The sequence below is a fragment of the Pseudomonas sp. COR18 genome (assembly GCF_048568395.1).
GTDB lineage: Bacteria > Pseudomonadota > Gammaproteobacteria > Pseudomonadales > Pseudomonadaceae > Aquipseudomonas > Aquipseudomonas fuscovaginae_B.
Map to the genome: position 1 here is coordinate 5,073,938 of NZ_CP183808.1, position 112,140 is coordinate 5,186,077.

104 protein-coding genes and 6 pseudogenes (1 of these 110 running past the window's edge) are annotated in these 112,140 nt (G+C 59.4%); 38 read left to right on the top strand and 72 right to left on the bottom strand.

Annotation, left to right across the window (positions count from 1 at the left end):
* Positions 1-307: 307 nt before the first annotated feature.
* On the top strand, positions 308-673 hold the full coding sequence (locus tag ACM62G_RS23365; protein WP_419735668.1) for a DUF3742 family protein: 366 nt from the start codon (positions 308-310) through the stop codon (positions 671-673).
* Positions 674-678: 5 nt separating this feature from the next.
* Here ACM62G_RS23365 and ACM62G_RS23370 read toward each other — a convergent pair whose 3' ends face one another.
* From ACM62G_RS23370 to ACM62G_RS23380, 3 genes are all read right to left on the bottom strand, one after another.
* Positions 679-2,205: a conjugal transfer protein TraG N-terminal domain-containing protein gene (locus ACM62G_RS23370; protein ID WP_419735669.1), complete on the bottom strand. Its 1,527-nt coding sequence runs from the start codon at positions 2,203-2,205 to the stop codon at positions 679-681.
* Positions 2,202-2,555, bottom strand: coding sequence for a hypothetical protein (locus tag ACM62G_RS23375; RefSeq protein ID WP_419735670.1), 354 nt, complete (start codon positions 2,553-2,555; stop codon positions 2,202-2,204). The genes ACM62G_RS23370 and ACM62G_RS23375 overlap by 4 nt, the downstream gene beginning before the upstream one ends.
* A gap of 465 nt (positions 2,556-3,020) precedes the next feature.
* Entirely contained in the window at positions 3,021-3,866 is an 846-nt protein-coding gene (locus tag ACM62G_RS23380; RefSeq protein WP_419735671.1) for a hypothetical protein, read from the bottom strand.
* An 813-nt stretch (positions 3,867-4,679) separates the two neighbouring features.
* Between ACM62G_RS23380 and ACM62G_RS23385 the strand changes: the two genes are divergently transcribed.
* Positions 4,680-5,099 carry a DUF6088 family protein gene (locus ACM62G_RS23385; RefSeq protein ID WP_419735672.1) on the top strand — a complete coding sequence of 140 codons (420 nt, stop codon included), beginning with the start codon at positions 4,680-4,682 and terminating at the stop codon, positions 5,097-5,099.
* On the top strand, positions 5,068-6,132 hold the full coding sequence (locus ACM62G_RS23390; RefSeq protein WP_419735673.1) for a nucleotidyl transferase AbiEii/AbiGii toxin family protein: 1,065 nt from the start codon (positions 5,068-5,070) through the stop codon (positions 6,130-6,132). Before ACM62G_RS23385 ends, ACM62G_RS23390 begins: the two co-directional genes overlap by 32 nt.
* Positions 6,133-6,277: 145 nt before the next feature.
* Here ACM62G_RS23390 and ACM62G_RS23395 read toward each other — a convergent pair whose 3' ends face one another.
* A complete protein-coding gene (locus ACM62G_RS23395; RefSeq protein ID WP_419737551.1) occupies positions 6,278-6,898 on the bottom strand; it encodes an exonuclease domain-containing protein in 621 nt (206 codons plus the stop codon).
* A gap of 384 nt (positions 6,899-7,282) precedes the next feature.
* On the opposite strand from ACM62G_RS23395, the gene ACM62G_RS23400 reads away from it, so the two are divergent.
* From ACM62G_RS23400 to ACM62G_RS23410, 3 genes are all read left to right on the top strand, one after another.
* On the top strand, positions 7,283-7,477 hold the full coding sequence (locus ACM62G_RS23400; RefSeq protein WP_416769541.1) for a hypothetical protein: 195 nt from the start codon (positions 7,283-7,285) through the stop codon (positions 7,475-7,477).
* A gap of 167 nt (positions 7,478-7,644) precedes the next feature.
* Positions 7,645-8,007 carry a hypothetical protein gene (locus ACM62G_RS23405; RefSeq protein WP_419735674.1) on the top strand — a complete coding sequence of 121 codons (363 nt, stop codon included), beginning with the start codon at positions 7,645-7,647 and terminating at the stop codon, positions 8,005-8,007.
* Positions 8,001-8,414 carry a hypothetical protein gene (locus ACM62G_RS23410; RefSeq protein ID WP_419735675.1) on the top strand — a complete coding sequence of 138 codons (414 nt, stop codon included), beginning with the start codon at positions 8,001-8,003 and terminating at the stop codon, positions 8,412-8,414. Before ACM62G_RS23405 ends, ACM62G_RS23410 begins: the two co-directional genes overlap by 7 nt.
* Before the next feature lie 94 nt (positions 8,415-8,508).
* On the opposite strand, the gene ACM62G_RS23415 is transcribed toward ACM62G_RS23410, so the two are convergent.
* Complete coding sequence (locus ACM62G_RS23415; protein ID WP_419735676.1) at positions 8,509-8,901, bottom strand: winged helix-turn-helix transcriptional regulator; 393 nt, start codon at positions 8,899-8,901, stop codon at positions 8,509-8,511.
* A gap of 2 nt (positions 8,902-8,903) precedes the next feature.
* Here ACM62G_RS23415 and ACM62G_RS23420 point away from each other — a divergent pair.
* Positions 8,904-9,053 (top strand): annotated as a pseudogene (locus ACM62G_RS23420) (integrase core domain-containing protein); the annotation flags it as partial.
* A gap of 276 nt (positions 9,054-9,329) precedes the next feature.
* Here ACM62G_RS23420 and ACM62G_RS23425 read toward each other — a convergent pair.
* From ACM62G_RS23425 to ACM62G_RS23445, 5 genes are all read right to left on the bottom strand, one after another.
* The gene (locus ACM62G_RS23425; RefSeq protein ID WP_419735677.1) at positions 9,330-11,483 is read right to left on the bottom strand and encodes a peptidase domain-containing ABC transporter; all 2,154 of its coding nucleotides are present in this window, start codon (positions 11,481-11,483) and stop codon (positions 9,330-9,332) included.
* Entirely contained in the window at positions 11,476-12,756 is a 1,281-nt protein-coding gene (locus tag ACM62G_RS23430; RefSeq protein WP_419735678.1) for an HlyD family secretion protein, read from the bottom strand. The genes ACM62G_RS23425 and ACM62G_RS23430 overlap by 8 nt, the downstream gene beginning before the upstream one ends.
* A 13-nt stretch (positions 12,757-12,769) precedes the next feature.
* Positions 12,770-13,888, bottom strand: coding sequence for a hypothetical protein (locus ACM62G_RS23435; protein WP_419735679.1), 1,119 nt, complete (start codon positions 13,886-13,888; stop codon positions 12,770-12,772).
* Positions 13,889-13,979: 91 nt separating this feature from the next.
* Positions 13,980-15,128, bottom strand: coding sequence for a JmjC domain-containing protein (locus ACM62G_RS23440; protein WP_419735680.1), 1,149 nt, complete (start codon positions 15,126-15,128; stop codon positions 13,980-13,982).
* Positions 15,129-15,324: 196 nt separating this feature from the next.
* Entirely contained in the window at positions 15,325-15,528 is a 204-nt protein-coding gene (locus ACM62G_RS23445; RefSeq protein ID WP_419735681.1) for a hypothetical protein, read from the bottom strand.
* A gap of 338 nt (positions 15,529-15,866) precedes the next feature.
* On the opposite strand from ACM62G_RS23445, the gene speD reads away from it, so the two are divergent.
* From speD to ACM62G_RS23465, 4 genes are all read left to right on the top strand, one after another.
* Positions 15,867-16,292, top strand: coding sequence for an adenosylmethionine decarboxylase (speD, locus tag ACM62G_RS23450; protein ID WP_419735682.1), 426 nt, complete (start codon positions 15,867-15,869; stop codon positions 16,290-16,292).
* Between the two features lie 90 nt (positions 16,293-16,382).
* Positions 16,383-17,525 carry a hypothetical protein gene (locus tag ACM62G_RS23455; protein WP_419735683.1) on the top strand — a complete coding sequence of 381 codons (1,143 nt, stop codon included), beginning with the start codon at positions 16,383-16,385 and terminating at the stop codon, positions 17,523-17,525.
* 40 nt (positions 17,526-17,565) lie between these two features.
* Positions 17,566-18,666, top strand: coding sequence for a DNA glycosylase AlkZ-like family protein (locus ACM62G_RS23460; protein ID WP_419735684.1), 1,101 nt, complete (start codon positions 17,566-17,568; stop codon positions 18,664-18,666).
* A 98-nt stretch (positions 18,667-18,764) separates the two neighbouring features.
* Positions 18,765-19,763 carry a nucleotidyltransferase domain-containing protein gene (locus tag ACM62G_RS23465; protein ID WP_419735685.1) on the top strand — a complete coding sequence of 333 codons (999 nt, stop codon included), beginning with the start codon at positions 18,765-18,767 and terminating at the stop codon, positions 19,761-19,763.
* Between the two features lie 33 nt (positions 19,764-19,796).
* Here ACM62G_RS23465 and ACM62G_RS23470 read toward each other — a convergent pair whose 3' ends face one another.
* Genes ACM62G_RS23470 through ACM62G_RS23510 form a run of 9 tightly spaced genes read right to left on the bottom strand, consistent with a single transcriptional unit; the run spans position 19,797 to position 26,723 of the window.
* A complete protein-coding gene (locus ACM62G_RS23470) occupies positions 19,797-20,834 on the bottom strand; it encodes a pyruvate kinase (protein WP_419735686.1) in 1,038 nt (345 codons plus the stop codon).
* Complete coding sequence (locus ACM62G_RS23475; RefSeq protein WP_419735687.1) at positions 20,824-21,291, bottom strand: hypothetical protein; 468 nt, start codon at positions 21,289-21,291, stop codon at positions 20,824-20,826. The genes ACM62G_RS23470 and ACM62G_RS23475 overlap by 11 nt, the downstream gene beginning before the upstream one ends.
* A gap of 8 nt (positions 21,292-21,299) precedes the next feature.
* Positions 21,300-22,139, bottom strand: a complete 840-nt coding sequence (locus ACM62G_RS23480) for a hypothetical protein (RefSeq protein WP_419735688.1) — start codon at positions 22,137-22,139, stop codon at positions 21,300-21,302.
* On the bottom strand, positions 22,129-22,950 hold the full coding sequence (locus ACM62G_RS23485) for a phytanoyl-CoA dioxygenase family protein (protein ID WP_419735689.1): 822 nt from the start codon (positions 22,948-22,950) through the stop codon (positions 22,129-22,131). Before ACM62G_RS23485 ends, ACM62G_RS23480 begins: the two co-directional genes overlap by 11 nt.
* Entirely contained in the window at positions 22,947-23,702 is a 756-nt protein-coding gene (locus ACM62G_RS23490) for a phytanoyl-CoA dioxygenase family protein (RefSeq protein WP_419735690.1), read from the bottom strand. Before ACM62G_RS23490 ends, ACM62G_RS23485 begins: the two co-directional genes overlap by 4 nt.
* Before the next feature lie 7 nt (positions 23,703-23,709).
* Positions 23,710-24,390 carry a hypothetical protein gene (locus tag ACM62G_RS23495; protein WP_419735691.1) on the bottom strand — a complete coding sequence of 227 codons (681 nt, stop codon included), beginning with the start codon at positions 24,388-24,390 and terminating at the stop codon, positions 23,710-23,712.
* On the bottom strand, positions 24,383-25,189 hold the full coding sequence (locus tag ACM62G_RS23500; RefSeq protein WP_419735692.1) for a methyltransferase domain-containing protein: 807 nt from the start codon (positions 25,187-25,189) through the stop codon (positions 24,383-24,385). The genes ACM62G_RS23495 and ACM62G_RS23500 overlap by 8 nt, the downstream gene beginning before the upstream one ends.
* Before the next feature lie 25 nt (positions 25,190-25,214).
* Positions 25,215-26,090 (bottom strand): nucleotidyltransferase domain-containing protein, encoded by an 876-nt coding sequence (locus tag ACM62G_RS23505; protein ID WP_419735693.1) that lies wholly within the window; start codon positions 26,088-26,090, stop codon positions 25,215-25,217.
* A gap of 15 nt (positions 26,091-26,105) precedes the next feature.
* Positions 26,106-26,723, bottom strand: coding sequence for a hypothetical protein (locus ACM62G_RS23510; protein WP_419735694.1), 618 nt, complete (start codon positions 26,721-26,723; stop codon positions 26,106-26,108).
* Positions 26,724-27,532: 809 nt separating this feature from the next.
* Here ACM62G_RS23510 and ACM62G_RS23515 point away from each other — a divergent pair.
* From ACM62G_RS23515 to ACM62G_RS23525, 3 genes are all read left to right on the top strand, one after another.
* Complete coding sequence (locus ACM62G_RS23515; protein ID WP_419735695.1) at positions 27,533-28,627, top strand: hypothetical protein; 1,095 nt, start codon at positions 27,533-27,535, stop codon at positions 28,625-28,627.
* A gap of 26 nt (positions 28,628-28,653) precedes the next feature.
* Positions 28,654-30,168: an efflux transporter outer membrane subunit gene (locus ACM62G_RS23520; RefSeq protein ID WP_419735696.1), complete on the top strand. Its 1,515-nt coding sequence runs from the start codon at positions 28,654-28,656 to the stop codon at positions 30,166-30,168.
* A gap of 195 nt (positions 30,169-30,363) precedes the next feature.
* Positions 30,364-30,771, top strand: coding sequence for an ASCH domain-containing protein (locus ACM62G_RS23525; protein ID WP_419735697.1), 408 nt, complete (start codon positions 30,364-30,366; stop codon positions 30,769-30,771).
* 82 nt (positions 30,772-30,853) lie between these two features.
* Here ACM62G_RS23525 and ACM62G_RS23530 read toward each other — a convergent pair whose 3' ends face one another.
* The 4 genes from ACM62G_RS23530 to ACM62G_RS23545 form a co-directional block, all read right to left on the bottom strand.
* Positions 30,854-31,168 carry a hypothetical protein gene (locus ACM62G_RS23530; RefSeq protein ID WP_419735698.1) on the bottom strand — a complete coding sequence of 105 codons (315 nt, stop codon included), beginning with the start codon at positions 31,166-31,168 and terminating at the stop codon, positions 30,854-30,856.
* Between the two features lie 80 nt (positions 31,169-31,248).
* Positions 31,249-31,878, bottom strand: a complete 630-nt coding sequence (locus ACM62G_RS23535) for a hypothetical protein (RefSeq protein WP_419735699.1) — start codon at positions 31,876-31,878, stop codon at positions 31,249-31,251.
* 462 nt (positions 31,879-32,340) lie between these two features.
* Positions 32,341-32,634 (bottom strand): hypothetical protein, encoded by a 294-nt coding sequence (locus ACM62G_RS23540; protein ID WP_419735700.1) that lies wholly within the window; start codon positions 32,632-32,634, stop codon positions 32,341-32,343.
* 432 nt (positions 32,635-33,066) lie between these two features.
* On the bottom strand, positions 33,067-33,432 hold the full coding sequence (locus ACM62G_RS23545; RefSeq protein ID WP_419735701.1) for a DUF6124 family protein: 366 nt from the start codon (positions 33,430-33,432) through the stop codon (positions 33,067-33,069).
* Between the two features lie 815 nt (positions 33,433-34,247).
* Here ACM62G_RS23545 and ACM62G_RS23550 point away from each other — a divergent pair.
* Complete coding sequence (locus ACM62G_RS23550) at positions 34,248-34,889, top strand: DUF1349 domain-containing protein (RefSeq protein WP_419735702.1); 642 nt, start codon at positions 34,248-34,250, stop codon at positions 34,887-34,889.
* Between the two features lie 212 nt (positions 34,890-35,101).
* On the opposite strand, the gene ACM62G_RS23555 is transcribed toward ACM62G_RS23550, so the two are convergent.
* Positions 35,102-35,233, bottom strand: coding sequence for a DUF2256 domain-containing protein (locus tag ACM62G_RS23555; RefSeq protein WP_081009867.1), 132 nt, complete (start codon positions 35,231-35,233; stop codon positions 35,102-35,104).
* A 330-nt stretch (positions 35,234-35,563) separates the two neighbouring features.
* Positions 35,564-35,731, bottom strand: a pseudogene (locus ACM62G_RS23560) (IS5/IS1182 family transposase); the annotation flags it as partial.
* A gap of 47 nt (positions 35,732-35,778) precedes the next feature.
* Here ACM62G_RS23560 and ACM62G_RS23565 point away from each other — a divergent pair.
* On the top strand, positions 35,779-36,294 hold the full coding sequence (locus tag ACM62G_RS23565) for a hypothetical protein (RefSeq protein ID WP_419735703.1): 516 nt from the start codon (positions 35,779-35,781) through the stop codon (positions 36,292-36,294).
* A 22-nt stretch (positions 36,295-36,316) separates the two neighbouring features.
* Here the strand turns inward: ACM62G_RS23565 and ACM62G_RS23570 are convergent.
* From ACM62G_RS23570 to ACM62G_RS23620, 11 genes and pseudogenes are all read right to left on the bottom strand, one after another.
* Positions 36,317-36,532: pseudogene (locus ACM62G_RS23570) on the bottom strand (hypothetical protein); the annotation flags it as partial.
* A gap of 112 nt (positions 36,533-36,644) precedes the next feature.
* Positions 36,645-38,115 (bottom strand): annotated as a pseudogene (locus ACM62G_RS23575) (TIGR03752 family integrating conjugative element protein).
* A gap of 295 nt (positions 38,116-38,410) precedes the next feature.
* Positions 38,411-39,079 carry a PFL_4703 family integrating conjugative element protein gene (locus ACM62G_RS23580; protein ID WP_419735704.1) on the bottom strand — a complete coding sequence of 223 codons (669 nt, stop codon included), beginning with the start codon at positions 39,077-39,079 and terminating at the stop codon, positions 38,411-38,413.
* A pseudogene (locus ACM62G_RS23585) lies at positions 39,076-39,479 on the bottom strand (TIGR03750 family conjugal transfer protein). The gene ACM62G_RS23580 and the pseudogene ACM62G_RS23585 overlap by 4 nt, the downstream one beginning before the upstream one ends.
* 12 nt (positions 39,480-39,491) lie before the next feature.
* The gene (locus ACM62G_RS23590) at positions 39,492-39,827 is read right to left on the bottom strand and encodes a TIGR03745 family integrating conjugative element membrane protein (protein WP_419737552.1); all 336 of its coding nucleotides are present in this window, start codon (positions 39,825-39,827) and stop codon (positions 39,492-39,494) included.
* A gap of 76 nt (positions 39,828-39,903) precedes the next feature.
* Positions 39,904-40,137 carry a TIGR03758 family integrating conjugative element protein gene (locus tag ACM62G_RS23595; RefSeq protein ID WP_419735705.1) on the bottom strand — a complete coding sequence of 78 codons (234 nt, stop codon included), beginning with the start codon at positions 40,135-40,137 and terminating at the stop codon, positions 39,904-39,906.
* A gap of 2 nt (positions 40,138-40,139) precedes the next feature.
* Entirely contained in the window at positions 40,140-40,475 is a 336-nt protein-coding gene (locus ACM62G_RS23600; RefSeq protein WP_419735706.1) for an RAQPRD family integrative conjugative element protein, read from the bottom strand.
* Between the two features lie 209 nt (positions 40,476-40,684).
* Entirely contained in the window at positions 40,685-41,080 is a 396-nt protein-coding gene (locus tag ACM62G_RS23605) for a VOC family protein (RefSeq protein ID WP_419735707.1), read from the bottom strand.
* A 238-nt stretch (positions 41,081-41,318) separates the two neighbouring features.
* Positions 41,319-42,068: a TIGR03747 family integrating conjugative element membrane protein gene (locus ACM62G_RS23610; protein WP_419735708.1), complete on the bottom strand. Its 750-nt coding sequence runs from the start codon at positions 42,066-42,068 to the stop codon at positions 41,319-41,321.
* Between the two features lie 338 nt (positions 42,069-42,406).
* Positions 42,407-43,057, bottom strand: a complete 651-nt coding sequence (locus ACM62G_RS23615) for a hypothetical protein (RefSeq protein WP_419735709.1) — start codon at positions 43,055-43,057, stop codon at positions 42,407-42,409.
* An 88-nt stretch (positions 43,058-43,145) separates the two neighbouring features.
* Positions 43,146-43,538: a hypothetical protein gene (locus ACM62G_RS23620; RefSeq protein WP_419735710.1), complete on the bottom strand. Its 393-nt coding sequence runs from the start codon at positions 43,536-43,538 to the stop codon at positions 43,146-43,148.
* A gap of 841 nt (positions 43,539-44,379) precedes the next feature.
* Between ACM62G_RS23620 and ACM62G_RS23625 the strand changes: the two genes are divergently transcribed.
* From ACM62G_RS23625 to ACM62G_RS23640, 4 genes are all read left to right on the top strand, one after another.
* Complete coding sequence (locus ACM62G_RS23625) at positions 44,380-44,577, top strand: hypothetical protein (protein ID WP_419735711.1); 198 nt, start codon at positions 44,380-44,382, stop codon at positions 44,575-44,577.
* 48 nt (positions 44,578-44,625) lie between these two features.
* On the top strand, positions 44,626-45,177 hold the full coding sequence (locus ACM62G_RS23630; protein ID WP_419735712.1) for an STY4526/YPO1902 family pathogenicity island replication protein: 552 nt from the start codon (positions 44,626-44,628) through the stop codon (positions 45,175-45,177).
* A gap of 241 nt (positions 45,178-45,418) precedes the next feature.
* Positions 45,419-45,871 (top strand): MarR family winged helix-turn-helix transcriptional regulator, encoded by a 453-nt coding sequence (locus tag ACM62G_RS23635; protein WP_419735713.1) that lies wholly within the window; start codon positions 45,419-45,421, stop codon positions 45,869-45,871.
* 34 nt (positions 45,872-45,905) lie between these two features.
* Complete coding sequence (locus ACM62G_RS23640; RefSeq protein WP_419735714.1) at positions 45,906-46,265, top strand: antibiotic biosynthesis monooxygenase family protein; 360 nt, start codon at positions 45,906-45,908, stop codon at positions 46,263-46,265.
* A 108-nt stretch (positions 46,266-46,373) separates the two neighbouring features.
* Here the strand turns inward: ACM62G_RS23640 and ACM62G_RS23645 are convergent, their stop codons facing one another.
* On the bottom strand, positions 46,374-46,745 hold the full coding sequence (locus tag ACM62G_RS23645) for a hypothetical protein (protein ID WP_054059692.1): 372 nt from the start codon (positions 46,743-46,745) through the stop codon (positions 46,374-46,376).
* A 480-nt stretch (positions 46,746-47,225) separates the two neighbouring features.
* On the opposite strand from ACM62G_RS23645, the gene ACM62G_RS23650 reads away from it, so the two are divergent.
* Positions 47,226-48,482, top strand: coding sequence for a DUF1173 family protein (locus ACM62G_RS23650; protein WP_419735715.1), 1,257 nt, complete (start codon positions 47,226-47,228; stop codon positions 48,480-48,482).
* 255 nt (positions 48,483-48,737) lie between these two features.
* On the opposite strand, the gene ACM62G_RS23655 is transcribed toward ACM62G_RS23650, so the two are convergent.
* The 3 genes from ACM62G_RS23655 to ACM62G_RS23665 form a co-directional block, all read right to left on the bottom strand.
* Positions 48,738-49,997: an IS256 family transposase gene (locus ACM62G_RS23655; RefSeq protein WP_419735437.1), complete on the bottom strand. Its 1,260-nt coding sequence runs from the start codon at positions 49,995-49,997 to the stop codon at positions 48,738-48,740.
* Positions 49,904-50,638: a hypothetical protein gene (locus tag ACM62G_RS23660; protein WP_419735716.1), complete on the bottom strand. Its 735-nt coding sequence runs from the start codon at positions 50,636-50,638 to the stop codon at positions 49,904-49,906. Before ACM62G_RS23660 ends, ACM62G_RS23655 begins: the two co-directional genes overlap by 94 nt.
* Before the next feature lie 181 nt (positions 50,639-50,819).
* Positions 50,820-51,350 carry a DUF3577 domain-containing protein gene (locus tag ACM62G_RS23665; protein ID WP_054059693.1) on the bottom strand — a complete coding sequence of 177 codons (531 nt, stop codon included), beginning with the start codon at positions 51,348-51,350 and terminating at the stop codon, positions 50,820-50,822.
* A gap of 542 nt (positions 51,351-51,892) precedes the next feature.
* Here ACM62G_RS23665 and mobH point away from each other — a divergent pair.
* Positions 51,893-53,818, top strand: coding sequence for a MobH family relaxase (gene mobH / locus ACM62G_RS23670; RefSeq protein WP_419735717.1), 1,926 nt, complete (start codon positions 51,893-51,895; stop codon positions 53,816-53,818).
* Between the two features lie 89 nt (positions 53,819-53,907).
* Here the strand turns inward: mobH and ACM62G_RS23675 are convergent, their stop codons facing one another.
* Positions 53,908-54,249: a hypothetical protein gene (locus ACM62G_RS23675; protein ID WP_419735718.1), complete on the bottom strand. Its 342-nt coding sequence runs from the start codon at positions 54,247-54,249 to the stop codon at positions 53,908-53,910.
* Between the two features lie 630 nt (positions 54,250-54,879).
* Between ACM62G_RS23675 and ACM62G_RS23680 the strand changes: the two genes are divergently transcribed.
* The 7 genes from ACM62G_RS23680 (at position 54,880) to ACM62G_RS23710 (ending at position 70,496) form a co-directional block, all read left to right on the top strand.
* Positions 54,880-63,639 (top strand): neuraminidase-like domain-containing protein, encoded by an 8,760-nt coding sequence (locus tag ACM62G_RS23680; RefSeq protein WP_419735719.1) that lies wholly within the window; start codon positions 54,880-54,882, stop codon positions 63,637-63,639.
* 164 nt (positions 63,640-63,803) lie between these two features.
* On the top strand, positions 63,804-65,531 hold the full coding sequence (locus ACM62G_RS23685; protein ID WP_419735720.1) for a hypothetical protein: 1,728 nt from the start codon (positions 63,804-63,806) through the stop codon (positions 65,529-65,531).
* Complete coding sequence (locus ACM62G_RS23690) at positions 65,528-66,058, top strand: hypothetical protein (RefSeq protein WP_152974400.1); 531 nt, start codon at positions 65,528-65,530, stop codon at positions 66,056-66,058. Before ACM62G_RS23685 ends, ACM62G_RS23690 begins: the two co-directional genes overlap by 4 nt.
* 21 nt (positions 66,059-66,079) lie before the next feature.
* Complete coding sequence (locus ACM62G_RS23695) at positions 66,080-66,778, top strand: hypothetical protein (protein WP_419735721.1); 699 nt, start codon at positions 66,080-66,082, stop codon at positions 66,776-66,778.
* A gap of 70 nt (positions 66,779-66,848) precedes the next feature.
* Positions 66,849-67,886 carry a phosphotransferase family protein gene (locus ACM62G_RS23700; RefSeq protein ID WP_419735722.1) on the top strand — a complete coding sequence of 346 codons (1,038 nt, stop codon included), beginning with the start codon at positions 66,849-66,851 and terminating at the stop codon, positions 67,884-67,886.
* Positions 67,883-70,141, top strand: a complete 2,259-nt coding sequence (locus ACM62G_RS23705; RefSeq protein ID WP_419735723.1) for a lanthionine synthetase LanC family protein — start codon at positions 67,883-67,885, stop codon at positions 70,139-70,141. Before ACM62G_RS23700 ends, ACM62G_RS23705 begins: the two co-directional genes overlap by 4 nt.
* A gap of 85 nt (positions 70,142-70,226) precedes the next feature.
* Positions 70,227-70,496 (top strand): hypothetical protein, encoded by a 270-nt coding sequence (locus tag ACM62G_RS23710; protein ID WP_419735724.1) that lies wholly within the window; start codon positions 70,227-70,229, stop codon positions 70,494-70,496.
* 112 nt (positions 70,497-70,608) lie between these two features.
* On the opposite strand, the gene ACM62G_RS23715 is transcribed toward ACM62G_RS23710, so the two are convergent.
* Together ACM62G_RS23715 and ACM62G_RS23720 are read right to left on the bottom strand one after the other, a co-directional pair.
* A complete protein-coding gene (locus tag ACM62G_RS23715) occupies positions 70,609-75,384 on the bottom strand; it encodes a hypothetical protein (RefSeq protein WP_419735725.1) in 4,776 nt (1,591 codons plus the stop codon).
* 78 nt (positions 75,385-75,462) lie between these two features.
* The gene (locus ACM62G_RS23720; RefSeq protein WP_152973063.1) at positions 75,463-76,071 is read right to left on the bottom strand and encodes a DUF7673 family protein; all 609 of its coding nucleotides are present in this window, start codon (positions 76,069-76,071) and stop codon (positions 75,463-75,465) included.
* 183 nt (positions 76,072-76,254) lie between these two features.
* Between ACM62G_RS23720 and ACM62G_RS23725 the strand changes: the two genes are divergently transcribed.
* Positions 76,255-77,700: a PLP-dependent aminotransferase family protein gene (locus tag ACM62G_RS23725; RefSeq protein WP_419735726.1), complete on the top strand. Its 1,446-nt coding sequence runs from the start codon at positions 76,255-76,257 to the stop codon at positions 77,698-77,700.
* On the opposite strand, the gene ACM62G_RS23730 is transcribed toward ACM62G_RS23725, so the two are convergent.
* The 11 genes from ACM62G_RS23730 to ACM62G_RS23780 all read right to left on the bottom strand — a co-directional run bounded on the left by ACM62G_RS23730 (position 77,666) and on the right by ACM62G_RS23780 (position 89,525).
* Positions 77,666-78,802, bottom strand: coding sequence for a PLP-dependent aminotransferase family protein (locus tag ACM62G_RS23730; RefSeq protein WP_419735727.1), 1,137 nt, complete (start codon positions 78,800-78,802; stop codon positions 77,666-77,668). The two genes, ACM62G_RS23725 and ACM62G_RS23730, sit on opposite strands and share 35 nt — an antisense overlap.
* 16 nt (positions 78,803-78,818) lie before the next feature.
* A complete protein-coding gene (locus ACM62G_RS23735) occupies positions 78,819-80,399 on the bottom strand; it encodes a class I tRNA ligase family protein (RefSeq protein WP_273822371.1) in 1,581 nt (526 codons plus the stop codon).
* A gap of 1 nt (position 80,400) precedes the next feature.
* Positions 80,401-80,730: a cupin domain-containing protein gene (locus ACM62G_RS23740; RefSeq protein WP_054057528.1), complete on the bottom strand. Its 330-nt coding sequence runs from the start codon at positions 80,728-80,730 to the stop codon at positions 80,401-80,403.
* A gap of 19 nt (positions 80,731-80,749) precedes the next feature.
* Positions 80,750-81,529 (bottom strand): phytanoyl-CoA dioxygenase family protein, encoded by a 780-nt coding sequence (locus tag ACM62G_RS23745; protein ID WP_054057527.1) that lies wholly within the window; start codon positions 81,527-81,529, stop codon positions 80,750-80,752.
* A 34-nt stretch (positions 81,530-81,563) separates the two neighbouring features.
* The gene (locus ACM62G_RS23750; RefSeq protein WP_419735728.1) at positions 81,564-82,766 is read right to left on the bottom strand and encodes an MFS transporter; all 1,203 of its coding nucleotides are present in this window, start codon (positions 82,764-82,766) and stop codon (positions 81,564-81,566) included.
* A 31-nt stretch (positions 82,767-82,797) separates the two neighbouring features.
* Positions 82,798-84,114, bottom strand: a complete 1,317-nt coding sequence (locus ACM62G_RS23755; RefSeq protein WP_419735729.1) for a lysine N(6)-hydroxylase/L-ornithine N(5)-oxygenase family protein — start codon at positions 84,112-84,114, stop codon at positions 82,798-82,800.
* A 196-nt stretch (positions 84,115-84,310) separates the two neighbouring features.
* On the bottom strand, positions 84,311-84,550 hold the full coding sequence (locus tag ACM62G_RS23760; RefSeq protein ID WP_054057524.1) for a helix-turn-helix domain-containing protein: 240 nt from the start codon (positions 84,548-84,550) through the stop codon (positions 84,311-84,313).
* Between the two features lie 176 nt (positions 84,551-84,726).
* Entirely contained in the window at positions 84,727-85,272 is a 546-nt protein-coding gene (locus tag ACM62G_RS23765; protein ID WP_419735730.1) for a cytochrome b, read from the bottom strand.
* 2 nt (positions 85,273-85,274) lie between these two features.
* On the bottom strand, positions 85,275-86,345 hold the full coding sequence (locus tag ACM62G_RS23770; protein ID WP_419735731.1) for a catalase family peroxidase: 1,071 nt from the start codon (positions 86,343-86,345) through the stop codon (positions 85,275-85,277).
* A gap of 224 nt (positions 86,346-86,569) precedes the next feature.
* A complete protein-coding gene (locus tag ACM62G_RS23775; RefSeq protein ID WP_419735732.1) occupies positions 86,570-88,057 on the bottom strand; it encodes an aldehyde dehydrogenase family protein in 1,488 nt (495 codons plus the stop codon).
* A gap of 139 nt (positions 88,058-88,196) precedes the next feature.
* Positions 88,197-89,525: a hypothetical protein gene (locus ACM62G_RS23780; RefSeq protein ID WP_273822359.1), complete on the bottom strand. Its 1,329-nt coding sequence runs from the start codon at positions 89,523-89,525 to the stop codon at positions 88,197-88,199.
* 301 nt (positions 89,526-89,826) lie between these two features.
* On the opposite strand from ACM62G_RS23780, the gene ACM62G_RS23785 reads away from it, so the two are divergent.
* The 3 genes from ACM62G_RS23785 (at position 89,827) to feaR (ending at position 92,973) form a co-directional block, all read left to right on the top strand.
* On the top strand, positions 89,827-91,326 hold the full coding sequence (locus ACM62G_RS23785) for an APC family permease (protein ID WP_054057519.1): 1,500 nt from the start codon (positions 89,827-89,829) through the stop codon (positions 91,324-91,326).
* Positions 91,307-91,888 carry a DUF3156 family protein gene (locus tag ACM62G_RS23790; RefSeq protein ID WP_273822460.1) on the top strand — a complete coding sequence of 194 codons (582 nt, stop codon included), beginning with the start codon at positions 91,307-91,309 and terminating at the stop codon, positions 91,886-91,888. The genes ACM62G_RS23785 and ACM62G_RS23790 overlap by 20 nt, the downstream gene beginning before the upstream one ends.
* Positions 91,889-92,010: 122 nt before the next feature.
* Positions 92,011-92,973 (top strand): transcriptional regulator FeaR, encoded by a 963-nt coding sequence (gene feaR, locus ACM62G_RS23795; protein WP_054057517.1) that lies wholly within the window; start codon positions 92,011-92,013, stop codon positions 92,971-92,973.
* Positions 92,974-93,031: 58 nt separating this feature from the next.
* Here the strand turns inward: feaR and ACM62G_RS23800 are convergent, their stop codons facing one another.
* From ACM62G_RS23800 to ACM62G_RS23830, 7 genes are all read right to left on the bottom strand, one after another.
* Positions 93,032-93,787, bottom strand: coding sequence for an SDR family oxidoreductase (locus ACM62G_RS23800; RefSeq protein ID WP_419735733.1), 756 nt, complete (start codon positions 93,785-93,787; stop codon positions 93,032-93,034).
* Positions 93,780-94,580 (bottom strand): SDR family NAD(P)-dependent oxidoreductase, encoded by an 801-nt coding sequence (locus ACM62G_RS23805; protein WP_419735734.1) that lies wholly within the window; start codon positions 94,578-94,580, stop codon positions 93,780-93,782. The genes ACM62G_RS23800 and ACM62G_RS23805 overlap by 8 nt, the downstream gene beginning before the upstream one ends.
* The gene (locus ACM62G_RS23810; RefSeq protein ID WP_192842801.1) at positions 94,573-95,397 is read right to left on the bottom strand and encodes a molybdenum cofactor biosynthesis F family protein; all 825 of its coding nucleotides are present in this window, start codon (positions 95,395-95,397) and stop codon (positions 94,573-94,575) included. The genes ACM62G_RS23805 and ACM62G_RS23810 overlap by 8 nt, the downstream gene beginning before the upstream one ends.
* 85 nt (positions 95,398-95,482) lie before the next feature.
* Entirely contained in the window at positions 95,483-96,142 is a 660-nt protein-coding gene (locus tag ACM62G_RS23815; RefSeq protein ID WP_419735735.1) for a helix-turn-helix transcriptional regulator, read from the bottom strand.
* A 51-nt stretch (positions 96,143-96,193) separates the two neighbouring features.
* Entirely contained in the window at positions 96,194-96,559 is a 366-nt protein-coding gene (locus ACM62G_RS23820; RefSeq protein ID WP_419735736.1) for a cupin domain-containing protein, read from the bottom strand.
* A 49-nt stretch (positions 96,560-96,608) separates the two neighbouring features.
* Positions 96,609-97,907 carry an NAD(P)/FAD-dependent oxidoreductase gene (locus tag ACM62G_RS23825; protein WP_054060868.1) on the bottom strand — a complete coding sequence of 433 codons (1,299 nt, stop codon included), beginning with the start codon at positions 97,905-97,907 and terminating at the stop codon, positions 96,609-96,611.
* Positions 97,908-98,273: 366 nt separating this feature from the next.
* Positions 98,274-98,675, bottom strand: coding sequence for a hypothetical protein (locus ACM62G_RS23830; RefSeq protein WP_273822351.1), 402 nt, complete (start codon positions 98,673-98,675; stop codon positions 98,274-98,276).
* 187 nt (positions 98,676-98,862) lie between these two features.
* Between ACM62G_RS23830 and ACM62G_RS23835 the strand changes: the two genes are divergently transcribed.
* The gene (locus tag ACM62G_RS23835) at positions 98,863-99,321 is read left to right on the top strand and encodes a metallophosphoesterase family protein (RefSeq protein ID WP_419735737.1); all 459 of its coding nucleotides are present in this window, start codon (positions 98,863-98,865) and stop codon (positions 99,319-99,321) included.
* 22 nt (positions 99,322-99,343) lie between these two features.
* Here ACM62G_RS23835 and ACM62G_RS23840 read toward each other — a convergent pair.
* The 5 genes and pseudogenes from ACM62G_RS23840 to ACM62G_RS23860 all read right to left on the bottom strand — a co-directional run bounded on the left by ACM62G_RS23840 (position 99,344) and on the right by ACM62G_RS23860 (position 103,002).
* Positions 99,344-99,722 (bottom strand): annotated as a pseudogene (locus tag ACM62G_RS23840) (hypothetical protein).
* On the bottom strand, positions 99,719-100,186 hold the full coding sequence (locus ACM62G_RS23845; protein ID WP_419735738.1) for a helix-turn-helix domain-containing protein: 468 nt from the start codon (positions 100,184-100,186) through the stop codon (positions 99,719-99,721). The pseudogene ACM62G_RS23840 and the gene ACM62G_RS23845 overlap by 4 nt, the downstream one beginning before the upstream one ends.
* Before the next feature lie 303 nt (positions 100,187-100,489).
* On the bottom strand, positions 100,490-101,218 hold the full coding sequence (locus ACM62G_RS23850; RefSeq protein ID WP_419735739.1) for a type 1 glutamine amidotransferase: 729 nt from the start codon (positions 101,216-101,218) through the stop codon (positions 100,490-100,492).
* Between the two features lie 62 nt (positions 101,219-101,280).
* The gene (locus ACM62G_RS23855) at positions 101,281-102,174 is read right to left on the bottom strand and encodes a dihydrodipicolinate synthase family protein (protein WP_419735740.1); all 894 of its coding nucleotides are present in this window, start codon (positions 102,172-102,174) and stop codon (positions 101,281-101,283) included.
* 45 nt (positions 102,175-102,219) lie between these two features.
* Positions 102,220-103,002: an aldolase gene (locus ACM62G_RS23860; protein ID WP_054063671.1), complete on the bottom strand. Its 783-nt coding sequence runs from the start codon at positions 103,000-103,002 to the stop codon at positions 102,220-102,222.
* A 136-nt stretch (positions 103,003-103,138) separates the two neighbouring features.
* Between ACM62G_RS23860 and ACM62G_RS23865 the strand changes: the two genes are divergently transcribed.
* Positions 103,139-103,675: a helix-turn-helix domain-containing protein gene (locus tag ACM62G_RS23865; RefSeq protein WP_054060862.1), complete on the top strand. Its 537-nt coding sequence runs from the start codon at positions 103,139-103,141 to the stop codon at positions 103,673-103,675.
* 21 nt (positions 103,676-103,696) lie between these two features.
* Here ACM62G_RS23865 and ACM62G_RS23870 read toward each other — a convergent pair whose 3' ends face one another.
* The 3 genes from ACM62G_RS23870 to ACM62G_RS23880 are packed head-to-tail and all read right to left on the bottom strand — an operon-like array spanning position 103,697 to position 106,820.
* The gene (locus tag ACM62G_RS23870) at positions 103,697-104,554 is read right to left on the bottom strand and encodes an alpha/beta fold hydrolase (RefSeq protein ID WP_419735741.1); all 858 of its coding nucleotides are present in this window, start codon (positions 104,552-104,554) and stop codon (positions 103,697-103,699) included.
* A gap of 23 nt (positions 104,555-104,577) precedes the next feature.
* Entirely contained in the window at positions 104,578-105,558 is a 981-nt protein-coding gene (locus ACM62G_RS23875) for an MBL fold metallo-hydrolase (protein ID WP_419735742.1), read from the bottom strand.
* Positions 105,559-105,617: 59 nt separating this feature from the next.
* Positions 105,618-106,820: an MFS transporter gene (locus ACM62G_RS23880; protein WP_419735743.1), complete on the bottom strand. Its 1,203-nt coding sequence runs from the start codon at positions 106,818-106,820 to the stop codon at positions 105,618-105,620.
* 145 nt (positions 106,821-106,965) lie between these two features.
* Here ACM62G_RS23880 and ACM62G_RS23885 point away from each other — a divergent pair, with 145 nt between their 5' ends.
* Positions 106,966-107,850, top strand: a complete 885-nt coding sequence (locus tag ACM62G_RS23885; protein WP_419735744.1) for a LysR family transcriptional regulator — start codon at positions 106,966-106,968, stop codon at positions 107,848-107,850.
* Positions 107,851-107,858: 8 nt separating this feature from the next.
* Here the strand turns inward: ACM62G_RS23885 and ACM62G_RS23890 are convergent, their stop codons facing one another.
* Positions 107,859-108,293 carry a DUF6678 family protein gene (locus ACM62G_RS23890; protein ID WP_054058130.1) on the bottom strand — a complete coding sequence of 145 codons (435 nt, stop codon included), beginning with the start codon at positions 108,291-108,293 and terminating at the stop codon, positions 107,859-107,861.
* A 109-nt stretch (positions 108,294-108,402) separates the two neighbouring features.
* On the opposite strand from ACM62G_RS23890, the gene ACM62G_RS23895 reads away from it, so the two are divergent.
* The gene (locus tag ACM62G_RS23895; protein WP_419735745.1) at positions 108,403-109,593 is read left to right on the top strand and encodes an MFS transporter; all 1,191 of its coding nucleotides are present in this window, start codon (positions 108,403-108,405) and stop codon (positions 109,591-109,593) included.
* On the opposite strand, the gene ACM62G_RS23900 is transcribed toward ACM62G_RS23895, so the two are convergent.
* Positions 109,518-110,537, bottom strand: coding sequence for a LysR substrate-binding domain-containing protein (locus ACM62G_RS23900; RefSeq protein ID WP_419735746.1), 1,020 nt, complete (start codon positions 110,535-110,537; stop codon positions 109,518-109,520). The two genes, ACM62G_RS23895 and ACM62G_RS23900, sit on opposite strands and share 76 nt — an antisense overlap.
* A 175-nt stretch (positions 110,538-110,712) precedes the next feature.
* A complete protein-coding gene (locus ACM62G_RS23905; protein WP_419735747.1) occupies positions 110,713-111,189 on the bottom strand; it encodes a hemerythrin domain-containing protein in 477 nt (158 codons plus the stop codon).
* 401 nt (positions 111,190-111,590) lie between these two features.
* Here ACM62G_RS23905 and ACM62G_RS23910 point away from each other — a divergent pair, with 401 nt between their 5' ends.
* Positions 111,591-112,140 carry the 5' end (the start) of an EAL domain-containing protein gene (locus tag ACM62G_RS23910; protein WP_419735748.1) on the top strand. The gene runs 926 nt beyond the window's last position, so only the first 550 of its 1,476 coding nucleotides appear in the window; the start codon lies at positions 111,591-111,593; its stop codon lies off the right edge, out of view.

Sequence of the window (112,140 nt, forward strand, 5' to 3'; positions counted from 1 at the left end):
TATGCGCCCAATGTTTTAGTTTCCAGGCTGCTAAACCCGATCACTGATGAGCAGTGACGAGCCGAAGACTAGCGGTGGGATTGGGCGCAAAACAAGCACTTGGGATTCTCTCGGAAATTTCACTCAAGTGAAAGAGAGTTGTCTTGCAATTGGTTGAATAAGCCAAAATTTTTTGTTCTTGCTGCCGAATCCACCGCCATTTGGGAATAATCCTACAAGCCCTTATTGAAGCCCTCTGCCAAGCTGATTTGAACGTCGTACCAACAGGCCGTACGACGAGTGAAATCTCAATCGCGAGGTCAGAAGCATGGCTACTGCAAAAAAGAAAAAAGGACTTTCCTTCCGTATCGGCTTTGTCTTCGGCTGGCTCTCGGCCAGCTACCGCAAACTGGAGGAGCCGGTGCTCCGTTGGATGATGAAGAAGGGCATGCCCGCCACGTTGGCGAGCTTGCTGGGTGGGCTGGTCCGGCTGTCCTTGATTGGTGCTTTCTTATACTTAGCTTTTTGGACCGCAATCGCAGTAATTTCTATTATTTTGGCTAAGGAAATGATTGTTAATGAATCTGACGCGGAGGAAGAAGGGGTTGTAGAGAGCTTTAATGATGATAACCTCTTTCCCGACCCTTACTCCCTTGAAAATATTAACGATCCAGCCTTTCATCGTAATCCGTAACTGGATTATTTTCGATTCTTCTTTAGTGAGTTTCTTATGTTTCTCTCTAGTATGTCCTTACCTTTACCGCCGTGCTGAAGCGGGTTATTCACTCCCTCAGCCACACCTTTGAGAAATTGACCTGTTTGGAGCCCGGCCCAAGTTAACGATGTCATCCAGAAAGAAGGCATGACAAGAAACATTGCTCCCATCACCATACCCAAAAGAAAGTCGGCCTGCTCATTGTTCAACCCCATCAACGGGTTCAGGTTCGCATGAGGCGAGCCGGACCCGTACAAGGCATCGAAGATGGTGCTGTCCATCCAGCGTGCCAACTGGAACCAGAAATCCACGAAGATCAGTGCAAACTGCACTACCGATATCGTGACCAGCGCTTTCAAGTCGTAGCTGCCGAGCACCAGCACCAACGGAATGCAGATCACCAGCGCCATCTTCAAGAAGGCCATGATCATCGGCAGCGCCTGGCGCACCACGTCCATCGCCGGCAGGTTCGTCAGCGTGCCCATGGTCGTTCCCACTGCTCCTGTTACCCTGGCGGCAACGTCAGGTATCGAGGAACCAATCCTGCCGCCGTAGTCGGTATAGACCTTGCCTTGGGTCATCTGCTGATTCCTTGGCGACACCACCTGCCGAATGAGCGCTTCGTCCACCTTGTCCTTGCTGGTAAAGGTGGCCCACTTTGTGAAGCGCTCCAGTAGGGAACTGTCCACTTCGGCAAGGAGTCGGCTTTTCAACCCTATATCTTTGTCATTCCACCACTGCTTACACGTCGGGTAGCCTCCACCGTCGGGCACTTGTGTCAGCCCCGCATCCCGTTTCGGGTCATAGGGCCATGCAGTGCGGGGCGTCTTGGAATGATAGGTGTCGTAGAAGCCCGTGTTCTGCAGGAAATACCGCGAGCCGATCCAGTTGATGTCGTTGGTCTGTTCCTCGGTCAGGTCAGGTTGCTTCATGAACAGCTTGGCGCGGGAGTAGCCGTAGCAGTTGTCGACGAAGTCGGCCACCTCCTGAGCCAGCAGCGGGTTTGTCAGGCGGGTGTTGTTCACTTCCATGCGCATCTGCCGCAGGTCCGTCCCGCAAGGTATGGCGGCCACGGCGGCACCACTGATCGCTTTGGATACTGAATGCACGAAGAACCACCAGATCGGCACCTTGGCACTCTGATTGTTCAGGGTGGTGAAGGACTTTGACCAACCGGTGTTCTGGGGCAGGGGGGCTTGATGCTGACACTGTTCCGAACGACTCTGGTCGAACTTCAGGGTGCTCAGACTCACCGTGATGAAGGGTACCCCGGCGAACATCACCACCGCAGTCGCCAACCACAGGCGATGCTCGATGCTGGCGCTGGCCGCCAGCGCCGCATCAGCACCGCCGCCTTCCTCTCGGCCCCTGAACCATTCCTGCAGAATGATCACCAGGAACGGCAACGCGAAGAAGCCCGAGTCCATCAGCACGTTCCAGATGCCATTGCTGACCAGCCAACCCACCAGGGTTAGGTAGAACTCCAGGTAGTCGTTCGTGTAGAGCGTCATACCAGGCTCTCCCACAGCGCACTGATCCGCACCAGTTCGATCAGCAGGATGCCGAAGACTGCGGTCACTTCAGCCCTTTTCACAGTGTGGAGAAAGACCGGCTGAACCTTGAGCGTCCGGCGGCGAAACCACACCCAGCCCCACGCAGCGAGCCCGAAGAACACGATGCGAGCGATCAGGAAGAGCCAGTAGTTGTGGATCTGCCACTCCTGCCACTGTGCAAAGCGCATGAGGGAAAGCCCGCCGACCGTCACCAGGCTCCCCACGAGCACGCTCAATACAGCGAACACCATGGGCACAAAGACAATCAGCGCCAGCAGCTTGAGGTATCTGCGCGTAGTCAGGTTCATGGCTTCACCGCCTGCACGCGCGAGCACCGAGGAGAGGTGTAGCAATGCTCAGCCGCCAGGCGGAGGCCGAAGAGTTGAGACGATGGATTGAGCACACATGAGTCAGCGCGAAATAGGAAGAGGGCGTAGCTTGACTTGATGCCACCTTTCAATGGTCGCGAGGAAGCAGTGGAGGCCGCAAATGGCGTGTGACGCGGGTGGGGTTGATACATGGCGAGGCTCCTGAGAGAGAAACATCAGATCCTCTTCAGCAGTGCGCGCGATTTCAGCAGGAAAACTGGTTTGCAGGTGCGGCTTTTGGCGAAGTTAAACAGCCTGAGATCATCAAGCGATCGCCAGCTCTGGGAGGCAACTGTACGCAGGTTGGTAAACCGGTTAACAGGCCTTGCGCGCGGCGACCATAACGTGAACAACACACTGTATTGTTTTCGACAAGGTGGCAGATTGCTTCTTCGGCTTAGGTGTTCAGTCCCGGATTGATCTACCGCGCTGAGTCGCTGCGAACTCCTCTGGCGTTTTAAACCTAGCAAGGTGCTTCTGTTGTATGTTGAGCTCATCTCGTCCTACGAGGTCCAACGCCATAAATTCTGACAACCCTTTCTCCCCGCGGCCGTGCGCCCAGAGGAAAAGCTCGAGCCCTGGAATCGATGGTGTTATGAAAAATGAGGAGGTCAATACCTGTATGTGCTCCTTGTTCAGTAAGCTAGGGGTCGCAAATTTCCAGTTATCCTCGATTAGATTTAGCCTACTCAGGCCGGCTAAAGCGTGACCTATGATCCCCATTTCGGCGTCTGATGGCATTGCATCGAACGTACGCTCATAGACTTCGCATGGAACGATCAGATCCAAAGAGAATCGGCCGTCATAATTGTTTAGGTCGACAGACTTTCCTTTGACTAAGCCCCACATTAAGTTGTAGAAGAAATAGTGAAAGCGTAATTGGTAAACTGACATTGACTGGATGATGCCAGAGTAATAAACGCCACGATCGTCCTTTCCGTCCTCCGTTCTTGCGGATGCAAGAACACCGCCAAAATATTCTGCAAAAAGCTCATCTTCTGAGAATCTTCCTTCATCCAGTACGTGTTTGAGTACCCTGGAGTTTACGGTCCCATCCGTATCGAGCTTGCTTCCTGCTTTTTCTTCCGCTTTTGCGAAGATTTTTCCTAGGTTCTCTTGGCTCTTTGCTACGAAGTTTTTCAGTTCGCCGCCAAGATACTCTGCAGTAGGTCCGAGAAGTTTTGAAACTCCGTCCTTGGATAGGTAAGCTGTTACTGCTGCTCCTGCTCCCACTGTTATCGGGTCTACCATTATCCTGTCCTTTCATGATTAGGGCGTGGCTTCGAATGCGGTGTTATAAAGCTCTCGGGCAATACTCAAGCTTTCCATATCTGCAGGTAGCTCGTCGGCTTGGATTGAAGTCTAGCATCTAAATCAGCAGGCGGGCTGTACTCAATTTGTGGAATCCCCCATGGAGTACGTATGTTTTCCCCCATCTACCTTGAACTCCTTCTCCAGCTACTCCAGCCGATTGACTTCCGGGTCCCCTCAGTGATTGATAAGCATCGAGTTGCCGCCTGCGCGGGCTAGGTTCTCCAGGGTGGTGGTCTGGCCGCCGTCGATCAGTGCCCTGAAATTGTCCTATTAATTCGGCCGCGACTATAACCTAGGCTTGGCCCTAGTAGCTGAGCGCCTTGTACGTGTGCTGGATATGAGTCGCCGCATAGTCGAGATGACGCCCTTCAGCTCGATGTGAGCTTACTCGAAAGTGTCCGTGTTAATGGGGTAGAACCCCCTAGAAAGGTGTCCATGGTCAGTAGACCCCTACAGACCGATCAGTACCTCCAAGACGCTTGCATTCGATGTAGGCGTACGAAGTGTCAACTTGGATCTGTGTAGCCGGCAGCGTGAACGCTGTGTGCGTCAGATGGCAAGGGGCGGTAGCCTTGCTTTGCTACAGCGGATTACCGACGAACAAACGTCTACGTCACCACTTTTTTGCATTAGAATTTCGCGCATGGATGCGCAGGTTTTGGCAGGTGATAGGCCCGGCCTCATTGGCCAAATCTGCGGTTAAGGTCTATAGTGACCTTGAGGTCGATAGCTTGTTTTAGGAGCTCGTACATGAAACTCGAAGACCGCATGAGTCGTTCAATCAAGCAGCGTGCAGACTTGGTCGTGTTGCGTTCGGAGTTCTCAGGCATGGGGAGCGATTCGCAAGTCGGTCGTGTTCTGGCCCGGTTTGTTGCCAACGGTATGCTTGTGCGTGTCAGCAAGGGTGCGTTCGCGAAAACTCGCATCAACCAGTACACGGGCAAGCCAACGCCTGCTGGCACGTTGGAAATGATTGTTGCAGAGTTATTCCGCAAGCTGAATATTTCGATCGCACCCAGTACTCTTGTTGCCGAGTACAACAGCGGTAAGTCGACTCAGATCCCTATGGGGACGGTCGTCAATACAGGCCGCCGACGTATTTCCCGTAAAGTGATTGTGGGGAACAACACGGTAGTCTATGAAAACGCTTTCAGAGCAGCTGCGGGTTAGTATTGAAGATGCGTCGACGGCTGGCATTCTGAAAAGCATGCCAGCTGCTGTCGCAGAGAAAGATCAGCACATCACTGATGCCCTTCATGCCCTTTCGCGAATCCAAGTCACGCATGTCGCCAGGCAACTGAATCGGAAAAAGGGCGACCCCAAACCAGCAGAGGTCAATGTTGCTACGCGAATGGTTTTCGCGGGCGGTACCTGTCTTTCGAAGGCCTATGGCCTGATCGAAAGGATGTCTGAGGACATTGACATCAAGATCGAATTGCTCTCCCCACCTGAAGGCTACGCTTTTGCCAAGGATTTGGGGGATCGTGGCCGGCTGAAGATGCTACACGCAGAGGTCGAGAGAGCCTTGTCCGGGCTAGGTTTCCATTGGGTTGCAGAGGATGGCAATCCAACTTGTAGGGACAACAGCCGTTACTATTGTCTGTGGGTATCGTACGACGCACATTTTCAGGATGTGGCAGGTGCGCTGCGCCCGCAACTGAAGATTGAGCTCGTACACCGGCCTCCCATGATCCCTTCGCAAACGCAGAATCTGGGTTACATGCTGGAGAAACTGAGCGGGAGCAACGAGCCTTTTCTGTTCCCCATGGAATGCATCACCGTAGCAGAGACCCTTGCGGAAAAAGTGCTGTCGCTGCTGCGTCGCTGCGCAAGTAGCTGGGGTGGGCGCCAGTCTGGTGCTTTCGACACAGCACTGGTTCGCCATGTATACGATGTGTGGCGTATCGCGACGAGTTATCCCGAAGCGCTCGAGCCTGCCACACGAGTCTTTGCTTCGTCGGTGGCTAAGGATGTCCGTGAGTTCGGAAGGCAGCATCCTGAATTTGAAGCAGATCCATTCGGGGTCTTGCAACAGACCCTTAAGATCGCCGCGACCCATGAGGGTTTAAAAGCAAATTTTGAACAACGGCTCCTGCCGTTGCTTTACGCTCATGAGAGACCTGACTACGACACCTGCTTCGCAGCATTTGCCGATGTCGCACGGCATTTGCTGGATCCTGGTGCAGCGAGCAGTGGAGCTTAGGGCTAAATGCGTGAGCCACTGAATGTCATTGGCTTGAGCCATGGTCGCGTGGTTGCGCTGTCGCTGACTGGCTCATCGCTCGATCGTCAACAAATCGGTGCTGGCACCCTGTTGATAACGGGGCCCCTATGCATTTTGACCATGGTCAGCTAAGCAGGTGAATGGCCACATTTGCCACGTTGCGGGCATCATCGATGCCGCGGTGGTAGGTGCCTTCCCATTCGAGCCCTAGCATCTCCACGGCAGGCTGCAGGCCCATCGCGCGGCATTCGAAAACCTTCCAGTGCCATTTCTTCAAATTGGTGTGAAGCATCCCGTCCAGCATCGGTTTGCAGTGCAAACGTGCGGCATCTTTCTGAAGCTGCTTGTAGTCGTAATCACCCCACGAACACCAGATTGAATTGGGGTAGGCCTCTAGGAAAGCATCAAGCATCTGAGCCACCCTGGCATAGCCAGGAGCAGCATCAACATCGCTTTGCTTGATCGTCGTGAGCTTTCGGCAGAAGTCGGTGAGCACCGGGTGCAGGGTGGGCCGGACAAAGCTTTGAAAGTGGTCGACCACCTGGAGCGATGACAGGTCGATCACTGCCAAGCCAATCTCAATCGTTTCCATCGCCTCACGATGCACGATCAACTGGCGGGGCGGTTCTCCCGGTTTGGCCTCCTCATCGCACGTAGCCTCAAGGTCGACGCACAGTAGGTAATGATAAGGGTGTAAAACCTCCCTTAGCGCTCCTAAATGCTGGGGCTTACGAACAGGTACCATGCGTAGCTCTAATTTGGGGATTGATGAAAAGTAGCCAACGCCTTGTTGGCCGTCGGGAAAATTATCTGATGCCAATGCGCATTGTCCACCGGATGGCTCATCCTGATAGTGCTGCATAGGTGAGCGTATATCCTGGGCAGACTGACAACGTTTCGCTCCGCCACGGCTCAGCAGGGTAGCCGCAGACTTATCGTACAGACGATGTCGGCAAACCTGATGCACCGTATCAGCCCGTCGCTATCGCCCTAGCGCTCATTGCACGTGAAAATAACGAACAGTGCGACTCTAATTCAGGCTAATGGAGCCTTGTCCCAGCATGCGCCTGGAGAAACGGCTCCTCCCGCCGATACATTCACGTCCAGATCCCCCGAGCCACTGATCTTCATGAACCTCTCCGATGCTGTCCTGATTCTGCTACTGGCCGCCCGTATCCACGGAACGGACGAAGCCGTGCGGGCCTCAGCCAAGAGCTGCGTGAAGAAGCTGCCCCGGTCCAAACGCGACCCGATCTACAACGTGATCAACAGCCGCAGTCCCATGGAACTGATCGCTTTCCTGGCCGAAAACCTCGAGGATTGAAAACGCCTGCATGAACACCGGCTGCCGGGCGCACGTCCGGTCCTTCATGCAGCTTGATGTCAGGTGCCAGGCGCTCGAAGGGAGTCGCTACTCTAGGGGCAAATTGAGCATTTCAAGGACAGGCGAGTAGGGTGGGGCACACTACCTGCAAAAACGAGATTTCTGGAATGAGTGATACCTACACGGCCTACGAACATGCCAATCGCAATCAGGCCGAGATCGAAAGCAGCAGCACCTGCGCCTGCTATGGCTGCTACGCCAGCTTCGCCGCCTCCGAAGTCACTCGGTTCACCCACACAACGGCCTGGTGTCCCCGCTGTGAGGCCTGGGCCACGGTGATGGGTGATGCCTCGGGACTGCCTCTGGAACGAGACTTCCTTGAGGCCGTGCACGATCACTGGATCGGCTCCCAGGAGTGGCTGGACGAACAGGCTGAGCGGACTCATCTGATCGCGAAAGCGCTCTATGAGAAACCGGACAGTCCTCCTGCCGCGCCTGCGAAAACCCGGCCATGGTGGCGGTTTTGGTAGATATCTTCGAAGGCAAAAATCGGATACCCGATTGCCGGTCCATCCTGGAAGTTATCCGTCTGATCAAGTGTGAAGGCCCTGTGTGGGCATCACGCTACGTCACTCTTCGGTTTCCCAGTCCAGTTGATGCCTGGGTTCTGGTGTACCCGCTCTGGGAAAACAGTGCCCCGTATTTTGACGTCATGTACATCCAGGACATGCCACCTGAGAAGGCGCTGGCTGCACTGCTCGGGAGGTACCCCAAGTGCTCTGTTTTAGACTGGTCACCTGGCCGACTGGCCTGTATTGAGGCCCTTGATGCAAGCGTAGAGACGTTCGCGCAGATCATTCAGGACGTCGTTGAAACGATCAGCGGCGAGCGCATTACAGGCCTCGAAGCTTTCTACGAACACGCCAGCAGAGCGTGAGCTGCTCACTTGCATACTCGATGGCGCTGACCCGTCTCTGATCGGCGATACCCTTCATGTTCAAGCCGTTCACCTTACACGGATAGCGGGGACGTTATTGGGATGCTGGCACCGCTTTGGCTGGACGCCCGCGCGCAACGGGCTTGGCCGACACGCTCTTGCCGTATTCATTCCACCTGGCGGCCAGCGCCTGCATCGTGGGGCCCAGGCCGCGGGCCTTGGTCGTGATCTCGTACTCTACACGGGGTGGCACTTGCGCAAACACAGTGCGAGACACCAATCCGTCCGCCTCCAGCTCGCGCAGTTGCGCCGTCAGCATATGCTGGGTGATGCCAGGTATGGCCTTTCTCAGCTCCCCGAAGCGATAGATTCGCTGGTTGAGCAGCCACATGATCTCCAGTTTCCACTTGCCCGACAGTAACGCGAAAGCACGACGCATTTCCTCGTGCATGTTGACCCCATCGGCTTCATTAGTCTGGTTTTCCATACTACGTGGCGCACATGCCCAAGCTGGATCGAGAAACGGCACTGCGTAACCTGGCCATTGCCTTCGAACATTACAACGAGCAGCATCCGCACAGCGCTTTGAACTATCGCTCACCGAGAGAGTTCAGGCGCTTGGCGGCAGCATCAATTTAACGGAGAGATGGTGTCCGGTTTGGTAGGGGCAAGTCCAGTCATACTCTCCTAGACTACTTAGTCGGTACACCTCTCGAACCTTTTTCACGCGTTCAAGGAGAGGGACGACTACACACCAATGTCATGAGCCTGTGGTGGCGCAGGCGCTTACCTGGATTGATGATGCTGCAATTGCTCGATACAGTCGGTACTCCAAGGGGGCCGTTAGGCGGGGCGTTGACACTGAACAAGTACCGGGAGGTTTAAGGTACCTCCCAGTCTCCGGCGGCGAGTTTTCTATTGAATCTCGTTCATTGATTGTAAGTAATCTGCTGCCTCGGCTGGAGTGAGAGTCGAGGCTATTCGGCCCTTGTCCATCAGCAGGATTCGATCGGCTGACAAGACGGTTTCAGGGCGGTGTGCAATGAAAATCCGAGTCATATTTAATGACCTGATCGACTGATTGACCGCTCTTTCATTCGCGACATCCAGATGGCTGGTCGCTTCATCGAGCAGCAGTATCCGGGGCTTTTTGTAAAAAGCACGAGCCAGCATAAGTCGTTGTTTTTGACCCCCAGAGAGCACCGTGCCCATGTCACCTACCAACGTGTAGTAGCCCATGGGCATTGCGTCGATCTCTTTCGAGATGTTGGCCAATTCTGCACAACGCATGACCCACTCAAAATCGACTTGGTTGTCAAAGCCAGCAATATTTTCAACGATCGAACCTGCAAATAAAATGTCGTCTTGTAGAACGACCCCCACCAGTGACCGTAGATTCTCGTTTCCTAGAGTTTTGGCCTCTTCTCCTCCTATCAGGATTCGGCCCTTGGCACCTTCATAAATTCCGAGGATCACATTAAAAAGAGTGGATTTACCGCAGCCAGAAGGGCCAATGAGTGCCACTGACTCACCTTCTTCTACATGAAGATCAAGGCCGTCAATGACATTTCTTTCAAACAGGGAGTATTGGAAATAGACCTCTTGACACTCGAGGCTAGCTGGCAATGAGAGAAGAGGTCGACATGTTGGCTCGCTCTTGGTCTCGGGCTGAGTAAGTACAATGTCACTCAGGCGATCGGCTTGAATCTGAATATTTTGGATAACGAAGATGTTGTCGATCAGCGTAGCGATTCGAGTTTCAAAGAGAACTTTGTAGCCTAAGAACGCTACCAGTGCTCCTAACGAATATTCCTGATCGATGACCAATAGTGCGCCTAGCCAAATGACGATAATGCTCTGGATATCAAATGTGAATGTTCGTACAAATTTGAGAGTGACTTCAATTTTTTGTGTTGCGATTTTTGCGTTGGTCTGGTTGATGAATAGCACCATCCAAGATAGACGGCGATCATCCTGCTGGCCATACAGTTTTATTTGTCTTACGCCTCGTAATGTTTCTAAGAGGTAGGAACTCTGTTTGGCGCCTTGAATTATTTCGTCGCGAGTGGCTTCGATAATGCGGCTGTTTAAAATCCAGCGAAATAAAAAGTACAACGCTGCGCTGAGTAAAACAATGCTGCCTAGCATCGGTTGATAGGTTATCAGGATGATGATAATGAGACCGGAAAATAGACCGTCCAGTAAGGACTCGGCAAATGAGGTCGTGATCATCCGTTGAATTGCTTCAATTGAGCCGAAGCGAGACATGACGTCGCCGACGTGCCTTTTTTCAAAGAACTCCAAGGGAAGTGAAAGAAGATGCCCGAGGACATTGTCTTTCCATTGAACATTTAGGCTTGTACCCAGATACATCAAAAACCAGCCGCGTACAGCAATTGTGAGGTTCTTGAAGATGTATATACCAGCGAAGCCTGCAGCCAGTACTGCAAAGATGTATCGATCATTCGCACTAACCGCGCTATCGATTACCAATTGTATATAGTATGGTGCTATCGCCGTTAAGATCTCGACGACCAAGGCCAACAAGAGGACGACTCCGATTGCCCGTTTGTGTCGTCTGAGCCGGCCAGCGATTTGCCAAAGCGGTAGACGCTTCTGAGGTTTGGTCTGGGCAAACTCCTCACTAGGCCAGACTTCGATGGCGACACCTGTGAATGATCGGGACAGGTGTTCTAAAGGGATTCGACGCTCGCCATGTGCAGGGTCGACAATCCATGCATGTTCCTGGTCGATAGCGGTCAGAATGACAAAGTGGTTGAAGTTCCAGTGCAGAATGCAGGGCAATCTGACCTGTTGCAACCCAGCTAGGTTTGTTCGAACAGGGCGGCTGGACAAGCCATTGTGTTTGCATACTCGCAGCAGAGAGCCTAAAGCCATGCCTTTGAGAGAAACAGGGAATCTCAAGCGAAGCTCTCGCAGGCTCACGCGGTGGCCGTGAAAGTTTGCCAGCATTGCTACGCAAGCAAGTCCGCACTCGGTGGACTCTGTCTGGAGAATCGTTGGGAAGCGCGAGGTAAATAGCTTCTCAAGGTAGGGTTTGTTATTCATTATGAAATTGCCTGGATCTTTCAGAAATGGCGAAAAACGGTCGCAGCATCCATTCGTAGATTTTTCGGTGCTCTAGCATGATGTCAGCGTCCAAAAGAAGCCCAGGTTTCAATCGATAAACTTTTCCTGCGTTTTTCACAAACGAGGACTCGAGCTCAACCTTAACTAGATACATGGGTTCAGTTGCTGAGGAACCTGTTGTCATGGAAATGTCAGTGGGTGCCAATGAGGTTTCAGATATCGAGTAAATCCTGCCTTTACCTTGTCCGAATTGCTGATAGGGGAATGCAGAATAGCGCAGGTAGGTAACATCGCCCTTATTGATGAATCCAATAGCTGATGCCGGTACAAGTAACCGTGCTTCGAGCTCAGACGTGGAGGGCATAAGGAATGTAACAGGTTTCGTGTTATCGTAATACGAACCGTTGACTCCCTGGATCGCAGTCACTGTACCTGATTGTGGCGCCTTAATTACCATTCCTTTTTCGTATTCAACGGCCAGGATCTGCTCTTCCAGTGTTAAAAGTTCAGCTTTCAGTGTTAGTGTGGTCTTGTTAAGGTCGGATGCAGATTTTTTGCGCTCTAGCTCGAGTGCTGCGATGTCGCGATGTAATGATTCAAGTTGCCGCTCCCGCTCATTGAGGTCGATTTTGCTATTGAGCGCAGATATGGTTTTTTCGATGATCGCATCGTCTGAGATAGCGTCTTGTGTACGAGCTTCTTCGTACTTTTTCAGGCTTTCTGATAAAAGAGAGTTCTTTCTTTTGATTTCTAATATTTGTGTTGCAATGAGCTTGGCCTCACTGCGCTGGGATAGGATTTTTTGGTCAAGGCTTGATTGATTGTCTTTAAATACCTGCTCTTCGCTATCTAACTGCGCAAGGACTAGATTTTTTTGTTCGTGTAGTAGTTTTATCTTTTCGCTTGAGGTGCCGCGGCTGCCCGCACCAAATACCTCTGTTGATACTAGAAACAACGGCGCGTCTTTTTCGACTCGTTGTTCCTCTTTTACGTAGTATTCTTTAATAATACCTGCTTTAGGTAGGTAGACGGGTAAAGCACCATGTGTGGCGAGCAACTCTCCATGGACGGAGACCCTCTTTGTGTAAGAACCAAAGAGGAGTGTACCTACCAAGAGGATGAATGCTGTGACGATCAATATGATGACGAGGCGGTAGGATGACGGCAAATACAGGAGTACGTCGCCATGCACTGGTCGGGAGGCGTTCCTTGCATTCAACGCTTCTTTTCTGAAAAGTTCTTTATTTTGCATATTCCAATGAGCGCTACGCGGGCCATCGGCCAAAGAAGGTGTCTAGATTCATGGAGAGCAGGGCGCCTCCAGGAATGAGATCATCGATTTGATTTGCGTGGAATGAAAGGACCTCAATGAAACTTTCACGCATACGGCGGTGGACCGTTTCGTGATCCATTGCGCATTGTGCCACTTCGATTAGGCATTCAATTGCAGTTTGCCGCATGGCCTGTGCTGGTGCTGAACAGCTGTCTAACAGGCGCCATTGATGTAATGCTCGGTGAAACAGCACATGCTCAAATGGGTGATCGCTGGAGGCCAGTCGTTTGGCAATACGACAATGAGGGATCGCAAATAGCTGAGTTAAGCTTGCGCTGCCATTAGAATGGGTCAGTTTCCAAAGCCTGCAGCGCACTGTCTCGTATACCAGACTAGTAAACTCAAGCTCCAAAATAATACAAGCGAGTTGATAGATGGATGGGATTGTGTGCAAGGTGCTGGTAGCTTGATGCGTCGAGCTTTGCAGGGCGTCCTGGCATAATTCAAGAAATTTTATGATCGTGGCAGGGGAGGCGGCGCATGCCTCTTTTAAGCCCAGGAGGTGACCGTGGCTGTCGGCGTATTCATAGAGTTCCTGTGGTGTCATGTATACGCCGGCCAGCGATCCGCCGGATTCAAGCATCAACAGATCTAGCATATTTACCAGGCCGTGAAAGAACCTTGATGCGATCGCATGGACCGTAGGAACCTGGTAGCCGGATCCGAGTAGCTCATTGCAAAAATGCAGGCTAGGGGATTTGTAGCCTATATAGGAAAGTGCATAGAGCTGAGCAAGGTCATACTGGGTGCTTCCTTGGAAAGTCTCTTTCTTGAGAGTGCTCCCTATGTTGTAGATAAAGCTTGAGACTTCTTCCTTGTGCCGTGAAAGTGACTTGAGTGACTCTGTATTCATGCGCTTTTGGCTCATGCTTCGAGAGTCAGCATAAGGACATGCTTCAAAAGCGCCTTGTGGGAGAGGATGGCGCATCGATCGCCCTTCCAATACAGGACGTTGCTCTTCGTCTAGGCAGTCAGGCGGGCAGAATAAGAGAAATATCTTGTTCTGCTTCATGAGCAAGGCATCAAATGGGTAAGGTAACTGATAGGTCATTATCGGTTCTTTCGCAGGGCGTCCATGATCGACCGGGGAAGCAATAAGCGACCCCGGATGCATTCGTTGGGTGCTTCGACCATCATGGGGGCTACAGGATCTCAACGACTCCATGGGTAGCAAGCTGATGCAGGAGTTCAGCGATGTGTCCCGCTGGTTGTCCAGGCAAGCTTGCCTCGACCTCTGCAACCGTCAACACCTGACGTTCGATCAACAAATTTTTCAGCTCAGCCAGATCGTCCTTGAATGTGAACTTCCCGCTGCTGGTGACAAGGTAGTCATCTGCAAGGTCGGTACGTAGAGCGTTGAATCGCAGCTTAGTGTTTGGCGTAAGCTTGGTAACGTGAGCATCGCCGAGCGTCTGCAGATTCAGCCGGGTCTCAAGAACCTGGTCGCGGGTATGTGACTCGATGAATGCTTCGTAACGGGAGCGGTCATTCATCAGCTCGCTGATATGATTGCTCAGTGCCTTGATGATATCTCGGTCCTGCTCATGGTTTTCCAAGGCAGTTCGAGCGAGGATCGAATCTGGCAACTGCTTGAAAATCCAGCGTACGTAGTCGACCGCAAAGGCTGGAAACGTGCCAATCGCCAGGTGGACCGTGGGCTCGTCCAGCGGCGTGACGTTATGCCACCAGCCCCGAGGGATATAGAAAACGTCCCCCTCTTCGAGGATGAAGTCTAGATAGGGCTCGTCAGGGCAGGGAAACTCCTGCTCAAGGTACTTGCTTTGGTGCATGTAGAGCGGTGCGGGGTAGGAAGGGCGATGAACGACCCAGCGTTTACGACCTTTCAGTTGGACAGCGAACACATCGCGTGAATCCCAATGCGCTCGATATGAGTCTGTTTTGCCAAAGGCGATGTAAGCAGAGGTGACGGTCTGTCTTGCGGTGAACTGTGCAATGTCTTTTGCCAAGTCATTGAAAACAGGCTCGTCATAGATATGGTTGGCGACAAGCGTTCCACCGTCGCGTAGGTATCCATACAGCGCTGACTTATTGAGTCTTCTGCGTACATCACCTACATGGAAGAACGTGTCAACGTACTTTTCTTTTGCGATATTTCCACTTGGGAATGAAACCCGAAAATTTTCAGATTGAGGGTCGCACCGTGAGATAATGTCGTTGATATCATTCCAGCTGATATTGGTGTTGCGCAGACCGCCTTTTATTATAAGTGGTAGGCTTTCTTGGTATTCTTTTTTGAAGCTTTCAGGGCTAATCTTGAAGTCGATAGTCATTTTCGGTTGCTATCTTGGCTGTTTGAATGCTGGGCAACATTGGGTAAAGCAACTCGATACGCCATGCGTCACGGCTTGTAAGGAGTGCCTATCAAGAAGGGGTAACCTTGTAACCACCTGGTTTGAGTAAGGGAGCGCCCTTTGATTTTTTGCTGCGGTAGAGGCTGACTACCTTTGAGGCAGCCAGCCCAACCTACTAAGCGTAGGCGGTGCCGCAGTAAGAACCGCCTGACTTCGCTGCGCCGGAAATGAGCAGAATTTCTTCTGAGGTCAATTCACGAGCGAAGGCATCAAGAACATCGCCATAGGTTGCATGGCTGCTGCCCAGTCGGTCCAGGTTTACAGAGTTGCTTGCAGGTTCAATAACGAGCTTGGAAGTAGCCATAGGGCTTTGAGACATTTGTCGGTTCTCCTTTCCATTGGTAACGACAAAAAATGCTTTTTTGCATGTTGTATCAGCTGAGGCTTGGCCCATCCATTCCGGTCAACACTGCGTGCACTGCTTAAGTGTGCAGTGCCGCCGAACTGTTTACAGGTGTCATTTTTCAGCCGTCGCGGATGCTATGAAATTTCCGGTGAAACTGCAAGAGTTGCGTGTGTGTAGTCCATGAAGATCCCCACTAGCGCAGATGAGGTCGACTCTGCTAAACCGATTGAGGGTGATTCCCTCGTTGACGCTGGCTTGTTTTTATTGTAGTAATGTCGTCTAGGTTCAACCATCTAGCAAATGGATATTGCATGAGTCTCAACTCAAATGGCGCTTTTCATGGGCGGCATGCTCTCGCCGAAATGTTCAATGTTTCCTCGGCCATTCTCGATGATGTAGATTTCCTGAGCGACCTGATTCGTTCGGCCTCGCTTGCTGCGGGGGCTACGGTGTGTGACGTCATACACAAAAAATTCGAGCCGCAAGGTGTTACCGTCCTGGCCATGTTAGAGGAGTCGCACGCTTCATTTCATACTTACCCTGAGTTTGGGTCTCTTTTTATTGATATTTTTACATGTGGTGAAAAGTGCGATCCTGAGAAGGCCGTCGACCTGATACGTGAGCGACTCGGCTGTGCGACATATTCGTATAATTTGATCTTGCGTTCCTTGGCTCGGCCCGAGCTCTCTAGGTCTCCGTTGCAAGAGCAGGGTTCTACTTTCAGTGCTGCGGGATAGTCGTGGTTGATATTTTTGTCGACTATTTATTCCGTTGAATTAGTGCTGAGAGCTTCCTCTGCGAGTATATGTTGTACCCCTGTGGTGTGAATGAGTTTAAATATAATTATGGCAAGTAAGCGGTTTGTAGTTGGCCTTCCTAACGAGGTCATGCATGGAGAAAAGCGCGTTATTCTGCTGCCAGAAGCAGTCTCGCGACTGTCAAGTGATGCGTTTGATGTACGGGTCGAGTATGGTTATGGCAGTCAGCTCGGCCTTTCCGATGATGACTACACGCGTGCAGGGGCAATTCTTTGTAGACAGGCTGAGGCGTGGCAACAGGCTGATATCGTTCTCAAATATAAGGCGCCTGTCTCTGAGGAGTTCAGGTTTTTCAGGCCTGGATTAACTGTCGCGGCGCTTATGCATGCTGAGGGTGACCCTGAGCTGACCGAGGCCCTTGTAAAGGCCAAGATGTCGGCGTATGCATACGAATTTTTCGAGGACGATGACGGCCGTTTTCCTTTGGGAGTAGCCAATGGCACCATCGCTGGGGTGCAGGCCGCACTTTATGGTGTTCATTATATGCAGAGCCACTTGGGAGGCTTGGGAAAACTGCCGTTGCCGAAGTGGTGTGGAGCTGACCCCGTTAAATGTGTTGTTATTGGCTCTGGAAATGTTGGGCGAGCGGCCGCTGAAACGCTAATTGGCGTGGGCGCGTGCGTGACGATGCTGTGTTCGAGCGAAATATCATCTGCCCAGACCAAAGCGTATTTTGATGGGCTCGGAAAGAATATAAACGTGCAGGTCAATAGTCTTGATGTGCTTACGCGATTGGCTCCAACGACCGACATTCTTATCGGCGCTATTCTGATATCGACCTTTGATACTCCTGCCATGGTATCTGCTGAAATCATTCGATCGATGCAGCCTGGCTCCGTAGTCGTGGATGCTACAGCGGGCTATGGTGGAGGCTACATGCCGACCTTCGATAAAATGACAAGCCTGGCTGAGCCGGTGATGGTGAGGTATGGCGTGTTGCATTGCAAGATTGACAACCTGCCGGCTGCAGTCCCGCTTTCTGCTGTCCAAGTGGCGAACAAGATTTATGCGCCTCATATCCATAGATTGGTGGAAGGAATGCGTAGTGGGCAGCCACAATCGATCTATACCAAGGGACTGATCGTTAACCAAGGTGTTATCGTTCATTCTGAGTTAAGTAGGCATGTAGTGAATTGGGGACGCTTTGGTTGATATTCATTTCTGTCATCGATCGGTAGCAAGGCGACTACTCATGTCAGCAGAGTGGGATGGTTGCATTCCCACTCGCATGGCAAAGTTGGCCGTAGGGTTGCACGCAGCTCGTGTGAAAACACCGCAGATGACGATGGTTGCCCGTTCCCAGGGGGTATCAGGGGGCTTCATCACGCCGCCTAACCAGTGTGCACTGAGAAAGGCACCTGTCATGCGGTCGACGTTGCACTATGCGACAGAATGTGACTTCCCTAACTTTCATTTTGCCACGCGGCACTACCGCGTTGGCCGTCGTTTCAACTCGTTCTCGCGAATTGGGTTTAACGCGCAAGATGTGCAGGAGATGGGGCATGCGCTCTTAGCGTCGATCCCTTCTGGTGCTGTATCTGAGGAGGAAATCAGGGCTTTAGCGCTAGAGATTCTTCTTAAGAAAGGTTTGCCCTCACGTTCGAGAGTGACGGTTTCCCATGTCGCCTGGCAGTTGACTCGTTACCTCTGGGATGATGCCAGGCTCAAGATGGTCAACGAGTCCAGTAGCTGGGCCAGTGAGGATAGGGCGTTCGTGGTTGATAATTCGCTTTGTTCGATCAATCCGGATGCTGCGCTGGATTACCTTCTGCAGCGATATGTTGAAGCCTATGGTCCGGTGACCCGAGGCGACATTGTATGGTGGAGCGGGCTCGACGTAAGAGGTTTGACTGCCGCCATAAAGCGCTTGCTGGAATGTGGTCTGATCTATGAAGTGAGTTGCAATAGCAGTCAGAAAATATTCTACATTCATCGTGATGCACGGTTTTCAGGCCCCTCTTCGGTATCTTGCAGTACTACGCCTATCTTCTTGGCATATGAGGATCCTTTCATTAAGGCCTACTACGAGACGCGGTGGCGTTATGCTGGCGAATATGGATTGCAAGCGCTTTTTTACAAAACCGGCGAGGCAAGAGCCAGTGTGATGCTCGATGGCCGAATAAGAGGTGTATGGAGTTTAGGTGTAAAAGCTACTAACCATACGATCATGCTGTGCCCGGAGCTAGCACCGGGTGTCCGTTCGAGAATCATTGATTGCTGGCATGAGCACCTTTTGCGATTTGATTGTTCGCAGCGGGCAGAGTATTCGGTTGCAGCCCATTCTTTCCTGTAATTCTATTCTAACGGTCAGCATCGATACACCACGGAGCTGATGGTGTTATTAGGTGCAGGTGGGCCTGTTTTTTATCTTGCTTTAGGTTCAGGGGTAATATGGATTACCAAGCGATTTTTCATCATCTTGCCAGGGAAGCTCTTCCAAATATTCAAGCAGCTTTGCTGGTGGGATCCTTTTCGGAGGGTCTACAAACGAAAACGTCTGACTACGACTTTTTTCTGGTGGTAGACCGTGAAAGCAAGGAGCGAGTAAGCAAGCAACTTATTCGTCGCTATGAGGGGCGTTTGGTCGAGTATACGCTGCTCACGGCAGAGGATATCGGTGCCGAAAAAAATCGTCTTCTAGCTGAAAATTTCTCTTTCAGCAATCTGAGGGATGCTGAGGTTCTCTACAAGCTTCTGTTTGGAAAGCCTGTTCATGGAAGCCGCTTTTACGAGTCCCTGATTCAGGATGTTGATGTGCAGGCATTCAAGAGCAAGTTGATTGCCTATCATTTGTTCTATTGCCAAAACCGTTACGAAGATCTCATTGGATCGGTGGGTGAGGATGATCTTCTGTCGGCGGTATATTTTGCCCAGGTGCTCGTCGACTGTGCGGTTGATGCCTGGCTCGTTCAATCGGGAGATGCCTATCCCAAAGTGAAATGGCGCTTAAAGCGCGCCAGGCGGAAAATGGGGGAGTCCTCAGATCTATTTTGTAGCTACAGGCGCCTTTTTTATCCTGTTGCTGGCGAAGCAACAGAAAGTTACAAGGAACTTTTGGTAAAGGCATTGTCGTTATACCGGCGCCTACTCGCGACAGTTTTCTTTGGCAGCGTTGAGTCTGCTTCTGAAGGTAATGATAGTGTCCGGTATCGTGCGTCGACGTTGAGCTTCGTACACTATGGAGAAAGTGGGTTCATTGCCAGCAATGGTGATAAATATTATGCCTTGGATATCACGTCTACAGCATGCGTTTTGCTGTTGAACGAAGAGATGGCTATTGAGCAACTTGCAGAGTCGCTGACTGCGCGCAGTATCGCAGTGGAGGGGGTTGATAGTCTTCAAAAACGTGTGAGCTATCTGTGTGGTCTGGGATTGCTCGGCTTGGCCTGAAGGTCAGGGCTAAGCCGAGCCTGCTTCAATGAATCATTGAAGCAGTGGGTTCTTCGCTGCTGCAATGGTTCTTTGCACGGCGTTGATGGACTGTAATGGGCTGGATAGGGTGCTGGTTTCTTTAGCTAACAGAATAAAGTCTGCACCTGACTTGGCGAGTTGATACATGCCCACAAGTTCAGCCCGGTTAGGGATGGCATTGGCATCGATGCTTTCACAGACCTGTGTAGAGACGATACATTCAAGTTCGTTCTGTTTAGAAAAATTGATGAGGTAGTCCTGTATTTCGCCAAGGTAATGGCAGTCAACATTCAAGGCCAGATCGCCTCGAGCAACCATGATTCCGTCGTAGAGATGGGCAAAGCTTTGAAGGTTACGAACGCCCTTTAGGGTTTCAATTTTAGCAATTGCTTTGTAAGACGGCCTTTTCAGTCCCTGCGCTGCTAGAGCGGAAAAGGCTTCTTCGCTGCCCTCTTTATCTTCAACGAACGAAAAGGCAATATACTCAGGGCTTATTTCGGCGAGGAAGCTAACCAGGTCGCCATTTTGCTGGGTGGCTGAGTTATTGACTCGGCCGGTGTTCAAGGACTTTTGGCACGGCAGGTAATTGCTGGTGATGGCCGTAGCCACGAAGGTGCTGTCATCCACCACGTGGTCAACGTGAAACGCCAACTCTCCATCACCGATGGTTACAGTTGCCCCTGGTGTCACTAACAGACCGAGCTGCGCTACATCCACAGGTACAAAAGTATTGATGTCATTTGTTTCTTGGCCGGTAGTGAATGTTAGAGTCGTACCAGTCTCGATGAGATGCTTGCGCTCAGGCAGCATGCCGACACGGAATTTTGCGCCAGGGAATGGCACATCCAGCAGTAGTTTTACTGAGCTATGGGTTGCCCCTTGCACCGTACGGAAAATATCCATTCGGCGCCGATGCTCTGTTAGACCTAGTTGAGCTGCCAAATTGTATCTGAAGAGCGTTGCGCCCGCTTCGTGCATAGACAGCAACATATCAGGTGTGCAGGTTGCTTGGCCGACAGTCACTGCAATAGCGGGATAACTAATTGACATTAGATAGTTTCTCCTCAATCAATTTTTTCAGTAATGGATAATTTTTCAGGTATGTAAAATATTGTGGAGGCTGAGCACCGCAAGCGCGAAGCTCTTCCAGCGAAATCGCAGGAAACTCTACGAATCGCTTGATAGGAATAGCGTAGCCACCTTGGGTGGGAATGAAATATTCTTCTACGCTAGAACCGTTTCCGGGATTCATTTTTTCGGCAATTGCCGCAATCTCTGAAGGCGAGCCGTGAATTGGTTGGCCAAGTTCGATAAAAGCACAGAGTTCTCTCTTTTTTCCGCTTCGATAGATATAGGCGATCGCTGCTGGGAGCTTCCAGCGTCTGCGAAACTCGTAGGTCTTTATGCCGGACTGTATCATGCCATAAGCTTTGTCTTGGAGGCTTATGATGATTTCCTTCACGGGCGATGGGTCGTCGGTGAGGAACATTGAAATCTGTTCGTTCATTGCGCTATTCATTCCGAAAGAGAAGGGCTGCTTACTGGTTCAAGCGCTTGTATTTCGGTGAGGCCCCATGGCTTTGTCTCAAATTCTCGGGAGTCTGCGGCTTCTGCGAGGTAGGCCGCAAAGTCTTGGTTGGCAGGTGTTGTGGTAGCGTTTTTTTCTGTTTTTCGTGCAGCACAGAATATGGATGTTGGATTCAAGCTGACGAATTTTTTCCGCACAATTGCAGGGTTCCATACCCAGAAGTTCCAAGGGGCATGGTTGGTTTTTCTGATCGGCTGCTCGACGAGCGTCATGTCGATAACTTCCATGCCTTTCGATTTATAGTAATGCTCAAAAAAAATCGGGCTGAATTGATAGTAACCATGATCTAGATAACCACCTGCAGGGGACATATGTATCATTGTCCCGCCCGGTTTTAGGCAGTCTAAAATATTCGTCAGAGCCGATGTGCATTCCAGGACGTGCTCCAGCGTCCCTGCATCCAAAATCAATCCATAGTGATTGCGTAGCGCCTCGGGAAAAGGTTGCGTCAGGTCGTGGATAATGTTGGCATTCTGGTAGCTATCAATGTCGATAGCATCGACCTCAACGTCCCCCAGTAACATCCGCATAACGGTAATATCGTTTGTGTAATGCCCATACAGCGTCAGGTCTAACCCTGGGATGTTGGGCGGAGATGACTCTACATGGGTGACTCGAGGCGTCTGCCCCTGCTGGCGAATAGCCCAGTCAACATCGCTGGATGTTGCGAAGACCATCTGCCTTCCGAGCAGCAGTACTGGTCCATTAAGCGGGGCTTTGTCGAGTAGCCATGCGAGATATCGAATACTCGATACACTAAGACTCATCTTCTACACTCCTGGTCAATCCGGCACTGCTCATGTAATCCAGCGCTGGTAGGTCTATCTTTCTTGGGGCGTAAGCACGCCAAGTTTCTTTATTATTGAAAAGCTGCTCTTCCACGGGGCTGCTGTAGGTCGGTGGAGGGGTTATATCCATCTGGCACTTAGGCTCCATCCAGCGTGGTGCATAATCGACAAACAGCACTTTCCTTCGTGTGTTTGAGGTGTTGGTTTTTCGTGTATGCCAGACTCGGCGCTCAAACAATATGACGTCCCCGGGTTCGACATAAACCGGAATTGCCAGCTCGTCGATTTTTGTATCAGGCTTTTGTTTCCAACGGTGACTGCCAGGAATGACATAGAAATTTCCAACGCCTAGCCTCGTTCCGTCGGTTAGCCAAATTGCTGCTTTGACCGTGTATCTCGGCTCAAAAAACTGCGCATGCTCCTTGGATATACGCCCACCATCTTGGTGGTAGGCCATGTGCTGTTTATCTTCGGATTGAGGAGGGTTGATTGTAAAACCGATGTAGTTTACGTAGATATTCGGACCTAGCAGAGTCAGTACCGTATCAATTAGACGTTTTTTGCAAGCGGCCATTCTAACGCTAGCAATTTGGGCGACAGCCGCGCCATGGACTTCTAGCTTGCTTTGGGGGCGTTGTGGGTCATGCAGGGTATCCCAAAAATTATCAGCATGGTTGAGAAGATGTTCTAATTCTTGGCTATCCATAAGGTTGCGAAGCACTACATACCCGTCGCGCTGAATTTGCTCTGACAGCGACTTGGGTTCTCCAGCGGGGTGCACTTCGTTCATGGCCAATAATCTTCCCAAGGATCTGTTGGTGAAGCCAGTAGTCTCCTGGCCAACGGTGAGATGCAGGCTTTTGTTGCTTCGTCAATCTCTAGTGGTTGCTTACGTCTAAGCCAAGTCACTGAGTATTCCATAAACAGCACCTTACGCATCACAGGCGAGCGATTGATGGTTCGTGTATGGAGTAATCTGCGGTCGAAGAAAGTAATGTCGCCTGCATGCGCTTCGATATCATGGGTCTGGTGTATGCCTGAGCTTGCTTGTGCAATGTCGTCCCGCGTCAAGTGGCTACCTGGATATACTCGTAGGCAGCCTCCTGTACTGCTCACATCACTGAGCCAAATAGCCACTTTGGTGGTCAGGGGAGGTGGGGAGATTAGGCCGATGTCCTTTTCGAGCCATGCACCATCAAAGTGAATCCCCAGGCCGCTGTGTGAGTCATAGCCGGCTGTCCTGTCTGCAGCGTCCTCGGCCTCCTCGAGGGGGGGGCTGAGTGCGAGCTCTAGCAAGCTCAGTTTAACGCGTGCTCCCAGGTAGTTCTCTATTTTATCGACGATTCTTGAGTCGGCGAAGTAGGGTGCGTAAATGGCTAATTCATGATAGTTAGGGCGTATGACCCTATGGCCCGAATAGGTAGGGTCATATTGGTCATCGGCGTGTCTGCTGAGTTTCGAAATCGTCGTTGCATCGAACGCACCGCAGACGTGATCGAAGCCCTGGCATTGAAGTGAAAATTTGGTATTGGAGAGCGGCATGTTGATGTCATGCCCTCCCTTTGAACAGCATGATGCCGTAATAGTTGTCGTCGGAGGTTAGAGGGACTTCCGTGGTTTGGATGTCTTCGTAGCCATGTGTAGCTAGCCGCTCCGCGAGTGAGGATAGGCACTGCTTACGTCCCTTGAGTTTCATTGCATATGTGTTGCTGAAAACCCATGACGCACCGAATAGAACCCCGCCAGGAGCAAGGTGATCTTTCGCTTCGGTCAATAAGGTATCTAGAGTTGATATCGAGTCTGCGATCCCGGCGAGACCAAATGCACTGATCGAGTCGAATACGCCTACGTCGGGCCACTTTTCAAATGCATTGAACTCATGAATGTCGAGCGGGGCATTAGCCAGGGTGTTCAGATGATCTTCCGTCTTGCCTAGGTAATGTAATGCCTGAATGTAGGCCGGTGGCCAGTTCCGAGTGCGTATCAGTTCCGCTGTCATGTCCAGTGGCACCCTTGACAGGTCAGCCAATGCGATTGCGTCAATGCTGATCGGGGCTGTCACTGACCAGAACATGCTGCATGGGCCGGCGCCCACGTCGAGCCATCGTCCAGGGCGAAAGCAGGTCGATGCCCAGTCGAGGCAGGCCTCAACGCCATGGCCCGGCATCAATTCTTCGTTGAAGTTGTTTTTGAAGTACTGCTGGTAATAGTTTTGATTGTAGTCAAGCACTTTTTGGTACTGCCTTTTGACTTAGTTTTACGATCGTTCTCTGTGGTTCGCTGGTTTCGCGCTCGCTATAGCTATTAAATGTCTCTGTGATCTCTAGGGAGGCGCTCAGGCATGCAATGCGAATTGTTTCTTCTGAATGTCGCCAAAGCTTTAGTTTAGCTTGGTGATTCGTGACTTCATTTGCGCGTCTAATGACGTAATCAAAAGTGAAGTCTATAAAGTAGTGCTGTTCTTGGTGGGTTACATAACGGCTTATAATTGAATCTCCATTTTTCCGTTCCCAACTCAGCCATTGTTTGCCGTTTTGTGTTTTATCATAGTAGGATGGAGCTTCTGCACTGGTTTGAGGTGTGCTGCGAAAGTGTGCGATATCTACAAGAATGCAGCCAGTGGGGGATAGAAGGGTAGCGAGGTTCTGCAGTATGCAACAGACGTCATTTTCTGAAAACATCTGAATGGCTTCTGCGGGAATAACAATCATCTCAAATTTCTGCTCAGGTGAAAATTCTATGCTGAGTAGGTTGATGATTTGCGCATCAGAGATTGCTTTTCCACGTTGGTCCAGATGTCGACGCACCTGCTCTATCATTTGAGGTTCGAGATCGGCATAGACAATGTTATTCAGGTTGCCCAGAGCTCCCAGCAGTCGTCCCGCGCCGCAGGGAATTACTAAGCCGGGCCCTCTGTGCTGGCAAGCCTGCCGTTGATAGAACTCAAAGTCATGCTTTCCATCTTGTTCTAAATGGTAGAACTCAGCACGTTGATCGTAACCAATTACTTCCGTCTTGAAACTCGGCATTACAACGGTCCATGTGGCAGGTACTTCAATGATTTGGTCGTTCAGCTGTATTTTCAGGTCTGCGAGCCCGGGTGCCGGCGCCAATGAACACCAGGCCTTGGCTGTCTACCTCGACGCGTTCACCTGGCTGGCAATCGGGGAGGGTATTATCAAAATTCCCTGCATAAAGATAATGGGTGACTTGATAAATAAGCGGCCCCAGCAGTAGCAAGGGCTTGAGTGATGAGAATCCGCTTGGTCGATCGTGCAGAAAATAATCTTTCGCATTGTTGAACCATGGGGCATCCATGTGCATTTGTGCCATTTTTTTCAAGCGCCACTTGGATGACGGATTAGTCAAGCCTTGTAGTGCGGCAATGCTATCGAGGGCATGCCAGAGCCCTATCTCTGCGACAAACGCACATTGCTGTATGTCCTCGCTGACCAGGCTACCGGCAGCATCTTCCCATCGGGCTCTAGCAATGATCAGGTGTGTGATTGCTGCTTCGAATTTCAGGCGACTGCGATCCACGAGTCTATGGATGGCCGTTGAGTGAGATTGAGTTGTCAGTGGCGTGGCATTGGCGAGCCGATGATAAGTCTCCAGCCTATCGAGGTTCGCGATGTTGTGTTCCCCCCAGTGGCGAGGAAGTTTCTCATTGACCTCAACTTGCTGCTTTAAAGATAGGATGTCACCTTCAGTAAGGTAGCGGACATCGAGCCAGCGCTGTTGGGTCTTAGAGTACTGTGCGCTGCTTCTGTTGTTCGATTGCTCGCCGATCACAAATAAATCGATGTCTGAGCCTGCGTTAGCGTAGCCATCAACCAGGGATCCCGTCAGATAGACATGATGGGTCAGGCAATTGAACTCCAGTTCAGCCAGCAAAAAGGGAATATTGAGTGTTTCTGTCGGATTGCGCATCGTGACGTCTGAGGGTCAGCCGGCATTGTTTGTATTGGCGAGCGCTTCCATACGCGCGACCATCGTGACGGTGTCCGAAAAGGTCAAGGTCTGGAATGTTCCTGCGATAGCGGAGGCTGTCAGAGCGGTAAGCTCGTCAATACTCTGGTTTGCAGCGAAGTTGTTTGAGTCTACCGATAGCAATTTTTTTACCAGAGCAGTCCGAGCATCGCCGCCTGATTCGACATTTTTGATTGTGACGCTTTTCGCTTCATCATGACGCCCGAGAATCAGAAGCGCAGATGCTTTGACAATCAGTGCCAAGGGGTGATCAGGGCTCAGTTGCAGGGCTGCCTCACTAAGCTGTAGAGCAGAAAGCGCCTTGCTCCGTCGCAGTTCTACCTGAGCCATCTTGGTGAAAGCATTGGCACTGGGACGAAGAGCAGCTAAAGCATTGAATGATTTGTAGGCTTGCTCATCGTGGCCTGCGTAGTAGAACGCGTAGGCCTGAAACTCGAGAAGGGAAATCTCATCTTGTTCGTCAAGATGCTGAAGGCTGTCAGTAAGCTTCTGCAGCGCTGCCAGATTGAAGCTGGTGGTATCCAGTAAGGATTTACACAGTAACCCTACTTGCGATTTTACCGTTTCCGTCATCGGTAGTCTCCGCTCATCCTTGAAGCGCATAGGTCAATGACGGAGTGTCCCGTCATTGAAAGAGTATAGGCTGCTAAGGCCAGCCTGAGCAAGCGAGGGAGGGGTCAATCAGCTTAGCTGAACTGGCTGCTGCTATTGACTTTATGTCCATTTTGATCTGGGGGAGTGGGTAAGCCAATTTTGCCAATTTTGAGCTTTTCTGAGTTGCTCTAAATCGCTATAGTGCGCGGCTTCATCAAGGAGCAGTGGTTTGGTATGCCGGGCGCAAGGGAGTGTTCGAAATGGTGTCTGAGTGGCTTCGTTTTGCGAAAAGGGACTGCTTTCATATCATGGTCTTGATGGGTTGCAGTATTCTTCGGAGTCCGTTATTTTTATTTGTAAATTATCATGTCGTGATCGGCGGCACGTTTCTTCTACGTATAAAGTCAGACTTAAGTTCCTTCATTTTGCTTGGGTCTCGTGAGAGTAGAGGCGCTATCTGCAGTATAGATAAAAGACGCGATATGACCCACACCTTTGTTGTTGTGCGTCTTATGTGTATGATAATTCAGGGGCAGATATCTTCGGCTATCCGTGGCGTAGAAAAACAATCACTGCTAGACCCGCCTTTACCCAGTATTTTGGAGTTAGCTCCGCCAAGTCTTGTTTCTAATTCATCTGCATTCCAAGGCGCAGGACGGATCGATTAAGCAGAGTTGGTCGGGCTTGGGGCAAGCTCACCTTAGTAAATTTGCCCCGCTTGAGGCATAAGCCTGTGGGCTGAGGCTGCTTTTAACTTAACAGGCTACCAGAATTTTAAAAATCAAAACATGGACAGTATTGATCCGAATATGAAACAGCCAAGAGTGGGAGTTACCCATCTAGTCGAGTCGATAGAGGGTTTGTATGCGCAGGCAATTAAACATTCTGCGAGAATTGAAATCGTAACTTCCTCACAGCCTAACAGTTCACCTCACATGGGAACCGTGACTACGTTTTCATCTGCTTTTGCGTTGGCGCGAAATCTTCGTGACAAATATGACTTACCTGTGTCGGTAGTTGTTGATCTGCTGGATAACGCTCCTGGTCGCTATGAGACCATTCAGGGAGAGCAATATCAGTGGATGTTGAAGGATGTCTTGGATGAAGGGGAGTCCAAGTATCAGCGTTATCTGCGTCTGTATGAGGACATGCTTGAGCGGATAGCTCGAATCAGTGAGCTGGATTACACGATTAGACCCTATTCTAGCTATGCACTGAATAGTGAATTTTACCGAGCTCTGTGGCTCATGCTACGAGAGCATCAGCTTTTCAAATCAGTGACCAATCCCGAGGGGCGTGGCCTACATATACGGCTGCCATGCCCTGTCTGCGGCTCACTCGAGAAAGACCCACCCTTATCTTCCATCCAAAGGCTGGGAGAAGATCAATTTTCTTTGGCTGTGAATTGTCCGATTCACGGTCGTTCGCAGCAGGTCCTCGAGCCGGCGGTTGCCGCTTTTCTCGATACAGGCACTGCACCAAGGGAGATCGCCAAAAACTACCAGTTGGCTAGGCAAATGCAGAGCGACAACAGTTTCGTCATCATGCTTGATGGCATGGATTGGTCGGGGCCTTGGGCAGCAGACATCGGGGCGCTTGGAAGTGACTATCTTGGGCTACGCCAGCGTGATCTGCCGAGAAAGCTGTATGCCCCGACACTTATCACTGCGGACGGGGCAAAGCTCTCTAAATCGTTGTACGTTGAGGGGGATCGTTACCACTACTTGCCAGAGTACGTGATGAACTATGGCCTGCTGAAAAACGAGGCGCGTGAGGCTTACGTTCAGGCGGTCTTGGCATTAGCCACTTCATGGGTACAAGACCCACCTCTTTTCTATCAGCCTCAAGCCGTAGAGCGCTTACTGCCGCTGATCAAGCTATGACACGCTCTTACTGCAGGGAGACTGGCATGGCAGGATGGATGGAAAGACTCAAAGAGGTATTTGGCAGGCGCGACCTGAAGTCTGCGACGTATACCTTGAGAGGGCAGGTGTTGCTCTGTGCCGGGATTTTAATGACAGCATGCGCTGAGCAGACTTATCAGCGTCCTGCAGTCGATGTCCCGTCTGAATGGCTTCAAGCCTCGCCTCCCCAAGGCGTTGTTGCAGGGGCAGCAGATGGGCAGGCTTGGTGGTATCGCTTTGGTGATGCGAACCTGAACACATTCATTGAGCAGGTTTTACAGCGCAATAATGACCTGGCGGTGGCTGCGCTCAATGTCAGGCGTGCTCAACTACTTGCCGAGCGCGCGGGTGACCCGTTGATCTATGGCGCTGAATCTGAGCTTCAAAAAGTGCATAGTCGCCGCTTGGACGATCGCACTTGGGAGCGTAGTGACTCGTCGACGACTCAACTGCGTGCAAGCTTTACGTTGGATCTCTGGGGGCGGTTAGACCAAGAGAGAAATATGGCGAGCTGGGCGTTGGCGGCATCACAAGCTGATCGTGAGACGGTATATCTCAACGTCATAGGCACGACGGCGGACCTGTACTGGCGTCTCGCTTACTACAATCAGCGTGTTGCCTCGGCAGAGAAGAGCCTCGAGACGGCAGTCAGGACACAGAGATTGATCAATGCTCAATCGGTGGCAGGAGCCGCTTCCGGGTTGGAAAAAAGAGAGGCTGAACAAACTGTTTTGACTCAGCGCAGTAGTTTGGCTCAGTTGCGGCAATCGCAGATCGAGACGCGCAATGCATTCGCGACACTATTCAATACCGCACCTGATAAACAGGAAATGGAGCTTATTCTTGCGTCGGAACCTGACCAGTTGCCCAGTGGTCCTCTTCCTGAAATTCAAGAAGGCCTCCCATCTTCTCTATTGAGCCGTCGTCCCGATCTGCGTGCAGCGGAGTTTAACTTGCGTGCGAGCCTGGCGAATATCGATGTCGTGCGCAGCAGTTTTTACCCGACGTTGGCCTTGACTGGCGCGTTGGGCAACAGCAGCAGTTCGCTGTCTCGGTTGCTGGCCAATCCGGTGGCGACGCTCGGGACAGGTCTGACGCTGCCCTTCCTTGATGTGAAGTCGATGAAAACTGATACAGCTGTTGCTGGTCTCGCTTACCAGAAGGCTGTTGTTGAGTTTCGATCGGCGTTGTACAACGCCTACCGCGATGTAGAGAACGCCTTATCCGCCAAGCGACAGCTTTCCGAGCAGGCTGTTCTTCAGGCGCAAAACCTTGTCGCGGCGCGTGAGGCTGAACGTTTGTATGCCATTCGATATCGGGCCGGAGCGGTGGCCCTGCGATTGTGGCTTGATGCGCAGGAGCGATTACGAGAGGCCGAACTTCAGCAGGCTCAAGTACGCCTTAATCAGTTGCAAAACCTAAATACGCTCTATCAGGCCCTCGGGGGAGGTGGGGACTTGACTACGCTTGAAAAATTGTCACAGGTATCCTCTGCGGACGGCCTATCACCTCACCCTTAACGCACAGGATAAGATTTGGGAGCTATCGGATGCATGACCCGATAGCTTTCAGGCTCACCCGCACCGCGATGATTCTGCAGTTCTGGTACTGTTTCACCTGCCTACAGCACACCCGCAGTATGATGACTGGATTGACGGGGTAGAACCCGCTTTCGAACGCTAAGTTTCGGCGTTCACGCGCATCCAGCATAATCTGTGGCGTCCAGTAACCGTACCAGATACCTAGGCAAGGAGAAAACCATCAAGGCTTTATCAATTGTGCGACCTAGTGGCAGTCGAATTGCCTCGGGAGAGAAAACTCTTGAGGTTCGTCGTTGGCCTGCTGGCTTGTCCCCTACTGAGGATCTGCTGATCGTCGAAAATGGACGATTTCTTCGCGAAGATGGTGACGAGGACAGTGATGGTGTTGCCGTTGCAATCGTTCGAGTCAAAGCGGTTCGTCCTTTTGTCTTCTCGGATATGCAAGCCGCCTGCGTCAGCAGCTTTGAGGAGGGGTGGCTTGCATGGGAGTTGTGCGACGTAAGGCCGATCACTCAGTTAATCCCTGTTCGCGCAGCCCGAGACATTTACGAGGTTGATATTTCTCTTCCAGTTGCAGGCTGATCATGGCAGTGCATTTGAGATCGATATAAAAAAGCCCGGCAGAGCCGGGCTGGAGTGAGGTACCGCTACAGCTTAAACCCGGTCATCCCTCGACCGGCTCTCCCTGAAGCGATAAGAGCAAATACGGCACTCCTTGCGGTGGGTCCATGCGCCTCAGCGTCAACGCCAGAGCACCTTCCTTCTGCTCTGGGGAGGACAGGTCAAAATCCACCTGCCTCGCCTGAGGACTCTGGTTGTGAGCCCTGGCCACTGCCTGGAACAGACCCCTCAACCGACTCTCGTACGTCGAGCGCCGGCGATCGGCCGGATCCAGCAGCACCTGGTCCCACACCTGCGCAGTGATCGCGATGCCATATTCCATTACCTGGTCAACGCGTTGTTTCTTCATTCGGGGCATCTGATTTCTCCTTCAAATTGAGAAACCACCTGCCCCAACCGGGAAGTGGTTTCCCGGTGACAGCGATTACGATTGCAGCGTCAAACGGTGCAGCAGGTGACGCCTGTGTTGTCGAGCGCCTGCAGGGCAAACCCTCGCCATCTGGGTGAAATCAGAAAGCCCCTGAGTTCCATGGCTTCCCGGCGGGCCCTCCTGGCCGATTCAAACGCCTCCTGGCTCATGTCCTGGTGCGCCTTTTCGTAGAGCGCCGCCATTCGCTGTCCAGCGGCCCAAACATCAGCCGCCGTTCGGCAGGGACGTCGCCAGACGATCTCCGATGCCTGAATGACACCGGACAGCACCCGTCGAGCGTCATCGCTGCCACAGGCCATGGGCTTGCGCTGATAGACCTTCGTCAGCGTGTCGTAGACCTCCACCGTCCGTGGATCGAACGAGGCCACGGCGCCGAGCTTTGGATACGCATGCAGCTCGTAGAAGCGCGACTCGCACAACGCAATCGCCTCTTCAAGCAAGCCGCAATACCCCACGACGTACTCACCCGACACTTGGTAGAACCCCACGTGCGGTTCGTCCTGGGGCAAGCTCAACACGCCCGTACAGACAATCGTGAACTGCCGTTGGAACCGATCCAGACGCAACGCCGTACCGGGCAGGTAAGGGGTGCGAATGAACGGAAACGGCAACCGTAGAACATTCACAGGTTTTTCCATGTAGCTCTCCTCAGGGGCGGGACGGACCTCGCCCCATAGGGCAAGGAAATCCCTATGGATGGATGTCAGGTTCAGGCCGCGGTCAGACACCGGTGCAGGCGCAAAGGCACCCAACAAGCAAACCGCAACAGCGATCGGCGGCCGGTACGAGCGAACAGCAAAGTGGGGTGTCCGCCACACCACAAACCTGACGAAAAATCAGCGGGCAGGGCAGTGCGTAATGGGTGGGCGATGCCAACCCGTAGCACGCCCATGAAGTGGAAGCCGACGAACAACGAACCTCACAAAAGGCCGGCGTTCAGATCAGCGAGTCAGCCCATGGCCGACGAAGTCAAAGAAGAGCGATCAACGCTCGAAAGTGCAAGAGCAGGGCATCGCGATTCTCCGGGTTCAGAAACAGAAGGCGGAGAACACTTCGCCCGGCGGGGAGTGTTCCCCGCGTGGGTGGGTGCAGTTGAGGCGTTACAGCATGTACTTCATGCCAGCGAGCACCGTAGTTGCTGTGCCGGCCAGCATCATGAAGAGGCGCAGCGTCAGCGTTTTGTTGAGACCGTCCACCTTGGCGTCAAGCTTTACAAGGGCCACTTGCAGTTTAGTGATATCGCCCTTGAGTTCAGCACGAAGCTCGGTCAAATCGGCTTTGGTGGCGAGGGTTGAGGTCATATCTTTCTCCAGTGCGTCAATGACTGCAGTAGCGTTTTGCTCTGAAATGTTGGACGCGACCAACGCCTTGTATAGAGCCATATTCAGTCTCATCAGACCTCCAGATTTCATCGGGGGCCTGCCCATACGGGCGAGGCCCGTATGGGAGAAACATCAGGTTCAGCGTGCTTCCACCGACCGCAATGGCAGTCGATTGGTCGCATCACTGGAAGCTTGGCGACCGGATGGTTGGATCACGCGCAATGGCGCATCGTAGCCCTTCAGATCCCAAGCTACTGTGCATGTTGCCGACAAGGCCAGCAGTACGCCCCTCCACAATGGATACCCCAGGCACTGGCAGTCAAAGTGCTCTGTGCAACAGGCTGTTTCACGAGTGGGGTGCCCGTAGGAAGCACGAGTGGAGTCTATTGAGTCCGTCTCCTTGGGCGCTGTAGGAACAGCTCTGCATTGAGTGTCAGTCGCTGCTGCAATTCGCGCGCGAAAGCGTGCTTCTCGGTGCCGTTCCCGTTCCTCAACGGATTGCCGTCAGGTGTTGGTGCATACGGCCTGCTGCTCCAGCATGGAGTCCATCCGCAACTGCGCGAGCTCGATCAGGTGCACCACACCCATCGCCACCTTGCGATTAGTACCGGTCTGGTTATCGGCATGCTCATAGGCCGTGGCCGCAGCTGATTGCAGAATCGAATGGAGGTCGAGGAGGGCTTCCTCCTGGCCCAACGGCAGGGGCGGCTGTCCAGGTGGCGCGGCTGCCGTGGAAACGACGAACGCTGATGCGGGTTTTGGCGTCGCTTCTGGCCCCAAGTCATAGTGGGACAGTGCCCGGTCGGCGATGGATGGGTCAATGGCTCCGGCGTCGGATCTCGCCGGCGGATTGGGGGTGGCTTTGAACATGGTGTCGCTCCTGTGATGAGTGACTACCGCCCACTGCTGTCAAACAGTAAGGGTGGCAGCTGTACGTAGGTTGACAGACCGGACACAGGATACCCGGCGCATCCGAAGATGCCCTGCGCACAGCCGCCATAACACGCAACCGAACGCAGGGTGAAAGCGTCGGCAGGGAGGATGGGGCTGTTTGTGCCTGTGTATTTCAGTCTGTCAAAACCGAGTCACCCGCTAAGTGGTGACGCTCAGGAGACTATTGCACTGGAATTGTCAGGCGCAAGCGGCCGGGATTTTCTAGGAAATTTCACTCAAGGGAAAGGGATGCGTCTGGCCTTCTGCTGAATTCAGACGGGGTGCTGTGCCTGCATCGAGTCCTCCAAGTCGATTCACTTGCACGTGACACATGGTGAAAATAGGCTGCTCACTGGCTTGTGAAGGACGCTCGATCCGTGAATACCTTAGCCTCACCCCTTGGACGATAGAAGATGAGTCCGACTCTCCATAAGGCAACTAACGGTCATTTGTCACTTGATGTCAACGAGTGGCCAGAGACGTGCTGGCGATCGCTAGAAGACGAATTGATAAAGCGCCGAGGATTCACGCGCGTGGGCTCGTCCGTCATAGGCATGGATGAAGAAATTCATCCAACCTTCCATTGTGCCGAGTTCAGTCTCACAGCGGGCTGGGATCATTGGTCGGGTCGTTATTTGCTGTCAGATTCAGTGGAGGGCGATATCTTTCTGCAAGCGCTATTCGACCAGCTCCGTGTCTGAGAGAGGACGTCGGGAGGGTATTCCTAAGCAGCCAGTAGCGAGAGTCAAATCATGGAGGACATTTTGACGAGTAAAAAGACAAGCGCAGCGATCACTCAGCGTTTTGATGAATCGGTCTGGGCTAAGGCCCACTGGCTCAATGAACCCAAGCATTATCTCGCCCACCCAGACGGCTCACTTGAGGTGATGACGAGCCTGCAGACCGATTTCTGGCGTGAAACCCACTATGGCTTCATACGGGACAGCGGACACCTACTAGCCTTTGAAACCGAGGGAGACTTTACCGCCCAAGTCAGGGTGAACGCCGATTTTCGTAAGCTGTACGATCAAGCGGGCCTGATGGTCAGACTCAATGAGCAGACGTGGGTAAAAGCGGGCATCGAGTTCAACGACGGGAACCCCATGATCAGTAGCGTCCTGACCCAAGGCCAGTCGGACTGGGCGCCCGCTCACTTTACGGGAGACCCCACCGGCTTTTGGCTGCGTGTAACGGTCTCTGACGGTGTGCTGCGCGTGCAGTATTCGACCGATGGGAAAGTCTGGCCGCTTCTCAGACTGGCACCGTTTCCAAAGGCAGACCATTACCAGGTGGGCCCGATGTGCTGCACACCGGAGCGTGAGGGCTTGAGGGTGAGGTTCTCCGAGTGGTCTCTAACACGTCCGTTGGGCCGAGATCTGCATGATTTGAGCTAGGCAACCGTTCGCGAGCAGGTCCCATCGTGCTCGCTAATCTCCAAGCTCGTATTGCTGAACCCCCACGCGCGTGACCTGTATCACATCTTCTTGAGGTGGTGGTGCGCCGGCAAAACAACGCCGGGAAGGCGAAAGAATGGATAACGGCTTCTAGCGCAGACAGGTTCCGATGACCTTCAGATTGATGGGCGTCCTGGCACTTTTGAGGGGATTCATTTTTTGGTGCGCCGGCAGCGTTCCGAACAATAACGAACCTCCTCCCAGCAGCGAGCCCACTTCTTGCGCCAAGTGAAGGGAAGGCCGCAGGTGACGCAGACTTTTACTGGAAGCTCGCTTTTTTTCAAAATGATCCACCCTCATTCGATTAGGCAGGTACAACGGGCCGCGTCGGCGCTGCGCGTCCTGTTCAGATCCACCCGTTCGGTCACGATTGTATGATCGTGGCCATACGCTCATTGCCTGGCAGACGATCGTCGTGGCGCTTCAGGTGATCGGTTCTCAAGCGAGGTGGCGCCGGTTAATTGTGAAACGGTTTGGGTGTCGGGTCCACGCCACCGACCACCATGAATGGGGAGCCCCAGCGCAATAACTATCGATGTTTAGCGAAGTGGCAGGCCATCGCCCCTATCCGCACATGGCCACTAGCACCTCGACAGTGGGGCAGTGGAGCACCTTGTCGTTGCAATGCGCCGAGCCACATCGCGAGCAGCTTCATGGACGCTGTGAGCAATCTTGCGAATCGAAGTGTTCGGGCAGCACTTGGCTTTCACCGAACATGCCGCGAAGTCGGTCTGTCTGGGGTGGAAGATGACGGTGTTGGCTTTGGTGACGTGCGAACGCTCGTTCTTGGTATTGTGTTCTCTTAAGGGCATGCATTTGAGGAGCGAGCATGGGAAAAAGGGCTAGCAATTTTAAAGGTGACACCCTGAAGCTGATCAGTAAGCTTCCAGCCGAATGGGGCTTTGCTTTTCTGCTGGGTACGTTGCCGATTTGGGTGTTCAGCAAAACTTCCAAAGACTTCGAAGAGATGGTGTCGGGGCTTCTGGCAATCGGGCCATTGATTGAATACTTTGGTTGGATGTTGATTCCTTATGGTTTGTTGTTTGTCTTCAAGTACGTGATGCGTTTTGGTTCAGATTGGGGTACGCAGGTATTCGGCTTTTTTCATAAGCTCATCGCTGAAGTAGGGACCGGTCTGTTGACCATTACCCGAACAGGCTTAGGCGCAGCCGCTGGCATCTTTTTCCTATCGGATGAGGTGGTGACGCTCACTCAAGATCAAATGGTGCGTTTGTGCTGGATGATTGGCGTGCTCACCCTCGCCAACTGTGCCCTGGCGATGCTGAAGGATGAAATGATCGAGAAGACCAGCAGGCCGACTTACAAGAACCCCATCAAGCTCTAAGAGCGGCCCGCCGCTCGCGCACTCAGGTATCACCCTTGAGTATCGTGGTGTTGGAAATCCTACGGGCCTGATCTATCCGGCGCGCGACGGCCATGGCCGCTTCCAGCTCACTGAGCCCCTGGGTTTTCATGAGCTCGAAGCGCTCGGCGTTCTCTTCCGGCTCGGTCATGGCCATGGTCAGGTAGAGGCTGGGCGGTACCGCACGAAACAGCACCTCCATCGACTTGGAGAGGATCAAGCACCGCGGACCGACCGTCCCATATGTCAACCATGGTGTGCGGACCGTGGGGCAGCAACGGGTCCTTGTCGGTGGCGCAGCCGCTGCGCTCATCAATAAGCCGGGCAGGGCCTTAATCGAGGCTGTCGGCATGGGAGGCTCCTGCCAACTGCCGCACCTGGCGGCCTTCGGGTTCGTAATCGATCTCCAGTTGCTGATCCAGGTGCACGGCCACCTGGGCGCCGGGTTGCACATAGACCGCAGCAAAGGCCTGGCCGTAGAGCTTATTGACCCAGTCGCCGATGTCCTTCACGCCCCCGGAGAGGATGCTGTTGAGTGCCGAAGGTCCGGTCTTGACGGCGCTGCCGCCCGGTGCGACCACGTTGCTGACGTCGGGCTGATCGGCTTCAAGCAGCTTGGCCACCCCCGCGCCGGCGGCGGTGATCAGGCTCTTGGTGCCCAGGTACTGCTGGGCGTTTGAGCGTCGTTCACCGGCGATACACGGCACCCCGTAGGGATCGCTGAGCCAGCCGATACCGCCCTGGATCTTGCCCAGTGCGGCCTGGCCGCTGGCGCTGTTGCCCTGGCGACCGGTCAGCTTCTGGGGCGCGGGCAGGGTGCGGATGCGTCCATCGTTGAAGACGAAGGTCAGGCTCACGATCTGCCCGCGCACGCAGGACAGTGTCCAGTCGCCGGCGGCGGTACCACTGAGGACCGCGCCGGCCACATCCGGCAGGTCAATGCCGTTGGCGGTGAGGTTGTCCGGGCCGATCAGCACCTTGAACGGGTAGGGGTCATTGACCACGCCATCCACGGGGACCCGGCCGATGAGGGCTGTCATGGCGATGGAGCCGGTCAGGGTGCTGTTTTCCGGCAGGGTGTAGACCGCCCTGGCGGGGGCCTTCTGTGCGCCGGCTGGGGGATTGCCGCCCTCCAGGGCGGTACTGTCCTTGAGCTGACGTTGGCCGGGAGTGGGCGGCTCGATGAAGGCGTTGGGGAAGCTCACCCCTTGGCCGATTGGCCGGAACCGGTGGGCAGGGGTTTGCCACTGGCGTCGACGGCGGTTGCATCCTGAGGCTCGATCCAGATCAGCTCGTGTTCGTCCGTGGAGAATGATTGACTGTCGCCAGCCTCAAGCCCCAGGCCAATCGGCAGGTCCTCACTCGACTTGCTGAGAAATTCGGTCGACAGCGCCTGCCTGAGGTCGTCCAGCAGGTGCTTTTTCTGCTGCGGGCTCAGGTCCGCTCGACCGTCGTTGCCCATTTGCTCACGCTCGGCACTCACGGCCTTCTGGATCCGCAGATCCACCTCGCTTTCGCGCAGCATCAGGCGATCGTTTTCCTCTTTCTGTTTCCGGTTTTCCGAGAGCAGGGTTTTGAGTTCCTCGCGCATGGCTTTGGTCTGGGCCACCAGGGTGGCGACCGTGTCATGCGGGGTGTCGCCGTCGATACCCAGTTGCTTCATTTCCTCAGGGGTGAGGCGGTACTGGTTGGGATCGGAGTCGTCGGAGGTGCTCTGCTGGCTGCTGCAGGCCTTGATCAGGCCAAACAGCGCGAGCGCTACCAGGGGAGAAGCAGCCACTTGAACAGGGCATTACTTTTCATGGGGACTTCCCTCTACAGCGTTGGGCCCCGCCGGGGCATCGGGCGCACTGACGTCGGCAGCAGGGCTTGCGCCAGGTCGCGTCCGCGCGTGACCCGATACACCACCGTAGTGTCACGCTCGGGTGCGTCGAGCCCACGTACGGCGGCTGAAAGGCCGCACGGATGAAGCCGCCCTGCCGGTGCAGTGCATCGAGGTGCAGCGGTACGTTCAGGGGCAGACGGTCCCAGGTCATCCGCTCGTCCGCCTGTGCGGTAACCGAACAGCCAGAGCGCCGGCCGTACCGTAATCGAGGCATCAATCCTCACCGTCCTGCACACTACCGGCAGCCTCTGATGAGCCCGCGGCCAGACGCTTGGGGACGCCGTCGTAGCAATCGATGGCGAGGCCGAATGGATTGGTTTGCGGGTCCACATCGCGACGCACCACCTTGATGGGGTAGCGCACGAAGGTCTGCTTGATCCGCTCCGAGCCAAAGAACTCCTCGGTCGCCAGATCCAGGTTCAGCAGCCACTGGTCGCGTCCCTGCACCTGGACGCGTAGTTGAGGAGAGCGGCCGTAGTTACGATCCGGAAGCTCGAACACCCCGCGGGTGCGGTTGCGCAGTTCACCGGCGGTCTGACGCTTCTGGGCATCCTGTTCCAGCTGGAATTTGCAGCTGGGTGTCAGGTAGGCCGACAGCCGATGGATGGCCGAGGGATAGTCCTTCTCCCCATCCACCGGCCAGCGGTTGAGCTGCTGGAAGATATACAACCCGAAGGTGTACACCGATTCCGGCGGCACCTCCCACCATTTGCGGGTACTGCCTGAGCGCAGGTCGGGCGGGATGTTGATGGTCAGGTTGCGCGGGGCATTCCACCAGCCCAGTCCCGAGAGCAGCGTCGTGCCCAGCAGCACCGCACAGCCGATGCGCAGGGTCGTGACATGGGCCTGCAGCCGGCTCACCTCGTTCTTGAAGCGACTCATGCTCCAGGGCTCCGGCGTGTGCTCCAGAGCCCCGAGCGCGTCACCAGACCGGTTGCGCCGATCCAGGGAGCCAGCGAGGGGCAGGCGAGTGCCAGGCGCCATTGCAGATGACGGTACAGCCACGTCTGGGGTTTGCCGCGCTTGTGCCGGCGCAGCAGCCTGCCGCCGACCAACAGCCCCCCAGCAATGCTCAGCACAATGCCCGTGGGGCCAGGGCAATGCTGCTGAACCCGATGGCGGCAGCGGTCCCCAGACACCCCCCCACCAGGGTGGCGCCTATCACGGTGAGCCACATTTCATCAGCGGTGAGCCCCAGCACCACGACCGGTTGGTGATTGAGGCGAGAGGGCAGAAACCGAATGGTCCCGTCGGGCAGGTAATGGTCAGCGTCGTGTGTCATGGCGATTTCTCCTCACAGCACCCCTGTGGCCTTGGTCAGCAGCCAGATACTGATCACCAGCAGCGCGGCGCCGACGCCGCAGGTCAGGCCGAACTGGCCCCAGGTCTTCTTGCCGTTCTGAACGTCGGAGTAGGTGGTGTAGGCGTGGTAGGCCACGCCGCAGAACGAGGCCGCGGCAATCAGCAGGGCGATCAGCGAGACGATGTCATACGCATGGTTTTGCAGGGTCTGGATGATGCCGGTGCCCGGGCGGCTGGGAGCTTCCAACTCGGGCAGTCCGGCAAAACTGCGCGAAGGCGATAGCAGCTGGCTGGTGAGCAAGCCCAGGGTGATGATCAGGCGAGCCAGGGGTGGGAAGAGGGTTTGAGGTGGGAGAAACGGTTCATGAGTGCCTCCATGGCGTGGTTGAGTGTGTGGCGGGAAATCAATTGATCAGGAGCAGGGTGAGCAGGACGTAGATCAGGGCCACCTTGGCCGTGATCTCGGCCAACCGTCCCAGGGACAGGTGCCCGCGAGCCCACCCGCGGTAGGCACTGCCAATGGCCCAGGCGGCAAACACCAGGGCAAGGGTCAGGACCAAGCCGCACAGCAGGTCTGTGCTTTGAGCGGGGGTAAAGCCACCGATGGCGCCAAAGGCCTTGAGCTGAGAAGCCGTCATGCTCATGGCTCGGCCTCGGTGGATTGGGTGTAGTGACCGGTTAATTCAGGCAGCGCCCGAGGCTGGGCGCGCGAGGGCGTCAGGTAGTGCTCGACGCCCTGTTGGATCAACTCCAGATCAGCGGCCAGGCGTGGATAGTCGAAGTGAAAACGTGCCTGCTCATCGACGGGCTGGGCCGCACGGGTGTGGACCTGTCGGGTCAGGGTATCCAGCTGGCGTAGCCAGGCACTGAGCAGCGTGCGTTCTTGAGCCGTGGGCTCGGCCTGCGCCATCGCCGCACTGAGGCTGAAGACGAGGAAGGGTGCTAGGTATCGCGGGAAATGGATGGCAACCGGCATCGGGACGTTCCGCTCGAAGAAAGTTCTCCGAGCGTGCCGTAGCAGGAGGGGAGCAACAGCAAGAAAACTGGATCGGGCCGGTCAGTATTAGGGCCAACATGCGGCCCGAACCTGCCGCGCAGGGGCATCGTCGGTCAGTGGCCCGAAGGGCTTGAGCACTTCATGTTGAAGGCCACCCTTGAGCGGGCCGCTCGATGCCTGGTGTGTCCCTACAGCGTTTGGTCGGATGGGCGATCGGCTCGGTCGGGCAAGCACACACGTAGCCGATGACCATCAGGATCGAGCGCCACAAACGTCGGTCCGAACGCGGCGTGATGCAGCGGCTGTTCCACGACGACTCCCAGGTCGATCCACTGTTGTTGAAGGGCCTCGACCTGCGCGTGTGTTTCGGCCAGGAAGGCCACTTCACTTCGATGGCCGCTACCGCCGCTCTGGAAGTCTTGGGCGCTGGTCGACCAGAGGCCCAGGGCCACCCCGCTCTTGAGCGAAAACGACACGTAATTGGGGAACGCGGCCTCCGGCGGGATGCCCAGCAGGTCTTCATAGAAAACGCGGCTTTTCTGTGGATCTTGCACGTACAGCAGGAACAGATTCGGGTGATTCATGGGGGCTTCCTCAGACAGGGGAGCCCGGATGGTATTCGACACGACTGTCAGAACCTGTCAGCAGTGGATGTCGTTCGCCGGGGTGTGCCGTTCGAGCGTTTGGCGCACACCTTTCTAGCGTTGCCTGGCTGCCCTGACAGTGGGTGATGTCTGCCGGGCACGCTTGATATCGGGTTTGACGCTCATCTCGACCAACCGCCGGAAGGTGGGGCACTCCATGTGCGACGCAGCACCGTGTTCACAGGTACTTCTTGAAGCTGCCGACGGTAATACTCACGATCAGGCCCAGGGCGACCGTACTGGGCAGCAGCACCAGCATGGGGTTCACCGTGATGGGCAGCGCCGGGTAAATGATCCACGGCGCCACCCACAGGGGCAGGATCAGCATCTTGGCTCGGTGGTAGATGAAACCGGATTCTCGTCCGGCGCCAAAGCGGCGCAGGTCCCGGCGCACCAGGCCATCCGCCGCCCCGGTGAAGACGGCGGCCAGAACCAAGGGGATCGTGAGGATCAGGATCATGACGCGCGCCAGCAGGGTCAGCACGGCGTACACGGCCGCCAGGCCATAGTCCTCGATGTAGACATAAGTCTTTCCCAGGTAGTGCTGCAGGCCTGTGCCTCGGTTGCTGTTCAGGCGGGCCTGCTCAGCCGATCGGCTGATCCAGTCGATCAGGCCGGTTTTCTCAAAACACCACTCGTAGGTTTGCACGATGATCCAGCGGGCGGTCTGGTCCGTTTCATCCATCAGTAGGCTGTCGCTGAAGGCGGTTGAGATCCAGGTCAGCTCACTGTTGAGCATCTGCTGGGAATGGCGCCAGCCTTCCTGCGGCCAGAAAAAGAACAGCCCGATCCACTCGCTGACGATGCTGAAAAACAGCGCGACCAGGAGGATGCCCATGAGGGTGAAGGGCAGGCCCAGCAATCGGCTGATCGGCCCCTTTTCACGGTAGGCCTGCTGGTTTTTTGCCGTATCAGTGGTGTTGGCCATGGCGTCCGTGCTCAAGGGGCGTGAGCGCCTGCGGCTCGACAGATGCCGACAGTGGGCAGGGCAGGGCGCCTGCCCAGGCATACTCACGCGGTGGTACGCCTAGGCTTGCTCATTGGCGGGACTGTTTGCACAGGGAAACGGGTTCGGGTTGGGAGGGTTTGCAGGCCGCGCGCCTCCAGGCCTTTCGACTCGTCTGTGTGGTCCGTTCTGGCTCAAGCATTCACACCTGCTTTGTGCGTGGCACCCAAGAAAAAGCCCGACAGAGTCGGGCTGAGGTGAGGGTGTTTCAGGTGGTCAGGCGTGAAGCCTGACCTGATTGGATGGACAGCGATCTGGTCTCAACGGCCGCTGCTGGACGGGTACTCCTCCGTCACGCAGGCCACGCCCGTTTGGTCGAGCGCCTTGCGCGCGAAGTTCCTCCATTTCAGCCGATCAACAAACCGCTTCAGCTCGGCGGCCTCTTTGCAGATGCCCTTGGCGATGTCCAATTCATCGGTAGAGATTTCTGCGCTGATCTTGCGCTGAAACGCACCCAGCCAGATTTCGAGATCATAGATCTCGTTCACCACTTCATCAGGACGTCGCCAGATGATTTCTGAAGCCTCGACCACACCCCACAGTACGCAGGGAACGCCCATACCCAAGGCTTGGGAGCTGGCTCGGTAGGCCTTGCCCGCGGTGTAGTAGATCTCCACCAGGTGCGGCTCAAACGCTGCACCGGCCTTGATCTGCGGGTAGGCATACAGGTCGTGGAACTTCGAGGTACAGAGCTGGATGGCATCCTCGATCGAGCCACGAATACCCATGGTGTATTCCGCCTTGACCTGGCGATAGCCCAGGCCATAGTCGCTGAGTGGCAGTTTCATTTCGCCGGTACAGACGACGGTGAACTGTTTGTGAAACGCATCCAGTCGCAGAAACGAGTGAGGTGCGTAGGGGTTACGGACAAATGGAGACAGCGGGCGCAGAACGTCCAGTAGTCTTTTCATGATGAAGCTCCTGTTCTTAAAGGCGAACGCGGAGAACATCGACCCCGGCGGGGAGACGTTCCCCGCGTGGGTGGGTTGAAGCAGACGGTTAGGCCAGGTACTTGATGCTCAGGGCCGTTACGGTACCGAGCACCAGCGCCAGCGCTGTGAACGACTGAAACAGCCGTACGGTCAGCTTGTGGCTTATGGCGTCCATCTTGGTGTTGATCATCATCAGGCTCGTATTGAGCGCCAAGGCTGTGTCTTTCGACTCACCGCGCAGGATGGAGGCGTCGAGCAGGACCTTCGACAGGTCCGACTTCATCTCCGCGCGAAACGTCGAAATATCCAGCTTCAGGTCATGACGAGACTCGGTGACATCGGTTTTGCTGGCGAGCAATGAGGCTCTTTCGAACTCCAGGGCTTCACCCACATCGTGTGCATTTTTCTCAGGAACACCGGCGGCAACCAGTGCTTTGTAGAGCGCCATATCCAGTTTCATCAGACCTCCAGATTCATGGGATGGGCCTGCCCCGACGGGCCAGACCCGTGCGGGGAAAACAAGAACAGCGATGCTTCCACCGACCGCAATCGCCGTCGGTTGGTCGCATCATTGGAAGCTTGGCGACCGGTGGGTTGGATCATGCGCAATGGCGCATCGTAGCTCCTCCGATCCCAAGCTACTGTGCATGTCGCTGACAAGGCCAGCAGTACGCCCCTGCACAATGAATCCCCCCACCCAGGGCTGTCAAAACACCCTCTGCAACAAGTTTTTGCCGGCGCAGACACGCTGTGCGAAAGCGCGCCTGCGCCTTTTGAACGCCATCCTCGACAGGCGCAGGATGGCGCGCGCTGCATCGGTCAGACATGGCTGATTCCTCTGGCAGCAAAGGCGCACGCGCGCGGTAGCCTGCTGGCCGACATCGCGCTCCAGGTGCTGCTCAGCGGGCATTGGCGGTGAGTTCAAACGCTGGCGGCGACTCACTCCCAGGATCAGCTCCACCCAACAGATGACTGCCTTGTTCAAGTCTTCGGCTGGCAACCCTCCAGGGCTTAGGCCTGCGAGCCAATCACTGCCCCAGCGATCACCGGCTAAGGGCCTCCCACAAGGCCTCACAAGCGATGCCTGCTTTTCTTCGCTGGCGCGATGCTTTGCCCTACAGAGGGTTGTGGTCCCAGCAACTACATATTCATGGGCAACACACAATTGAGCAGCAGGGCAGGCGAAGGGCGCTCCCGTCACGGGGCCCATCGCGCACTGCCTGGGTGAAGCCTTCACGGCCTGCTCATCCATCAAGCCCGTCGCAGATGGAGGCGATAGGCATCACAGGGAGTACTCACCTATGGACATGAGTCCTGATCAACCCGCTGAAAAGACCTGCCAGATCCTGCTCAAAATCAGCGTGCAGGCACGCCAGCGTGACGGCCTGCTGCTTGAGCTGGTCGGCCACATCGAAGGCTTTGCAGGCGCTGAAATCCTGGGCTTCGAATTTGGGCGCACAGGCGAACCTGAGCCTCGCCCAAAGGCGTACCTTGCTTGAAACACACCGGCCCGCGCGCGGGCCATCACTGACCATGGAGTGGTTGATATGCACCCTTTGAATATGGCTGTCGCCTTTCAAATCATGAACAACATCAAGAGCGGCCAGTTGCGCAATTGTCTGGCCATGGGGTTTCAGGAGCGGGACCTGGAGGCCCTGATCGATCCCCGTTGCGTCGGGGCCCTGGTGAATTCGCCGGTGCCCTGGTTCAAGCTGCTGGTCGACAGCGATGTCGTTCAGCGCCTGATGGCCCATGTCCGGAGTGATGACGAGGAGGGACTGATCCGCCGGGCTCTCACCCTCGGCGCCAGCTCTCCCATGCTTCACCAGCTCTTTGGGCTGCCACCCAAGGAGGTTGCCGTGCGCCGCAACATGCTGGGCCTTGAGCACCGCAAGGGACGCTGGCCTCTGCTGGGCTTCGAGGAGGAAATGCGCCTGTGGGCGCACTGGCTGCGGATCTCCAAGGAGCAGGGCACCAACCCGAAAGATCCGCGCTCGGTGCTGCAGGCCGCGATGCTGATGACCGAGTGCGAGCCGACCTTGAACCTGACCATGATCTGGAATCAGGTCCAGCACTGGATCAACGAGGGGTTGGTGTGAATAGCCGCTAGATCAGAGGCCGAGGGGGAGATGACGCCCCTCGGTTCCCGCCCATCAGGCCCTGATCCGTCGCTGGCGGATCGGCAGGCACCCTCCATCACATGCCAGTGCAGGCGTATCCGCCCGTGTCAGCCTTCAGATGCCTGCCCAGATCCTCGTCCAGCCTCTGGACGGCCGGCGTCTTGAATATTGACAACTGGTTTTCAATTAGTAAACTAGTTGTCAATTTAAGGAGGCGCCCATGCGTTCGACCAAGGCAGACCAGCTGACCCTCATCGCGCTCTCGGTGTTCAAGTTGAACGGCCAGCTCATTGAATGGGGCAACCACTTCGCACAGCCGCACGGACTGACCAGTGCGCGCTGGCAGGTGCTGGGTGCGATTGCGATGGCCGCTCAACCGCCGAGCATCCCGCAGATCGCCGCGACGATGGGGGTCACCCGGCAGGGGGTGCTGAAGCAGATCAACCTGCTGATTGAAGAGGGGCTGGTGGAGCCCCAGGCCAACCCGACACACAAGCGTTCACCCCTGTATTCGTTGACCTCCACGGGACAAAGGACCTATCAGGCGTTGAACGAGCGCTGGAACCAGCATGTGGGGGAGATGGCTACCCGCTTCAGTGCCGCCGATCTGGAAGCGGCCCTTCGTGTGCTTTCGGCGCTGTCGCAGGTACATGACCCTCAAACGCAAGATTGATCTGTCAACCTCCCACTCACGTATGGAGTCGCTCATGAAACCCCTGGATGAAAAATTCCCGATTCAGCGTCAGCTTGGAATAGAGGCGTCACCGGTTGTTCTCGTCAATGTGTTCACGCTCGATACTGACGACGAGCTGGTCTTTCTGGACGCCTGGAAGGACGATGCCGCGTTCATGAAGCGCCAGCCTGGCTTCATATCGACGCAGCTGCATCGTGCCCTGGGCGAAAGCCCGACCTACCTGAACTATGCGGTGTGGGAGTCCACAGCGGCTTTTCGCGCGGCGTTCACGCACCCTGAGTTCATCGCCAAGATCTCGACCTATCCATCGTCCGCTGTTGTCTCCCCGCATCTGTTTCAGAAGGTGGGCGTGGCCGGCATTTGCACCGCGTGAAGGCGCGCGGGCAGTAGCGCAAAACAAGACCGCCGACTCACCTGGGAGGATGAGTCGGCGGTCGGCTGGTTTGAGTTAGCCCCGCTGTCGCGGCATGCAGCCGAACACTTAGGACAGTTGTAAAAGGGTAAAGCGCCTGTCGGCAGCGGTGAAGATCTGCAGGTGATACTGCTCGTCTTCGTCCAGACGGTAGAACGACCTCAGCCTTTTGCCGCTTAGCAGCGCTTCGCAGTTTGCGATCCGTTCAGAGGCATACAGGTCTCCCCAGTCACCGATCAGGTGCCGTATCAGGTAGGGAAGGGCGTCGAGCGCTCCCACCCGTTCAAGCGTCTGAACACCTTGGGTCACCAGGAGTCTGCCCGGTTCAAAGGGCAATACCTGGTCCTTCTCGATCTTCAGTTCTTCAAGAATCGCCGTGGCGAGCCCTTCGCATGTGCCAGTGGCCAGCAGCACTTGGTACATCGTCGTTTTTGTCTTCATTCAGACCTCCAGATTACAAGGGGAGGGCCTGCCCATACGGGCTTGGCCCGTAGGGGGAAAACATTCAGAACAGCAGTGCTTCCTCGACCGCAATGGCAGTCGATTGGTCGCATCACTGGAAGCTTGGCGACCTGAGAATGGATCATGCGCAATGGCGCATCGTAGCTCCCAGATCCCGGCTACATTGGCAGGTTGCTGACAAGGCCAGCAGTACGCCCCTTCACAATGGATAACCGCAGCGGGCCTGTCAAAAGCCCAAGTGCTACCGGCTTTTTCTGCCTTGGGGCATCTGTACGAAACCGTGGCGCATCACGACAGGCGTTGCGGTGGGGCAGTCACAGGCGCGGCGGATGAGGGAGTTCGTTCGGATACGGGCAAAATACCTTGTAACGTCCCCGTCGTTCGAACCACAGACCCGCAGAGGTACAGTCGATCAGCAGCGCCCGCTGCATCACTGACCAAGGCAAGGAGTGCCTGCGCATGGTGTATGAGCGATTCCCCGTCGTCATCGACGGCAAACCCTTCTCGACGGTTTTCCAGACGCAGGAGGCGTTCGCCAGCGCCTGGAAGGCCGTTCTCGAAAAAGCCTATGGACGCACCCATGCCATCTGCCGGTGCCCAGGCAAGGGCGAGCGCAAGTTGGCTATCAAGCGCCGTGAGGACACCGATGGTTTTCACCTGGCGCGGTTCGCTGGCACAGGACCTGAGCACGCCAATGAATGTCGCTTCTACGCCCCCGCTCCTGAACGCTCCGGCATGCAGGGCTATGAGGTAGGCGTGATCGAGGAAACTGGCGACGGCACCCTGCGTGTCCGGCTGGCCCGCGGCCTGGTCGAGCTGCCCGCTAGAGCGAGCAGCCTACAGGGCGAGCGCCTCACCCTGAACACCAGCAGCCCACGCAAACGCGCCATGACGCTCCTGGGGCTGCTCTGCCTGCTCTGGCAGGAAGCCCGATTGAACATCTGGTACCCCGCCATGGAGGGTAAACGCAACAGCGGACAGGTCCATGGCCTGCTGCGCAAAACGGCCCGCCGCATCCAGGCTGGCCGCGTGATGCTCCACGAGGTGCTGATGGTGTGTGCGACACCACGCTCGCGTGCCGAGGCGACCAACATGGCCGTCGCGCAACGGACAAGCAAGGCTGGGCGCAGGGCCTTGGTGATCTCCCCGCTGGCGCACTTTGACGCCGGTAAGCACGATGGCTCGATGACCAAGCTCCCCGTGGCAGGCCCCTATGGCATTCCGCACCTGAGCATGGACCCTGAGATCTGGGAGGACGCCCAGAAACGTTTCCCTGTCGAGGTGGCGGCCTGGAGGCGGGGCGAGCGCATCATGGTCTTGGCTCAACTCAATATTGAGGCTGACAAGAACCGGCTACGGGCGGGGGTGACGGACCTGGCCCTGATGCACATCAGCAAGCGCTGGATCCCCGTGGACTCCGCATACGAGTCCATCCTTGAGTCGGAACTGGCCGCCGCCGGCCGCAGCTTCGAGAAGCCCCTGCGCTATGACGCAGCAGAGTGCGAGTTCTTCCCCGACTTCTGGCTCCTGGACATGAAGCGAGACTTCCCCCTGGAGGTCTTCGGGATGGACACCCCTGAATACCTCGCCCAAAAGGCTCGCAAGACCCAGTGGTACAACCGGGTCTATGGCCCTGAAGGGTGGTGGCGTTGGGAGGCGGCACAGAGCGATGATATCGACCTGATTCCTGCGTTGCCGGTATCCAAACGCTGGTAGTCACCGATATGCGTCCTGCAGATCTGACGCAGAGTGAACCATCGCGTGATGGCGGGATGCTGCCGGCACAAACAAGACACCGCCTACTCACCCAAATGGGCAAGTAGACGGTTTAGAAGCCCCCGCTAGGCAGGGGCAGGGTGGAATCAGTACTCCGACGGCAAGAGCAGCGTGGTGCAGCTTCTGTCCGCTTCAGGGGACTGTCAGATTTTTTGTGTGCGGGCGGTTACCGCCCGTCACCTGACGGACATGAAATTACCAGGTCGGCCTGGTGAAACGATCCCCGTAAAGGATCGCAAATTGATTCATTGCACCTTTCCAATCATTCGCAGCTCGCCCCCAGTCTGCGGTGATGTTTCGCAGCACCAGCCAGATCAGCTTGGTCGCCGCGTCGTCGTTCGGGAAGTGCCCGCGCGTTTTGATGATCTTACGCAACTGGGCATTGATGCTTTCGATGGCATTGGTGGTGTAGATCACCTTGCGTATGGCCTGTGGAAACACGAAGAACGGTATCACGCGATCCCACGCCCGCCGCCACGAAGCAACTACCGTCGGATACTGCTTGCCCCAAGGGCCCGTCTCGAAGTCGTTCAAGGCTTGCTCTGCCGCGACTGCGTTCAGAGCCTGATAGATCGGTTTCAGTGCCTTAGCCAAGCCCTTGCGCTTGTCCCATGAGGCGAAGTCCAGGCTGTTGCGGATCAGGTGAACGAGGCAGGTTTGCAAGGTGGCCTCAGGGTAAACAGCCGCCAGTGCTTCTGGCATGCCTTTGAGCCCATCAGTGACCGCAATCAGTACATCCTCGACGCCTCGGTTGCGCAGATCGTTGAACACCTTCAACCAGAACTTGGCGCCTTCGGTGTTCTCGATCCAGATGCCCAGGATATCCCGAGTGCCGTCGGGTAAAACGCCCAGTGCGAGGTAGATCGCCTTGTTGCGTACCATGCCTTCATCGCGGATCTTGACACGTAAGGCATCGAAGAAAATCACCGGATACATCGGTTCCAGAGGCCGCTGCTGCCACGCAACCACTTCCTCCATCACGGCGTCAGTCACTGAGCTGATGAAGTCGTGGGAAACGTCCGTGCCGTATTGTTCGCGAAGGAAGGCGCTGATCTCCCGCACCGTCATGCCACGCGCGTACATCGCAATGATCTTGTCATCGAAACCGGTAAAACGACGCTCATGCTTGGGAATCAGGATCGGAGAGAAACTGCCGTCGCGATCACGCGGGATGTCCAATTTAAGCGGGCCGTCGTCGGTCAGAACCGTCTTGCCGCTGGTGCCGTTGCGCTGATTCCCGGTGCCCTCGGGGCGCTCTGCGCCCGGCGGGTAGCCCAGGTGCTGGCCGAGCTCCGCACCCAGTGCGCGCTCGACCAACGCCTTTTTGAAGGCCATCGAGATGTCTTGAATCGCCTCGGCTGTCATTGGGCCTTTGACGAACTGCTCGACCAGCTCCTTGGGAATGGATGGTAGGTCTTTTTTGGCCTTGCTGGCCGGGGTCTTTTTGCTTGGCATGTCATGCACCTTAAACGCATGTGATGCCCGAACACAAAATTACTGACAGTCCCCGCTTCAGTGATGATCCAGAGCTTGTCTTCTCCTGCGGCGTCTATCTTGTACGCGGACAACAAACGTAGACCGTGCTCCAGAGCCTGTTTGTTGCTTTGTTTGTCCTCATCGTCCAGATCTCCCCAATCACCTACCAGGTGGCGACTGAGGTAGACCGATGGGTCCAGCAGTTTTTGTTTCACTAAGGCACGCACACCTTTTGATTGCACAAAGCGGCCTGGTTGGAAAAATATCCCAGGTATAGGTTGTTCAGGATCAAAAACCTCATCCCTGAGCATGATCTTCAAGCCTCTGGGCTCACCCTGTTTGCGCACCACGACAACGCGCAGTTGCAACCAGTGATCTTCGAGCGGATCACCCGTGGTGACCACACAAGGCACCTCAATATCATAGAACTCCTGAACCTCGGGTGAGGTGCATAGAGCAAGGGCCTCCAGCGCCATATAGATCGTGTCATTCCTGCGCTCAAGCATCTGCGCCGATGTGGCATGGCCTTCCAGGTTCATGGCTTGCCAAGCGTTATCGGAGATAACGATAGGCCATTTGATTAGCTGAGCCTGTTGCTCGGTTGGTTCTTCAAACATCATGGAGCTCTCCGGAATATCCCATCGCGCAGAGACACCTCGCCCTTGCGGGGAGTGTTCCCCGCATGGGTCGTTTCAGATCAGCGCTTTAGCAGCGCCGTTTGACGCAGACACGCCTTCCCAAGGGACGGTATGCCTGTGTGTGAGTAAGGCGCCCATGTGAGCGCCTTGGTTGAATGAACGATCAGGCCGCTTGTTCAGCGTCTGTCGTGGGCGGTAAAGCACAAGCCCCAGAGGGCCCTGGGTTATCAGGAGAATCGGTTGGCTCAACATCGTCTGATTGCGCCAGTGATTCAGCGTCGATCTCATCTTCTTTTGGTGGCGCGGTGTAAATCACATCGCCGTTGACCATCACCATCAGTACGGAGAGTAGGTTTGCCCGGATACTTGCTCCTGGCTGGCCCAATTTCTCTCCCTGTTGATAGATATAGGGGACGACCCAGATGCCATTCAGAATGAATCGCACCAGGACTGTTTCTCCCGAGTTCACGGCGTGGGCGCACTGCTTGATGACTTCTTTGGCTACAGTGCCGCACACCCTGCAGTCGAAGTAGGTATAGCTACGGTCTTCTTCGGGACCGTACAGTGATGCAACTTTGACCAGTAGATACGGATCCCCTTTGGGAGGCGTAATAGTGCGGACATTGCTGATATAGCCAATGCCGTACAGGTACTGGTTAAAGTACTTTTTCTCATCAGAATTGATTTCACTCATGTGCTTCTCCTTACTCAATACGATAAAGGGGAAGCACTTGCCCCAAAGGGGAAGTGACTTCCCCCATGGGTTATTCAGCATGCGTTCGCTCACCAGCACGTCTGGGGAGTGACCGCATCTCTGAACGCTTCAGCGGTCTTCATTCGATCCCGCGACTGGCACGGAGCAACCTCTCAGATCGTGGCTACCTATCAATGTCGCCGACAATGTCAGCTGAACACGCTTCAAGCATGGAAAAGTCGCCAGGGGCGGTCCAGTCCTCTTCTTCGACAACCGCTGTAGGAGAACTCACTTCGTAGGTCCCGGTACGAACCGCAGAAGTCAACGGCCGTTACGTCGCAAAACACGCCCAACGCCATCCCGTTTTTCCCTCGAAGCGCCCGCGCCGAAAGGGTCATAACGCAAAGGGAAAAAGGGGTGAAATGGGCAAAAGGGAAGGGCCCGCAAGGGAAACAAAACGAAGGGTAAAAGGCCTGCCCGAAAAGGTTGCTGATCCCCCCAAAGGGAGCGCTTTCCACGACGACACACACGGACGACACTGCATGCTCTGGCGCTGGATGCTGAGAAAAAAGGCCGCAAACCCCACCACAGACGAAGATGATGAACCACCGGCCCAATACACCACGCCTCAGTCGGCCAGCGAACTGCTCTCGACTCCGCGCCGCAAGAAACTCATGGCGCAGATCTGGCAGCTCACCTCCCTGTCGCGCCAGCAGTTCGCCGACCTCTATCAGTACCCCATCGAACGCTACGCCGAGCTGGTCCAGCAACTGCCCGCTTCGGAGAATCACCACCATGCCTATCTGGGCGGCATGCTCGACCATGGCCTGGAAATCGTGGTGTACGCCCTGAAACTGCGTCAGTCGCACCTGTTGCCCGCCGGCGCTGGTGCTGAAGCCCAGGCCTCCCAGACCGAGGCCTGGACCTTGGTGATCGCTTACGCCTCGCTGCTGCACGACATGGGCAAAATCATCGTCGATGTTGAGGTGCAATTGTCCAACGGCACCTGGTGGCATCCCTGGAAAGGCCCCCTCAACAAACCCTACCGCTTCAAGTACGTCAAAGGCCGGGAGTACAAGCTCCATGGCGCCGCTGCGGGCATTTTGTTGACCCGTATCCTGCCCGAATCAACCCTCGACTGGCTGATCACCTACCGTGAGCCCTGGAGTGCGCTGCTCTATGTCCTGGCCGGACAATACGAGCACGCCGGTATTCTGGGTGAACTGGTCGTGCAGGCTGATCAGGCCTCGGTTGCCAAGGAGCTGGGCGGCGACCCCTCCAAAGCCCTGGCCGCCCCGAAATCATCCCTGCAGCGTCGACTGGTGGAGGGCCTGCGTTTTCTGGTCACCGAGCAATTGAAAATCAACCAGACACGTGCCTCCGACGGCTGGCTGACCGAGGATGCCCTCTGGCTGGTCAGCAAAACCGTCGCCGATCGGCTGCGGGCCCACTTGCTGTCCCAAGGCGCCGACGGCGTTCCGTCCTCGAACGCGACGCTGTTCGACATCATGCAGGACAACTCGCTGATTCTGCCCAATGCACACGGCAAGGCGATCTGGAACGTCACGATCCAGAACGGCAAATGGAGAAAGACCCTGACCTTCTTCAAGGTCGCACCGGCGCTGATCTGGGACACCGAGCAGCGGCCGCCGGTCTTCACAGGCTCGGTGACCATTGAGCTGGACTCCGAAGCAGGCGAGGAGGGTGTGCCGCCCGCTTCAGGCCCGCAACCCATCCCAGAGAGCAGCGCACCCACGCAAGAGCCATCACAGAGCCGACAGCCGCCTGTTCAGGGCGCTTTTGCCCTGGAGGTACCCTCGCACCACCTCACTGATGTACCGGATTTCGACGAACCACCGTGGGCAGAGGACCAGGGTGATCCCACAGCGTTCGACCCGAGCCCCGATACCCATACCACCTGGAGCGAGGAAGATGCTGAGGTGTACAGCATTCAAGCTGAGCCCAGACCGGCATTCCCTCAGGCGCCGCCGCCTACACCGTCGCAACCTTCAAAACCGCCTCAGCCGACCAGCCCCCACCCAAATCCCAAGGCTCATTCACCACAGCCGACCGCAAGCGCGGATGACCTGGGCAAGGCCTTCATCAAGTGGCTGCGTCACGGCATTCTGAGCAACAAGATCCCCATCAACGACGCCACGGCCAAGGTGCACAGCGTGGCCGGTACGGCCTTTCTGATCTCACCAGGCATTTTCAAGCGCTATACCGAAGAACACCCTGAAGTCGCCCACCTCGCCAAGTTGCAGGGCACCAACGACTGGCGCTGGCTGCAGCGCTGCTTCGACAAACTGGGTGTCCACCACAAGAGCGAAGACGGCCAGAACGTCTGGACCTGCGAAATCAAGGGCCCCCGCAAGACCCGTGACATCAAGGGCTACCTGCTCAAGGACCCCATGCTGATCTTCAGCGAGCAGCCCTATGACAATCCTTACCTGCGGGTGAAGGAATGAGATTGCACACTGGCCCCAAAGCGCCAACGGGACTGGCGCATTAAATGGTAGGGAATCAGCTTCAACGCTTTCGCCTCCTGCCGGTCCCGCTAGTGGTCAACCTGGCTACCTGGGCTATCCTGCGCCGCCCCCATGTCACTGCCCAAGGCGATCTGCACCTGGCGGACAAACCAGATCAGCGCAGTGGACTGGGCGCTGCGTGAATGCCAATACAGAGTGACGTCAAAGGCCGGAACATCGAAGGGCAACTCGAGCATCTTGAGCTTCCTGGGCAGCGGCATTTCACAAAAGCTCTGGGCGATCTGGTGGGGCAGGATGCCCAGCAGATCGGTGCCCGGAATCAGTCGAGGCAGTACCGAAAAATGCGGCAGACGCAGTTTGATCCAGCGCTCGATGCCGAGCAGTTGCAGCGCGTCTTCAGCCATGCTCAAGCGTGACGCTTTTGCCTTGAGACCGCCAAATGCCTTGAGGTGGGACAGACTGCATACGCCGCTGGATCGCCCAGTTACAGCAGGAGCAGGCGTAACCCTAATGCCGAGGGGCTCACGCCGGAGCAGCACATGTCTCTGCACACGCTGGCCGTCTGGGTGGCACGTGCCTCAGGTCATACGACTCAACCGCTGGGCAGCGGATCTTGGGAGCATTTTTCCCTGTGCGTGTTTTCCAAATCCATAACCGTGACCGGCGCTTGAAAACGGGTGGGTGGCGAAGTCAATACACTTGAGTTTTTGGCATAAGGTCATAGCCATAAATTATGCTCGGCTGGATTAATTATCTCCTCTTGATATAAAGCTTTTTCTGGCTTTTATAGAACTTCGGCTAGCCTATACGTTCCAAGCGCCTCCAAATGGCAAGGTGCGATGGTGGGGCAGTTTCTGTCAACTTTCCTATTGGCAGGTCTGCGGCTTCTGAATGATGTGATTTTCTTGATGGCAATATCATTAATATTGCCAGCGGTGCGCTCTTGGCTTTGAAAGACATAAAATTTCCGTATTTTGGCTTTATGTATTAAAAACAAAGGCTTGCATAGGCATTGATGCCGTAGACTGGCAGGGACGATCATGAAGACTACAGACTCCGCTCTGGCGGATTTCTATGCAAAAAATCCTGATTTTGACCTGGAGAACTTTGATTTTATTGCTCAAGACAGTGCCAGGCTTCGTAACAAACGAAATAAGGCAAAGTCGCTTCCTCTCAAGATCGAAAAAGCCTTGCGTGCTTATCAACGATTACTTCGTTTAAGTGGTAGTCAAAACGTCGCGCAGTGGCTTTGCACTCAGGGTTTTACCAGCGCTCATCATATTGCCGCAGTGCCCAGGTCAGCCTTCATCGCTCAAGTCGCCAGTCATCTGGGTGATGAGTTTTCCGCGCAACTCCATGAGCGTGCCAGTCATGTCAAACACCAGGTCACCCATGTGTGGGCCAATCTGGTGGCTTCCCGGCCGCAATCGGCCACGACCCGTTCTCGCGCCAGTACGGTGACCGAAGACACCCTCGCAGAACTGCAGGCTTTGCCCAGTTATGCCGCAATGTTCGGTAACCAGAACTTCTGCACCTGCGAAGACTGCAAGTCGATCTTTGGTCCCGCCGCCTACTATGTCGACATCATGCGCATCACTGATGCCTACGTGAGCCAGGTCAACAAGGCGACCATTCCTGCGGCCTACCAGTTGGCAGTGCGGCGCAACGATCTGTTCACCTTGCCGTTGAGCTGCGCCACGACCAACGATACCTTGGCCTACCTGGCCATCGCCAACCAGGTACTCAACGACAAGTTGCTGGTAGAGACCAAACAGGCGGACATTCCCTGGTTGCTGGCGACTACCACGTACCCCTTCAACACCCCCTTCAATCCACGCCTTATGCAGGTCAATCTGACCTTGCAAGCCATGGACCTGAGTCTGGCGGCCTTGTACGCAAGCACCAGCGACTTTCCCTCGGCGGATCCTCATGCCTTGGCATTGGCCTTGATGGGGGTGTCCCAGGAGCAGGCCGCATTTGTCGGTTCTCCTCTGGTCACCGACGCCCAATTGAAAGTGGCCTGGGGTTTGCGAAGCAACAAGAGCCTGGACAGCTTGTCGGAACTGGCGGTTTTTTCAAAACGCTCCGGTTTGTCCCGTGCTGATGTCGTCGAACTCACGCGCCAGGGCATGACCCCTGCCGAACTGGGGGTGGGTTTGGCTCATACCCTGTGGTTCAACCGCACGCTGCCGGCCGGAGAGTCAGTACAGATCCATTTGGGGGATGACAGCCCGGACACGTTGAGCAACCTCACGTCGGCGACCCAGGATGCGCTCAACCGCTACATCCGACTGGCGCGTTGGAGTGGCCTGGGATTCACCGATCTGGGTTATGGCCTACGCAGTCTCGACCTGGAGCTGCTCGATGCTTTCACTCTCGACACCCTGGCCATGGCCCGTGGTGTGGTGCAAAGCCTGGGATGGACATGGGCACAGGCTTCGGCCCTGTGGGCAGACATGCCGACCACTGGGTCGGGTGGAGCGGCTGGAACCGCTTCACTGTTCGATCAGGTCTGGAACAATCCTGCCGTGTTGGCCAGCGATGGGCGTGCCTACCATCCTCTGTATTCGGACAACCCGCTGTATCAGGACCCTGTTGCGACGTGGGATGTGGCCGCCGGCACGACGACCCTGAGCGGTTTCGATGTCGCGCGCCTGCGGGCGGGGTTAAGGGTCAGTTCGCCTGACTTGCAAGCGCTGGCAGCCATCGCCTTCCCGGGCACCGATAAGGTGGCATTGAGCGTCGGGAATCTGTCGACCCTCTATCGCCTGGCCTCCTTGGCACAAGTCATGGGCCTGGGCGTTGATGAGTTACAGGCCACTGCTGCCTGGGCCGAGGTTGATGTGACCACGCCCATTGCACCGCAGGCCGTTGCACGCTGGCTATTGATCCCCGGCTGGCTGGAGCAATGCCACCTGAGCGTGAACCAGGTCCAGGCTTTCCTCGATCCGTCTCTCCCCGAAGTGGCCGATGACATCAGCCAGATCAGTCACGAAGCGATGCTGTCCATTTGGACTCAGGCCCAAGGCAGCCTGTTTACCGCAGGTGCCCTGACGGGTACCACCATCGATACCGAACGGGCAGCCGAGATGTACGAGGCCATCCTGAGTCTGAGCAAGCCGGTTGCCGTGGAGGTGGGTGACGCCTACCGTGCTCATGTGCCCAATGCACCAGAATTGGACATGGCCCTGGTACCACTGCCGGTCACTGCCGCCGAGCTGGCGAGCCTGGGCTTCAGTGCTGAAGAAACCCAGGTGGTGGTGCAAACGCTCAACCGTTTCCATCTGAGCCAGGGTCAGGTGCTCAACACCGGCTTGGCGACGCTGGCCGGGGTAACGGCCGAATTGATTGGCGCGCTGGGAGCGATGGTTTCGGCGCAACCGGGCCGCATAGCCTGGATTACCTGCCTGCTGACGCCCAGTGCTGACGGTGATAGTACCTGGAAGCTCAGCCGCCAGGCACTCCAGGACATGGTCCGGCTGTTGTTGGTCTGCCAGGCGCTGCCGCTGGAGGTTCCGGTGATCACGGCGATGGTCGACCGGCCGCTGGTGTTCGGCCTCAAGCTGGAGGCGTTGTTCAGCCTCGACACCCTGCAGGCCATGAGCATCTACCTGCAAAGCCGGCAACGCCTGGGACTGACCGACGCCAGCTACCTGGCGTACCTCTCGATACCGGCGGACACCACCTGTACCGGGGGGCAGAAGGCCGCGGCGCTCTGCGTGCTGACGGGTTGGTCCCAGCAGGATCTGTGTGGTGTGCTGAGTGCGCTCAAGGCGACCGACCTGCTGTATGACTACACGGCCGGGTTGTGGCGACTGGCGACGATCTTTTCGCTGCTGCAACGAGCCGGCTTTGGCGCAACCGCCTACCAGTCCTTGCTGGACAGTCGCCAATGGGCGTTGAGCGGCAGCGATGGCGCCAAGCACTGGCAAGCCTGGGAGCAACTGGTCAATGCCGTCGACGGGGCGGCGGCAGCGCATTTCAAACTGGCCTGGGCTGAGATCAGTCCAGGTATCCAGGCCCAGTTACTGGAGGCCCGGCGGGATGTGCTGGTGCCCAGCCTTCTGTGGTACTACGAGGTCAGTCAGCCGCAGATCGTCAGTGTCAATGACCTGTCCGGCTACCTGCTGATCGACGTGCAGATGGGCGGCAGCAATCAGACCTCCCGGGTGGTGTTGGCCATGGCCTCGGTGCAGATGTACCTCAACCGGGTGCGCGCCAATATGGAGCCGGGGATTGCTCAGTTGCCGATTCCCGAAGTGTGGTGGCAATGGCTGACCACCTACCGTATGTGGGAGGCCAATCGTCGGGTATTTCTCTATCCGGAGAACTACCTTGACCCCACTCTGCGTTCCTCGCGCACCTCACTGTTCCTGCAGTTGGAGTCGGACCTGCTGCAGACCAACATCACCCCGCCACGGGTAGAGGAGGTCTATCGAAACTACGTGCAGGGCCTGGAACGCTATGCCTCATTGCAGTTCGTCGATGCCTTCCGTGGCACCATCAGCGACCCACGCCGTGGCGAGATCGACACGCTGTACGTGTTTGCCCGTAGCGCCACCGAGCCTTATGCCTACTACTGGGCCAAGCAGGAGCATGAAGCCAACTGGTCTGAGTGGACCGCCATCGATGTCACGATCAAGTCGCCTTACGTCACTCCGGTGTACGCGTTTGGCCGGCTGTTCGTGTTCTGGGTGGAAACCAGCGTGGTCTCCAGTACGGCGATTGAAACACCGAGCGCAGGCAATACGCATTCGAGCAACAGCGTGGTCTACAAGGCGGCCATCCGCTACAGCTTCATGGATGCCAACGGTACCTGGATAGGCGATCAGACCCTGGCTGCCGAACAGGTGATCTTTGCCACGCCGAGCGACGTTCACCTGAGCTCCCAGTCGGGTTACGAGTTGTTCAACATCAACAGCCTGTTCTGGCAGAAGTGCAACGTACTGCTGTTCGCCGGCACCGCCCCCATCGGTCCGGAAAACGATGTGCGTATCGATGAAAAGATCGCCGTGCTGTATGGCCCGTTTCTGGAAAACAGCTCCAATGGCACGCCGATCGATATTCCGACGGTCCCTCCCTTGAGCGGGCAGGTCAACCCTGCGGTTACGCAATTCGAGATGGACGTTTACCGCCGTAGCCGGATCGTCAACCAGGCCATCGGTTCAGGATTTCGCGGCGTGATCGGCTTGCGTGAGCCCCTGCTGCTCAACCGAGAGCTGCTCAAGGACTACCTGTTCCAGCGTACCGAGTTTCTCAACCTGGCAGACAACTATTCCACCGGTGTGCCGCCCACCGTGCAGCCGCTGTACGACTACGCGATGAACCGCCTTTACGTGCGTCCGACCCTCAATCTGTTTCGCAGCAACTACTACGGCGATTGGAACAACACCATCGAAACCGCGTTGTTACGCAGGCCGATGACTGCGGCCTGGATTGCCTTTCGCGGTCTCAATGCTGTCGGTGCACAGCAACTGATCAATGATCTGCTCGGTGCCGGCTATCTCAAGAACGGGAGTGGTGCCGGCAAGTACGTGGTGCTGCCCGGGTTCAACAACAACGCTGACTTCCGCTTCCTGTTTGACGGTGATGAGGGGCGAGACGTGCAGATCATCCGGCAGTGGGCCAAGCATTGCCTGTTGCAGGCGAGCATCGAGCAGCGTGAAGTGCAGGTCGCCACCTTCCTGATGACGGAACTGAGCCTGGGGGCCGGTGAGCAGGCGCTGAAGGATCTGCGCGCCGCGGGGATACTGGACGCTGAGGACTACGTGCGCCCCAGTTTCAACTCGGCCACCGATTTGTCGCAGATTCTGGATGGCGCGCCGGATCATGCCTCTGTGGAGTTCGTGATTCGCCTTGAGCTGTTTGCCGCCATGGGCGACACGGTCCTGTTTGCCAGGTTGTCGAACCGCCAGTGTTCAACCTTCGTCATCAAGAACCAGCCATCGCATTTTGTCGGCAACGTCAACAGCGAGAGCTTCCTGGTGACGCCGGACACCTCCCGCTCACCGCCGCTCAACGACAGGTCCCGGGCGATAGGGCTGACGACCACGCAATCGGTGACCAAGCTCTCGTTTGTCGGCAGTCACATCACCCCTAAAGAGTCCGAGGAGGTGTTTGCGCTGTTGGTGCAGCACAAGGTGATCGACAGTAATGGACGCTTGCCTGAGCCCTTTCAGAGCACCGACGACCTCAGTTACCTGTTCCCGGCGGAGCCGGCCCCCAGCCGGCAGATCAAGACTGCCCAGGTGCGGGTTGTGTTGGTGGATCTGCCGACCATGACCCTGGTGTCCTACTACGCCGAAGATGACGAAATCATCATCACCGCCCAATCGTTTTTCCGCATGGGGATCTCCCAGAGCCAGGCCAAGCAGGTGTTCGACACGTTGGTGGCGCGTCGGGTGATTGGCCCGCAAGGCTACATCTCCTCACGGTATGACCCCGTGCGTGACCTCGTCGATCTGTTCCCTGGGGAGCCTGCGAGCAAGGCGGCGCTGCTGACAGCGGAAGTGGCGCTGATCATGAACCGGTATTACGACAACACGTGGCGCCGCGACGCGCACGACCTGTACTACCGCTTCACCCGGATGACCACGGGCGCCGTGCCCAAGTTGTCGGCCGCGTTGCAGCAGGGTGGGGTGCCGGCGCTATTGAGCCTGCACCAGCAGCAGGCCCCGATCCTGGCGACTACGCCGTTCAGCAGCTATGCGCCCGGCGAGCGAGTGCGTCCTCCAGCACTGAGTGACGCTACCCAGGTGGATTTCAATGGCGTTTACGGCCTGTATTACTGGGAGCTGTTTTTCTTCACGCCGCGGCTGATTGCCGATGCCCTGTTCCAGGCCGGTGACTTCCAGGGGGCACTGGGTTGGCTGCAGTACATCTTCAATCCCAGTGAACGCCTGACCTCGCTGTCCCCCGCCGACTTCCAGACGCCCGACATCTCTGCCGCCCAGGCCAATGAGGCTTTCAACCTGCTCAAGAATCATGGGGTGATTACCGATCAGAACCAGGTTTCCACGGACTACACCAATAGGACCGGACTGGACTACCTGTTTCCCGACGTGGACGACCCGGTGTTGCGTACCCGGATGATCGAGCAGGTACGCGCGGTGCTGTTCAATCACCAGACGGCCAGCCTGGCCGGGCAGTTCTGGCGCTTCCAGCCCTTTCGCAATCACACCCAGCAGTCGATGGTGCAGACTCTCACCAGCCCGGTGCAGATCGCCGTCTACAACAGCGATCCCTACGATCCCTATGCCATTGCCCAACTGCGTATCGGTGCCTTCGAGCGGGCGACGTTCTGCAGCTATATCGACCTGTTGGTGGCCTGGGGCGACAGCTTCTTCCAGCGCAAGACCCGTGAGTACCTCAACGCGGCCTACCTGCTGTATGTCATGGCCAGCGACTTGCTCGGACAGCGCCCGGAAAGTGTTGGACCGTGTACCGATCAACTGCCGGTGACCTTCAATCAGATCCTGGAACGCTATGGCAACGATCCCGATGCCATCCCTCAGTTCCTGCTGGACATGGAGAATCTACTGGCGGTTCGTGGCACGGCACCGACGAGTGCTCTCTCGATGGCGGGCGGTGCCTTCAATGAGATCGATGCGCTGTTTTGCGTGCCACAGAACGAAATGCTCCTGGCGCGCTGGGACGCGGTCGAAGACCGGCTATACAAGATCCGCAACAACCTCGACCTTGATGGCAACCCCTTGTTGCTACCGTTGTTCGCCGCGCCTATCGATCCGATGGCGCTGGTGCGGGCCGCCGCAGCCAACGGCTCTGGAGGCGGTTTTGCCGAACTGGCCGTGCGTGAGCCCACTGCGCAGACGTTGCGCTTCAGCACGCTGCTCACGAACGCCCGCTCGGTGGTGGGCGACCTGCAGGTGCTCGGTGGTGAGTTGGAGCAGGCCTTGAGTGGACAGAGCAGCGAAGCCTTGATGCTGCTGCAGTCGACTCACGAGCAACAACTGCTCAGCGCGCAGTTGCTGTCCTTCGAGCAACGCGTCAAGGGCGCCCAGGCCACCTTGGATGCGGTGCAGGCCACGCGGGCCATGACCGTGCAGCGCAAGCAGTATTACGACGACTTGGTGAGCGATGGCATGATCGCGGCGGAGATTCTGTCCATCACGTTGGGTATTGCCTCCCGGGTCTGCGGGTTCGTCGCCATCGGGTTCGAAACCGGTGCAGCCATCGCGGCACTGACGCCCCAGGTGGGCTCACCGTTTGCCATGACCTATGGTGGCTTGCAGATCGAGGGCAGTTTGCACCGCACCTCGGGGATGTGGCGTCAGACCGCCGAGGTGATGGATACCGCCAAGGACCTGAGTGATGCCATTGGCCAATACCAGCGCCTGAAAGCCGGTTGGCAGCAGGAGGCTACCCAGGCCGGCCTGGAACTGACACAGATCGACCAGCAGATTCTCAATGCCCGCGCCGACCTGGCCAGCAGCAAGGCCGATTATGCGTCCTACCAGATCAACCTGAAAAACACTCAGGCGCAGCAAGCGTTCCTGCAGAGCAAGTTCGACAATCCGGACTACTACGCCTGGCGTGTCAGCCGGGCGACCGCGTTGTACTACCAGACCTACCAGTTGGCGCTGCAATCGGTGAACGCCGCGCAGAGCGCCCTGCAGTGGGCCTTGGGTGACACCACCGCTTACCTGACCTCCGACCCATGGGACCCGGCGCGGCGAGGTCTGATGGCCGGTGCCAGCCTGAACCTGGTGCTCGATCGCATGGACTATGCGTTCTCGCAAAAGGACGTGCTGCACCAGGAAATCACCTGCAACGTGTACCTCTCGCAACTCAACCCGGCGCAACTGATTCGTCTACGCGCTGAAGGGGTGGCGGATTTCTCCCTGACCGAAGCGCTGTTCGACTTTGACTTCCCCAGTCATTACTGCCGCCGAATCAAGGCCATCAGCGTTGCGTTGCTGGGGGAGGAGGGGGCCTTGCCGGTCAATGTACACGCCAACATCACCCAGACCGCCAACAAGATTCTGCGCGAGCCGACCGCCAAGGGGCTGCAGTACATGCTTGATGGCACAGGCAACCCGGGAGGCGATGTATGGGTGGACTGGCGTGCCAACCAGAGCGTATCGCTCAGTCGTAGCGAAGCCGATGAGGGAGCCTTTGTCGAGTACTACATGGACGGCGAGAAACTGCAGCGTTTTGAAGGGACGGGTGCGGTTTCCAACTGGCATTACCAGTTGCCCAAGAATACCAACCAGTTTGATTTCTCGCAGATCGAGGACGTGCAGTTGAAGCTGCGCTACACCGCCACCGATGGGGGCAAGACCTGGCGCGACAAGGTCGAGAAGGCCTTGATCGGCCAGACCTACAGCACGGCGCTGATGATCAGTCTGGCGTCCGCCCAGCCTGAGGCCTGGACGGCGTTTCTCGAGGACACCAGCGACCCGCTGCGTCAGACCCTGACCTTCGATGTTCCGGCCGAGATCTTCCCGCCTAACACCACCGGTTTAGTGGTGGAGAAGGCCTATCTGGCCCTGGTGGTCGCCAGTGGCATCACGCTGCCGGCCAGTTCCAGCTTCCTCAGGCTGAGGGCCGGTCAACAACCCGAACAACCGGTCACCACCGTGGGGCTGGCCGGACAAGTGGCTTACACGAAAGTCCCCCTCAAGCAGATCGCGGGGGTATGGAAGGTGTTGTTCGATCTGCAAACGATGAAGTCCAACCCCGCACTGGCCGTCTTGCTCAATAGCAAAGGCCGTGTCAACGGCGAGGCCTTGCTCAACCTCTTCGTGTCGGTGCAGTTCACTGCCACGGTCTTCAAATGAGCAGGCACGTCGTCACTACCTGAAAGGAGATCAAGGTGGCCGATCAATGCAAGCAAAGCCTGGAACCCGGTCAGTCGCTGTGCTCGGTAACTCACTGTGAGAGTTACCGTGAGTCCTCGACCATGGCCCGTTGGTGTAAATGCAAGACCTGGGACGGCAAGCCCATGCCTGATTGCACCCCCATGGGCGGCAACTTCCCGGTGGAAACCTACAACTGCTACAACAAGGTGACCAAGGAACGCAGGAATATCACCCAGGGCGCGTGTCAGGACCTGCGTGACGCGAACCGGGACTGGTCCTGGGAACCCTGTTACTGCTGTTGTTCGTGTTTCGCCTGGGGAACACGGATCACCGTGGCGCCAGACACCTATCGGATCGTTCAGACCATTGGCCTGGGCGATCCGGTGCTGACCACTCGGGTCGAGGTGGTCGGCGGTAAACCCCAGCTCACGTGGGTCAGTCGGGCCGTGACCTTCTCCGATGGCATGGCCCCGGCGCCTCATCAGCCGGCAGTACTCCTGCAATATGGGGATCAAGGCGAGTTGGCGGTCACCCTTGACCAGCCGATGCTGCTGGCCAACGGGATGCTCAAGGCTGCCGACCGGCTGACCACCGACGACCAGTTGGTGGACCGTGAGGGCAGGCCGGTGCCGCTGCACGCGGTCATACTGGGCAAGTACACCATCGGTTTTCATTCCCTGACCACCCAGGACTTCGGCCAGGATGTGAGCGCCGAGTGGTTCCTGGAAGCCAATGGAGTGATCGCTGGCGACCACATGGTCCTGGCCATGCAGGACGATGACACCGTGGCTGCGCGCTTCGTCAAGGACCACCACGATCTGCCGCGCCTGGGTTCCAAGGCCTACGCCGAGGGGCGCAAGGATTGTTCGGGTAATGCATTGCTGACCCGGCAGGCTCGGGAAATTGCCAACGAAGCCTTCCTCTCCATGGATGAGCTGATCAATGGCACGTCCCCGGTACCCTATGGTTCAACGCCCTACATTACCCAGAAACAGGCGGCCAACGTCGCCGTCAATGGCACCTACCGCAGCATGGGGCAGACGTTTCTGGTGCATGACTTCGAGTACCTGGCCAAGGTCTTCAACGCCTTCTTTCCGAAGATCAACTTCTACCTGGCCTGGGAGGATACCCACCCCAACATGTTTGCCTTTCAGGCCTATGGGCAGAGCACGGTCTACGTTTCCGGGCAACTGCTACGTCTGGAGGGCATGTTCAAGCAGGGCCTGGCATTCTTGATGGCCCAGGGCGTGGCGCGTTTCGAGTCGGCCTCCTACACCAATGACTCCGGTTTGGTGTGCACGGGGTTGGCGGATTACTTCGGTGCCAACCAGATTTTGCAGACCGTGTTCTACGGCAGTTATGGCACCTGGGTGAACCCTGGGTTCGAACAGATCAAGAAGCTGTTTGCCTTGATCGACGAAGCCAACCTCATCGGTCATGAGATGTGCTCGACACCGTCGATTCCTTGCCGATTGGAAAGCATCGAGGCGGCCATTATCGGGATGCCACTGCCGGCTTGCGCCGGTGGACCGGTGCCTTACTCGCTCAAGCTCGAGAGTGCCAAGTGGACCACCCGCGAGGGGGCGACAGCCGTCGAAGCCAGTTTCAGCCATCGACTCGACCTGATTGCCGCCAAAGACGTTGCGAACTACCGCCTGACCCACCAGCACGGTGCGCCTGAAGGGAACGTACAGATTCCGCTGGCGCTGGTGCAGCTCGATATCAACGATCCGTCGCGGCTCTGGATCATCGTTGATGGACACGTCAGTGGTAAGGACCCGGTAACCCTGACCGTTCGCGATCTGTATGCCGATAACGGATCGACCTTGGATCCCGAGGCCTCCAGTGTAACGGTGGGTGGGAAACCATGACTGCACTGTCATTGGACCTGACCCAATCCGAAAGCCAGATGTGTGCCGAGCTGGGTCAAGCGTTGGGCCTGCCGGAGCCGGTCAGTACGACGGTGCTGCAGGCCGCCTTGGCGAGTGATAGCTACGCCCGCAGCCTGCTGGCCAGCCGACGTACGCCGCAGATGCTGCAGATGTTGTTGGCATCACCGCCCAGGCGCACGTCGCTCAAGGACGAGCACAGCACGGTCGAGCTGCTCCAGCGTGGCAGCCGGTCATTGCTGACTTGGGCCAAGACGGGATTTTCCACCACCGATCCGGTGGAGCGTGAGGCGCGCTCCGAGGCTTGCCTGCAATGCCCCCATCGACGAGCACCGGGTGCCAATCTGTTGCAGGCCACCCGTTCAGAGTTGGGGGTGTGCGGGCTGTGCGGTTGCCCATTGTCGCGCAAGGTTTCGATGCTGTCCGAGACCTGCCCGGGCGAATCGACCGATAGCCCCGGCATAAACCGCTGGGGGCAGGTCATGAACGTGAATGAACAACTGCACTAACACAAGAGAAAAGGAGTTGTCATGAATACATCACAGTCACAATCAGGCATATTTTCAGCAACCGGAATCGCCGGTCTGTTGAGCGGCGACATCCTCAATCAGCACTACCCGCAAAGCCTGCAGGCTGCAGCCAGTGGCCAAGGCGGCGGTGGTGCTGGCGGCGGAGCCGGATCAGGCGGCGGCGCGAGCGGCCAGGGCAATACCCAGGCCAAGACGTGTAAACCTACTCGCAATCCCTGCTGCAAGCCTCCAGAAGATGCCGTGGCACAGGATGCCCAGGGCGTGGATGCACCGGCTGGGACCCAGGCCAAGACCTGCAAGCCTACTCGCAATCCCTGCTGCAAGCCGCCGGCTGACGCCGTGGCACAGGACACCCAGGGCGTGGACGCACCGGCTGGGACCCAGGCCAAGACCTGCAAGCCCACTCGCAATCCCTGCTGCAAACCACCTGGAGAAACGGCAGCACCAGGGACCAAGGGGGTGGATGCACCCGCCGGCACACAGGCCAAGACGTGCAAGCCGACACGCAATCCCTGCTGCAGGGCCAGCGAGGAGTTGGTGAACGATACGGCTGCGGTACAGGGCACCCAGGCCAAAACTTGCAAGCCTACCCGCAACCCTTGCTGCAAAGGGGTCGAAGACGGCGGTGGCGAAGGCGTCCAGGGCACGCAGACCAAGACGTGCAAACCCACCCGCAATCCGTGCTGCAAAGAGGCCTGATTTCGATCAACACCCTTGACCACGGAGCCGCGTAACGCGGCTTCGTGGTTTTTCTGTCCGAGGGCGAGCAATGATTCTGACCCGGCACAACACGGTTTTTTTTCTGATCAATAAGGGGCTGCTCGATATCGGCAGCTTGCTTGAGCAAACCATCGCCATTCGCAGTCACAGCCAGCGCAACCGCGGCTTCAGCGTCACCTGGCCGAATGGCCAGGGCTACTACGTCAAACAGCATCGACCCGATGCGGGCCCTTGGGAAAAACGCTCCAGCGTCGCTCATGAAGCACAGGTGTTGTCGCGTCTGAACGAGCAGGACGAACTGCGCGACTGCGTCCCAACCCTGCGTGACTACGACCCCCACCGCCAAGCCTTGGTCGTGGATTGGAGGGTGGGCGCTCAGGGTGTTCATGACGTGGCCGTATCCGCCGAAGGCCCCGATCCACTGGTCGCCAACCACCTGGGTCAGGCACTGGCCAGGCTGCACAAGGGGTTGGCTGGTATCGCCTGTGACGACTTGCCGGGACAGGTGCCTTGGGTGATTCGCCTGGATCGCCTGTATCCGTTTGCCGGTGAGGATCAGAGTTGGGGTCAGGCACGCCTGGTGGCGTTGGTCCAATCTCAGGAGGTGTGCATGGCGGCGTTGGGCGAGTTGGCCGACACCTGGCCCCGGACGCAATTGATCCACGGTGACATGAAATGGCAGAACTGTTTGTTGCACGATCAGCAGTGCGTGTTCATCGATTGGGAACTGGCGGACCGAGGCGACCCCTTGTGGGACTTGGCCGGTTTGTTTCAGTCCTGGCTCAAGCACTGGATCGACCAGCAACAACCGATGGCCAGCGCAGGCGCTGCGGCTGCGCACGCGGCCCAGGATTTCAAGCCCTATCAGCAGGTGCTCGCTGAGGTATGGCACCGCTACCGTGTCATCCAACAGGCTAGCGCCGAACGCCTCATGGCGCTGTGTGGTGCCCGCTTGCTGCAAACCCTGTACGAAGACCTTGCGGATGAGCCGGACCTGGGCGCCACTCATATCCTGCTGCTGCAACTGGCGCGCAATCTGCTGGTAGCCCCGCAGCAAGCGGCACAACAATGGCTGGAGGCGGCATGAGCGCATTGAATGATACGTCGCAACCCTGGTGGCTTTGCCTGCGCGGGGCACTGGAAACCTTGCATTGCGATGCCGAGGGTACGCTGTGCATGGATGGCCAGTCTTTTCGGCACGATCCCCTGGCCCTGAGCGCAGGTGATCGCAGTTATCATGACGATCCTCGGGTCGTGCGCCTGCAGCAGTATCTGTACCGCCACTACTACACGGGACTGATTCGTGACCCGCACCCACAACCTGCCTGGTATCCGCCGTCGAGCCCTCGATATGATTCTGCTTGGCAGGTGCTGGAACAACTGGGGGATGGCGCGTTGGCGGTACAGCACGGCACGGTGATGCGCCGTGTCGAACCGGGGGAGTATCTGTTCGAGGGAGCACCGGCCCGTGCGACACGCGGACGCTCGGTCAGCGTCCTGCGATCGGCCTGGACCACCGAACTGGATCCGGCCTTTGTCTACCTGTTCGGCCATGCGGCGGCCGATGCCTACAGCGAAGATTGTTTGGTGCGTTACTACCTTGCGCCGGAACCTGCGCAATTGGCGGAGGTGGTTCAGACGCTCAGCAACGCATTGAACCAGGCCTGCCTGCCTTACATCCTCAAGTACCCATGTGATACCTCTCAGTGGCTGCGTCACGATACCGTGGTGCTGTATATCGCCGCACGCCAAGCCCATCAGGTGCACAGCCTGCTGGGGCGTCAGGGGCAGTGGTTACGTCAGCGCTTGCGCGGGCAAGTGCCGCTTTGGGCTCAACCTCTGATGCCAGGACTGGGATTTGCCCAGGATCCAACCGATGGCCAGAGTTTTGGTGAAAGCCGTTGCCGTGCCTTGGCTCTGGGTCTGGCGGATGCTGTTTCCTCGGCTGACGCGATGGATGCCATTCGCCGGCAGTTCGAGGCCCAAGGTATTGATTGGCAGCAGCCACACCTGGAGATCGACCCGGATGACCGTTTCGGCCTGCGCCAACTGGCCTTTAGTGAGGGGCATGATGCGTCAGGAGCCGTTGGCGAGTCACCGTCCGATTGCCTTCAGGAGGCGACCCGCATTGGGCAGTACCTGTGTGCCGAGGCCTTGTGGTTGGGAGATCGGTGTACCTGGATCACGGACGATGCCGACGACCGTAACGGCCCCTTGTCGGCTTTTGCCCGTACCATGAACGCCAGCTGGTATGACGGAACCCTTGGCGTCGCGGCCTTCCTGAGCTTATTGGCGGAGCAGGGCGCAACAGGGGCTTTCGGTGAAACGGCCTGTGGTGCCTTGCGCCATGCCCTGCACCACCCCGCAACCAGCCTGCTGAGTCTTTATGAGGGACGTCTGGGCAATGTGACCCAGGGGTTGTGGTTGGCGCACCGCCTGAACAATGATGCGTTGATAGAGGGGTATCTGAACGCTGCCGCCGAGCTCTTGCCGCAGTTGGATGATTTGCCAGGGGGCGACCAGCCGGTTGATCTCATGCATGGGTTGGCGGGTGCCATTCTGGGGTTGCTCTCTTTGGCCAGGCAGGCACCCTCCCTGGCCCAGCAGAGTTTGGCGAGCGCCCAGGCTCTGGGGCGACGCCTGCTGAGCCAGGCCCACGTCACCGTGTACGGTTGGCATTGGCCGGAGCATGGCGGGCCCTTGGGATTGTGTGGCTTGTCCCATGGCAATGCGGGGATCGCCTTGGCGTTTGCCCAACTGGCCCAGCAGAGTCCTGAACCTTGCTGGCTCGAGGCGCTGGAACAGACCGTGGCCTATGAGGCTCACTGGTTTGTGCCCGAGCAGGACAACTGGCCCTATCTGTTTGCCGAAGACGCTCAATGCCTGGATGACCGCCCGACCCATTGCGGTATGGCCTGGTGTCATGGTGCGCCAGGCATTGCGTTGTCACGCCTGGCGCTGTGGCAAATGACGGGTCGAGAGGAACACCGGGATGTCGCTCGCCGGGCTTTGCAACGGGTCCATCTGGACCTGTGCGACAGCTCCCCCCAGGCTGGTAGCAGCTACACCTTGTGCCACGGCCCGGCAGGTAATGCTGACATTCTCCTGACGGGAGCCGCGATACTGGGAGAGTCCACCTGGGTCGATTGCGCCCGGCAAGTCGCTCAACGCGCAATGGCCGAAGAGGGCGGACAATGGCGCAGCGGTCTGGGCGTTAGCCACAGCCATTCCTTGGGGCTGATGCTGGGCTTGGCCGGTACCGGGTACTTTCTGTTGCGTTGCGTGCCAGGTGCCTCGGTACCGGGATTACTGCTGCCTTTGGGACATGCAGCCAGTGTGTAATTCGGCAAGCATGGCCCTGACATAGATTCAGAGGACGCAACTTTAGCCCTAGGGCGAGCTCAATTCGCGGGGAAACTCATGGCGAATGAAATTCACTGGAATTGGCAGGCACAAGCGCTCGGGATTTTCTGGAAAATTTCACTCAAGGGAAAAGGATGCGCCTGGTCGGTCGCTGAATGGTGCAACACTGTGGACGCTGCACAGCACCTATCGCAAACCCCGATACCAGGTAGCGCAAAACACGCCCCTTCAAGACGCGGCCTGCCGGTATAACTCCCCCATGCGCTACCGACGTCTGGATCTCAACCTGCTGGTCGCCCTGGATGTGCTGCTCGAAGAGCGCAGTTTCGAGTAGCGGATCGATGTCCGATCTCGCTGCTGGGAAACTATTGAAGGCTACAGACGCATTTTCCGCAAGACCATTTCGTGTGTCAGAACCGCTCTCGACCCCGCACCCACCGCAACACTCAACCCACCTTATCCGGCTCGGTCGCATTGAAGAACAACGTCTGCGCCAGGCTCCTGTTCAGAATCTGCCCCCGATGAATCTCCAGCGTCAGCTGCGCTCTGCCACCTTGACCGGCCTGAATCCTCGTGGCTGCCTGTTCCCGGGCCGCCGCCTGGGAACGGGCACCCAGTCGGCGTTGCGCCAGCGTCTTCAAGTGCGCACTGGCGAACTCGCTGTCCACCGTCGTGGCCGTTGGGTAATGAAAGTGCGCGTACCACAGCGGCCGGCCGTCCTTGTGGCTGATCACGTACTCCTGCAGGAAGTCATCCCGGCGCAGCATCTGCCGCCCTCCGGCCCGGTGAATGTCGACCTGGTCCTGTTCCTTGAGATATTGCAGGCGCGTCAGTTGCGGCAGGTTTTTCTTGATCGCGGCGATGCGCACCGTGCGCCCTTCGCTGACCAACAGCGCGGCGTCCTGGCGCAGGCCGTCGCGCAGGTCTTCGGCGGTTTTAACCTGGTCCGGCTTGGCGCTGCCCTCGGTCAGCACCTCCTGGATATCGTCTGCCAGGGTCGTCAGTTTCTGCGCCTTGTGTTCCAGCAGTTCCTGCAGGCTCTGGGGCTCCTTGCTGGTTCCGGTCAACGCCATCACCTGGCGGATCAAGGCCTGCACGCCCTCCCGTGCGGCACGGCCCTGGGTCATGAGGCGAGGTAGCCCGACCTTGCCGCGTCCGGGAGCCGGGGCGGGCGCCGGTTTTGCCTTCACTTCCTCCCAGAAGCTGTTCTGGGCATCCTCCCGGTTCTCCTTGAAGGCCGACACCAGCCGCCCGTTCGGGTCGGTGATCTCGACGATTTCATCCTCCTGCTCGGGCGTTTTTGCGCGCACCCGGCCGACGAATACCTCCCGGTTGCGGGTGCGGATGAATTTCTTCCTGCCGTTGCCGGCCGACGGCCCCGGCCTGGGCGCCGTTGCCCCCGGCGCCGGTGTGGTGTCGTCCCACAGCCCGGAAAGGCTGGTCAGTGCCCGCTCCCGTAGCTGTCCCAGTAATGTCGACAGGCGAGTGGCGTACTCGCGCAGTTGCTGCTCGGGCATGCGGCCCCGCAGGAATTGCAGCAGGTCGAGGGTTTCGTCGTAGCGTCCGATCGCCGTCTGCAAGGCGTCGATACGATCCTGGCGGGAGTCTTCGGCCGTCAGGCGGTTGATGGTGTTGGTCACGTACTTGGTCTGTTCGGCGCTCTGCTTGATCGCGGCGAAGACCTGGTCGTCCAGTTGCTGGGTGATCTGCGACGGCAGTTCGTCTATGGCCAACGCCAGCAGGGTCGGCAGTTGCACCGCCTGCCAGTCCAGTGGGGTGAAGGGCTGTACCACTTCCCGCTCCAGGACGGCGGCTTCTGCCGGCCCGATTTCCGGCAGTGCGCGCAGTTCGTCGAGCGCGGCATATTCGCGGGTACTCCAGGCGATCTGCCGGTCGGTGAGGTCGGCATTGTTCTTCAGGTTGGCGATGACCTGGTCGTAGTGGGTCGCCGTGTCGCCGGCCAGCATTTCGCCAATCTGCAGGGCCGTCAGGCTGTCCTCGCGTCCCACCGCCAGGGAGACATTCATCAGCGTGCGGCAGGTGCGCACGTTGTCGACCAGGGTCGAGGCCAGTGCCTGCGGCTGCGGCACCACCTGGCGATTGTCGTTGAATGCCCTGATCAGGCGAAGCTTCTCTTCGAGCGCGGCCTGCAACTCGACCAGCTTGCCCAGGTATTCACGGCGCTTGTCGCTGCGTTGCCGGTTGGTGAAGTGCTTCGCGTCGCGGCCTTCGCTCATGGCCTCCAGGCGCCTGTTGAGGGTTTCGGCCTCGTGGAGCAGGGTACTGACCCGGTTCGACGCCTGGGTCGCTTGCCCATGCAGCACGCTGGCCCTGTCGAGCAGCTTGCGTTGCAGGCGTGCCTGCACGGTTTCCCGGCCGCTGCCGCCACGCAGGCGCAAGCGCAGATCCAGTTGCCAGCGTCCCTGTCCATCACGCTCCAGAAACGGCCCCGAGGTGCCCGAGGCGTCAACCAGGCGGGCGCCGTCTTCGCACCACGCGACCTGATAGAGGGTGGTGTCGAGCAGCACATGCCAGCCCTTGTTGTCCGCGTTGTCGAGATGCACCAGCCCCTGGCTCGGGCCGCTTTTCGAGACGCTGCCGAGGCTGTCGAGTCGTGGTGGCGTGTCGAACACCTTGACGGCGAATTTCTCCAGCACCTGGCCAGAGGCCGCCGACAAGGTCCCGCGCGGGCTCGACCAGGACCCGTCGAACGGCCATTGCGGCAGCTCATCGACCGCCGCTGGCAGGGTGATGCGATCCAGCGAGACCTCTCCCTCGATCGGTGGCGGCTCGCGCTTTTGCGACAGCGGCGGCGGCCCGAACGGCTGCGGCTGGTCCGCTGTCACCTCGTGCAACAGCACCACCGCCAGGTTGCTCAACATATCGGCCCAGGCCTGGGCCCGGGATTGCTCCTCGTCACCCTGCAGCGCGGCAAGATCCTGGCGAACGCCACGGTAAAGCAGGATCAGCCAGCCGGCCTGGGTCAACGGGCCGCTGGCGAACATCAGCCACGAACTGAACAGTTGCCAGCCGCTGTCCTTCAGGCGTGCCCAGCGCTTTTCCGCGTTCGACAGCAACTGCAGGTCGGCCTGTTGGATCACGGCACCGATACAGGCCTGAAACAGGTGATGGACATAGTCCCCGGTGACTTCCTCGCTGTCCAGGGTGGCCGGTGCCGGAGGCGATGGCAACGGTGCGGTCTCGTCACCGGGCAAGAGCGACTCGATGTGCGGTTCACGGAAACCGCCTTGTGCATACACCGCGACCCGACTGGCAGGGAGCCAGGCCAGCACGCTGTCCTGCAGGGCGCCGGCTTGCAGGATCGCCTCGAACAGCGCCTGCCGGCTGGCGTACTCGCTCAGGGGCGGGTCGAACAGCGGTCGGTAGAGCAGGTGCGGCCCCTGGGTGATATCCCGCGGTTCGATCAGAAACATGCCCCCGACCTGGTCCGCGCTGGCCTCGGGAGCGGTCTTGAACGCCAGGGGGCGGAGCACGATGGGGCGACCGTCCAGTTGCCGTTCATGGGCGTCGAAGCCCAGCATGGCCCTGACCGTCCGGTATCCCTGTTCGGTCAGCCCCTGTTCGCCCCGCAGCTTGAGTTCCAGGGCCACCAGCGGCAGTTGCGCATGGATCTGGCGAAAGAAACGCTGCTGGCGCAGCGAGGCATAGCGTGTGTCGTCCAGCAACCGATGCCGCAGGTGGGCCGGGTAGCGGGCGCCGATATCCACGTCGGTGACCAGCTCCACCAGATAGTCGGCGGTCATCCAGTCCGGCAGGGCGGCATGATCGGCGAGCTCGATACGCATCTGCGTCGCACCGAAACGAAAGTCTTCGAGGTTTTCCAGGGCCAGTTCGGGCAGCGTCAGCCGGACCTCCTCGAACTCGCCCAGCACGTCCGGTGGTACCGGTTTTCGTCGATACTTCTCCAGCGTGAGCTGGATGTCCTGCATGCGGATCTGCGGCATCCGCGGGTGCCGTCGCGCCATGGTCTGCGCGAGCATTTGCCGGCTGTAGTCGGAGAGGGACGAGACGTCATCGAACAGGTTGTGCGAGGCTGATTTCTTCAGTGCCGTGACCAGTGTCGACAGCAGTTCGGCGTAGTCGCGCCGCTCCGTCGCCGATGCGTTCAGCAGCCACAGGGGCGCCGCTTCGCGTACCCGTCGTTGCAGAGGGGAGAGCGGCTCGGGTGCGGGTGTGGCGAACCAGTTCCCGGGGTCGAGCACCCGCTCGACACGCTTCGGCCAGGATTCGCCAGCCTCGTCCGCCAGGCCCCTCGGCAAGCGCTCCAGCACCCGCAACTGGTTCTCCAGCAGCGCCCCGGCCAGGTTGTCGAAGACATTGAGCTGCGAGGCGATCAGTTCGAGCCTGCCGGAATCCGGCAGTTGCCCGCGCAACAGCCACCAGAGCTCATTGAGGTTTTGCAGGCGCCGCACGTCGTGGCCCGGACGCAGCAGCAGGTACACGAAGGTCTGCGCGGGCTGCTGGCGGGCGAACACCACCGCGACCGGCGTGATGCCGGCTCGCTCCCGTGGCTCGCTGACATGCAGCAGATAGGCCTTCAGGGCATTGTTTCCCAGCAGGCTGTCACGCATGGCCTGCTCTTCAGTGACCAGCGCCTTGGGCAGCAACTGGCTGGCCTGGAACGCCAGGCTGTCGGGCAGTTGGCCGGCACCGTACATCGACACGAACAGCAGGTTCGACAGGGCCGCGCATCGGCTGGGGACCTGCGGCGAGTGGCGGTCCCAGCCCGGTACCCAGGCATCCGATCCCGGCACCTTGCCCGCCCAGTCGGGCACCGGTTCATTCCAGAAGGCGACCAGGCGTGTCTTGAACACTTCGAGCAGGGCATCGCCGTAACGGTCGAGGGTCGCGCCCAGGCGCTTCAGGTCGACCGTGGTGATGGACGTGTTGACCTGCGAGCCTGGCGTACGGCTCACCAGTTTCGTATCGGGATCGTCATAAGCTGGGCTGCGGCCCTCGCTGAAGCGGCGCAACAGCACATCGGCCAACGGTCGGTATCGATAGGTGGATGCCGGGCCCAGTTCGCCCAGCCACAGGCTGTCGCCGGGGACCCATTGCCCCTGGACGTCGAGCCCGGGCGCATGCTGGTCCAGCGCCGCCTGGACCAGCGACTGGATGACCGAGGACAGGGTCGGTCGGGCGGCGAACAGCGTGCGTGCCGTGTTGCGGTACTGTTGAAGCGAAGTCTCCAGCGAGGTCATGAGGCCACGATCCTTGATCAGGGAAAGCGGCCAGTTGATGACAACCCGGCAAGCCCGGGGCGGTAGCGGGGTACCGCGTCAGGCGAAGCGTCCCGGCATCGCCCGTTCCATCGCCACCCCGCGCGGTGTCGAGCGCAGGCGGCGCTCGCCCATCAGCGTGCGCAGCTCGATCCACAGCGTCAGGGGGATCGGGTGGCAGTCCTGCTCCCACTCCTTGTAGAGGGCGGTCGGTACCCTGACCAGTTCGGCGCAGGCCTGCGGGGTCAGGTCGTGCCGGCGGCGGAAGGCCTTCAGTTCTGTGCCGGCCGGAGGCCGCGGAGCAAGGCCGAGCACTTCGGGGAACCAGGCGGCCAGCAGGGCGCGGGCCCTGTCCTCCAGGCCGAGCTGGGACACGCCGACACCACGCTGCTGCAGTTGCACCATCAGTTGAAAGACCAGCGCCATGTCGGCGGCAACGGCGGGCGAGACTTTCCAGGCGACCAGCGACAGGTCGATGCCGCCCACCTCGCCAGGGTAGAACCAGCCCAGCAGGAATACGGCACAACGGGACGCTTCGAGGGTCAGGCCGTGGCCCACCGTGAACAGGCGGTCCAGTGCCTCCAGCTGTTCCCCGAAGTGCCTGCCGGCGGCTATCGTACCGACGGTCACGGGTGTTCTGCCCAACTGTTCTGCGCTCACTTCAAGCATCGAAACCTCTGCGATATCCGGCATTCCACGCGGGGGTGGCTCCCTGTTTCCCGTTCTTGTGCAAGCGCTCTGGACGCTGTGGCGGCACCCACTATCGGCGTTGTCTGGTGACACAACAAGTAACAGTTCCAGCCCTTTTATGGTTAACTGTTCCCCTGATAAGACCGAACAGTGGATGTTCCAGTGAAAGACTTCACGGTGAGCAAGGACGATGACCTTTCCCTGACGCAGCAACTGGTCAATGGCATCTGCCAGTGGGTCGAGGCCCAGCGGATGCGGCCGGGCACGCGCCTGCCGTCGATCCGTCAACTGGCCCGGGAGAAGCAGGTCAGCCATTCGCGGGTCATCGAGGCCTATGACCGGCTGGTATCGATGGGAATCCTCGAATCGCGCCAGGGCAAGGGTTTTTTCCTGACCGAACAGGCCGCCACCGAGAGTGCCGGCGCGCCCGACGAGCAGACGATCAACGATGCGCATTGGCAGCCGCTGACCCAGTTCTGCAGCAACCGGCTGAACCTGTGTTGCGGCTGGATGCCCGAAGACTGGCGCGAGCCTCAGGCCATCGGCTTTGCCATTCGCCAGGTGACCCGGACCGACCCCGACAGCCTGTTCAGCTACGGCACGCCGCTGGGGCTGCCGCTGCTGCGCCAGCAGATCCACAAGCGCCTCGAACGCATGGACGTTCGGGTCGGCCACGAGCAGATCCTCACCACCCAGGGGGTCAGCCACGCCATGGACCTGCTGGTCAGGAGCCTGCTCAAGCCGGGGGACTGCGTGGTGGTCGAATCCCCCGGCTACCCGAACCTGTTCCATCTGCTGCAAGCCAGCGGCATCCGCCTGCTGAGCGTGCCGCGCGAGCAGGACGGGCCGGATATCCGCCAGCTCGAAGCCCTGCTGCAATGCCATCGGCCGCGGTGCCTGTTCATCAACAGCATGTACCACAACCCCACGGGCACCTCGCTGCGTCCGGCGATCGCCCATCGGCTGTTGCAACTGGCGGAAATCCACGACTTCCAGATCGTCGAGGACGATACCTACGCCGACCTGCACAACGGTTCAGGAACACGTCTGGCCAGCCTGGACTCGCAGCACCGGGTGATCTATGTCGCCAGTTTTTCCAAGACCCTCAGCGGCTCGTTGCGGGTCGGTTACCTGGTGTCCAGTGCGCAGCGGGTGCGGCACCTGGCCCAACTCAAGTCGGTGACGAGCATGGGCACCTCGCGGTTTGTCGAGAGTGTGGTGGCCACGCTGCTGGGCAATGGCGCCTATCGCAAACTGGTGCAACGGCTGCGCGAGCGCCTGGACAAGGCAATGGCCCAGACCCTCAAGCGCCTGGAGGACCATGGCTGGGAAACCTTCGCCGAGCCGGTGGGCGGGATGTTCGTCTGGGCGCGCTGCCCGCCGTTCAGTTTTGCCCGGCTCAATACCCTTGCCGCTGCCTGTGACGTGATGCTGTCCAGCGGCGATGCCTACTACCTGGACGGCCAGCACAGCGACTGGATCCGGATCAATGTCGCCTACGCCGGCGATCCGCGCGCCCTGGCGTTTTTCCAGCGCCTGGCCGCCGAGCGCGATCGGCATCCAGGCGAGGTGATCAGGGCCGCAGGGAGCGGTAGGCTTCCTCGATGAGGTGCAGGCCCTGGCGGATCTGCGCGGGTGACAGGTAGCTGAAGCACAGGCGCACATGGCGCTGCGACTGCGGGCCATTGTGCACACCGTTGGACAGGCGCACGTTGCCCAGCGCCCGGGCCTTGTCGATCAGGGCTGCCGGCTCGACATCGTCGGCAATCCTGACCCAGAACGAGAAACCGCCGGTGGGTACCAGGTAGTCCTGCACGCAGAACGTGCAGGACTTCAGCAGGTCGGCCATCAGGTCGCGCCGGGTCCGGTAGTGTTCACGCAGGTCTTCGATGTGCGCCTCGAACGCCTCGTTGCGCAGCAGGCTCAACACCAGGTTGCTGACCAGCGGGCTGACCCCGCCATCGAGCTTGAGCTGCGCCAGGCTGCGGATGACCTCGGGATCTGCCAGCACCCAGCCGACCCGCAATCCCGCCCCGGCGATCTTCGAGCAACTGTGCACGTTGATCACCCCCTGGCCGGCCGGCAGGACCTCCGGGCGCAGGGGCTGGTACGGCAGTTCGGCGTAGACCAGGTCCTGGACCAGCGGGACCTGGTGACGGCTGAGCAACCGGGCCACGGCCTGCATGCGTTCGATGGAGAAGCAGCAGCCCGTCGGGTTGTGGAAGACCGGCGAGGTGTAATACAGCGCCACCTTGCCGCTGGCGGTCGTCAAGGCGTGGGCCAGCTCATCGAGGTTGACCCCATCACGGTCCATACCCAACTGGATGATCTTCGCCCCGGCCACCGAAAAGATCCGCAGGGCCCCCAGATAGCTGGGGTCTTCGGTCAGGACGATATCGCCCGGATCGATCAGCAGGTCGGCCAGCAGGGTCAGGGCCTGGGAGGCCCCGGCCGTCACCTGGACCTGCTCCATGGCCACCCCATGGCGCCGGGCAACGGCCTGGCGCAGTTCGGGAAGCCCCAGGGAGTCGGTGTACTGCAGCAGGTCGCCGAGGCCGACGCCGGTCTCCGGCAGTGGCGAGGCCGGCAGTGGGACACCGGCGAAGGTCTGCGGATCGGGCATGCCGATGGCGAAGTTGATGACCTCTTTGGTCGCTGAGTAATCGAACGCGCCGAAGTGGCTGGCGCGTTGACTGCGTGACGAATGCATGGCTTTCTCCTCGGCCTCAGGCGGTGGCGGCGGCGCGGAAACGCTGCTGGTAGGCGCGGACGTAGTGGTCGGGGATCTGCGCCTCGATCATCGGGAACGCCGCTTGCGGCAGCGGTAGCGCCGGCAACGACAGCTTGCCGGTTGCCGGCGTCCAGTCCGGGCCGAAGTACAGCGTGGCGTAGCGCTGGCTCCAGTCCGGGATGAAGGGCGCGAGCATGCCCAGCAGGGCCGATACCTGGGCGGCCTGCCAGCGGGGCGAGGCGAGGGTGATGTCGGCGTTGGCGAGGAACTCGTCGATTGCCCGCAGTGCCTCCCAGAAGGCCAGCCCGTCCATCGCGGCGGTGTAGCGCCCGAGCTGTTCGGCCAGGGACGGCGGCAGGGGTTCGTCGACCACCTCCCGGGCGTCATCGGCATGGGCCCGCAGGGACGCTTCCCAGACGTGCAGCTTGCGCGCAGTGGCCATCAGGCCCTCGAGTTCGAACTCGTTGTCTTGGTTGCCGAAGGGTTTGGCGATGCTCGCCAGGTACAGGCGCAGAATGTTCGGGTCGATCACCCTGGCCACTTCATCGGCCCAGATCACGTGATCGCGGCTGGTGGAGAACTTCGCACCTTCGAGGGTCGAGAAATCCTGGATGCTCTGGTTGTAGGGCGCAGGGAAGCCCCGGCCCAGCAGGCTCGCGGTGACGCCGACGGTGTAGTAGAAGCGGTTGTCCTGGCCCATGAAGAACACCACCCGGGTGTCCGGGCTGGCCATGACCTGCCGGTAGTCGGTGCCTTCGCGTGCGCACAGCCGGCGGATGCCGGTGTCGAAGCACCAGAGGCCTTCGAACCAGGTCAGCAGGGTTTGTCCGGCCACCTCCTCGCCGTCGCCGAGAACCACGCCACGCTCGAAGTGACGGGACATCGGCAGGGTACGCAGGGCCTCGCGCAGCCAGGTCAGTTCGAGGTCCTTGATGGTTTGCGGCCATTGGCTGTCGGCGATCGCCCGTTGCAGGGTCGGCGCCAGTTTCTCGATATCCAGGTGCGCCTGGCGGATCGGCTTCAGCGTCAGCGGCCCCGAGCAGGGCGCGTGCCGCGGCTGCTGCAGGCGCGCATGGGGTACGGCCAGGCCGCAGTGCTCGCACAGGTTGCTGTCGGTCGGAGCCGAACAGTCCGGGCAGGTACCGCTGGCCAGCGAGTCGGCGGCGAACTCCGCGCAGTGCTCGCAGTACAGTTGCACGCCGTCCTTGATGGTGATGAAACCGTTGTCCTTGAGCGCCCGATAGATGCCCAGGCTGTTCTCGATGTGATCGGCGCTGCTGGTGCGCACGAACTCGTCGGGTTCGATGCCCAGCGCGTTCAGGCAGGCGAGGATCTCGTGGTTGTGCATCCGGGCCACTTCATCGACCGGTCGTTGCAGCTTCTGCGCCTTGACCAGGGTGTAGGTGCCGTGTTCGTCGGAGCCGGTGATGTGGAAGGCGCGATGTCCGGCCAGGCGCTGGAAGCGCACGTAGATATCGGTCAGCAGATAGACGCCGGCGATGTGCCCCAGGTGCAGCTTGCCGTTGGGGCAGGGCGGAGCGGGACAGACGAAATAGGTTTTTTGTGTGTCGGTCATGTTAATCCCACCAGACGGCCAGGAATTTCAGCGGCTGTTGTGAATGTGTATTGCGAATGGAGTGCGCGATATGCGGCTTCATGTAGAAGAGCATGGAACCGGCCACCGGCATCTGCCGTTCCTGCTCCTGGAAGATACCTTCACCTTCCATCAGCACCCACACCTCATGTTCGTGATGCGAGTGCAGGTCGACCGCGCCACCCGGTTCGACCTCGACGATCGACATGCCGAACGCCGGGCTCAGGGTGGCGGGCAGGTGATCCAGCAGGCGACAGACCAGTACGCCGTACTCCGGGCGCATCATCTGCGGCTCAATCGGCTTTACATGCATGGCGGCCTCATCCAGTCACTCAGTCGCGGTAGAAGATGCCGTTGGACGGCTTGAGGTTGTCGAGATCGGAAACACGGCCCTCCGGCGGGTTGTAGGCGCGTTTCATGGCGTTGTATTCGTCACGGGTCGGGCCGCCCGTCGAGGCACGCTGATACACCAGGTACAGGGTGCGGCGGGAGCGATCGCTCTTGTTCGGCAGCGAGTAGTGCGGGGCATAGTCATCGAAGATGAAGATGTCGCCGGCGCGCCAGGGGGTTTCTTCCCAACTGAACTGCTTGGCGACTTCAGGCAGGATCACGCCGCCTTCGTCCATGGGAAACACACCCTGTTTATGCTGGCCGGGGCTGAAGAACAGGCCGCCGTTGCTGGCATCGGCGTCGTCGATGGCGACCGCGACCACGGCGTGGACCATCCGCTCCTTGAGCTTGTGCGGGATGTGGTAGATGTCTTGGTGCGGGCGGAAACCGCCGCTGTCCGGGTACTTGAAGATCAGCAGTTCCTTGAGGCGGCGGGTCTTTTCATCGAGCAGGTGTTCGACGGTGCGGGTGATGCGCTCGTCCTGCAGCAGCACCTGCTGCAGGCCTGGGTGGAACTCGATGAAGTTCTCGACCTTGGAGGTGATGCGCTCGCCCTTGTCGGTCTTCTCGAACCACATCATCCAGCGATCGTCGCTGATGTCCCAGCGGCTGACTTCGTTGGTGAATTCGCAAAGCCGCGCCACGTCCTCGGGCGGGAAAAACCCTTCCAGCCTGATATAGCCTTCTTCGTGCCACTGGTTTTTTTGAGCTTCAGACAACATCAACGCTACTCCTTTACGTGTGATTGACCAGTTTTCAAACCGCCAGCATCTTGCTGGTTCGGGTGCTCGCCATCAGGACCAGGTTGGCCAGCGCGGCCACCAGCAGGCACGCCAGGACCCAATCGACACCCCAACGGCTCATGATCGCGCCGCCGATCGAAGGGAACCCGAACAGCCCGATGAAGTAACCCAGGGTGAAGACCTGCGAGGTGACCGCCGGCGACAGCCCGTTGGCTTCCGCCTCGTTGACCGCCAGGCTGTTGAGCGTGGAGTAGCTCAGGCCATAGCCGATGGCGAAGACCACCGTTGCCAGCAGGTAGATCAGCGTGCTGCCGTCGTTGAGCAGGAACAGCCCGAGCGACACGCTGGTGAACAGGAACAGGCCGATCGCCAGGCGTTGCAACGGCAGGCGGCCGATCGAGCGGGCCACCGAGAAGCGCAGCAGCACGCTGGTGAGGGTGAAGGTGATGAAGAAGTTGTCCGCCTTGAGCTGGCGGATCTGCGCGTAGCTGGCCTGGTAGGTGGACAGGCCGGAGAAGATGCAGGCGCCCAGCACGATCATCGCGATCGGCAGGGCGGCCCGGCTGCCGAGCAGGGCCTTGAGGTCGACGATGCGCAGCGAGACCTGCCGGGTCGCGGCTTTCGGCAGGTCGGTCATGGCCCGGCCCGCCAGCACGACGCACACGGCCGACACCAGGCAGGCGATACCCAGCAGCACGTAGAACAGGCTGTAGCTGGCACTGGCCTTGACCACCAGATGGCCCAGCGGCGTGGTCAGGCCGAGCCCGGCCATCTGGGCCCCGGACATGATCGTGAAGTACTGCAGGCGGGCGGCAGGGCGCAGGTGATGGATGATCTGCAAGGGTGCCAGGATGTAGAACACCGACCAGCCCACGCCCAGCAACAGACCGCCCGGATACGCCGCGCCCGGCAGCAGCGGCACGCAGGCGAAGGCGAGCATCGCCAGGGCCATGGCGGCGCAGGCGACGGTGATGCTGCCCATCACCCCGATGCGTTGCGCCGTCCAGCCGGCCAGGCAGCAGCACAGGATGGTGGTGATCATCCCGGTGGAGATCACCCGGCCGACCGTGGCGTTGTCGAACCCCAGCGATTGCAGGTATTCCGGCAGCAGGAAGCTCGAACCGTAGGCCCCGGCGATGATCACGCCCGCGATCAGGAACGGCAGGAAGGCGGCTGACGGCAGCCGGTCGGGCAATGGCTCGGTGGATTCGGGCATGGCGCGGTGCTCTGGCGGTGTGGGCGGCAACTCAGTACTGCACGAGGCTGAGGGCGTGTCGGGGCTCCAGGTGACGGGCTGGCGCTTCGGGCAGTGCATCGAGATGGCTGAACATCGGCGTGTCCGGTTCGGCCCGGAAGTATTCGTAACCGAGCAGGTCGTTGAGGATGCGGCTGTTGCGGTAGGCCACCATCGACAGGTTCACCGACTGCAGGCCGTGCTGGACGAGGCTGCGATTCTGCAAATAAACAGGCCCCGGCATCGGCGTGGCGAATTGCACGCAGTAGTTGGCGTCGATCAGCGGCAGCCCGCCATCGCGCCGGGCCTTGGCCAGCAGCGCATCGACATAGGGTTGCGGGCAGGGTTGGAAGCCGGTGGCGAGAATGACCCGGTCGACCACGAGGGTGCGCTGGCTCCCGCTGCTCAGTGACCTGAGCCGCGCGCGCCAGCGCCGGCCATCCGGTTCGAGCCCATCGAGCACGGCGGCTTGCAGGATATCGATGGGAGGGCGTGGCTCCTGGCCGACACGGCGTTCGTAGAGCTGCTCGTACAGCCGGTTGCACAGGTCTGCCGAGATGCCGTCGCTGGTCAGCCGTTCCTGCTGCACCGCGTGGCTGCGCTGGGCCATGGGCAGGTTCTGGAAACGCTGGTTGTAGGCGGGGCAGAAGGCCTCGTTGACGAACGCGTTGTCGTCCATGGCGAACAGGTTCGAGCGCGACGTGACCCAGGTGAAACCACCCAGCGCTGGCGTGCCCAGCAGTTGCTCGACGGTTTCGGCGCCGCTCTGGCCACCGCCGACCACCAGCACGTGCTCGCCGGGGCGCAAGGCTTCGCGATGAAGGAAGTCCGCCACGTGATAGATGGAGTCACCCAGCCAGGGGCGGGCGCATTCGGGCACGCGCGGGCTGATCCCGACACCGATGGCGACGGCTTTGGCGTGGTAGCTCTGCTCGGCGGTGACGACCGTGTAGCCGTCATTGCATTCGACGACATCCAGCACTTCCTGGGCGAACCTCAGGTTGGCGAGCTGCCGGGCGACCCAGCCGTAATAGTCGGCAAATTCCTTGCGGGAAGTGCAGGCACCGCCCTTGTTGATGAAGCTGTAGAGCCGGCGATGCTCGGCGAGGTAATTGAGGAAGGAATAGCGGCTGGTCGGCGCGGCCAGGGTGACGCAGTCCTTGAGCGGGGAAACCTGCAGCTGGCCATTGGATACGAGCATCCCGGGGTGCCACGCAAAGGCGTCCCGCTTGTCCAGGAACAGGGTGTCCAGGCCGGTCGGTTCCGCCAATGCGGCGAGACTGAGGTTGAAGGGACCGATGCCGATACCGATGAGGTCGTATGTTTTCATTAATTGCTCGCCGCCCTGCGAATCAATGGTGAATGCATCCGGCCGTCCTGTCCTGACGGGCCTGCCGATTGGCATGACGCTCCTGTACGTTGCGGTTGGCCGTGGGGTATCAGCCAATGCGAATGTAGGATATATCCGACATTTTGGCGTTGCAAGCGGCGCCGTGCACTTTTCATTCTGGGTGGATGAGAGGGGGTTAGAGCAGCTCGGCCAGGGGATAGCCGACCGCGTTCGCCAGGCGGTCCATCATGTCGATGGTGACGTTGTGCTTGCCTTGCTCGATGTCCGAGAGGGTGCTGCGCTGCACGCCGGAGCGGTTCATCACGTCGGCCTGCGTCAAGCCGGCGGCCCGGCGAGCCTGCTTGAATTTCTGGGCGAAGCGCAGGCGGGCTGGTGACGCGCCTTCGACCGAGCGGCGCAGGGGTTCATCCGTCATGGGAGTCTCGCGGGCAGGTATGTGAGTCAGGTCTGCCGGCGCGGGGCTTCGACCTGAGGCCTAGGCCGATCATGGTATCAATACTGGTGCCCATGCGGGGCGCGGATCGCCCTGGCGGGGGAAATCCAGGGACAGCCCTCGACCGCGCCGGCTTCAGCCAGGTGAAACCACCCCCGTCAGTCGGAGTTCCCCGCACCCCTGGCCATGCTGGAGAACACTCCATCCCGGTAGATCCAGGCATGCACCAGGGCCGCCGAGAGATGTCCGATCACGACGACGTACAGCAACCAGGCCAGCCAGCCGTGGGCATCGCGCAGCCAGGCATAGGAAACAGGGTTGGCCGGGATGATCGCGGGCAGGTTGAACCCTTCGATCAGCACGATCGGGTAGCCACCGGCGGACAGCAGCGCCCAGCCCAGCAGCGGCAGCCCGAGCATCAGCGCATACAGCAGGGCATGCGAGGCGAGCGCCGCCCGCTGTTGCCAACGGGGCAGGCTGGCCGGCAGGGGCGGTGGCGGATGACGCCAGCGGTTGGCCAGGCGAATGACTACCAGGACCAGGATGGCGATGCCGAGCGGCCGGTGCAGGTCGATCAGCCAGATCCGATAGGTCAGGGACGTGGTCATGCCCACACCAATGAACAGCATGGCGAGGACCATGCAGGCCATCAGCCAGTGCAGCCATCGCGCGAGGCGGTTGAAAGCGTGATTGTGCCCGGTCATGTTCACTTTACCTCCTGTTTGCCGATGGCTTCGCTGGCCTGGCCATGACCGATCTCGCCCAGCCGCAGGTTGAACGAGTGCGAATAGGCGCCTGAGCGGGCACTGAGCACGGGGTCATTCGAGGGCTCGATGCCCGCCGGCACGATCGACGGGTCATAGTTGACGTCGCGGCAGGCGCCCGTGGCCTGGTCGGTGACCTGGGTGACTTCCAGGGTGCCGGCCACGACTTGCCTGCGCTGCGCCGGCCAGGGCTGCGAGGGATCGTCGACCGGGTCGCCAGGCTCTGCCAGTTGCAGCACCAGGTCCCAGTAGAGCGGCTGCTGCGCCAGCTTCTGGCGTAGGTCGTCGAACAGGAAGTCATGGGCTGCCGAGGGTTTCTGCTCGTTGGGCAGCGGCTGGAAGGGCAGGCGTGAACGCATCGACCAGCGAACCGCCTGCCGTTGCCCCTGGGCGTCGACCAGCTCGAAGGCATTGATGCCGAAGAATTCCACCCCGGCAAAACTGCCGGGCTCCGGGGCCTTTGCTCGCCAGGCGAGGAATTTCTCCGCCTCCGGGTACTGTTTCAGAAACGCCGCCAGGCGCTGCGGGTTTGGCTGGCCGGTCGCCGGGTCGGCGGCGGTCGCCTTGAGCAGGGCGCTGAACCCTTCGGCGTCGCGTGTGGCGAAGTACGGCTGGTTGTTCAGCGCCATGCGCCATTGCTGCTGGTCGTCGGTGGTCAGCAGCAGCGCCATGCTGACCGTGCCGGTCGAATTGTCGGCGGCGTGCGGGTTGCCCGCACCGATCGAGAAGCGGCCGATGACGGGCACTGGCGATTGGCTGAACGCCCGCGCTGTCGACAGGGTATGCGCTTCCCGGCTGCTGCTGAACGTCCCGGCAAAGCACATGCCCTTGCCGTGGGCGCGGCGAAATCCGGGAGGAAAGGAGGGCGGTGTTCCGACCAGGCCCTTGCTGGTCGGGCGTGTGCCGATCCAGCCGGCGGTCCAGGCGAACGCGGCGGTCAGCGTCGCGGCAATTCCGATGATCGCGACGGACGCCAGCCAGGTGCGTTTCGAGTTGATCTGCAGTTTTGACATCGCTCGTTCCATTGCTCTTGGGGCGGATGTACCGGAGCCGGCCTGGATAAAGGGTTCGATCCAGGGCCGGTTCCAGCGTTCCAGGGAACGATGATATAGAGCTGTTACGTGGTCGGGGCCTCGCAAGAGTTAACATTTTCGTGAAGGTTTTCATGAACATGCCAGGGTGCTCCGCGGTTTCGGGAGCCCCCTGACGTTCATTCCAAAGCCGCGCGCCCCGTGCCTCAGTAACGAATCATCACCGACTTGAGCTCGGTGTAGTCCTCGATGAAGGCATCGCCGAATTCGCGCCCGATGCCGGAAGCCTTGCTGCCGCCAAACGGCACCGCCGGGTCGAGCAGGGTGTGCATGTTCACCCACACCGTGCCGGCGTTGATGGCCGGTATCATGCGCAGGGCCTTGCCCAGGTCCTGGGTCCAGAGGCTGGCGCTGAGGCCGTAGGGCGTGTTGTTCATCAGCTCCAGCAGCTCTTCCTCGGTGTCATAGGGGAGGAAGGTGGCGATCGGGCCGAAGGTTTCCTCCTTGAGCAGGGTGTCGTTGACGCTGTTGGCGAGGATCACGGTCGGCTCGATATAGCAGCCGGGCCGCTCGATCAGCTTGCCGCCGTGGATGATGTGGTTGTTCTCGGCCCGGGCCCTGGCTAAGAACCCTTCGAGCTTGAGCAGGTGCTGGCGGTTGGTGACCGGGCCGAACTCGGTGCGCTCATCCAGGGGCGAGCCGATGTTCAGCCGGCTCAGGCGCTGGGACAGCTTGTCCATGATCGGCTCGATCTGCGAGCGGTGGACGAAGAAGCGCTCGGCGGCGGCGCAGATCTGCCCGGAATGCAGGAAACCGGCCTCGATGATGCCGTCGACCGCCTTGTCCAGGTCGACGTCGCGCAGGAAACCGGCGGAGTTCTTGCCGCCCAGTTCCAGGGTGGCGCGGGTCAGGTTGGCGCCCATGGCCGTCTGGCCCACCGCGATGCCGGTCGGTACCGAGCCGGTGAACGACACCTTGTCGGTGCCGGTGTGTTCGATCAGGCCCTTGCCGACCGGCCCGCCACCGGTCAGCACGTTCAGCGCGCCCGCCGGCAGGCCGGCTTCGATCGCCAGTTCGGCGATGCGCAGGATGGTCAGCGGGGTGAACTCGCTGGGCTTGATGATGCTGCTGCAACCGGTCACCAGCGCCGAGGCGAGTTTCCAGATGGCGATCATGGTCGAGAAATTCCACGGCACGATGCCCACCACCACGCCGACCGGCTCACGCAGTGTGAAGGCGCTGTAGCGCTCGCCGGCGAAGGAGGGCAGCGACGGGGTGATGGTCTGGCCGCTGATCTTGCTGGCCCAGCCCGCGTAGTAGCGCAGGAAGTGGGCCGCCTGGTCCACTTCGAAGGCGCGCGCCACCTGGATGATCTTGCCCGACTGCAGGGTTTCGATCTGGGCCAGTTCCTCGCGGTGGCGCTCCAGCAGGTCGGCCAGTTTCAGCAGCACGTGGCCGCGCACCGCGGGGGCGGTCTGCGACCACTGCCGGAAACCGCGGCGGGCCGAGTCCACGGCGGCATCGATGTCGGTCTGGTCGGCATCGGCCACCCGGGCAATCACCTGGTCGGTGGCCGGGTTGATCACCTCCAGCGTGCGGCTGGAATGGCTCGGGACGGCAGCACCGTCGATGAACAGGGCAGGGCTTCGACGCAGAAAGGCTTCGACTTGGGGTAGCAGCGCGATATCGCTCATGGGGTTTTCCTGAGGGAGGCAGCGGAAAAGCCCGAGGGTATTCAAGGATCTCCGGGTTGGCTTGACTGTGGCTGCCCGGCCGCTTGACTGTGGCTGCCGGGCGCCTGGGCAGCGGTGCAGGCCGCTCCCGGAAGGGGGATCAGAACGGTACGGCGACAGTGACCTGGCTGTAGACGTTGGTGCCGTTGCCACCGACCTGGTTGCCGCCGTTGCTGGCGTCCTTGTCCGGCTTGTACAGGCCCAGCAGCGGGGTGACGATCAGGTGTTCATTCACCGCCCATTCGGCATACAGGTCCAGCTCGCGGCCGTCCAGGTTCAGGGCATCCTGCTTGTGCAGGGTCTTGTAGTCGAAGAACAGCACGCCGACGGTCACCGGCTCCACCGGCTTGACCTTGAGCGCCACATGCTGGATCGCCGTGTTGCTGTTGAACGGTCCGGCATAGTTGCCGGTCACCTCGCCCTGGAACCAGGTGCCGTAGCCCCGGCTGAGGCCGTTGAACATCGAGTCCCAGTTCCTGGAGTAGCGGCTGTAGCGGTAGGTCAGGTCCGGCGACCAGGGCAGGTCGGCGAAGGTGTAGCCGGCTTCGGTGTACCAGGCTTTTTCCGTACGGACATCCTTGTCCTGCCAGGCGTATTCGAAGGCGAAGTGCGCGTGTTCGATGCCGGCGTTGCCGGCGCCGCGCAGGCTGTAGATGTCCATGCCTTCGCGTTCTTTCTGGAAGGCGCTGGCATAACGATCGTCGACACTGATGCCATGGAGGTAGGTCAGCCCCAGGGTGCCGGGGGCGGCGGTGTATTCCAGGGTGCCGGCCGCCATCTCGGTGTTGGCCTGGGCGCGGTTGTCGGACTTGAACCACATCACGCTGCCATGCACACCGTCCTTGCCGCCCAGGCGCAGGACGGCCGTCTGGTCGAACGCATGGCGCGCCGCCAGGTAGTAGGCGCCGCCGCGGTTGAGTTTGCCGTCGGCCGGCCCCTTGCCGAAGTTCAGGCCGTCATCGTTGATGATGAAACCGTCACCGAGGGTGATGATCTGGCGCCCGAACGACACATCCACGCCGTCCTTGCCGAGCACCGGGAACAGGTCGCCCGAGCGCCAGCCGGCGAAGGCCTCGTCGAATTTCGTCGTGCGCTCGGTGCCATCGCTCAGGCCGGCCGCGTCGCCGTCGCCCCAGGTCGCGGAGCTGACCAGGTTGGCCGTGCCATAGGCGCTGCCCAGGTTGCCCAGGGTCTGGTCAATGCTCAGGCCGTACTTGATGAACCCTTCACGCCAGCTGGAACCGCCGGTGGTACCGTCGTAGTTCTTGCGGCTGTTGAACATCCCGTAGACTGCCAGGAAGTTGCCGGTGACCTTGGTGTCGCCATCGGCATACAGCTCGAAGGCCCCGGCCGACGAGTTGACGAACAGCAGCGCCATACCCAGGCCGATGGCCTTGGACAGCGCCCGCGTTTTCAGTGCTTGCTCCATTATTGTTTTCCCCGGTCGTGTTGGACAGCTCAGTAGAACGAGTGCGCATTAGGACGACCGGGAACGGCAAAGTCTTTCACCTGCGTGCCAGATAATTGATCCTGTCAGCCAGGCGTCGAGCCCTGGCAGGCAGCAACAAAACCGCCGGCAGACAGGGGCAAGACGGTCGCGGTGGGTGGGGCGCACAGTGCCTGGGTACACGGCGCCGTTTGCTCAGGGACAGGCAGGGAGGAGTAATCGCCGACTCCTCGAACGGTTCGCGAAATCCATAAAATAACAATCCGCTTCGAGGATCTGCACCATGTCGATCAACGACAGACTCACCGAGCACCTCAAACGTGGCACGGTCGGTTTCCCCACCGCACTGGCCAGCACCATCGGCCTGATCATGGCCAGCCCGGTCATTCTCACCGCGACCATGGGCTTCGGCATTGGCGGCAGTACCTTCGCGGTGGCGATCCTGATCGCCGTGGTGATGATGCTGGCCCAGGCGACCACCTTCGCCGAGGCCGCCTCGGTGCTGCCGACCACCGGTTCGGTCTACGACTACATCAACTGCGGCATGGGCCGTTTCTTCGCCATCACCGGGACCCTGTCGGCCTACCTGATCGTCCATGTCTTCGCCGGCACCGCGGAAACCATCCTGTCCGGGGTCATGGCGCTGGTGAATTTCGAGCACCTCAACACCCTGGCCGAGTCGGCCGGCGGCTCCTGGTTGCTGGGGGTGGGCTTCGTCATCGTCTTCGGTGTTCTCAATGCCTTCGGCGTCAGCGTGTTCGGCAAGGCCGAGATCATCCTGACCTTCGGCATGTGGACCACCCTGATGGTGTTCGGTGTGCTGGGCCTGATCGCCGCACCGGCGGTCCAGCTCGACGGCTGGTTCGGCGCATCGCTGGTGGGCACCGACCCGGTCACGGTGCTGTCGCTGGTGGGCATGGCGATGTTCATGTTCGTCGGCTGCGAATTCGTCACGCCGCTGGCACCGGACCTGCGCAATTCGGCCAGGGTCATGCCCCGGGCGATGATCCTCGGCTTGCTCGGCGTCGCCACCTGCATGTTCATCTATGGCGCGGCCATGAAGCGCCAGGTGGAAAACGTGCTGCTCGATGCCACCGCCGGGGTGCACCTGCTGGATACGCCGATGGCGATTCCACGTTTCGCCGAGCAGGTGATGGGGCATGTCGGCCCGCTGTGGCTGGGGCTGGGCTTCCTGTTCGCCGGCGCGGCGACGATCAATACGCTGATGGCCGGGGTGCCACGGATTCTCTACGGCATGGCGGTCGACGGTGCCTTGCCCAAGGTCTTCACCTACCTGCACCCGCGCTTCAAGACGCCGCTGCTGTGCATCCTGGTGGCGATGCTGATTCCCTGCCTGCACGCGCTGTACCTGGGCGGCAATACCGACAACATCATGCACCTGGTGCTGGCCGCGGTGTGTGCCTGGAGCTTCGCCTACCTGCTGGTGACGCTGTCGGTGGTGATCCTGCGCATCCGCCGTCCCGACCTGCCGCGGGCCTATCGTTCGCCGCTGTTCCCGTTGCCGCAGATCGTCTCCAGCGCCGGGATCCTGCTGGGCATGTGGTTCATCACGCCACCGGGCATGAACCCGGCGGACATCTACATCCCGTTCGGCGTGATGCTCGCGGGTACCGCGGCCTATGCGCTGTTCTGGACGCTGGTGGTACAGCGCGTCAACCCATTCAAGCCGGCGTCGGTCGAAGACGTGCTGGCCAAGGAGTTCGCCCATGAACCGGGGCACCCGCACAACGGCTACGCCGACCATGCTGCAAAAGCTGTCTGAGCTGTTCGGCGCCAATCGTGCGCCGACCGGCTACCGGCCGGGAGTTACCCTGGAGCACCTGCGCCGCAATCTGGCGGTGGCCGGTTTCGCGCAGAGCGGGCCGAGCTCGGCGCAGATCACGCTGGATGATGGCTTGCAACTGGAAGTGGTCGAGCGCACCGAGTCGCAGTTGTTCATGCACCTGGTCATGACCGAGTTCGTGCTCAGGGTACCCGCCTTGAGTGAGGGCACGGCCCGTTTCGACCTGCACCATGGAGGGGCGATTCGGCGCACGGCTGTTCGCTGCCGGCAGCGTTCCGGCGAGCATTCGCTGCTGGTCTCACTCGAGGCCGGGGTGCAGCCGGGCAGTGTCCTGTACCAGGCGCTGATGCCGCTGGACTTCAAGCGCCTGCGCATCGACCTGGCGCAGGGGCAGTGGTGTGTACGCCTGGAACACATGGGCGGCAGCGAGGTGGTCAACCGGATGCCGGCCTTTCGCCGGTACATCGCCCTGAGCCGCGAGCAACGCGCCAGCCTGTTCGCGGCCCTGGCCGGGTTGCAACGGTTGTTGCGAACGCTGTGAGAAAAAGACCGACCTGGCACCTTTAGTGCTTGTACAGGGGGCACTCACGTACTTGTTGCGCCTATATAGATAACATGTTAACTATTGCGCAACAAAAACAAGAAGCCACTGTGGAGAGCCCCATGAGCATCCATCAATCCGTGCCAGACGGTCTGGAAACCTGGAACCGCGACCTGCGTGCCGCCTGTGGTCATTTCGACACGGAGCTGGCCTGCCACCGTGCGCTGTTCATCGGCGAGGTGTCCGAGTTTTCCCGAGGGGGTCTGCCGCTGGCGACCTTGCGCACCAATGCCGGGCTGATCAGGCGTGATCGGCCCAATGCCGATCATGACAACGAGCAGGATTGCTTCCTGGTCAGCCAGCGTGGCGGCTATTGCCAGATCACCCAGTACGGCCAGAGCATCCGCCTGGCGCCCGGTGACCTGCTGCTGATGGATTCGGCAGGAGCGATCGAGATCAGCCCGTTCGGCCTGATCGAACATGTTTCTCTGTCGTTGTCCCGCCACGAGGTGTGCCGACAGCTCGGCGGCCAGTCGCGGACCTTCGGCAAGATCTCCTCGAGCAAGGCGTGCGGGCGGATGCTGCACGTGCTGGTCGACCAGTTGTGCAAGGACACCTCGGTGGGCGCCGGAGTGGCCGCTGAAGGCGAGGCCCTGCAGTCGGCGTTCGTGTCGTTGCTCGGTTCGGCGTTCGAGGAAGACCAGGACCCGGGAGAGGAGGCCACGCCATTGCAGGGCAGCAGCCTGCGCAGCTATGTGCAGAAGGTCATCGACGAGTCCCTGAGCCAGCCCGGCCTGAGTCCCGCGGGCCTGGCCAACCGCCTGAACATTTCGGTACGGCACCTGTACCGCCTGTTCGAGGAACAGGACGACAGCGTCTGCCGCTACATCCAGCGGGCGCGGCTCAAGCGCAGTGCCGATGACCTGACCAACCCGTTGCTGCGCAGTGAGTCGATCACCTCGATCGCCTACAAGTGGGGGTTCACCGATTCGGCGCACTTCAGCCGTTCGTTCAAGAAGCAGTTCGAGCTGTCGCCCAAGGATTTCCGTTCCAGCCATCTGCAGCAGGCGTTGGGCGCGGCGTGACTGGGCGGGCGTGAAAAAGGGGCCAGTTGGCCCCTTTCCTGTTTCTGCAAGCGCCTGATCACACCTCCGGCAAGGTCGCCCCGCCATCGACCACCAGCGTCTGCCCGGTGATGTAGCCCGCCAGGTCCGAGGCCAGGAACAGCATGGCCGCGGCAATGTCCGCCGCCTGGCCCAGCCGCCCCAGCGGCACCCGGCTGGCGATCGCCGCGCTCTGCTGTGCATCGCCCAGATTGTCCATGGCCGGCGTGGCGATCATGCCCGGTTCAACCCCGTTGACCCGGATATTGTCGGCAGCCAGTTCCAGCGCCGCATTACGGATGAAGCCATTGACCCCGGCCTTGGACGCCGCGTAGTGGCTCAGCCCCGGATAGGCCACCCGCGGGCCGGTGACCGAGGAGGTGACCAGCACGCAGCCCCGCCCCTGGCGCCGGAACAGCGGCAGGGCCGCCTGGGTCAGCCAGAACAGCGCCGAGAGGTTGACCGCCAGGGTGCGTTCGAGCATCGCCGGCGTGATTTCGGCGAACGGCGTCAGCGGGAAGTACCCGGCGTTGTGCACCAGGATGTCCAACTGCTCCAGTTTTGCGACCAGCTCGAACACTGCGCTGGCATTCGCCAGGTCAACGTACAAGGCTTCGACCCGACAGCCCCTGGCCTGCCACTCGTCGGCCAGTTCCCGGGCCTGGGGCAGGCGCAGGTCGGCGATCACCACGTGGGCGCCACGCAGGGCGAAGGCTTCGACGATCGCCCGGCCGATGCCCTGGGCCCCGCCGGTGACCAGCACATGGCGGCCGCTGAAATCCAGGTCTTCAGGCATGGGCGGGCTCCCTGTGGGCAAAGGCCAGGGTCGGCACGTCGACGATGCTCGAACCACCGTCGGCGACCAGCGTCGCCCCGGTGATGATCGAGGCGTCGTCGGACGCGAGGAAACGGCAGACCCTGGCGATTTCCTCGGCACTGGCCGGGCGGCGCAGCGGTACGTCGGCGCAGACCCGGGCATAGGCCTGCTGCAGGGTTTCGCCGTGCCGGTCCATCAGCGACTGCATTTCCTCATCGGCCATGGGCGTACGCACCCAGCCCGGGCATACGGCGTTCACCCGCACGCCGTGGGGCCCATAGTCCCTGGCCAGCGAGCGGTTGAGGCCGAGCAGGGCATGTTTGGCCGTGGTGTAGCCACAAACCTCCGGGCCCGCCGCCAGGGAGGCGATCGAGCCGATCAGGACGATGTTGCCGGCCGTTTCCTGTAGCAGGGGCAGGCAGGCCCGGGCGCTGTAGAAGGCGCTGTCGAGGTTGCTGCGCAGCGCCGCCTGCCAGCCTTCCGGGGTGGTCTCGGTGGCGCTGCCCAGGCCGTGGCCGCCGGCACAGGCCAGCAGCACATCGAGGCGGGCATAGCGCTGGCGGATGCGGGCGATGAAGTCGTCCCAGGCATCCGGGCGGGCGGCATCGCCGACCAGCACCAGGCCACCGGTTTGCCTGGCGACCTGTTCCAGCGGTTCGCGCCGCCTGCCGATCAGCACCAGGTTGTCGCCCTGCGCGGCATACAGCCGGGCACAGGCCGCGCCGATGCCGGTTCCGGCACCGGTGATGACGAGGGTCCGTGGTTCAGGCATCGGGGTACTCCGTGCGGTTCAGGACCTGGCAGTAGGAACTGACCGGGAAGTTCGACAGCTCGTCGAAGGAGGCGCCGGCATAACCGAAGATCTTGCCGTCGCTGCGGTGCTGTTGCAGGTCGATCAAGACCAGGCCGAGGGTCGGGACGATCTTTTCGCGCCAGACGAACAGGTAGAGTTGATCGGCGATCTTGTAGTAATGGCAGCGATCGGTATCGCACAGGCCCTTTTCCACGCCTTCCAGGCACTGCCAGGTGTAGAACCGGTCGTTGAGATAGATGTGTTCGTAGACTTCGCTCGGGCTGTAGCGGTAATGGTTGCGCAGGCCGCTCAGTTCGTTGGTCGGGGCATGGGGGCAGAGGCCCTCCCGCCAGGGGCGGTCGAGGCTGCCATGCAGGAACTCGGCCTCGACCGTGGTCAGGTCCTTGCCGGCCAGGGCGCGGCTGTAGAGTCCTTCGCGCGTCTGCTCGGCGCTCGGCATGCGGCCGATCACGGCGGTGAAGGCGGCGTTGTCGGTGTCGAGCACCAGGCTGATCGACCAGGCCTGGCCGCTTTCGTGCTTGATGAAATCCACCAGGTACAGGCCGGGGCGTACGGAGGTTGCCCGATAGTTCGCGGTGCCGCTGGAGTGACCGTCGGCGGCGTTCCAGGACAGGGTTTCGCGCTCGAAGCGGTGCTCGATCTGCCAGCCATTGGCGAAGTGCAGGGTGAAGGTCCTGCCTTGCAGGTCGGCCAGATTCGGCAGGATGAAGGCTTGCGGGGCGAAGCCGTCGGCCAGGGCGCCAACGGTGATCCAGTCTTTATTGTTTGCGGTCATGATGAAGCTCCGGTTGCTTGGATGGACCTGCCGGATCATGCCGCTGGCGGCTTTGCCCGCCTATCAACCGGATGGTTGAGGTGGGCTAGAAAAAGAGGTGGACCACCAGTTCGGTGCGGCTGCTGGCACCGGTCTTGCGAAACAGGTTGATCAGGTGGGTCTTGATGGTCGCCAGGCTGACCTCCAGCTCCTGGGCCAGTTGCTTGTTGCTGGCGCCCTGGCGCAGCAGGTGGGCGATCTGGCGCTCCCTGGGGGTCAGGTCGAGCAGCGGGTCCTCGCAGGGCTGCAGGTTGGCGACCGCCAGTTGCAGCAGTGATTGCAGGGCCTGGAGTCGAGCCAGTTGTTCGGTGTCGAAGGGCCCCAAGTCGGCCGTACGCAGCAGCGAGATCGCGGCCTGGGGATGGCCGGCGCGATGGGCGAGGATCTCCACCACGTCGACGATACCGTGGTGCCGCAGAAAGTCGGCATAGCGCTGGTTGTCGCGTCTGGGTTGGCGCGTCATGGCCAGCCCGATAGGCACCACGGCCAGCCCGCTGGACAGGCAGTTGCGCGGTTGCAGGGGATCGAACTGACGGTAGTGGTCGAGGTAGTCGCGGTGCATCTCGCCTGTCATGCCCAGCAGGCGGAAATCACGGGCCTGCAGGTCGCGGTCGACGCGGTAGAAGGCGGCGCGGCTGGCCGGGACCAGCTGCGTGAAGGCGCCCAGGCAATGCTGGGCGACTTCCTGGAGGGGAATGCTGTGCATGCGCGCCCGGCCTCGTCGGTGGGCTGCCGGTGGGGCCGGCAGCCGGGTTGGTCAGGCGACTGCGAAGTAGTGCTTGACGAAGCTTTCGCTGACCACTTCCCAGATCACCGGGGTGCCCTTGGTCACGAACCAGCTGTCACCGGCCTTGTAGCGGGTGCTCTGGCCGCTGTTCTCGTCGGTCAGGATCACTTCGCCGGTCACCACGGTGGCCTGCTCGGCGAACGGATAGACCATGCGGAACTTGCCCTGGGTGGTACCGAAGTAGGCGCTGCTGACCGGGTCGGTCGGGGCGCCGAAGGTCATCTTGCCGAAGGCGCGCACTTCGCCTTCGAGGATCTGCGAGCCGAGGTCGGCGACGGTGCCCCAGGCATCGAGCTCGGACAGTTGGACATCTTTCTTCACAGTGGTAAGGGTCATGGCAGTTGCTCCTGATGAGTGGAAATGAAAGGGAAGGGCGCCTTGGCCATCAGCGGCGCCCGTTCCAGTAGCCCGAGAGTTGGTGCCAGGACTTGCCGCCGGTCAGCAGCAGTGGACGAATCACGTCCTTGCCGATGATGGTCGGGCGCGGGATCGAGCTGACCAGGTCGTAGCGCGCCGAGCCTTCACTCATGCCCTCGGCCAGCACCTTGCAGATGATGTGGCTCGGGGTCACGCCGAAACCGGAGTAGCCCTGGACGTAGAAGGCGTTGCGCCGGCCCGGCAATGTGCCGATCTGCGGGAACAGGTTCGGACTGCAGGCCATCGGGCCGCCCCAGGCCAGGTCGATCTTCACGTCCTTGAGGTAGGGGAAGATCTTCAGCATCAGGTTGCGGTTCCAGGCCTTGAGGTCGCGCGGGATGTGCTCGACCAGCGGGGTGGCTGCGCCGAACAGCAGGCGGTTCTCGTTGGTGACGCGGTAGTAGTCGATCACCGGGCGAATGTCGCTGTAGGCGCCGCGGATCGGGCTGATGCGGTTGATCAGTTCCTCCGACAGCGGCTCGGTCATCATCTGGAAGGCGTAGGTGTTGATGGTCGAGCGATGCAGTTCCGGTTCCAGCTTGTTGAGGAAGCTGTCGCAGGCCCACAGCAGCTTGCTGGCCTTGACCGAGCCGCGTCCGGTGCGCACGGTGATCTGCTCGCCGTAGCGCACTTCCAGGGCCGGGCTGTTCTCGAAAATCCGCGCGCCATGGCCGACCAGCGCCTTGGCCTCGCCGAGCAGCAGGTTCAGCGAGTGCACGTGACCGCCGCCCATGTGCAGCAGGGCGCTGCTGTAGGCATCGGAGCCGATGATCTGCTTGACCTCGGAGCCGGCCAGGAAGCGGATCTCGTGCTGGCTGTTGATCGACTTGAAGTCCTTCTCCCAGGCGCGCAGGGTCTTTTCCTGGCGGGCATTGAAGCCCATGTAGCCGTAGCCGTGGCAGAAGTCGGCATCGATATCGTACTTGGCGATGCGGTTCTTGATGATGTCGGCGCCCAGGTCGCTGATCTCGAAGATCCGCCGCAGGCCGTCTTCGCCCACGTCTTTCTTGATCTTTTCCAGGTCGTGCCCGATCCCGGCCATGATCTGCCCACCGTTGCGCCCGGTGCCGCCAAAGCCCAGGTAGCGCGCTTCCAGCACGACGATGTTGGTGATGCCTTTTTCGGCGAGCTCCAGGGCCGTGTTGATGCCGGAGAAACCGCCGCCGATAACGACAACGTCGGCTTCCACATCCTGTTCCAGGGTCGGGAAACTGAGGTTGTATTTCTTGGTGGCCGTGTAGTAGGTGGGCGTTTCGATAGTGATCATGGCGCAGCCTGAAAAAGTGAAGGAAAGCTCAAGGCAGGGAGTCCGGGAGACTCTGTCGTCGATGACGTCCATTAAGAGCCCTGGCGCGGCGGATGTCTTGATTCTCTGTGCCGGTTTTTTTGATTCAGCGCGCCAGGGCGGGCAAGGCCGTCCCGGGACCGCCCCACGCTCAGGTGGAAATGGAGGGTCAACTCAAGACATGATGGCTGAAGGAGGGCTTTGGGCAAGTGCTGTGGCCGGGGCGTGTTTCGAAACACAGGCGGGGAAGTGGGGGGACGGACAATGGCGCGCACCTGAGGCGCTTCTTTGCGGGGTCAGGGGTGACCGGTGTTTCAACCGGCCACCCGGCACAGGGGCGATACGACCTTAACCCCCTGAACCGCCGCCCGCGCCGCCACCGGCACCACCGCCAGCCGCGCCACCGGATGCTCCGCCAGAGGCGCCGCCGGAACCAGAACCGGTCCCGCCGCTGCCGCCGTTGCCCGCACCGCCGTCGCCTTCGCCACCGCTGGTGTTGCCGGAGCCCGGGTTGGTGCTGCTGCCACTGGCATTACCGCCGTTGCCGCTTTGCGAGCTGCCCGGATAGGAGCCTGGCGGCAGGGCTGAACCTGACCCGGTCGCGCCCGGCGTCGATGAGGAGGCACCGTTGCCGGTGCTGTCCATGGTGCCGTTCGTTCCCGTGCCGGTGGTGCCGGCGGCGAGGACTGCCGTGCTGAAGGCACAGACCAGGCCGGCTGCTGTCAGAAGTCTTGCGATGGATGATTTCATCGGATTTTCCTCTTGCAAGAATGGATCGTGTTTCCGGCGTCCCGTGCCGTCATTCCTCTCGCGCAGGCGGCCTGGCCGACGGGGGTGGGGGCAATCGTGTCGTCCCTGATGTTTGGAAGGAGGCGAGGAAGGCTAAGTTTGAATAATCTGGGAAAAGGACGACGAATGGCGTGGGTAGGGAGCTGATATGAAAGTGGGCGTGATTTCCGATACCCATGGCCTGCTTCGCCCCGAAGCCGTCGCCGCCCTGCAGGGCTGCGAGCGGATCGTTCATGCGGGGGATATCGGCAAGCCGCAGGTGATCGAGCAACTGTCCGCCATCGCGCCGCTGTTTGTCGTGCGGGGCAACAACGACCAGAACCTGCCCTGGGCCGGGTATCTGCCTGACGTTCTGCGCCTGGACCTGGACGGCTGGCCGACCTTGCTGGTTCATGACCTTGCCGATGTGCCGGCCCTGTTGGATGAGACGATCAGGGTCGTGATCACCGGCCACTCGCACAAGCCGCTGATCGAATGGCGCGGCGAATGCCTGTACCTGAACCCGGGCAGTGCCGGGCCGCGACGTTTCAAGCTGCCGGTGACGTTGGCGCTGCTGGACGTGCAGGGGGTATCGATCGAGTCTCGGTTGGTGTCGTTGCTGGAGTGAGTTTGCGAGGGCAGCCTGCTGGTCAGATCAGTCGCTCGTACTCCGAAAGCAGCTTGACGCTTTGGGCAAGACCTTGGGCCCGTAGTCGTTCCAGGAGCCTTTGCGCGGTATAAGGGGGATTCTTCAGGGACGCACGTTGTGCCTGGACCGCTTCGAGTACGGCGGCCCGGTCAAGGTCGAGGAGATCTGCGATGAAGTCGTCCGGATGCACGGCCTCCAAGCTGGGTCTGGCCAAGGTCCTGGCGATTGAGCAGAAGGTTGCGTTTTCATTCCTCATGAATCCGGGCTGTCCAGCGAGCCCTGTACATACCCGTCAGCGCCAGGTGCATGAGTAGGTCACGCAATGGCGCCGGGTAGAGGACATTGGCGTCATACACCGCGGTAAACGCTGATTGCCTCATTCATACCCCATCTTCAGTTCCTGGGCTTGTGCCGCCAGTTCATCCATTGCCTGGCGGCTCTCTGCGGTTCTGCGTTGCTTGTAGTCCATGAGATCGGCAAATTTCACCCGGCGATGGCGGCCGACCCTGGTGTGAGGAATGACATGCTCATCCAGCAGCTTGACCAGATGCGGCCGCGAGACATTCAGCAAGTCCGCGCCTTCCTGGGTCGTCAGTTCCGCATGGATCGGAACGACCTTCACGGCATTTCCCATCGCCAGTTCACTCAGGATCTCGTCCAGTAGACGCAGGGCCGAGACCGGTAGCTGGATAGTGTGTGGCTGCTGCTGGTCGTCCAGTATTTCGATGCGTTGGGTATCCCGTTTGGTCGACAGGAAAGCGGCGAGCTGGCGGCGTGACTCTACGGCAGCAGCGATCTGCCTTTCATCAGGAAGCATCGTGGTGCTCAGGTCTGCGGTAGTCATGGGTGTCTCCAAAATCTTTTGTATTCGCGCAGGTGCGTTGGGTCTACATTGATCTTGTAAACGAAATAAACGAAATTCGCAATAAACGAAACGCTCAGCCTTTGAGTAGGATCAGTCACTGTTGCCGATCATCAATGTATAGAGACGAACCGAAGCCTAGCTGCCAGGATTGGAGAGCGATGGTCATGGGGAGTGTTCTAGGACATTTCAGTCATAGGGAAGAGATTTCTCCTGCTGGCTGCTGAAGAACCTGTCTTCAGCAGCCAGCAGGACGACAATGAGAAGCCAGGGGCCCGGATGAGCTCATCCAGCTCCAGCGACGCTGTACTCCTCGAGCAGCTTGTCCAGAAACACGAACAGTTTCCGGTTCATCTCGTCCCAGTTGTTCGCCCGCAGGGCCGCCGGCTGCTGGACGAAGCGGCGATCGAGGAGGGTGGCCAGTTCGCGCTCGGAAGCGGCGATCAGCAGCTCGACGACCTCACGGGTGAATTCCATGTGGCACTGGAATCCATAGACGAGCTTGCTGTATTCGATGATCTGACGGGGGCAGCCTTCGCTGGTCGCGATGATCGTCGCGTCGGCGGTCAGGCCGGGCATGTCGTTGTGCCAATGGCCGACCTGCAGCACTTCGCCGAAGTGGGCGAACTTGGCGTTGACCTTGCCCTCGGCGGTCAGGCTGATCGGAAACTGGCCGATCTCCTTCTCCGGGCTGTGCTCGAACCGGGCACCCAGCGCCTCACCGATGAGCTGGGAGCCCAGGCAGATGCCGACGACCGCTTTACCCGCGTCGATCGCCTGGCCGATCAGGCGGCATTCGGCGGCCGCATCGAAGTGCGGGCATTGTTCGAGGGTGGTGGCCGGGTCCTGGGGGCCGCCGAGGATCACCAGCAGGTCGATCGCGTCCGCATTGGCCGGCAGTGCCTGATTGGCGTACACGCGGGAGTAGCTGGCGGCATGGCCTCGTTCCCTGACCCAGGTTTCATAGGCACCCGGTGCCTCGAACGCTTCGTGAACGATGAAGTGGACTTTCATGGGAGGTTCTCTTGAGTGGCAGGAGCGCGAGCTGCCCGGCGCCGGGCAGCTTGCCAGTGGGCTCAGCGGGCGACTGCCAGCTCGTCCAGCAGGCCCTTGAGGTAGGCGCTGCCCTGCGGGTCCAGCGGTTGCAATGGCAGGCGCGGCGCACCGACGTCCAGGCCGAGCATGTTCAAACCGGCCTTGATGGTGGTCGGCAGGCCACGGCGGGTGATGTACTCCAGCAGCTCGTACTGGCGATAGAACAGGTCGCGGGCCTGTTGCAGATCGTGATGCTGCACCGCGTCCCACAGGGCCAGGTTCAGTTGTGGAATCAGGTTCGGCGCCGCGGTGCACCAGCCGGCGGCACCGGCCACCAGGGCTTCGAGCGTCAGCGGGTTGCAGCCGTTGTAGAACGCCACCTGGCCGCCGGTGGCCTGGTACAGGCGGTGCATGCGCTGGATGTCACCGGTGCTCTCCTTGACCATGGTGACGTTCTTCACCTCCTTCAGGATGCGCAGGATCAGTTCCACCGACAGGTCGGTGCCGCTGGTGCCCGGGTTGTTGTAGAGCATGATCGGGATATCGATCGCCGCACCGACCGCCTTGTAGTGGTCGACGATTTCCGTCTCGGTCAGCTTCCAATAGGAGGCGGGCAGCACCATCACCGCCGTGGCGCCGCAGGCCTGGGCCAACTGCGCCCGCTGCACGGTGCGTGCGGTGGTCAGGTCGGAAACGCTGACCACGCTGGGCACGCGCCCGGCGATTTTTTCCTGGCTGTAGCGCACCACCGATTCCCATTCGCTGTCGGCGAGGTAGGCGCCTTCGCCGGTGCTGCCCAGCGGCGCAATGGCGTGCACGCCGGACTGGATCAGGCGGTCGATGGAGTGGCCCAGGACCGCCAGGTCGATCGAACCGTCTGCTGCGAAGGGAGTGATGGTGTAGCCGATAACGCCGCGAATCTGAGGAGTGGACATGCAAGGCACCTCTTGACTGTTTTCTGGAAGTGAGTACCGCTTCGATCAGCTCAGGCAATCGCCATGGGCACGCAGGGCACGGCGCGCGTAGTAGCTGAAGGCGGCGCCGTGGCGCTTGGGCGTGGAGATCCAGTCGTGGGCTTCCTTGCCGAGCGCTTCGGGGATGGGGCGGATTTCGCCGGCACTCATGGCCAGCAACTGCATTTTCGCGGCGCGTTCGAACAGCAGGGCGAGAACGCAGGCTTCCTCGATCGAGCCGCCGGCGATCAGCAGGCCGTGGTGCGAGAGCAGGATGGCGCGCTTGTCGCCAATGGCCTTCGAGATGATCTCGCCTTCCTCGTTGCCCACCGGCACGCCTGGCCAGTCCTTGAGGAATGCGCAGTCGTCGAACAGCGGGCAGATGTCCATGTGCGACACCTGCAGCGGCACTTCCAGCATCGACAGCGTGGCGCTGTGCAGCGGGTGGGTGTGGATGATGCAGTTCACGTCGGGGCGGGCCCGGTACAGCCAGCTGTGGAAACGGTTGGCGGGGTTGGCCATGCCGCGGCCGTTGAGCACGTTCAAGTCCTCGTCGACCACCAGCAGGTTGGACGCCGAGATCTCGTCGAAGCCCAGGCCCAGCTGTTGCGTATAATAGGTGCCCGGTTCATCCGCGCGGGCGGTGATCTGGCCGGCAAGGCCCGAGTCATGCCCGCCGTCGAACAGGATGCGGCAGGTCAGGGCGAGTTTCTGCCGCGGGGTGTAGGTATTATCGATCAGCGCCGTCAGCATCTGCTTCTCGGCGAGCTTGACGAGCTGGTCCTTCGGGGTCTGCAGGGTCGTGGTCACGGTCGGTACCTGAGCGGGAAGTGGACGATGTTTGCCTGGTGGCCGCTGCAACGGCACCAGGACACACGGATGATCTTAATGACACTTTGTGTCATAAACAATACTTGTGTCATTATTTTTGAAGGAACGGCGTTGGATGTCGGTGCAGCTGAGAATTTTGCGTAAGAAGATGGGCATGACCCTGGAGCAGCTGGCCGGGCATACCGGGCTGACCAAGAGCTACCTGTCGAAGGTGGAAAGGGGCATGAGTTCGCCTTCCATCGCGGTGGCACTCAAGCTGGCCAAGGCGCTCAATGCCCCGGCCGAGGAACTGTTCAGTTCCGAAGCGGTGCCCGAGGAGGGCTACAGTCTGGTTCGTCGGCAGCAGCGGGACACCGCCGGGGATCCGCCGGCGCCGACCCATGTGCCCCTGGCGCGACACATCGGCCAGCGGGCGCTGCTGCCGTTCCTGGTCTATCCGCCGCGTTCGTTCGGGCACTCGGCGTTCAAGGAGCACCTGGGCGAGGAGTTCGTCTACGTGCATCGCGGCAGCGTCGAGGTCGACTTCGGCAGCGAACGGCTGATCCTGGAGGAGGGGGATGCCCTGCATTTCAATGCGCAGAAGTCCCACCGCATTCGCACGGTTTCATCGGAGCAGGCGGAGCTGCTGGTGGTGGTGCACAGCTCCGAGTGAGGAAGGGGCCCGCTCGACGGGTCACTTGCCGCGCCAGCCCTCGAGGAAGTTCAGCAGCAGTTCATTGACCTTCTCCGGCTGCTCTTCCTGGGGCAGGTGCCCGCACGCTTCGATGGGGTAGGCCTGCAGGTTGTCGGCCATCTCCGCCCAGACGCTGGTCATGTCGAAGAGCTTGCCGACCGCGTGGAAGTCGTTGCCCCACAGCGACATCACCGGGCAGGCGATCTTCACTTCGGCATCCTCGAGGTCCTGGGCGATATCCTCGGCGTTGGCCCGGTAGTCGGCCATCGCCCCGCGTACCGCGCCTGGAGCCTGGTAAGCCCGGACGTAGGTGTCGAAAGCTTCGCCGCTGATGGTCGACGGGTCGTAGGTCCAGTCCGAGAAGAAATGCCGCAGCCAGATGTGTTCGCGGCCGGCGATCAGCGCCTCCGGCAGGTCCGGCACCAGGTGGAACAGGAAGAACCAGTAGGCCTTGGCGATCGAGGCATTCAGGTCCCGCGCGACGATCCGGGTCGGCACGTTGTCCATCACCACCAGGCGGTCCACCAGCTCGGGGTAGTCCTTGGCGAAGCGGGTGGCCACGCGGGCGCCACGGTCGTGGCCCACCAGCGCGACCTTCTCGATACCCAGCTCGCGCATCAGTTCACGGATGTCCCGGGCCATGTTGCGCTTGTCGTAGCCGGCGGCCGGCTTGTCGGTTTCGCCGTAGCCGCGCAGGTCCGGCGCGATGACCCGGAAGTGTTTCGACAGCACCGGGATCTGGTAGCGCCAGGCGAAGTTCGTTTCCGGGAACCCATGCAGCAGGATGACCGGGGCGCCTGCGCCTTCCTCGACCACGAATTGACGGATGCCGTTGGCCGTCACTGTGTAGCTTTTCATGTTGAAGCTCCTTTGGGCAGGGGTTATTTCAGCAAGGGAACGTCGGCTGCACGGGTGTAGGGGCCATACAGGGCCGGCACCCAGGTGAAGTGTTTGCCCGCCTGGGTGACATGGCCGATGCCCGGGAACGGCAGATGGGCCGCCGCCAGCCATTCACCGTCCGCCGCCAATTGGAAGAACTCGTCCTGGCGTGCCTTGACGGCCTTTTTCGGGTCGACGTCGAAGCGGATGGCGACCTCGGGATGGTCGAACTGCACGGCCGCGTTGTGGATCAGGTCACCGATGAAGCTGATCGCCGAACCGTTCGAGGCGAAGCGATAGACCGTGCTGCCCGGGGTATGGCCGATGGCGTAGGCCGCTTGCACTTCCGGGATCGGCGAGGCGGGTGGGGTGAAGGTCTTGAGTCGGCCGCTGTCCTGGTAGGGCGCGAGGGCGTGCTGGGCGATATCGAAGTATTCCCTGGCGTTTTCCGGTGCGTTGGCCTTTCGCTGTGGGTCCAGCCAGAAGTCGGCTTCGGCCTGGGCGACATAGACCGTGGCGTTGGGGAACAGCGCCTTGCCCTGTGCGTCGACCAGACCGCAGACGTGGTCCAGGTGCAGGTGCGTCAGGAAGATCGTGTCGACCTGGGCCGGCTGGTAGCCGGAAGCCTGGAGGTTCGGCACCAGTTGCCCGGCGGTCTGCGGCACGCAGTGGCCAGCCCCGCTGTCGACCAGTACCAGGTGCTTGCCGGTGTTGATCAGGTAGGCGTTGAAGGTGGTGGGCATCCGGTCCGGTCCGATGGCCTGGCGTTTGAGCAGGCCACGGATTTTCTCGGGCGACAGGCCCTTGAGCAGGCCCGGTGACAGGTCGTTGTAGCCGTCGAAGAGGGCGGTGACTTCAAAGTCGCCGATGGCCTGGCGGAAATAGCCGGGGACTTGCTGGTGAACCGGCTCGGGGGCCTCTGCCAGGGCCTGGTCGATGAAAGCCAGACTGGCCAGTGCGAGGATGCTTGCGAGATTTTTCATGGTTGGGCTCTTAACGTTCATTTCGGTGAGTGGGATTGGGGGCTTGCCGTTTGGCTGATTCAGCAGAGGCTGCGGCGGCCGCGGATGGCCGTGAGCTGCACCAGGGTGGCGACGATCGCCAGTGCCGCGCCCAGCACCGAGATGCCGAGCCAGCCGCTGCTCTGCCAGACCTGTGTCGCGGCCGCCGCACCGGCGGCACCGCCGAGGAACATCGAACCCATGAAGAGGGTGTTCAGGCGGGCGCGGGCTTGCGGCTGGAGCGTGTAGACGATGTGCTGGTTGGAGACCAGGACGCTCTGCACGGCGAAGTCGAGCAGGATGCAGCCGATCACGATGCCGGTGAGGGAGGTCCACAGGCCGAACAGCAGCCACGAGGCGAATGTCAGCAGGGTGCCGACGATGATCACCTTGTGCGGGCCGCGACGGTCGGCGATGCGCCCGGCCATCGGGGCGGCCAGGATGCCGATGGCACCGACGATACCGAACAGGCCGGCGGCCTGGGCGTCGAGGTCGAAACCGGGTTGCTCCAGGCGCAGGGCGAGTACGGTCCAGAAGGTGGTGAAGGCGGCGAACAGCAGCGCCTGGGTGATCGCCGCCACACGCAGTTCAGCGTGGGCGCGCCACAGGTGCAGCATCGACCCGATCAGGCGGGCATAGGACGTTTGGGCGCTGGGCAGGCTGCGGGGCAGGGCCACGGCCATGAGCGTGCCGGCAAACAGGGCCAGGGGTACGCCCAGCCAGAACATGGCGCGCCAGCCATAATGCGCCGCGACGAAACCGGACAGCGTCCGGCTGAGCAGGATACCGCACAGCACCCCGGACATGACCGTGCCGACCACGGCGCCGCGCCGCTCCGGCTGCGCCAGTTGGGCGGCGAAGGGCACGATCTGCTGCGCGACGGTGGAGGTCATGCCGAGCAGGAACGAGGCGATCAGCAGGATCGCCGCAGTGGGGGCCAGGGCGGCGGCGATCAGGGTCGCGGCCAGCAGCGCGAACTGGGTCATGATCAGGCGCCGGCGTTCGATGAGGTCGCCCAGGGGCACCAGGGCGAACAGGCCGATGGCATAGCCCAGCTGCGTGGCGGTCGGTACCAGTGCCGTGAGGCTGCCGGGCAGCTCGTTCTCCAGGATGCCCAGCATCGGCTGGTTGTAGTAGATGTTCGCCACCGCCAGCCCGGCGGAGGCGGCCATGGCGAAGGTGAGCCCGGTATTGATCCCTGGCGGGGCGCTTGTCTGTTCTGCGAGTGCGGTTGTGCTGTTCATGATCTGCCCTTGCGCGATCACCCGTTCCACCTGCCTCAGAGAGTGAGGCCGTGAGGGCGTCGTGATGTGGGGGCAACTATGGCGATATAACCGGAAATGGTGTAGATGTTGAAATCGTTACGGCAATCTAACGGAAATCGATGTAATGAGACTTGAGGATGTCGAGGTCTTCGTCGAAGCGGTACAGGTTGGCAGCCTCGCCGGGGCGGCCCGCCGCCTGTCCCTGACGGCGATGGCCGCCTCCCGGAGCCTGAACAGCCTGGAGGCCGAGCTCGGCGTGCGGCTGGTGCACCGCACCACCCGCTCGCTGTCGCCCACCAGCGACGGCGAGACCTTCCTGCCGCACGCGCAGGCGCTGCTCGAAGGGCGGGCCAATGCCCTGGCCGATCTGCGTCCCCACGGCAATGCGCTGTCCGGGCACCTGCGTATCACCGCATCGGCCGCCTTCGCCCGCAAGGTGGTGGCGCCGATGCTGGCCTCGTTCATGGCCCAGCACCCGGCACTGCGGGTCGACCTGCTTTCCACCGACGAGCAGGTGGATATCGTTGCGCAGGGCATCGACGTGGCGATCCGCATCGCGCCACTGCGGGACAACCGACTGGTGGCGCGGCGCCTGGCCGACAGCCCCCGGGTGCTCTGTGTCGCACCGGGTTATCTGGCAAGCCATGGGCGGCCCGCCTCGCTGGCAGAGCTGTCAGCCCATGACTGCCTGGTGATCTCGGGGACCTCGCACTGGTCGTTCGTGTGCGCAGAGAAGAGCGTCCGGCAGCGAGTGGCGGGGCGGTTTGCCGCCAGTTCCATCGATGCGCTGTACGAAGCCTGCGCAGGCGGGCTGGGCATTGCCAACCTGTCCAGCTGGTACGTCGAACCGGCCCTCGCCGCAGGTGCCGTCGAACGACTGGTGCTGGCGGATGCCGAACCCGAGCCCCTGGCCATCTGGGCGGTGTACCCCACGGCGCGGCTGGTGCCGCTCAAGGTACGGATGTTCATCGATGCGTTGGAGAGCCACATCCAGCAAAGGCCGAGCTGACCGGCCTGTCAGGCCGGCGGGAAATCCTCGTAGGACTTGGGCAGGTAGCCCCAGATTCGCAGCACATCGTTGCGCACTTCGAACTCGAAGCCGATGCGGGCGACGACCGTCGTGATCTCATCGGTGTGATCGATGATCGTCTGGGGCAGCAGCCGGCCCTGTGACGGGGCCATTTCCCATAGGCCGATATCGAACCATTCCACGCCGGCGAAGGGAAACGGCAGGTGGCAGAACCACTCGACGTCCCAGCCCGAGATATAGCCGGTGACGTACTTGGATCGATAGGACGGCGACCAGCCATCGCGTTCGCGGAAATACTCGATCAGCTCATCCCATTTGGTGTTGTTCGCCGCGCTGGCGAGGTTTCTGGTGGCGACGGCGGCACGGATTTTCTTGCGCATCGCGTCGTCATGGCCGGTGCCGGCCCGGGGAAATTCGTTCATGTGCCCTCACGATTGATGAATCTGGTTCGCTTGATAAATGACTAGATGCCCTAAATCGGACAAAAAATAATAAATAGAATGCTCCCATTTCCACTGGAGAGACATTCTGATGTCGGCATACGATTCAACCCGCCCCGTCGCTTGCGCAGCCAGAGGCACCCGGCTCAGCATTGCGATCCTGGCGTTCTCGGCGTTCCTGATCGTGACCACCGAGTTCCTGATCGTGGGGCTTTTGCCGGCGCTGGCGCGTGACCTGAACCTTTCGATTGCCTTGGCCGGCCAACTCGTCACGCTGTTCGCCTTCACCGTGATGATCTTCGGCCCAGCGCTTACCGCCGCACTTTCGCATCTGGACAGAAAGAAGCTGTTCATCGCGATCCTCCTGCTCTTCGCCGCCGCCAACGCACTGGCCGCTGCTTCCACGAACTTCTGGGTGCTGGCGGTCGCGCGAATCGTTCCTGCGCTCATGCTCCCGGTCTTCTGGGGAACGGCCAGCGAAACCGCGGGCAAGCTCGCCGGCCCGCAGGCAGCCGGGCAGGCGATTTCCAGAGTCTACCTGGGTATTTCCGCGGCCATGCTGCTGGGGATTCCGCTGGGTACGGTGGCCGCCCACCTCATCGGTTGGAGAGGGGCCTTTTGGGTGCTGGCCGGCCTGTCGCTGATCATGGCGCTGGCAATCATGGCCTGCATGCCAGGCGTTGAACGGGTACCCAAGGTCGACTGGCGTCAACAGGCCCGAATCTTCCGGGAGCCGTTCTTCCTCGCCAACGTGATGCTCTCGGTGCTGGTGTTTACCGCGATGTTCGTGGCCTATACCTACCTGGCGGACCTCCTCGAACGGGTGGCCGGCGTCGATTCCGCGCATGTCGGTTGGTGGTTGATGGGCTTCGGTGCCATTGGCCTGGTCGGCAACTGGCTTGGCGGCAGGATCGTCGACCAATCGCCGATCAAGGCTTCGGCACTGTTCCTGGTGCTGCTCGCGATCGGCATGGGCGCAGTCGTGCCGCTGGCACAGCTGGGCATCGTGTTCTGCCTGGCCCTGGGCCTTTGGGGCGTGGCGAACACGGCGCTTTATCCGGTCAGCCAGGTCAGGGTCATGAGTTCGGTCAGTCATTCCCAGGCCCTGGCCGGTACCACCAATGTGTCTGCCGCCAATGCCGGTATTGGGCTGGGGGCAATCATCGGCGGGCTGACCATCACGCACGCGGGGGTCGAGTCTGTCGGTTATGTGGCGGCTGTCGTCGCGGTGAGTGCCCTGGCCCTGATACCGATGGTGTCCCGGCTGGCCCCATCCGAGTGAGGGGGCGGCGCGGTCCGGGGGACGACCTGCGTGCCATGGATGCAGAGGCGTGGGAGCAGGTAGTCCAGCAGTGCCCTCACTTTGGGCAAGCCCTCGCGGCTCTTCTGCCAGACCAGGTTCATCGGCATGCTGTCCAGGGCCAGGTCGGGCAGGACTTCCACCAGGGTACCGGCCTCGAGGTGGCTCTGAATCAGCCAGGTGGGCAGTTGGCCAATGCCGTGTCCCGCCAGAATGGCCGCGACTTCGCCTTCGCCATCTCCCACGGCGATTCGGGCCTGGACAACCCGGCGCTCGATATCGCCCGGTAGTCGGCCCTTGAAATACCAGGGGCTGACCCTGCCGTCGGCCAGACCGTAACCGACGCAATGGTGGTCATCCAGGTCAGGTTCGGTCCGGGGGGCACCGTGAGTCTCGATGTAGGCAGGCGATGCGCAGAACATCATCCGCTGGGAGCCGAAATACTCATGGCCCAGTGCGGCCGGCCAGGTGTCCGGTCCGCCGATGCGCACCAGAATATCGATACCTTCATGCACGGGGTCGACGAACCGGTCGGAGAAGGAGATATGCGGCTGCAGCAACGGGTGGGCACGGACGAACTCCAGGATCAACGGCAGCACGTGCAACCTGCCATAGGCGGCGGGGAGGTCTATCCGAATCTTTCCGTGAAGCTCATCACTCTCGGCCACCAGGGCGTGCTCGACTTCCTCCAGGTCGGCGAGAACCGAAGCGCAGGTCTTGTAGAACACCACCCCGGCCTCGGTCAGGGCCAGTCGCCGGGTGGTGCGATTGAACAGCCGCCGGCCCAGCCGGCCTTCCAGGCGTGCCACGCTTTTGCTGACGGCCGAACTGCTGAGGTTCAAACGCTCCGCCGCGGCCGTGAAGCTCCCAAGGTCCGCCACCGTGACGAAGACGTCGATACCCTTGAGTCGTTCAGACGAGAACATGGAAACTCCGCCATTGATGAGTGCCTGCCAATCCTACACCCTCTGGCGGCACGCTCCGTCAGGGAGTGCTTCGGCGAACAGCCGCGTGCGACGCTTCCCAAGTTCCGTAACGGCCGCGCGCAACCTGAGCGTCTTCACGCAGGCGCTCAGGTTGCGCGCGACCCGGCAGGCCGCTTCAGGCAGCCATCTTCGAGGCACTCAGGTTTTTTTTCAGCGATGCCTTGAGCACCTGCATCTGCTCTCCCAGGCTCTCGAGTTTTTCCTTGCCGAGGAGCTTCTCGGCTTCTGGAAACATCTCGTTTTCCTCTTCCTCGATGTGGTGTTCCAGCAGTTCCTTGACCACCTTGACGCGACCGGCGAACTCGGGTGTGGTCGGGGAGGTATTCTTCAGGTCGGGCAGCACCAGCGAGTCCACCGTGCGGTGTTCCTCCTTGGCCTCATGGTACATTTGCTCCTGCTGCCTGCCGCCTGCTTCCTTGAAGGCGGGATAGAGAATTTCCTCTTCAAGCTGCGTATGAATGGTGACTTCCAGCTCCAGTTTCTGCAGCAGCTCGGTGCGTTTCTTTTGCGCCCGGTCGGTCGACTCGCTGAGTTGGGTGAGGAGGGTCTTGACCTTTTCGTGGTCGGCTTTGAGCAGCTCGATGGCGTTCATGGGGGTACCTCGCTATCACGTATGAAAGGGCGGCCGATCTGCGTCGGCGCGATGATCTCGGGAGAGTAGTGGCATTTGTCGTGCCAGCCCCGTGAATGATGAAACCTCCTGTTTTTCAGGCGGTTGCGCCGGGTGATGGCGAATGGCGGTCATGCAGGCTGCACGAACGGGTTGCGGCGATGATGCAGATAGCCCTGCCAACCGGCAGCGGCACCGGACACCTGGATCCGCCGGCCGATGATGGCAACCTGCTGGTGCTGGGCTACGGTTGAGTGCAGGATCGCCAGCTGATGAAAAACTTCGACAATAGCGAGTCGCTATAAGGTTCAGGGATGCCCGGTTACAGAGACAGCGGGAGGTGGCGTACGCTTCTGCATTTGGCCGTATGGGTGGCCTGCGGTGTGGCGCTGTCCATCTGGGTGGCCCAGATCGTGTGGCTGGCCGCGTCCGAAAGCCGTGTGGACGCCTATGCGCGCGCGATCCTGCTCCAGGCCGATTCGGTTGCGGACAATATCGTGACCGCGCTGGAGGCCATCAATCGGGATTCGAACCCGATCTGTCGCGAGGACGATCAGGCAAGCCTGAAACAGATCGCCTTCCATTACCGGTTCGTGCGGGACGCCGGCCGAATGATCGACCGTGACGTACAGTGTTCGGCGCTGTGGGGGGCATCGGCAAAGTACCGGATCGAGGGCGATGGCAAGTTGGGCAAGACCGGTTCGATGCTCTGGCGGGCGGTCTTCGATGATGACGGCAGGCACATCAACGTGGATATCACCTCCCGGGGCTCGGCGTTCGTGGTGACTTCCCCGGTAGCGTTTTCCTCTTTCGAATCGCCACCCGAGGAATTGAGTGCGCGGGTGAGCTCGGCGGACGGGCAACTGATCATGCGTTCCTTCGGCCAGCTCAAGCGTCTGGGCTATCTGGAGGGCAAGAACGTCAGGGTCTGCT

Bases quoted from the DNA above. Each gene is read 5' to 3' on its own strand.
- ACM62G_RS23365 (WP_419735668.1), top strand. From the start codon at position 308: ATGGCTACTGCAAAAAAGAAAAAAGGACTTTCCTTCCGTATCGGCTTT.
- ACM62G_RS23370 (WP_419735669.1), bottom strand. From the start codon at position 2,205: ATGACGCTCTACACGAACGACTACCTGGAGTTCTACCTAACCCTGGTG.
- ACM62G_RS23375 (WP_419735670.1), bottom strand. From the start codon at position 2,555: ATGAACCTGACTACGCGCAGATACCTCAAGCTGCTGGCGCTGATTGTC.
- ACM62G_RS23380 (WP_419735671.1), bottom strand. From the start codon at position 3,866: ATGGTAGACCCGATAACAGTGGGAGCAGGAGCAGCAGTAACAGCTTAC.
- ACM62G_RS23385 (WP_419735672.1), top strand. From the start codon at position 4,680: ATGAAACTCGAAGACCGCATGAGTCGTTCAATCAAGCAGCGTGCAGAC.
- ACM62G_RS23390 (WP_419735673.1), top strand. From the start codon at position 5,068: ATGAAAACGCTTTCAGAGCAGCTGCGGGTTAGTATTGAAGATGCGTCG.
- ACM62G_RS23395 (WP_419737551.1), bottom strand. From the start codon at position 6,898: ATGGTACCTGTTCGTAAGCCCCAGCATTTAGGAGCGCTAAGGGAGGTT.
- ACM62G_RS23400 (WP_416769541.1), top strand. From the start codon at position 7,283: ATGAACCTCTCCGATGCTGTCCTGATTCTGCTACTGGCCGCCCGTATC.
- ACM62G_RS23405 (WP_419735674.1), top strand. From the start codon at position 7,645: ATGAGTGATACCTACACGGCCTACGAACATGCCAATCGCAATCAGGCC.
- ACM62G_RS23415 (WP_419735676.1), bottom strand. From the start codon at position 8,901: ATGGAAAACCAGACTAATGAAGCCGATGGGGTCAACATGCACGAGGAA.
- ACM62G_RS23425 (WP_419735677.1), bottom strand. From the start codon at position 11,483: ATGAATAACAAACCCTACCTTGAGAAGCTATTTACCTCGCGCTTCCCA.
- ACM62G_RS23430 (WP_419735678.1), bottom strand. From the start codon at position 12,756: ATGCAAAATAAAGAACTTTTCAGAAAAGAAGCGTTGAATGCAAGGAAC.
- ACM62G_RS23435 (WP_419735679.1), bottom strand. From the start codon at position 13,888: ATGACCTATCAGTTACCTTACCCATTTGATGCCTTGCTCATGAAGCAG.
- ACM62G_RS23440 (WP_419735680.1), bottom strand. From the start codon at position 15,128: ATGACTATCGACTTCAAGATTAGCCCTGAAAGCTTCAAAAAAGAATAC.
- ACM62G_RS23445 (WP_419735681.1), bottom strand. From the start codon at position 15,528: ATGTCTCAAAGCCCTATGGCTACTTCCAAGCTCGTTATTGAACCTGCA.
- speD (WP_419735682.1), top strand. From the start codon at position 15,867: ATGAGTCTCAACTCAAATGGCGCTTTTCATGGGCGGCATGCTCTCGCC.
- ACM62G_RS23455 (WP_419735683.1), top strand. From the start codon at position 16,383: ATGAGTTTAAATATAATTATGGCAAGTAAGCGGTTTGTAGTTGGCCTT.
- ACM62G_RS23460 (WP_419735684.1), top strand. From the start codon at position 17,566: ATGTCAGCAGAGTGGGATGGTTGCATTCCCACTCGCATGGCAAAGTTG.
- ACM62G_RS23465 (WP_419735685.1), top strand. From the start codon at position 18,765: ATGGATTACCAAGCGATTTTTCATCATCTTGCCAGGGAAGCTCTTCCA.
- ACM62G_RS23470 (WP_419735686.1), bottom strand. From the start codon at position 20,834: ATGTCAATTAGTTATCCCGCTATTGCAGTGACTGTCGGCCAAGCAACC.
- ACM62G_RS23475 (WP_419735687.1), bottom strand. From the start codon at position 21,291: ATGAACGAACAGATTTCAATGTTCCTCACCGACGACCCATCGCCCGTG.
- ACM62G_RS23480 (WP_419735688.1), bottom strand. From the start codon at position 22,139: ATGAGTCTTAGTGTATCGAGTATTCGATATCTCGCATGGCTACTCGAC.
- ACM62G_RS23485 (WP_419735689.1), bottom strand. From the start codon at position 22,950: ATGAACGAAGTGCACCCCGCTGGAGAACCCAAGTCGCTGTCAGAGCAA.
- ACM62G_RS23490 (WP_419735690.1), bottom strand. From the start codon at position 23,702: ATGCCGCTCTCCAATACCAAATTTTCACTTCAATGCCAGGGCTTCGAT.
- ACM62G_RS23500 (WP_419735692.1), bottom strand. From the start codon at position 25,189: ATGCCGAGTTTCAAGACGGAAGTAATTGGTTACGATCAACGTGCTGAG.
- ACM62G_RS23505 (WP_419735693.1), bottom strand. From the start codon at position 26,090: ATGCGCAATCCGACAGAAACACTCAATATTCCCTTTTTGCTGGCTGAA.
- ACM62G_RS23510 (WP_419735694.1), bottom strand. From the start codon at position 26,723: ATGACGGAAACGGTAAAATCGCAAGTAGGGTTACTGTGTAAATCCTTA.
- ACM62G_RS23515 (WP_419735695.1), top strand. From the start codon at position 27,533: ATGGACAGTATTGATCCGAATATGAAACAGCCAAGAGTGGGAGTTACC.
- ACM62G_RS23520 (WP_419735696.1), top strand. From the start codon at position 28,654: ATGGCAGGATGGATGGAAAGACTCAAAGAGGTATTTGGCAGGCGCGAC.
- ACM62G_RS23530 (WP_419735698.1), bottom strand. From the start codon at position 31,168: ATGCCCCGAATGAAGAAACAACGCGTTGACCAGGTAATGGAATATGGC.
- ACM62G_RS23535 (WP_419735699.1), bottom strand. From the start codon at position 31,878: ATGGAAAAACCTGTGAATGTTCTACGGTTGCCGTTTCCGTTCATTCGC.
- ACM62G_RS23540 (WP_419735700.1), bottom strand. From the start codon at position 32,634: ATGAGACTGAATATGGCTCTATACAAGGCGTTGGTCGCGTCCAACATT.
- ACM62G_RS23545 (WP_419735701.1), bottom strand. From the start codon at position 33,432: ATGTTCAAAGCCACCCCCAATCCGCCGGCGAGATCCGACGCCGGAGCC.
- ACM62G_RS23550 (WP_419735702.1), top strand. From the start codon at position 34,248: ATGGAGGACATTTTGACGAGTAAAAAGACAAGCGCAGCGATCACTCAG.
- ACM62G_RS23565 (WP_419735703.1), top strand. From the start codon at position 35,779: ATGGGAAAAAGGGCTAGCAATTTTAAAGGTGACACCCTGAAGCTGATC.
- ACM62G_RS23580 (WP_419735704.1), bottom strand. From the start codon at position 39,079: ATGAGTCGCTTCAAGAACGAGGTGAGCCGGCTGCAGGCCCATGTCACG.
- ACM62G_RS23595 (WP_419735705.1), bottom strand. From the start codon at position 40,137: ATGACGGCTTCTCAGCTCAAGGCCTTTGGCGCCATCGGTGGCTTTACC.
- ACM62G_RS23600 (WP_419735706.1), bottom strand. From the start codon at position 40,475: ATGCCGGTTGCCATCCATTTCCCGCGATACCTAGCACCCTTCCTCGTC.
- ACM62G_RS23605 (WP_419735707.1), bottom strand. From the start codon at position 41,080: ATGAATCACCCGAATCTGTTCCTGCTGTACGTGCAAGATCCACAGAAA.
- ACM62G_RS23610 (WP_419735708.1), bottom strand. From the start codon at position 42,068: ATGGCCAACACCACTGATACGGCAAAAAACCAGCAGGCCTACCGTGAA.
- ACM62G_RS23615 (WP_419735709.1), bottom strand. From the start codon at position 43,057: ATGAAAAGACTACTGGACGTTCTGCGCCCGCTGTCTCCATTTGTCCGT.
- ACM62G_RS23620 (WP_419735710.1), bottom strand. From the start codon at position 43,538: ATGAAACTGGATATGGCGCTCTACAAAGCACTGGTTGCCGCCGGTGTT.
- ACM62G_RS23625 (WP_419735711.1), top strand. From the start codon at position 44,380: ATGGACATGAGTCCTGATCAACCCGCTGAAAAGACCTGCCAGATCCTG.
- ACM62G_RS23630 (WP_419735712.1), top strand. From the start codon at position 44,626: ATGCACCCTTTGAATATGGCTGTCGCCTTTCAAATCATGAACAACATC.
- ACM62G_RS23635 (WP_419735713.1), top strand. From the start codon at position 45,419: ATGCGTTCGACCAAGGCAGACCAGCTGACCCTCATCGCGCTCTCGGTG.
- ACM62G_RS23640 (WP_419735714.1), top strand. From the start codon at position 45,906: ATGAAACCCCTGGATGAAAAATTCCCGATTCAGCGTCAGCTTGGAATA.
- ACM62G_RS23645 (WP_054059692.1), bottom strand. From the start codon at position 46,745: ATGAAGACAAAAACGACGATGTACCAAGTGCTGCTGGCCACTGGCACA.
- ACM62G_RS23650 (WP_419735715.1), top strand. From the start codon at position 47,226: ATGGTGTATGAGCGATTCCCCGTCGTCATCGACGGCAAACCCTTCTCG.
- ACM62G_RS23655 (WP_419735437.1), bottom strand. From the start codon at position 49,997: ATGCCAAGCAAAAAGACCCCGGCCAGCAAGGCCAAAAAAGACCTACCA.
- ACM62G_RS23660 (WP_419735716.1), bottom strand. From the start codon at position 50,638: ATGATGTTTGAAGAACCAACCGAGCAACAGGCTCAGCTAATCAAATGG.
- ACM62G_RS23665 (WP_054059693.1), bottom strand. From the start codon at position 51,350: ATGAGTGAAATCAATTCTGATGAGAAAAAGTACTTTAACCAGTACCTG.
- mobH (WP_419735717.1), top strand. From the start codon at position 51,893: ATGCTCTGGCGCTGGATGCTGAGAAAAAAGGCCGCAAACCCCACCACA.
- ACM62G_RS23680 (WP_419735719.1), top strand. From the start codon at position 54,880: ATGAAGACTACAGACTCCGCTCTGGCGGATTTCTATGCAAAAAATCCT.
- ACM62G_RS23685 (WP_419735720.1), top strand. From the start codon at position 63,804: ATGCCTGATTGCACCCCCATGGGCGGCAACTTCCCGGTGGAAACCTAC.
- ACM62G_RS23690 (WP_152974400.1), top strand. From the start codon at position 65,528: ATGACTGCACTGTCATTGGACCTGACCCAATCCGAAAGCCAGATGTGT.
- ACM62G_RS23695 (WP_419735721.1), top strand. From the start codon at position 66,080: ATGAATACATCACAGTCACAATCAGGCATATTTTCAGCAACCGGAATC.
- ACM62G_RS23700 (WP_419735722.1), top strand. From the start codon at position 66,849: ATGATTCTGACCCGGCACAACACGGTTTTTTTTCTGATCAATAAGGGG.
- ACM62G_RS23705 (WP_419735723.1), top strand. From the start codon at position 67,883: ATGAGCGCATTGAATGATACGTCGCAACCCTGGTGGCTTTGCCTGCGC.
- ACM62G_RS23710 (WP_419735724.1), top strand. From the start codon at position 70,227: ATGAAATTCACTGGAATTGGCAGGCACAAGCGCTCGGGATTTTCTGGA.
- ACM62G_RS23715 (WP_419735725.1), bottom strand. From the start codon at position 75,384: ATGACCTCGCTGGAGACTTCGCTTCAACAGTACCGCAACACGGCACGC.
- ACM62G_RS23720 (WP_152973063.1), bottom strand. From the start codon at position 76,071: ATGCTTGAAGTGAGCGCAGAACAGTTGGGCAGAACACCCGTGACCGTC.
- ACM62G_RS23730 (WP_419735727.1), bottom strand. From the start codon at position 78,802: ATGCATTCGTCACGCAGTCAACGCGCCAGCCACTTCGGCGCGTTCGAT.
- ACM62G_RS23735 (WP_273822371.1), bottom strand. From the start codon at position 80,399: ATGACCGACACACAAAAAACCTATTTCGTCTGTCCCGCTCCGCCCTGC.
- ACM62G_RS23740 (WP_054057528.1), bottom strand. From the start codon at position 80,730: ATGCATGTAAAGCCGATTGAGCCGCAGATGATGCGCCCGGAGTACGGC.
- ACM62G_RS23745 (WP_054057527.1), bottom strand. From the start codon at position 81,529: ATGTTGTCTGAAGCTCAAAAAAACCAGTGGCACGAAGAAGGCTATATC.
- ACM62G_RS23750 (WP_419735728.1), bottom strand. From the start codon at position 82,766: ATGCCCGAATCCACCGAGCCATTGCCCGACCGGCTGCCGTCAGCCGCC.
- ACM62G_RS23755 (WP_419735729.1), bottom strand. From the start codon at position 84,114: ATGAAAACATACGACCTCATCGGTATCGGCATCGGTCCCTTCAACCTC.
- ACM62G_RS23760 (WP_054057524.1), bottom strand. From the start codon at position 84,550: ATGACGGATGAACCCCTGCGCCGCTCGGTCGAAGGCGCGTCACCAGCC.
- ACM62G_RS23765 (WP_419735730.1), bottom strand. From the start codon at position 85,272: ATGACCGGGCACAATCACGCTTTCAACCGCCTCGCGCGATGGCTGCAC.
- ACM62G_RS23770 (WP_419735731.1), bottom strand. From the start codon at position 86,345: ATGTCAAAACTGCAGATCAACTCGAAACGCACCTGGCTGGCGTCCGTC.
- ACM62G_RS23775 (WP_419735732.1), bottom strand. From the start codon at position 88,057: ATGAGCGATATCGCGCTGCTACCCCAAGTCGAAGCCTTTCTGCGTCGA.
- ACM62G_RS23780 (WP_273822359.1), bottom strand. From the start codon at position 89,525: ATGGAGCAAGCACTGAAAACGCGGGCGCTGTCCAAGGCCATCGGCCTG.
- ACM62G_RS23785 (WP_054057519.1), top strand. From the start codon at position 89,827: ATGTCGATCAACGACAGACTCACCGAGCACCTCAAACGTGGCACGGTC.
- ACM62G_RS23790 (WP_273822460.1), top strand. From the start codon at position 91,307: ATGCTGCAAAAGCTGTCTGAGCTGTTCGGCGCCAATCGTGCGCCGACC.
- feaR (WP_054057517.1), top strand. From the start codon at position 92,011: ATGAGCATCCATCAATCCGTGCCAGACGGTCTGGAAACCTGGAACCGC.
- ACM62G_RS23800 (WP_419735733.1), bottom strand. From the start codon at position 93,787: ATGCCTGAAGACCTGGATTTCAGCGGCCGCCATGTGCTGGTCACCGGC.
- ACM62G_RS23805 (WP_419735734.1), bottom strand. From the start codon at position 94,580: ATGCCTGAACCACGGACCCTCGTCATCACCGGTGCCGGAACCGGCATC.
- ACM62G_RS23810 (WP_192842801.1), bottom strand. From the start codon at position 95,397: ATGACCGCAAACAATAAAGACTGGATCACCGTTGGCGCCCTGGCCGAC.
- ACM62G_RS23815 (WP_419735735.1), bottom strand. From the start codon at position 96,142: ATGCACAGCATTCCCCTCCAGGAAGTCGCCCAGCATTGCCTGGGCGCC.
- ACM62G_RS23820 (WP_419735736.1), bottom strand. From the start codon at position 96,559: ATGACCCTTACCACTGTGAAGAAAGATGTCCAACTGTCCGAGCTCGAT.
- ACM62G_RS23825 (WP_054060868.1), bottom strand. From the start codon at position 97,907: ATGATCACTATCGAAACGCCCACCTACTACACGGCCACCAAGAAATAC.
- ACM62G_RS23830 (WP_273822351.1), bottom strand. From the start codon at position 98,675: ATGAAATCATCCATCGCAAGACTTCTGACAGCAGCCGGCCTGGTCTGT.
- ACM62G_RS23835 (WP_419735737.1), top strand. From the start codon at position 98,863: ATGAAAGTGGGCGTGATTTCCGATACCCATGGCCTGCTTCGCCCCGAA.
- ACM62G_RS23845 (WP_419735738.1), bottom strand. From the start codon at position 100,186: ATGACTACCGCAGACCTGAGCACCACGATGCTTCCTGATGAAAGGCAG.
- ACM62G_RS23850 (WP_419735739.1), bottom strand. From the start codon at position 101,218: ATGAAAGTCCACTTCATCGTTCACGAAGCGTTCGAGGCACCGGGTGCC.
- ACM62G_RS23855 (WP_419735740.1), bottom strand. From the start codon at position 102,174: ATGTCCACTCCTCAGATTCGCGGCGTTATCGGCTACACCATCACTCCC.
- ACM62G_RS23865 (WP_054060862.1), top strand. From the start codon at position 103,139: ATGTCGGTGCAGCTGAGAATTTTGCGTAAGAAGATGGGCATGACCCTG.
- ACM62G_RS23870 (WP_419735741.1), bottom strand. From the start codon at position 104,554: ATGAAAAGCTACACAGTGACGGCCAACGGCATCCGTCAATTCGTGGTC.
- ACM62G_RS23875 (WP_419735742.1), bottom strand. From the start codon at position 105,558: ATGAAAAATCTCGCAAGCATCCTCGCACTGGCCAGTCTGGCTTTCATC.
- ACM62G_RS23880 (WP_419735743.1), bottom strand. From the start codon at position 106,820: ATGAACAGCACAACCGCACTCGCAGAACAGACAAGCGCCCCGCCAGGG.
- ACM62G_RS23885 (WP_419735744.1), top strand. From the start codon at position 106,966: ATGAGACTTGAGGATGTCGAGGTCTTCGTCGAAGCGGTACAGGTTGGC.
- ACM62G_RS23890 (WP_054058130.1), bottom strand. From the start codon at position 108,293: ATGAACGAATTTCCCCGGGCCGGCACCGGCCATGACGACGCGATGCGC.
- ACM62G_RS23895 (WP_419735745.1), top strand. From the start codon at position 108,403: ATGTCGGCATACGATTCAACCCGCCCCGTCGCTTGCGCAGCCAGAGGC.
- ACM62G_RS23900 (WP_419735746.1), bottom strand. From the start codon at position 110,537: ATGTTCTCGTCTGAACGACTCAAGGGTATCGACGTCTTCGTCACGGTG.
- ACM62G_RS23905 (WP_419735747.1), bottom strand. From the start codon at position 111,189: ATGAACGCCATCGAGCTGCTCAAAGCCGACCACGAAAAGGTCAAGACC.